Origin of the sequence: Bradyrhizobium elkanii USDA 76 (genome assembly GCF_023278185.1) — a bacterium.
GTDB lineage: Bacteria > Pseudomonadota > Alphaproteobacteria > Rhizobiales > Xanthobacteraceae > Bradyrhizobium > Bradyrhizobium elkanii.
The window spans coordinates 6,028,620-6,143,962 of the sequence record NZ_CP066356.1 but is presented as its reverse complement, the minus strand read 5'-3'; the positions used below and the strand labels follow the sequence as shown (position 1 = coordinate 6,143,962).

Annotated in this window: 95 protein-coding genes; 62 read left to right on the top strand and 33 right to left on the bottom strand. The window is 65.3% G+C overall.

The genetic code is table 11. The features are described from left to right. Positions 1–28: 28 nt before the first annotated feature. From JEY66_RS29710 to JEY66_RS29660, 11 genes are all read left to right on the top strand, one after another. Entirely contained in the window at positions 29–691 is a 663-nt protein-coding gene (locus tag JEY66_RS29710; protein ID WP_016841655.1) for a response regulator transcription factor, read from the top strand. 240 nt (positions 692–931) lie between these two features. Next, positions 932–2,308 carry a sensor histidine kinase gene (locus JEY66_RS29705; RefSeq protein ID WP_018270727.1) on the top strand — a complete coding sequence of 459 codons (1,377 nt, stop codon included), beginning with the start codon at positions 932–934 and terminating at the stop codon, positions 2,306–2,308. A gap of 359 nt (positions 2,309–2,667) precedes the next feature. Next, positions 2,668–4,062, top strand: a complete 1,395-nt coding sequence (locus JEY66_RS29700) for a serine/threonine-protein kinase (protein ID WP_018270728.1) — start codon at positions 2,668–2,670, stop codon at positions 4,060–4,062. A gap of 535 nt (positions 4,063–4,597) precedes the next feature. Beyond that, a complete protein-coding gene (ccmI, locus tag JEY66_RS29695; RefSeq protein WP_018270729.1) occupies positions 4,598–5,755 on the top strand; it encodes a c-type cytochrome biogenesis protein CcmI in 1,158 nt (385 codons plus the stop codon). A gap of 60 nt (positions 5,756–5,815) precedes the next feature. Beyond that, a complete protein-coding gene (ccmE, locus tag JEY66_RS29690) occupies positions 5,816–6,313 on the top strand; it encodes a cytochrome c maturation protein CcmE (RefSeq protein ID WP_026192536.1) in 498 nt (165 codons plus the stop codon). Continuing rightward, positions 6,310–8,292 (top strand): heme lyase CcmF/NrfE family subunit, encoded by a 1,983-nt coding sequence (locus JEY66_RS29685; RefSeq protein ID WP_026192537.1) that lies wholly within the window; start codon positions 6,310–6,312, stop codon positions 8,290–8,292. Before ccmE ends, JEY66_RS29685 begins: the two co-directional genes overlap by 4 nt. After that, positions 8,292–8,798: a cytochrome c-type biogenesis protein gene (locus tag JEY66_RS29680; RefSeq protein ID WP_018270732.1), complete on the top strand. Its 507-nt coding sequence runs from the start codon at positions 8,292–8,294 to the stop codon at positions 8,796–8,798. The genes JEY66_RS29685 and JEY66_RS29680 overlap by 1 nt, the downstream gene beginning before the upstream one ends. A gap of 171 nt (positions 8,799–8,969) precedes the next feature. Further along, positions 8,970–10,553: a Do family serine endopeptidase gene (locus tag JEY66_RS29675; protein ID WP_016842328.1), complete on the top strand. Its 1,584-nt coding sequence runs from the start codon at positions 8,970–8,972 to the stop codon at positions 10,551–10,553. A 346-nt stretch (positions 10,554–10,899) separates the two neighbouring features. Beyond that, positions 10,900–11,580, top strand: a complete 681-nt coding sequence (locus JEY66_RS29670) for a response regulator transcription factor (protein ID WP_016842329.1) — start codon at positions 10,900–10,902, stop codon at positions 11,578–11,580. Continuing rightward, positions 11,564–13,018, top strand: coding sequence for a sensor histidine kinase (locus JEY66_RS29665; protein ID WP_018270733.1), 1,455 nt, complete (start codon positions 11,564–11,566; stop codon positions 13,016–13,018). The genes JEY66_RS29670 and JEY66_RS29665 overlap by 17 nt, the downstream gene beginning before the upstream one ends. Continuing rightward, positions 13,015–15,978 (top strand): bifunctional [glutamine synthetase] adenylyltransferase/[glutamine synthetase]-adenylyl-L-tyrosine phosphorylase, encoded by a 2,964-nt coding sequence (locus tag JEY66_RS29660; RefSeq protein WP_018270734.1) that lies wholly within the window; start codon positions 13,015–13,017, stop codon positions 15,976–15,978. The genes JEY66_RS29665 and JEY66_RS29660 overlap by 4 nt, the downstream gene beginning before the upstream one ends. 144 nt (positions 15,979–16,122) lie before the next feature. Here the strand turns inward: JEY66_RS29660 and JEY66_RS29655 are convergent, their stop codons facing one another. Genes JEY66_RS29655 through JEY66_RS29635 form a run of 5 tightly spaced genes read right to left on the bottom strand, consistent with a single transcriptional unit; the run spans position 16,123 to position 22,101 of the window. Beyond that, a complete protein-coding gene (locus JEY66_RS29655; RefSeq protein ID WP_016842332.1) occupies positions 16,123–16,344 on the bottom strand; it encodes a formate dehydrogenase subunit delta in 222 nt (73 codons plus the stop codon). Continuing rightward, a complete protein-coding gene (gene fdhD, locus JEY66_RS29650) occupies positions 16,328–17,164 on the bottom strand; it encodes a formate dehydrogenase accessory sulfurtransferase FdhD (RefSeq protein ID WP_018270735.1) in 837 nt (278 codons plus the stop codon). The genes JEY66_RS29655 and fdhD overlap by 17 nt, the downstream gene beginning before the upstream one ends. A gap of 2 nt (positions 17,165–17,166) precedes the next feature. Then, complete coding sequence (gene fdhF, locus JEY66_RS29645; protein ID WP_018270736.1) at positions 17,167–20,046, bottom strand: formate dehydrogenase subunit alpha; 2,880 nt, start codon at positions 20,044–20,046, stop codon at positions 17,167–17,169. Between the two features lie 13 nt (positions 20,047–20,059). Further along, positions 20,060–21,628 (bottom strand): formate dehydrogenase beta subunit, encoded by a 1,569-nt coding sequence (locus JEY66_RS29640; RefSeq protein WP_018270737.1) that lies wholly within the window; start codon positions 21,626–21,628, stop codon positions 20,060–20,062. Then, positions 21,625–22,101, bottom strand: a complete 477-nt coding sequence (locus JEY66_RS29635; RefSeq protein WP_018270738.1) for a formate dehydrogenase subunit gamma — start codon at positions 22,099–22,101, stop codon at positions 21,625–21,627. The genes JEY66_RS29640 and JEY66_RS29635 overlap by 4 nt, the downstream gene beginning before the upstream one ends. 256 nt (positions 22,102–22,357) lie before the next feature. Here JEY66_RS29635 and JEY66_RS29630 point away from each other — a divergent pair, with 256 nt between their 5' ends. From JEY66_RS29630 to mdoH, 3 genes are all read left to right on the top strand, one after another. Beyond that, positions 22,358–23,254: a LysR family transcriptional regulator gene (locus JEY66_RS29630; protein ID WP_018270739.1), complete on the top strand. Its 897-nt coding sequence runs from the start codon at positions 22,358–22,360 to the stop codon at positions 23,252–23,254. Between the two features lie 242 nt (positions 23,255–23,496). Beyond that, on the top strand, positions 23,497–24,963 hold the full coding sequence (locus tag JEY66_RS29625) for a glucan biosynthesis protein G (protein WP_018270740.1): 1,467 nt from the start codon (positions 23,497–23,499) through the stop codon (positions 24,961–24,963). Further along, the gene (mdoH, locus tag JEY66_RS29620) at positions 24,951–27,071 is read left to right on the top strand and encodes a glucans biosynthesis glucosyltransferase MdoH (RefSeq protein WP_018270741.1); all 2,121 of its coding nucleotides are present in this window, start codon (positions 24,951–24,953) and stop codon (positions 27,069–27,071) included. Before JEY66_RS29625 ends, mdoH begins: the two co-directional genes overlap by 13 nt. A gap of 9 nt (positions 27,072–27,080) precedes the next feature. Here mdoH and JEY66_RS29615 read toward each other — a convergent pair whose 3' ends face one another. After that, a complete protein-coding gene (locus JEY66_RS29615; RefSeq protein ID WP_018270742.1) occupies positions 27,081–29,402 on the bottom strand; it encodes a sensor histidine kinase in 2,322 nt (773 codons plus the stop codon). Positions 29,403–29,594: 192 nt separating this feature from the next. After that, the gene (locus JEY66_RS29610; RefSeq protein ID WP_026192539.1) at positions 29,595–30,983 is read right to left on the bottom strand and encodes a cation-efflux pump; all 1,389 of its coding nucleotides are present in this window, start codon (positions 30,981–30,983) and stop codon (positions 29,595–29,597) included. A 368-nt stretch (positions 30,984–31,351) separates the two neighbouring features. Here JEY66_RS29610 and JEY66_RS29605 point away from each other — a divergent pair, with 368 nt between their 5' ends. From JEY66_RS29605 to JEY66_RS29585, 5 genes are all read left to right on the top strand, one after another. Beyond that, positions 31,352–31,966 (top strand): TetR/AcrR family transcriptional regulator, encoded by a 615-nt coding sequence (locus tag JEY66_RS29605; protein WP_172649186.1) that lies wholly within the window; start codon positions 31,352–31,354, stop codon positions 31,964–31,966. 70 nt (positions 31,967–32,036) lie between these two features. After that, positions 32,037–32,888 (top strand): DMT family transporter, encoded by an 852-nt coding sequence (locus JEY66_RS29600; protein ID WP_018270744.1) that lies wholly within the window; start codon positions 32,037–32,039, stop codon positions 32,886–32,888. Positions 32,889–33,389: 501 nt separating this feature from the next. After that, positions 33,390–34,556, top strand: coding sequence for an integrase core domain-containing protein (locus JEY66_RS29595; protein WP_244620959.1), 1,167 nt, complete (start codon positions 33,390–33,392; stop codon positions 34,554–34,556). Between the two features lie 126 nt (positions 34,557–34,682). Continuing rightward, on the top strand, positions 34,683–36,620 hold the full coding sequence (locus tag JEY66_RS29590; protein ID WP_016842347.1) for an alkyl/aryl-sulfatase: 1,938 nt from the start codon (positions 34,683–34,685) through the stop codon (positions 36,618–36,620). 364 nt (positions 36,621–36,984) lie between these two features. Further along, positions 36,985–37,479, top strand: a complete 495-nt coding sequence (locus JEY66_RS29585; RefSeq protein ID WP_016842348.1) for a septal ring lytic transglycosylase RlpA family protein — start codon at positions 36,985–36,987, stop codon at positions 37,477–37,479. A 21-nt stretch (positions 37,480–37,500) separates the two neighbouring features. Here JEY66_RS29585 and JEY66_RS29580 read toward each other — a convergent pair whose 3' ends face one another. From JEY66_RS29580 to JEY66_RS29550, 7 genes are all read right to left on the bottom strand, one after another. Continuing rightward, on the bottom strand, positions 37,501–38,469 hold the full coding sequence (locus JEY66_RS29580) for a zinc-binding dehydrogenase (RefSeq protein ID WP_018270746.1): 969 nt from the start codon (positions 38,467–38,469) through the stop codon (positions 37,501–37,503). Between the two features lie 151 nt (positions 38,470–38,620). Beyond that, entirely contained in the window at positions 38,621–39,616 is a 996-nt protein-coding gene (locus tag JEY66_RS29575; RefSeq protein WP_018270747.1) for an NAD(P)H-dependent flavin oxidoreductase, read from the bottom strand. A 247-nt stretch (positions 39,617–39,863) separates the two neighbouring features. After that, positions 39,864–40,298 carry a CBS domain-containing protein gene (locus tag JEY66_RS29570; protein ID WP_016846946.1) on the bottom strand — a complete coding sequence of 145 codons (435 nt, stop codon included), beginning with the start codon at positions 40,296–40,298 and terminating at the stop codon, positions 39,864–39,866. Between the two features lie 301 nt (positions 40,299–40,599). After that, a complete protein-coding gene (gene oxlT, locus JEY66_RS29565) occupies positions 40,600–41,916 on the bottom strand; it encodes an oxalate/formate MFS antiporter (RefSeq protein WP_026192540.1) in 1,317 nt (438 codons plus the stop codon). A gap of 230 nt (positions 41,917–42,146) precedes the next feature. Beyond that, entirely contained in the window at positions 42,147–43,439 is a 1,293-nt protein-coding gene (gene oxlT / locus JEY66_RS29560; protein ID WP_026192541.1) for an oxalate/formate MFS antiporter, read from the bottom strand. Between the two features lie 258 nt (positions 43,440–43,697). Continuing rightward, positions 43,698–43,835, bottom strand: coding sequence for a hypothetical protein (locus JEY66_RS29555; RefSeq protein ID WP_016848357.1), 138 nt, complete (start codon positions 43,833–43,835; stop codon positions 43,698–43,700). 189 nt (positions 43,836–44,024) lie between these two features. Further along, positions 44,025–47,333, bottom strand: a complete 3,309-nt coding sequence (locus JEY66_RS29550) for an autotransporter outer membrane beta-barrel domain-containing protein (protein ID WP_018270749.1) — start codon at positions 47,331–47,333, stop codon at positions 44,025–44,027. Positions 47,334–47,706: 373 nt separating this feature from the next. Here JEY66_RS29550 and JEY66_RS29545 point away from each other — a divergent pair, with 373 nt between their 5' ends. Beyond that, positions 47,707–48,504, top strand: a complete 798-nt coding sequence (locus JEY66_RS29545) for a helix-turn-helix transcriptional regulator (protein ID WP_016848355.1) — start codon at positions 47,707–47,709, stop codon at positions 48,502–48,504. A gap of 47 nt (positions 48,505–48,551) precedes the next feature. Here the strand turns inward: JEY66_RS29545 and JEY66_RS29540 are convergent, their stop codons facing one another. Beyond that, positions 48,552–49,772, bottom strand: a complete 1,221-nt coding sequence (locus JEY66_RS29540; protein WP_334369337.1) for an MFS transporter — start codon at positions 49,770–49,772, stop codon at positions 48,552–48,554. A 267-nt stretch (positions 49,773–50,039) separates the two neighbouring features. Further along, positions 50,040–50,546 carry a DUF2147 domain-containing protein gene (locus tag JEY66_RS29535; RefSeq protein WP_018270751.1) on the bottom strand — a complete coding sequence of 169 codons (507 nt, stop codon included), beginning with the start codon at positions 50,544–50,546 and terminating at the stop codon, positions 50,040–50,042. A gap of 133 nt (positions 50,547–50,679) precedes the next feature. Here JEY66_RS29535 and JEY66_RS29530 point away from each other — a divergent pair, with 133 nt between their 5' ends. Together JEY66_RS29530 and JEY66_RS29525 are read left to right on the top strand one after the other, a co-directional pair. Further along, positions 50,680–51,237 (top strand): DUF2975 domain-containing protein, encoded by a 558-nt coding sequence (locus tag JEY66_RS29530; protein ID WP_018270752.1) that lies wholly within the window; start codon positions 50,680–50,682, stop codon positions 51,235–51,237. Between the two features lie 11 nt (positions 51,238–51,248). After that, positions 51,249–51,491, top strand: a complete 243-nt coding sequence (locus JEY66_RS29525) for a helix-turn-helix domain-containing protein (RefSeq protein WP_026192543.1) — start codon at positions 51,249–51,251, stop codon at positions 51,489–51,491. 101 nt (positions 51,492–51,592) lie between these two features. Here the strand turns inward: JEY66_RS29525 and frc are convergent, their stop codons facing one another. The 3 genes from frc to JEY66_RS29510 form a co-directional block, all read right to left on the bottom strand. After that, positions 51,593–52,870, bottom strand: coding sequence for a formyl-CoA transferase (gene frc, locus JEY66_RS29520; protein WP_018270753.1), 1,278 nt, complete (start codon positions 52,868–52,870; stop codon positions 51,593–51,595). A gap of 58 nt (positions 52,871–52,928) precedes the next feature. Beyond that, positions 52,929–54,662 (bottom strand): oxalyl-CoA decarboxylase, encoded by a 1,734-nt coding sequence (gene oxc / locus JEY66_RS29515; protein ID WP_026192544.1) that lies wholly within the window; start codon positions 54,660–54,662, stop codon positions 52,929–52,931. Between the two features lie 90 nt (positions 54,663–54,752). After that, entirely contained in the window at positions 54,753–55,448 is a 696-nt protein-coding gene (locus JEY66_RS29510) for a GntR family transcriptional regulator (RefSeq protein WP_016848347.1), read from the bottom strand. A gap of 217 nt (positions 55,449–55,665) precedes the next feature. On the opposite strand from JEY66_RS29510, the gene JEY66_RS29505 reads away from it, so the two are divergent. The 6 genes from JEY66_RS29505 to JEY66_RS29480 all read left to right on the top strand — a co-directional run bounded on the left by JEY66_RS29505 (position 55,666) and on the right by JEY66_RS29480 (position 60,935). After that, a complete protein-coding gene (locus JEY66_RS29505) occupies positions 55,666–57,795 on the top strand; it encodes an acetate--CoA ligase family protein (protein WP_018270755.1) in 2,130 nt (709 codons plus the stop codon). Between the two features lie 274 nt (positions 57,796–58,069). After that, a complete protein-coding gene (locus tag JEY66_RS29500) occupies positions 58,070–58,867 on the top strand; it encodes a sterol desaturase family protein (protein WP_026192546.1) in 798 nt (265 codons plus the stop codon). After that, positions 58,854–59,231 (top strand): hypothetical protein, encoded by a 378-nt coding sequence (locus JEY66_RS29495; RefSeq protein ID WP_018270757.1) that lies wholly within the window; start codon positions 58,854–58,856, stop codon positions 59,229–59,231. Before JEY66_RS29500 ends, JEY66_RS29495 begins: the two co-directional genes overlap by 14 nt. A gap of 12 nt (positions 59,232–59,243) precedes the next feature. Continuing rightward, positions 59,244–59,441, top strand: coding sequence for a hypothetical protein (locus JEY66_RS29490; RefSeq protein WP_016842376.1), 198 nt, complete (start codon positions 59,244–59,246; stop codon positions 59,439–59,441). 40 nt (positions 59,442–59,481) lie between these two features. After that, a complete protein-coding gene (locus JEY66_RS29485; protein WP_026192547.1) occupies positions 59,482–59,790 on the top strand; it encodes a DUF6166 domain-containing protein in 309 nt (102 codons plus the stop codon). A gap of 35 nt (positions 59,791–59,825) precedes the next feature. Continuing rightward, a complete protein-coding gene (locus JEY66_RS29480) occupies positions 59,826–60,935 on the top strand; it encodes a Zn-dependent alcohol dehydrogenase (RefSeq protein WP_018270758.1) in 1,110 nt (369 codons plus the stop codon). A 6-nt stretch (positions 60,936–60,941) separates the two neighbouring features. Here JEY66_RS29480 and JEY66_RS29475 read toward each other — a convergent pair whose 3' ends face one another. Beyond that, entirely contained in the window at positions 60,942–61,700 is a 759-nt protein-coding gene (locus JEY66_RS29475; protein WP_018270759.1) for a GntR family transcriptional regulator, read from the bottom strand. Positions 61,701–61,805: 105 nt separating this feature from the next. Then, on the bottom strand, positions 61,806–63,215 hold the full coding sequence (locus JEY66_RS29470) for an MFS transporter (protein WP_018270760.1): 1,410 nt from the start codon (positions 63,213–63,215) through the stop codon (positions 61,806–61,808). Between the two features lie 361 nt (positions 63,216–63,576). On the opposite strand from JEY66_RS29470, the gene JEY66_RS29465 reads away from it, so the two are divergent. From JEY66_RS29465 to JEY66_RS29450, 4 genes are all read left to right on the top strand, one after another. After that, complete coding sequence (locus JEY66_RS29465; RefSeq protein ID WP_016842371.1) at positions 63,577–63,984, top strand: hypothetical protein; 408 nt, start codon at positions 63,577–63,579, stop codon at positions 63,982–63,984. 148 nt (positions 63,985–64,132) lie between these two features. Then, complete coding sequence (locus tag JEY66_RS29460) at positions 64,133–64,912, top strand: NYN domain-containing protein (protein ID WP_018270761.1); 780 nt, start codon at positions 64,133–64,135, stop codon at positions 64,910–64,912. Positions 64,913–65,126: 214 nt separating this feature from the next. Then, positions 65,127–65,516: a DUF1236 domain-containing protein gene (locus tag JEY66_RS29455; RefSeq protein WP_018270762.1), complete on the top strand. Its 390-nt coding sequence runs from the start codon at positions 65,127–65,129 to the stop codon at positions 65,514–65,516. 200 nt (positions 65,517–65,716) lie between these two features. Further along, positions 65,717–66,778 carry a ketopantoate reductase family protein gene (locus JEY66_RS29450; protein ID WP_018270763.1) on the top strand — a complete coding sequence of 354 codons (1,062 nt, stop codon included), beginning with the start codon at positions 65,717–65,719 and terminating at the stop codon, positions 66,776–66,778. A gap of 55 nt (positions 66,779–66,833) precedes the next feature. Here JEY66_RS29450 and JEY66_RS29445 read toward each other — a convergent pair whose 3' ends face one another. Beyond that, positions 66,834–67,436 (bottom strand): thiamine pyrophosphate-dependent enzyme, encoded by a 603-nt coding sequence (locus JEY66_RS29445; protein ID WP_018270764.1) that lies wholly within the window; start codon positions 67,434–67,436, stop codon positions 66,834–66,836. Between the two features lie 8 nt (positions 67,437–67,444). After that, a complete protein-coding gene (locus JEY66_RS29440; RefSeq protein WP_026192548.1) occupies positions 67,445–68,020 on the bottom strand; it encodes a thiamine pyrophosphate-binding protein in 576 nt (191 codons plus the stop codon). Positions 68,021–68,207: 187 nt separating this feature from the next. On the opposite strand from JEY66_RS29440, the gene JEY66_RS29435 reads away from it, so the two are divergent. The 4 genes from JEY66_RS29435 (at position 68,208) to JEY66_RS29420 (ending at position 72,008) form a co-directional block, all read left to right on the top strand. Beyond that, a complete protein-coding gene (locus tag JEY66_RS29435) occupies positions 68,208–69,173 on the top strand; it encodes a Bug family tripartite tricarboxylate transporter substrate binding protein (RefSeq protein ID WP_018270766.1) in 966 nt (321 codons plus the stop codon). A gap of 3 nt (positions 69,174–69,176) precedes the next feature. Then, a complete protein-coding gene (locus JEY66_RS29430; RefSeq protein ID WP_018270767.1) occupies positions 69,177–70,073 on the top strand; it encodes an amidohydrolase family protein in 897 nt (298 codons plus the stop codon). A gap of 15 nt (positions 70,074–70,088) precedes the next feature. Next, positions 70,089–71,138 carry a hydroxyacid dehydrogenase gene (locus tag JEY66_RS29425; RefSeq protein WP_018270768.1) on the top strand — a complete coding sequence of 350 codons (1,050 nt, stop codon included), beginning with the start codon at positions 70,089–70,091 and terminating at the stop codon, positions 71,136–71,138. 654 nt (positions 71,139–71,792) lie between these two features. Beyond that, a complete protein-coding gene (locus JEY66_RS29420) occupies positions 71,793–72,008 on the top strand; it encodes a hypothetical protein (RefSeq protein WP_016840216.1) in 216 nt (71 codons plus the stop codon). Between the two features lie 13 nt (positions 72,009–72,021). Here the strand turns inward: JEY66_RS29420 and ilvD are convergent, their stop codons facing one another. Next, positions 72,022–73,866 (bottom strand): dihydroxy-acid dehydratase, encoded by a 1,845-nt coding sequence (ilvD, locus tag JEY66_RS29415; RefSeq protein ID WP_018270771.1) that lies wholly within the window; start codon positions 73,864–73,866, stop codon positions 72,022–72,024. A 231-nt stretch (positions 73,867–74,097) separates the two neighbouring features. Here ilvD and JEY66_RS29410 point away from each other — a divergent pair, with 231 nt between their 5' ends. Both JEY66_RS29410 and JEY66_RS29405 read left to right on the top strand, forming a co-directional pair. Then, positions 74,098–74,655, top strand: a complete 558-nt coding sequence (locus tag JEY66_RS29410) for a carboxymuconolactone decarboxylase family protein (protein WP_018270772.1) — start codon at positions 74,098–74,100, stop codon at positions 74,653–74,655. A gap of 5 nt (positions 74,656–74,660) precedes the next feature. After that, a complete protein-coding gene (locus JEY66_RS29405) occupies positions 74,661–75,524 on the top strand; it encodes an SDR family NAD(P)-dependent oxidoreductase (protein ID WP_018270773.1) in 864 nt (287 codons plus the stop codon). A gap of 10 nt (positions 75,525–75,534) precedes the next feature. Here JEY66_RS29405 and JEY66_RS29400 read toward each other — a convergent pair whose 3' ends face one another. Then, positions 75,535–76,218 carry a TetR/AcrR family transcriptional regulator gene (locus JEY66_RS29400; protein ID WP_016840227.1) on the bottom strand — a complete coding sequence of 228 codons (684 nt, stop codon included), beginning with the start codon at positions 76,216–76,218 and terminating at the stop codon, positions 75,535–75,537. Between the two features lie 64 nt (positions 76,219–76,282). Here JEY66_RS29400 and JEY66_RS29395 point away from each other — a divergent pair, with 64 nt between their 5' ends. Both JEY66_RS29395 and JEY66_RS29390 read left to right on the top strand, forming a co-directional pair. Further along, on the top strand, positions 76,283–78,439 hold the full coding sequence (locus JEY66_RS29395; RefSeq protein WP_016840229.1) for an alpha/beta hydrolase fold domain-containing protein: 2,157 nt from the start codon (positions 76,283–76,285) through the stop codon (positions 78,437–78,439). Between the two features lie 56 nt (positions 78,440–78,495). Beyond that, complete coding sequence (locus JEY66_RS29390; RefSeq protein ID WP_026192550.1) at positions 78,496–79,719, top strand: ABC transporter substrate-binding protein; 1,224 nt, start codon at positions 78,496–78,498, stop codon at positions 79,717–79,719. Positions 79,720–79,730: 11 nt separating this feature from the next. On the opposite strand, the gene JEY66_RS29385 is transcribed toward JEY66_RS29390, so the two are convergent. Continuing rightward, a complete protein-coding gene (locus tag JEY66_RS29385) occupies positions 79,731–80,726 on the bottom strand; it encodes a LysR family transcriptional regulator (RefSeq protein WP_018270774.1) in 996 nt (331 codons plus the stop codon). A gap of 91 nt (positions 80,727–80,817) precedes the next feature. Between JEY66_RS29385 and JEY66_RS29380 the strand changes: the two genes are divergently transcribed. From JEY66_RS29380 to JEY66_RS29335, 10 genes are all read left to right on the top strand, one after another. Next, a complete protein-coding gene (locus tag JEY66_RS29380) occupies positions 80,818–81,843 on the top strand; it encodes an ABC transporter permease (RefSeq protein ID WP_244620855.1) in 1,026 nt (341 codons plus the stop codon). 96 nt (positions 81,844–81,939) lie between these two features. Next, positions 81,940–82,965: a sugar ABC transporter substrate-binding protein gene (locus JEY66_RS29375; RefSeq protein ID WP_026192551.1), complete on the top strand. Its 1,026-nt coding sequence runs from the start codon at positions 81,940–81,942 to the stop codon at positions 82,963–82,965. A 99-nt stretch (positions 82,966–83,064) separates the two neighbouring features. Further along, positions 83,065–85,203, top strand: a complete 2,139-nt coding sequence (locus tag JEY66_RS29370; protein WP_018270777.1) for an ABC transporter permease — start codon at positions 83,065–83,067, stop codon at positions 85,201–85,203. Beyond that, on the top strand, positions 85,203–86,324 hold the full coding sequence (locus tag JEY66_RS29365; protein WP_018270778.1) for an SMP-30/gluconolactonase/LRE family protein: 1,122 nt from the start codon (positions 85,203–85,205) through the stop codon (positions 86,322–86,324). The genes JEY66_RS29370 and JEY66_RS29365 overlap by 1 nt, the downstream gene beginning before the upstream one ends. Positions 86,325–86,335: 11 nt before the next feature. Next, positions 86,336–87,871, top strand: coding sequence for a sugar ABC transporter ATP-binding protein (locus JEY66_RS29360; RefSeq protein ID WP_018270779.1), 1,536 nt, complete (start codon positions 86,336–86,338; stop codon positions 87,869–87,871). A 393-nt stretch (positions 87,872–88,264) separates the two neighbouring features. Next, positions 88,265–90,580, top strand: coding sequence for a bifunctional salicylyl-CoA 5-hydroxylase/oxidoreductase (locus JEY66_RS29355; RefSeq protein WP_026192552.1), 2,316 nt, complete (start codon positions 88,265–88,267; stop codon positions 90,578–90,580). Further along, on the top strand, positions 90,577–91,356 hold the full coding sequence (locus JEY66_RS29350; RefSeq protein ID WP_016845840.1) for an SDR family NAD(P)-dependent oxidoreductase: 780 nt from the start codon (positions 90,577–90,579) through the stop codon (positions 91,354–91,356). The genes JEY66_RS29355 and JEY66_RS29350 overlap by 4 nt, the downstream gene beginning before the upstream one ends. Positions 91,357–91,367: 11 nt before the next feature. Then, positions 91,368–92,207 (top strand): enoyl-CoA hydratase family protein, encoded by an 840-nt coding sequence (locus JEY66_RS29345; protein ID WP_026192553.1) that lies wholly within the window; start codon positions 91,368–91,370, stop codon positions 92,205–92,207. A 1-nt stretch (position 92,208) separates the two neighbouring features. Beyond that, positions 92,209–92,604, top strand: a complete 396-nt coding sequence (locus JEY66_RS29340) for a RidA family protein (RefSeq protein ID WP_018270781.1) — start codon at positions 92,209–92,211, stop codon at positions 92,602–92,604. A gap of 311 nt (positions 92,605–92,915) precedes the next feature. Then, entirely contained in the window at positions 92,916–94,157 is a 1,242-nt protein-coding gene (locus JEY66_RS29335; RefSeq protein WP_018270782.1) for a flavin-dependent oxidoreductase, read from the top strand. 224 nt (positions 94,158–94,381) lie between these two features. On the opposite strand, the gene JEY66_RS29330 is transcribed toward JEY66_RS29335, so the two are convergent. Beyond that, positions 94,382–94,834 (bottom strand): cupin domain-containing protein, encoded by a 453-nt coding sequence (locus tag JEY66_RS29330; RefSeq protein WP_026192554.1) that lies wholly within the window; start codon positions 94,832–94,834, stop codon positions 94,382–94,384. Between the two features lie 21 nt (positions 94,835–94,855). After that, positions 94,856–96,022 carry an ABC transporter substrate-binding protein gene (locus JEY66_RS29325; RefSeq protein WP_018270784.1) on the bottom strand — a complete coding sequence of 389 codons (1,167 nt, stop codon included), beginning with the start codon at positions 96,020–96,022 and terminating at the stop codon, positions 94,856–94,858. Between the two features lie 275 nt (positions 96,023–96,297). Here JEY66_RS29325 and JEY66_RS29320 point away from each other — a divergent pair, with 275 nt between their 5' ends. From JEY66_RS29320 to JEY66_RS29310, 3 genes are all read left to right on the top strand, one after another. Next, positions 96,298–96,792, top strand: coding sequence for a MarR family winged helix-turn-helix transcriptional regulator (locus JEY66_RS29320; protein WP_016845834.1), 495 nt, complete (start codon positions 96,298–96,300; stop codon positions 96,790–96,792). A gap of 3 nt (positions 96,793–96,795) precedes the next feature. Beyond that, positions 96,796–97,611, top strand: a complete 816-nt coding sequence (locus JEY66_RS29315; RefSeq protein ID WP_018270785.1) for an alpha/beta hydrolase — start codon at positions 96,796–96,798, stop codon at positions 97,609–97,611. A 156-nt stretch (positions 97,612–97,767) separates the two neighbouring features. Next, positions 97,768–99,411 (top strand): benzoate-CoA ligase family protein, encoded by a 1,644-nt coding sequence (locus tag JEY66_RS29310; protein ID WP_018270786.1) that lies wholly within the window; start codon positions 97,768–97,770, stop codon positions 99,409–99,411. 45 nt (positions 99,412–99,456) lie between these two features. Here the strand turns inward: JEY66_RS29310 and JEY66_RS29305 are convergent, their stop codons facing one another. After that, positions 99,457–101,070, bottom strand: a complete 1,614-nt coding sequence (locus tag JEY66_RS29305) for a DHA2 family efflux MFS transporter permease subunit (protein WP_026192555.1) — start codon at positions 101,068–101,070, stop codon at positions 99,457–99,459. 8 nt (positions 101,071–101,078) lie between these two features. Next, entirely contained in the window at positions 101,079–102,263 is a 1,185-nt protein-coding gene (locus JEY66_RS29300) for an HlyD family secretion protein (RefSeq protein ID WP_018270788.1), read from the bottom strand. Between the two features lie 156 nt (positions 102,264–102,419). On the opposite strand from JEY66_RS29300, the gene JEY66_RS29295 reads away from it, so the two are divergent. Next, positions 102,420–103,124, top strand: coding sequence for a TetR/AcrR family transcriptional regulator (locus JEY66_RS29295; RefSeq protein ID WP_018270789.1), 705 nt, complete (start codon positions 102,420–102,422; stop codon positions 103,122–103,124). A gap of 13 nt (positions 103,125–103,137) precedes the next feature. On the opposite strand, the gene JEY66_RS29290 is transcribed toward JEY66_RS29295, so the two are convergent. Further along, a complete protein-coding gene (locus JEY66_RS29290) occupies positions 103,138–104,853 on the bottom strand; it encodes an ATP-binding protein (RefSeq protein ID WP_080650344.1) in 1,716 nt (571 codons plus the stop codon). A 139-nt stretch (positions 104,854–104,992) separates the two neighbouring features. Further along, a complete protein-coding gene (locus JEY66_RS29285) occupies positions 104,993–105,919 on the bottom strand; it encodes a LysR family transcriptional regulator (protein WP_026192556.1) in 927 nt (308 codons plus the stop codon). 166 nt (positions 105,920–106,085) lie between these two features. Between JEY66_RS29285 and JEY66_RS29280 the strand changes: the two genes are divergently transcribed. The 8 genes from JEY66_RS29280 to JEY66_RS29245 all read left to right on the top strand — a co-directional run bounded on the left by JEY66_RS29280 (position 106,086) and on the right by JEY66_RS29245 (position 114,793). Continuing rightward, positions 106,086–107,105 carry a class 1 fructose-bisphosphatase gene (locus JEY66_RS29280; RefSeq protein ID WP_018270791.1) on the top strand — a complete coding sequence of 340 codons (1,020 nt, stop codon included), beginning with the start codon at positions 106,086–106,088 and terminating at the stop codon, positions 107,103–107,105. 10 nt (positions 107,106–107,115) lie between these two features. Further along, positions 107,116–107,991 (top strand): phosphoribulokinase, encoded by an 876-nt coding sequence (locus JEY66_RS29275; protein ID WP_026192557.1) that lies wholly within the window; start codon positions 107,116–107,118, stop codon positions 107,989–107,991. After that, positions 107,988–110,009, top strand: coding sequence for a transketolase (gene tkt / locus JEY66_RS29270; protein WP_018270792.1), 2,022 nt, complete (start codon positions 107,988–107,990; stop codon positions 110,007–110,009). Before JEY66_RS29275 ends, tkt begins: the two co-directional genes overlap by 4 nt. A gap of 15 nt (positions 110,010–110,024) precedes the next feature. Further along, positions 110,025–111,107, top strand: a complete 1,083-nt coding sequence (gene fba, locus JEY66_RS29265; RefSeq protein ID WP_026192558.1) for a class II fructose-bisphosphate aldolase — start codon at positions 110,025–110,027, stop codon at positions 111,105–111,107. 36 nt (positions 111,108–111,143) lie between these two features. Beyond that, positions 111,144–112,601 (top strand): form I ribulose bisphosphate carboxylase large subunit, encoded by a 1,458-nt coding sequence (locus JEY66_RS29260; RefSeq protein ID WP_038382128.1) that lies wholly within the window; start codon positions 111,144–111,146, stop codon positions 112,599–112,601. A gap of 12 nt (positions 112,602–112,613) precedes the next feature. Then, the gene (locus JEY66_RS29255) at positions 112,614–113,039 is read left to right on the top strand and encodes a ribulose bisphosphate carboxylase small subunit (protein ID WP_018270795.1); all 426 of its coding nucleotides are present in this window, start codon (positions 112,614–112,616) and stop codon (positions 113,037–113,039) included. Between the two features lie 111 nt (positions 113,040–113,150). Next, entirely contained in the window at positions 113,151–114,080 is a 930-nt protein-coding gene (cbbX, locus tag JEY66_RS29250) for a CbbX protein (RefSeq protein ID WP_018270796.1), read from the top strand. Next, a complete protein-coding gene (locus tag JEY66_RS29245; RefSeq protein WP_018270797.1) occupies positions 114,077–114,793 on the top strand; it encodes an HAD-IA family hydrolase in 717 nt (238 codons plus the stop codon). The genes cbbX and JEY66_RS29245 overlap by 4 nt, the downstream gene beginning before the upstream one ends. Here JEY66_RS29245 and JEY66_RS29240 read toward each other — a convergent pair. Then, the gene (locus JEY66_RS29240; RefSeq protein WP_129964932.1) at positions 114,724–115,257 is read right to left on the bottom strand and encodes a hypothetical protein; all 534 of its coding nucleotides are present in this window, start codon (positions 115,255–115,257) and stop codon (positions 114,724–114,726) included. The two genes, JEY66_RS29245 and JEY66_RS29240, sit on opposite strands and share 70 nt — an antisense overlap. Between the last annotated feature and the right edge of the window lie 86 nt (positions 115,258–115,343).

Below are 115,343 nucleotides of genomic sequence, written 5' to 3'. Positions count from 1 at the left end.
GTCGTAATGCTCACTCTCGGAGGCCAAAGTGCGTCTGCTCGTCGTTGAGGATGACCCGGATCTGAACCGCCAGCTCACCACCGCGCTGACGGACGCCGGCTATGTGGTCGATCGCGCGTTCGACGGCGAGGAGGGGCATTTCCTTGGCGACAGCGAGCCCTATGACGCGGTCGTGCTGGATATCGGTCTGCCGAAGATGGACGGTATTTCGGTGCTCGAGGCCTGGCGGCGGAACAAGCGGGTGATGCCGGTGCTGATCCTCACCGCACGCGATCGCTGGAGCGACAAGGTTCAGGGCTTCGACGCCGGCGCCGACGACTATGTCGCCAAGCCCTTCCACCTTGAGGAGGTGCTGGCGCGGATCCGCGCGCTGCTGCGCCGCGCGACGGGGCATGCCCAGGTCGAACTGAACTGCGGGCCGGTGGCGCTGAATACCCGCACCAAGCGTGTCACCGTCAACGGCAATCCGATCAAGCTGACCTCGCACGAATACAATCTGCTCGACTATCTGATGCACCACACCGGGCGGGTGGTCTCGCGCACCGAACTGGTGGAGCATCTCTACGACCAGGACTTCGACCGCGACTCGAACACGATCGAGGTATTCGTCGGGCGCATTCGCAAGAAGCTGGAAGTCGATATCATCCAGACCGTTCGCGGCCTCGGCTACATGCTGTCGCCGCCGACCTAGGGCATGATCCGGAAAAGTGCGAAGCGGTCTTCCGAAAAGATCATGCTCTTGAAGCATTTTCGAGCGAAATGGATGCCGGTTCGTTCGCGCGAAGAAAGCACGACCAAACAATAGGATAAGGGCATATCCTATTCAATCGGATCATGCTCTTAAGGCGCTTGATCGACGTGCGGGCTACGGCATGATCCGCGCCAGGAGGACGGGATTCGCCATGTCTGTTGCCGCTGACACGATGTTCTGATGGGCGGCAGCTCGCTCGCGACACGCCTGTTCGTCTCGGCGACCGCCTGGGTGGTGGTGATCCTGGCGATCACGGGCGTCATCCTGTCGTCGGTCTATCGCGACGCCACCGAGCGCGCCTTCGACCGGCGGCTCAATCTCTATCTGCGCACCCTGATCGCCGAAGTGGCGACGCCGGACGAGCCGGCGGACCGCCAGTTCCAGTCGCTCGGCGAGCCGCTGTTCGACCTGCCATTGTCAGGCTGGTACTGGCAGATCACCCGGACCGATACCGAAAAGGGCGAGACCCGCGCCTCGCGCTCGCTGTGGGACAAGAAGCTGCCCAAGCTCGAGGAGCACGGCGCCGAGTTGACCGCTGCCGGCGTCCGCCTCGGCTATGTCGACGGGCCCGAGGGCCAGAGCCTGCGCGTGGTGGAGCGGCCGGTCGATCTCGGCGCCGACGGCAAGTTCCTGGTCAGCGTCGCTGGCGATGCCACCGAGATCTTCGATGAGACGCGCAGCTTCGACTACTATCTCGGCGGCACCTTCGCCGCGCTCGGCATCGTGCTGCTGCTGACCACGATCTTCCAGGTGCGCTACGGCCTCGCGCCGCTCAAGCGGATTTCGGATGCGATCGCCGATATCCGCTCCGGCCGCGCCGAGCGGCTGGAAGGCCGGTTTCCGGTCGAGATCGCGCCGCTGGCACGCGAGACCAATGCGCTGATCGATGCCAACCGGGAGATCGTCGAGCGCTCGCGCACCCATGTCGGCAATCTCGCCCATGCGATCAAGACGCCGTTGTCGGTGATCGTGAACGAGGCGGGCGCGCATGCCGGCGATCCGTTCGCCAGCAAGGTGCTGGAGCAGGCCGATCTGATGCGGGACCAGGTCGCGCACCATCTCGAGCGCGCGCGGATCGCCGCCCGTGCCACTATCGTCAGCACCATCACCGATGTCGCACCTGTGATCGAGGCGCTGCGCCGGACCATGGAGAAGATCCATCGCGATCGCGACCTTTCGATCGAGGCGAAGGCCGATCCGGCGGCACGGTTTCGCGGCGAGCGGCAGGACCTGGAGGAGATGGTCGGCAATCTCGTCGACAACGCCTGCAAATGGGCGGCTTCGCAGGTGTTCGTCGAGGTGACCGTGGTCCCGCCCGAGGCCTCGGGCGCCGGGCCGAGACTGCGCATTGTGGTCGACGACGACGGGCGCGGCCTGTCGGAAGCCGAGCGGGCCCAGGTGTCGCGGCGCGGCCAGCGGCTCGACGAGTCGAAACCCGGCTCGGGGCTCGGCCTGTCGATCGTGACCGATCTCGCCGGCCTCTATGGCGGCAATCTCACCCTGAACAACGCGCCGATCGGCGGCCTGCGGGCGGAGATCATGTTGCCGGCGGTGTAGACCGGGATGAGTTTTGGTTGAATTGGCTCGCCAAGGTTTCGGATCACCTCTCCCCGCCGGGGAGAGGTCGGATTGCGCCTGGCGATGCGAAGCATCGTCCAGTGCAATCCGGGTGAGGGCTCTTGCTCTCCCGATAGACCGTAGCCCCTCACCCGATTTGCTGCGCAAATCGACCTCTCCCAAGGGAGAGGTGATCCTTCGGCGCCGTTCCAGCTCAACCTTATCTCATCCCGCTTAGTCTGCCTTTGGCAGACTCGACGCCGCTATTCTTCCTAAACGGCTTCTTAACGCGCCGACCGCTATCATTGCGGGCGGACGGGCTGCGGCGCTTGCCGGGCACCAAGCTTTCACGACCGGGCATGAGCCAGAAATCGACCGAGCGGCTGAGGGATTATCTCGCGCAGCTTCCGCCGCAATCGCAGGCGCTGCTGATGCGGGAGCTGGAGCGCGCCGTCGAACGTGGCGAGGACATCACCGTCGCCAATCTGGTGCTGGAGCAGTTGCGCAAGATCGCGCGTGGCGCCGAGGAGGACGAGCAGATCCAGCCGCGCAGCGACGACCCGGCGCGGCTGCTGTTCCGGCCGCTCGAGCCGTTCCTCGCCGAGACCAATTTCCCGACGCGGCCGGGCCAGCTCCGGCGCGCCTCGCTGCTGCCGATCTGGCAGTGGCTGGCCCGCGAGGGGACGCCGGAGGCGGCCCGCGAATTCGAGGCAGCGCTGGCTGCAGCTACCGAAAGCGGTCCGATGGAGGTCGCCGCACGCAAGTTCCAGCTTGCGGCTGCGGACGCCATCCTCAAGATCGCGGCGCCGAGTCAGGACGACCGCCAGCGCGCGCTGTCGCGCGTCGGCCCGCCGAGCGTTGTCGAGGACCTGCTGCCGATCGGCCTCGTTCTGCAGGCCCGCGAAGCGCTGGAAACCCTGGGAAGCCGGCTGCCGAGCCAGATCCGGGTATTTGCCGATTCCCAGATCGCTTCAGCGACCGAAGCGCTCAAGCTGCCGTCGTTGCAGACGCCGCAGCTATTGCCGTTCGCGCTGTCACTGATTGCGCAGCGGCTCGCCGCGCCATGGCAGATCGTCCGCCTTGCCATCAAGATGGCGGCTTCCGACGACGAGCTCCGCGTCGCGGCAATGCCGTATGGCGTCGCGGTCACCATCGCGCTGCATGATCTGTCGTTCGTCGCGGCCTGCCTGCGGACCGACATCAGGCGCGGGCATTTCGATTATGTCGGCGAGCAGCTCAAGACCCTGCATGACGGCGTCCGCGGCCTGCGCACCGAGCTCGATCTGCGCAACGATTCCACCTGGGGCCGCCAGCTCACCTCGGTTCGCGCCGATACCTCCAACGCGCTGCAATCGGAGATCGACAGCGTGCCGGGCCGGGTCCGCCGCATCCTGCGCCAGCGCGCCGACAAGGACATTACGGCCGGCGCCAAGATCGATGCGACCGAGGTCGAGGACGCCGCCGCCCTGATCGATTTCGTCGCGGTGTGCCGCACCTATGCCAGCGAGCTCGCCATCAACGAGGTGACGCTGCGGACCTTCTCGGACCTGCAACATTATGTCGAGCAGTCGACCGAAGGGCTGGTGCAGTCGCTGCGCGGCGGCGACGCCCGGGTCCGGGCCTTCCGCCAGCAGCAGGTCAAGGCCGCGATCCGGTTCTGCGAGGTGCTGTTCGGCCACGACTACGCCTCCCTGATGAACAGGGCGGCGGAAAACGCCGTGACCGGCGAGCGCAAATCCTCGCGCGCGGGGTAGCGAGAGCGCGGATAGCAACGGGCGAAAAGAATTCGCGAGCATTTTCGGCGCTACGCGCGAAGGCGTAGGATAAGCATATGGCTCTAGCACTGGTGTTTCCGCGCCGTCATGGCCGGGCTTGTCCCGGCCATCCACGTCTTTCTGTTGCGGAGACCAAGACGTGGATGCCCGGCACAAGGCCGGGCATGACGAGTTTGTGGAGCTACCGAGCCCATATGCGATTGCCCTGCGCCACGGCAAGCATTTGCGAAATTTCGGAATAACGGAAGTGTGGGGCTGATTTGCCCGACGTGTCAACGGTCAATCGAGCGCCGGCGGCCGCCGGCTCCTTTGCATGGGGTTGTTTTCGATATTTTGGTCGGGCGCGCCTTGGCCAGGTAACGCTGTTGCGATACCGCCGGAACGGCACCGGAAACCGGCTGATTTCGACCTTCGGTCGATCCAGCAATTGTCAATTGCCGGGCTCGCCGCCGGTAGTGTAAAGCGATTCTAAGGCGGCTTGCCGGAAGCCGCCGTTCCATCCGGGAACCGCTTGATGACGCTGTGGTTTGTGTTCGCGCTGATGACGGTCGCGGCGATCTTTGCCGTGCTGTGGCCGCTCAGCCGCCGCGGGCGCGCGGATACCGGCGGCAGCGAGGTCGTGGTCTATCGCGACCAGCTCGCCGAAATCGACCGCGACATGGCGGCCGGGATCATCGGCGCCGCCGAGGCCGATGCCGCGCGGGTCGAGATCAGCCGCCGGCTGTTGGCCGCCGCCGATCAGAGCGGACGTGAGACCCCGATGCAAGGCAGCCTCAATCTGCGGCGCACTGCCGCGATCGTCGGCCTGGTCGGATTGCCGGTGATTGCCTCGGGCTTCTATCTCGCGCTCGGCTCGCCGCGCCTCGGTGACTTTCCGCTCGCCGAGCGCGGCCGGGTGGCCGACGCCAACCAGCCGCTCGCCAATCTGGTCGCGCAGGTCGAGGCGCATCTCGAAAAGAACCCGACCGACGGCCGCGGCTGGACGGTGCTGGCCCCGGTGCTGTCGCGCCTCGGCCGCTACGATGACGCCGTCCGCGCCTATCGCAACGCCATCACCTATGCCGGCGACAGCGCCGATCGCCGCGCCGATCTCGGCGAGGCGCTGATGGGGACTGCTGGCGGCGTCGTCACCGCGGACGCCAAGGCGGAATTCGAGCGCGCGGTCGCGCTGAATGGCGACGATGCCAAGGCGAACTATTTCCTCGGCCTTGCCGCCGAGCAGGACGGCCGCAAGGCCGACGCCGCGGCGCTCTGGCAGAAGATGCTGGCGAAGGCGCCGGCGGACGCGCCGTGGCGGCCGCTGGTGCAGGCCGCGCTGGTACGCGTCGGCGGCAGCGCGCCCGGCGGCGGCAGCGTGACCGGCGGCGTCAGCTCGCCCGGTGGCGTCAGCGCACCGGCGCTGCCGGACAGCGCGGTGGCCGCGGCCCGGGACATGAGCGCGGCCGATCGCGGCACCATGATCAAAGGCATGGTCGATCGGCTGGCGACGCGGCTGAAGACCAATGGCGACGACGTCGAGGGCTGGCTGCGGCTGGTCCGCGCCTATCTCGTGATGGGCGAGCGCGACAAGGCAATGAGCGCGCTCGCGGATGCCCGTCAGGCGGTCGCCAACGATGCGGACCGGTTGCGTCAGCTCAATGAGGGGCTGAAGAATCTCGGGCTGGATGGATAAGCGCATGACGCCGAAAAGTGCGCAGCGGTTTTCGGAGGATGTCATGCGCAAGGATGGACCATGACCAGGAAACAACGGCGTTTGACACTGATCGGCTGCGCGCTCGTCGTGCTGGCGATCGCCGCGGGCCTGGTGCTGAACGCGCTGCGCGATTCCATCGTATTCTTCTCGACGCCGTCGATGGTCGCCGAAAAGCATCTCGGTCCGGGCAAGCGCTTCCGGCTCGGCGGTCTGGTGCAGCCGGGGTCGCTGAATCGCGGCGACAATCTCGCCGTGACCTTCACCGTCGCCGACGGCGGCGCGACGCTGCCGGTCGCCTACAAGGGCATCCTGCCGGATCTGTTCCGCGAGGGGCAGGGCGTCGTCGCCGAAGGCGTGCTCGACGCGAACGGCGTGTTCCGCGCCGACACCGTGCTCGCCAAGCATGACGAGACCTATATGCCGAAGGACGTCGCCGACGCCCTGAAGAAGCAGGGCCACTGGAAGGACGACTACGGTGCCAAATCAGGCAATACGCCGAGCGCCTCCGCGGCGCCGACCCAGGGAGCCGTGCGGTGATTGCCGAAAGTGGACATTACGCCCTGGTGCTCGCGCTTGGGCTCGCGTTGATCCAGTCCATCGTCCCGATCGTCGGCGCGCGCTGGCGCGATGCGGCGCTGATGAACGTCGCGCGTTCGACCGCGCTCGCCCAGTTGCTGTTCGTCGCGGCGTCGTTCGCGGCGCTGGTGACGCTGCACGTCACCTCGGATTTCTCGGTCGCCAATGTCTACGAGAATTCGCATTCGCTGAAGCCGCTGCTCTACAAGATCACCGGCGTCTGGGGAAACCATGAAGGCTCGATGCTGCTGTGGGTGTCGATCCTGGCGCTGTTCGGCGGCCTCGTCGCGGCGTTCGGCAACAATCTGCCGCTGTCGCTGCGCGCGCATGTGCTGGCGGTGCAGGCCTGGGTCGCCAGCGCCTTCTATCTGTTCATCCTGATCACCTCGAACCCGTTCCTGCGCATCGCCAATCCGCCGCTGGAAGGACGCGACCTCAATCCGGTGCTGCAGGATATCGGCCTCGCGGTGCATCCGCCGATGCTCTATCTCGGCTATGTCGGCTTCTCGATCTCGTTCTCGTTCGCGGTGGCGGCGCTGCTCGAGGGACGGATCGACGCCGCCTGGGCGCGCTGGGTGCGGCCGTGGACGCTGATGGCGTGGATCTTCCTGACGCTCGGCATCGCGATGGGCTCCTACTGGGCCTATTACGAGCTCGGCTGGGGCGGCTGGTGGTTCTGGGATCCGGTCGAGAACGCCTCGCTGATGCCGTGGCTTGCCGGCACCGCGCTGTTGCATTCGGCGCTGGTGATGGAAAAGCGCAACGCGCTGAAGGTCTGGACCGTCCTGTTGTCGATCCTGACCTTCTCGCTGTCGCTGCTCGGCACCTTCCTGGTGCGCTCCGGCGTGCTGACGTCGGTTCACGCCTTCGCGACCGATCCGACGCGCGGCGTGTTCATCCTGCTGATCCTGTTCGTCTTCATCGGCGGCAGCCTGTCGCTGTATGCCTGGCGCGCGCCGGCGCTGAAGCAGGGCGGACTGTTCGCGCCGATCTCGCGCGAGGGCGCGCTGGTGCTCAACAACCTGCTGCTCACCACCGCCTGCGCGACCGTGTTCATCGGCACGCTGTATCCGCTGGCGCTCGAGGTTCTGACCGGCGAAAAGATTTCGGTCGGCGCGCCGTTCTTCAATTTCACCTTCGCGCCGCTGTTCGTGCCGCTGCTGCTCGCGGTGCCGTTCGGGCCGCTGCTGGCCTGGAAGCGCGGCGATCTGCTCGGCGCGGCGCAGCGGCTGATGCTGGCCGGCATCGTCGCGCTGGTTGCGATGGCGCTGGTGTTGGCATGGACCTATGGCGGCGCGACGTTGGCGCCGCTCGCGATCGGGCTTGCGGTGTTCGTGATCATGGGCGCGCTATGCGATCTCGCCGAGCGCATCGCGCTGTTCCGGATTCCGCTGTCGCTCTCGCTGCGCCGCGCGCGCGGGTTGCCGCGCGCGACCTGGGGGACGGCGTTTGCGCATGCCGGTCTCGGCGTCGCGCTGATCGGGATCGTCTGCGAGACCACCTGGAATAGCGAATATATCGGCGCGATGAAGCCGGACGACGTCGCCCGCGTCGCCGGCTACCAGTTGCGGCTCGACGGCCTGAATCCGCGGCAGGGTCCGAACTTCCGCGAGATGGTCGCGCAATTCACCGTGACGCGTGACGGCGAGAAGGTCAGCGTGATGACGCCCTCGAAGCGCAACTTCACGACCCGCGGCGCCTCGACGACCGAGGCCGCGCTGATGACGCGGGGAGCAAGCCAGCTCTATATCTCGCTCGGCGATACCTCGGCCGACGGCGCGATCGCGGTGCGCATCTATCACAAGCCGCTGGTACTGATGATCTGGTGGGGACCGGTGCTGATGGCGTTCGGCGGCATGCTGTCGCTGTCCGACCGCCGCTTGCGGGTCGGCGCGCCGAAGCCGGCGAAAGCGGCGCGCGCATTGCAGGCGGCCGAGTGATGCGGTGGCGCGCGCTTGCAGCCGCCATGCTTGCGGCGATCCTGATGCTCGGCGCGATGCCCGCCCGGGCGGTGCTGCCCGACGAGGTCATGGCGGATCCGGCCAAGGAGGCGAGGGCGCGCGAGCTCTCCAAAGAGCTGCGCTGCATGGTCTGCCAGAACCAGTCGATCGACGATTCGGAGGCGCCGCTGGCGCGCGACCTCCGTCTTTTGGTGCGTGAACGCATCTCGGCCGGCGACAGCGACCGCCAGGTGATCGATTTCCTGGTGGCCCGCTACGGCGAATTCGTGCTGCTGAAGCCGCGCCTCAACGAGCACACGCTGCTGCTGTGGCTGACCCCGCCGCTGGCGCTGCTGCTGGGCGGTTTTGCGCTCTGGCGGCTCGGCCGGCGCAAGGCAAATCCGGCCGCCGGCGGGGGCGATTCCGCCGCCGGACTGACGTCCGACGAGCAGGCGCGCCTGAAACGGCTGCTGGCGGCGGAATCCGCGCCGGACAAGCCGCTTTAGTTCCCTTTTAAGTCTTTTATTTGCCTGCGCTATTCTGCCGCAGCGACGGCCTGCTCAATTACCAAAGTTTAATTCCGCAGCCAGCGCGCTGTAAGGCTGATGACCCCATGTTCAGACCCATCAGGTGCTCGCCCCCGGCACCAATGATTCTGGCCCTGGAGATTTCAAGACATGACCGACCGTCCCGACCTCTCGACCCTTCCGTCCTACAAGGCGCCGAAGCGCTCGCTGTTTTCTGCCCGCAAACTCGCGCTGATGGCGTCGGTCGTGGCCGGCCTCGGTGCCGCCACCTACGGCTTCAGCCCCTCGCACAACCCCGCCGACCTGTTCACGACGCCCGCGCATGCGCAGGTCAATAACGAGGTCAAGAAGGTTCAGCAGCCGGTCGGGTTTGCCGACATCGTCGAGCGCGTGAAGCCGTCGGTGATCTCGGTCAAGGTCAACATTCGCGAGAAGGTCGCGAAGGACGACAGTAACAATGACGATTCGCCGTTCCAGCCGGGTTCGCCGATGGAGCGCTTCTTCCGCCGCTTCGGCGGTCCGGATGGCTTGCCCCCGGGCCTGCGCGGTGGACCGCGTGGCGGTGGCGTGGTGACGGGCCAGGGCTCCGGCTTCTTCATCTCGGCTGACGGCTTTGCCGTGACCAACAACCACGTCGTCGACGGCGCCGACAAGGTCGAAGTCACCACCGACGACGGCAAGACCTATTCCGCCAAGGTGATCGGCACCGATCCGCGCACCGACCTCGCGCTGATCAAGGTCGAGGGCGGCTCGAATTTCCAGTTCGCCAAGCTGTCCGACTCCAAGCCGCGCATCGGCGACTGGGTGCTGGCGGTCGGCAATCCGTTCGGCCTCGGCGGCACCGTGACCGCGGGCATCGTCTCGGCCTCCGGCCGCGACATCGGCAACGGCCCGTATGACGATTTCATCCAGATCGATGCGCCCGTGAACAAGGGCAATTCGGGTGGCCCGGCGTTCGACGTGTCCGGTGAGGTGATGGGCGTCAACACGGCGATCTACTCGCCGTCCGGCGGCAGCGTCGGCATCGCGTTCTCGATCCCGGCCCAGACCGTCAAGAGCGTCGTCGCCCAGCTGAAGGACAAGGGCGCGGTCAGCCGTGGCTGGATCGGCGTCCAGATCCAGCCGGTGACCTCCGACATCGCCGACAGCCTCGGCATGAAGAAGGCCGAAGGCGCGCTGGTTGCCGAACCGCAGGCCAACGGCCCCGCGGCCAAGGCCGGCATCGAGTCCGGTGACGTCATCACCTCCGTCAACGGCGAGCCGGTGAAGGATGCGCGTGAGCTCGCCCGCACCATCGGTGGCCTCGCGCCCGGCAACGCCGTGAAGCTGAACGTGCTGCACAAGGGTCAGGACAAGACCGTCAACCTCACGCTCGGCCAGCTGCCGAACAACCTGGAAGCCAAGGCTGACACCGACAAGAGCGACAAGGGCAATTCGTCCCGCGGCACCGACGTGCCGAAGCTCGGCCTCACCGTGGCGCCCGCCAACAGCGTGGCCGGCGCTGGCAAGGAAGGCGTGGTCGTGACCGAAGTCGATCCCAAGAGTGCTGCCGCCGAGCGGGGCTTCAAGGAAGGCGACGTGATCCTCGAGGTCGCCGGCAAGTCCGTCGGCACCGCCGGTGAAGTGCGTGATGCGATCACCGCGGCGCGCAATGACAGCAAGAACAGCGTTCTCATGCGCGTGAAGAGCGGCGGTTCGTCGCGCTTTGTGGCAGTGCCGCTGGCGAAGGGATAACTATCTATGAGTTGGAAAGCGTCGCCGGCATCAGTCGCCCCCGCCGACGGCGCTTTCCGGGGGGCGGGCCCCTTGCTCGCTCCCTACGTTGCCTTTCGATGGAATATGCCCCCCTCTGTCGGAAGGTCTCAGGGCGGTGAGGTCCCCCAGCTTCACCGCCCACTTTTTTCAGCGCATGATTCGGAAAAGTGGAGACCGGTTTTCCCCCGCGACAAACCCGGAACGGGTTTGCGCGGAGATCATGCGCCCACGAGATTCCCGGAATATGCGCGGTCGTCTTGCATGTGCAGGCCGGCCGCGTCATGCTGACAGAGGGCCAATTCCCGTGACCGCAATCGCTCCGCAAATGCGCATCCTGATCATCGAAGACGACCGTGAGTCAGCCGACTATCTGGTCAAGGCATTCCGCGAAGTCGGCTATATCGCCGATCTCGCCTCCGATGGCGAGGAAGGGCTGTCGATGGCCGAGACCGGCGACTACGACGTGCTGGTTGTGGATCGCATGCTGCCGAAGCGTGACGGCCTGTCGCTGATCGGCAGCCTGCGCGACAAGGGCAACCGGACGCCGGTCCTGATCCTCTCGGCGCTCGGCCAGGTCGATGACCGCATCAAGGGCCTGCGCGCCGGCGGCGACGACTACCTGCCGAAACCCTATTCCTTCGCCGAGCTGCTCGCGCGCGTCGAGGTGCTGTCGCGGCGCAATGTCGGCCCGGCCGAGGAGACGACCTACCGGGTCGGCGACCTCGAGCTCGACCGACTGTCGCATCGCGTCGCCCGCGGCAAGGACGAGCTGACCTTGCAGCCGCGCGAGTTCCGCCTGCTCGAATATCTCATGAAGCATGCCGGGCAGGTGGTGACGCGCACCATGCTGCTCGAGAATGTCTGGGACTATCATTTCGATCCGCAGACCAACGTCATCGACGTCCACATCTCGCGGCTGCGCTCCAAGATCGACAAGGGTTTTGAGCGGCCGCTGCTGCATACCATCCGCGGCGCGGGGTATATGATCCGTGACGGCATTCGGTAAACTGATCCGGACCACGGCGTTTCGGCTGACGCTGGTCTACCTATTCCTGTTCGCGCTGTTCGCGGCCTCGCTGCTGGCTTACTTCGCCTGGAACACGCGGCGGCTGATCACCGAGCAGATCACGACGACGGTCAACGTCGAGATCAGCGAGATCACCGACATCTACAACCGCCGCGGTCTGCGCGGCCTGCTGGGCACCATGGGCAATCGTGCGCTGCGGCCGGGCGCCAACCTCTATCTGGTGACGGCGCCGAACGGGCAGATGCTCGCCGGCAATGTCGGCGCGCTGGCGCCGGGCGTGATGAGCACGCAGGGCTGGACGGAGACCGCCTATCGCCGGCTCGACGACCAGGACAAGACCGATCACCGCGCGCTGGTGCGGGTCACCCAGATGGACAACGGCTTCCGCCTGCTGGTCGGGCGCGACCTCGAGGAACGGCGGCGGCTGTTCGGCATCGTCGCCAAGGCCGCGCAATGGTCGATCCTCGTCGTCGTCGTGCTCGGCATCGGCGGCGGCATCTTCGTCGCCCGTCGCGTGCTGCACCGGATCGACGCCATGACCGGAACCACCAAGCGCATCATGGCCGGCGATCTGTCCGGCCGTCTGCCGGTCGGCCGCAGCGGCGACGAGCTCGATCGCCTGGCGGAAAATCTCAATGCCATGCTCGAGCGCATTGAGGCGCTGATGACGGGGCTGAAGGAGGTCTCCGACAACATCGCCCATGACCTCAAGACACCGCTGACGCGGCTGCGCAACCGCGCCGAGGAGGCGCTGGCGCGGTCGGGCTGCGAGGCCGACTATCGCGCGGCGCTCGAGCGGACCATCGAGGAATCCGACGGGCTGATCCGTACCTTCAACGCCCTGTTGATGATCGCGCGTGCCGAGTCCGGCCAGGCGCGCGGCAATATGGACGATTTCGACGGCGCCGATGTCGCCAACGGCATCCACGAACTGTACGAGCCGCTGGCCGAGGACGACGGCATGACGCTGCAGGTGAAGACCGTGTCGGCGCCGATTCACGGCAACCGCGAATTGATCAGCCAGGCGGTCGCCAACCTGGTCGAGAATGCCATCAAATACGGCAAGCCCGACGCGAGCGTGCAGCCGCTCAATGCGGATGCGCGGGAGATCCTGATCGAGGCGCGGCGCGAGGGCGACCAGGTCCTGCTCAGCGTCACCGACCACGGCCCGGGCATTCCCGAGGCCGACCGCAAGCACGCGGTCGAGCGCTTCGTCCGGCTCGAGGCGAGCCGCACCTTACCCGGTTCCGGTCTCGGCCTCAGCCTGGCCTCGGCGGTCGCCACGCTTCACGGCGGCGAGCTGAGGCTCGGCGATGCCCATCCGGGGCTGGTCGCTACCCTGGTGCTGCCCGCGCGGGCGGGCGGCAGTGACAGGCTTGCGGCTCAAACGCAGGATGTGCCACAGAAGGCGGCATGAATGCCGCCGCGCCGGGAAACGCGGATCGACATCGTCTGGCCGCGCGGTTCGCGGACGGACCGCGTGTCGCCGCGCCCGTATCCGCCGATCAGCGCCTGACCGACTGGTTCGCCGAGCTCGAGCCGGCGCAATCGGCCGCGCTCAATGCGTTGCTCGAACATCCGTTCGCACGGGACATCCTGCGCGGCATCGCCGAGTTCTCGCCCTATTTGTTCGAGCTCGCGCGCGCCGACGCCGCGCGGCTGATCCGGATCCTGTCATGCGACCCGGAACAGCATCTGGCCGGCTTGATCGAGACGACGTCGCGCGAGGTGCTCGCCGCCGGCAGCGAGGCCGACGTGATGGTTCTGCTTCGCCGCATGAAGGCGGAGGCCGCGCTGATGATCGCGCTGTGCGACATCGGCGGCGTCTGGCCGGTGATGCGGGTGACGGCGGCGCTGACCGACATCGCGGTGAATTCGGTGCAATCGGCGCTGCGATATTTGTTCCGGCAGGAAGTGGCCCGCGGCCGGATGACCGCCGCCGACCCCGATCACCCCGAGGCAGGCTCGGGCCTGATCGTGCTCGCGATGGGCAAGATGGGGGCCGGCGAGCTGAACTATTCCAGCGACGTCGACCTGATCGTGTTCTTCGATCGCGCGGCCACTTCGCTCGCCGAGGACATCGAGCCGCAGCCGTTCTTCGTGCGCGTCACCCAGGCGATGGCGCGGATGCTGCAGCAGCGCTCGGGCGACGGCTACGTGTTCCGGGTCGATCTCAGGCTGCGGCCGGACCCGGCCTCGACCCAGGTCGCGATCTCGACCGATGCGGCTTTGCATTATTACGAGCGCGAGGGGCGCACCTGGGAGCGGGCCGCGATGATCAAGGCGCGGCCCTGTGCCGGCGATCCGAAGGCCGGCGAGGCGCTGATCGCCGAGCTCGCGCCGTTCGTCTGGCGCAAGCATCTGGATTTTGCCGCGCTTGCCGATGTCCACGACATGAAGCGGCAGATGCAGACCTATCGCGGCCAGAGCGAGATCTCGGTCGAGGGCCATAACGTCAAGGTCGGCCGCGGCGGCATCCGCGAGATCGAGTTCTTCGCCCAGACCCAGCAGTTGATCGCCGGCGGCCGCCATCCGGAGTTGCGGGCGCGGCCGACGCTGGAGGCGCTCAACGTGCTCGCCAACAGCAACTGGATCACCTTTGAAGCGCGCGACGAGCTGACGACGGCCTACGAATTCCTGCGCCGGGTCGAGCACCGGCTGCAGATGATCGCCGACGAGCAGACCCATTCGCTGCCCGAAGCGCCTGAGGACGTCGAGCGCTTTGCGCATTTCTTCGGCTACGAGAATCGCGAGACCTTCGCCAGGGACCTGCTCGGCCAGCTCAAGATCGTGCAGAACCACTATGGCAAGCTGTTCGAGGGCGACGATCCGACCGGCACCGCAAAGCTGCCGGATATCGACTATGGCGCCGGGCCCGAGGATGCCCGCCTGATCGAGCATCTCGCCCATCTCGGCTTCAAGAAGCCGATCGCGGTTGCCGGCACCGTGCAGCAATGGATCGAGGGCGATTATCGCGCGCTGCGCGTCGAGGCGACGCGCGCCGCGTTCCTGGAATTCATTCCCGGCCTGATCGACGGCCTCGCGCATGCCGAGGAGCCGGACGATGCGGTGGCGGCGTTCGACCGTTTCCTCGGCGCGCTGCAGCGGGGCGGGCGGCTGATCTCGCTGCTCAGCCAGAATCGTGATTTCGTCGCGCTGGTGGCGCTGATCCTCGGCGCGGCACCGCGGCTCGGCGACATGCTGGCGCGGCAGCCGCAGATCATGGACGGCCTGGTCGACCCGCGCTTCTTCGGCGCGATGCCGGACAAGAAGGAACTGTCGGCGCGGCTCGCCGCCACGCTGCAGGATGCGTCGTCCTACGAGGATTTCCTCGATCGGCTGAGGCTGTTCGGCCAGGAGAGCCTGTTCCTGATCGGCACGCGGATCCTGTCCGGCACGGTGTCGGCGCAGCACGCCAGCACCGCCTTTGCCGATGTGGCCGAGGGCATCGTGCACACCGTGCATGGCCTCGTCACCGACCAGTTCGCCGCGCAATATGGCCGGATCAAGGGGCAGGAGACCGCGATCGTCGCGATGGGCCGGCTCGGCAGCCGCGAGATGACGGCGTCCTCCGACCTCGATTTGATCCTGCTGTACGATTTCGACAGCGAGGCGCCGGACTCCGACGGCGAGCGCTCGCTGCATGGCGCGCAGTATTTTGCCCGCTTCACCCAGCGCCTGATCAGCGCCTTCACGACCCGGACCAATTACGGCGTGCTCTATGAGGTCGACATGCGGCTGCGCCCGTCGGGGCGCGCCGGCCCGGTCGCCTCGCGGATCGATTCATTCTCCGACTACCAGGAGCGCGAGGCCTGGACCTGGGAGCACATGGCGCTGACGCGCGCCCGCGTGATCTCGTCGTCGCCTGAGTTCCGCGAGAAGATCGAGGCGATCATCCGCAGCGTGCTGACCCGGCCGCGCGATGCGGCGTCGACCGCGGCCGACGTCGCCGACATGCGGCGCGCGATCGCGCTGGAGAAGGGCGAGGACGATGTCTGGGATATCAAGCTCGCCGCCGGCGGGCTCGTCGACATCGATTTCATCGCGCAATATCTCCAGCTCGCGCATGCCGCGGTGAAGCCGGAAATCCTCAGCGTCTCCACGCTGCAGGTGCTCGACAATGCCGCCAAGCTCGGCCTGCTCGGCCAGTCCGAGGCCGAGATCCTGCGCTCGGCGGCGCGGCTCTACCATGACCTGACGCAGATCCTGCGGCTGTGCGTCACCGGCAAGTTCAATCCGGAGACGGCGGGCGAAGACCTGCTGCGCGTAATGGCGCGGGCCGGGGACACGCCGGATTTCTCCGCACTGGAAGCCCGCCTGCGCGAGACCCAGAGCGAGGTGCGCCGCGTCTTCAACACGATCGTGGGCGGGGGCTGAGAAGAATGTTGGACCCGTCATCCTGAGGAGCGCGTAGCGCGTCTCGAAGGATGCACGGCCACCAGCCGGGCCGTCGACCCTTCGAGGCTCGCTCCGCTCGCACCTCAGGGTGACGGTGAGAAACAGTGTGGGGTTTGCAGTTCGCTACGCCTGCTGCTTCAGCTTCTGCAAGGCATCGCGGACGTCGGGATCGAGGCCGGTGCCGCCGGCGTCGAGATGGGCGAAGATCTGCTTGCGCATCCGCGGGTCCCAGAACTTCCAGATGTGCTCGGAAATGCCCTGCACGGCGCGGTCGTGGCCCTGGCTGTGGAAGAACTTTCCGATCTGGTTCGCCATATAGACCAGTTTGTCAGGCGACGACGACATAAGCGGACTCCTTGCCGGCCACCGCGCCTGTGACGCGTTCCGGATGCGTAAAGATTTCAAATCCATCGGCGCGAGCGATCGCGGCGAGCGTGATGCCGGCGGCATCAGCCATCCGCACCGCAAGCGCGGTCGGCGCCGACACCGCCGCAATCAGCGGCGCGCCGATCGCGGCGGTCTTCTGCACCATTTCGACCGAGACTCGGCTGGTCAGCAGTACCATGCCTTCGCCGGCTATCACCTTGTCGCGGGCCAGCGCGCCGGCGAGCTTGTCGAGTGCATTGTGGCGGCCGACATCCTCGCGCAGCGCCACGATGCCGCGCGCGCCCGTCCAGAACGCCGCGGCGTGCACGGCGCGGGTCTGGTGGTTGATCTCCTGCAGCGGCGCGACCGCCGCCACGGCCGCCATGATCTCGCGCGGCGAGAAGGCGCGGCCCCTGCGCACCACCGCGGCCGGCCGAACCGCCTCGCTGATGGAATCGAGCCCGCACAGGCCGCAGCCGGTTGGTCCGGCGATGTTGCGCCGCCGCTCGGCGATCCGCTCGGCCCTGTCAGGCCTGAGCCACATCCGAAGCTCGATGCCGTCATCGAGCTCGACGATGTCGAGGGTCTCGATCTCGTCGGCCGCTTGCACGATGCCTTCGCTCAGGCTGAATCCCACGGCGAAGTCGCCGAGGTCCTCGGGCGAGCCCATCATCACGGCGTAGGTGCCGCCATTATAGGTCAGCGCGAGCGGCGTCTCCTCCGGGATCAGGCGCGCGCCGTCGCTGAAGGCGCCGTTGCGCCAGACCTTCCGGTTCGCCTGATAGACGGGCTCGCGCATCGCTACTCCGCGGCTTCCACCACCGGCGCGGCGATGCGGCGGGAGTGGCGTGCCTGCTCGTCATAGGCCTTCTGCCAGTCGGACGGGCCGTTCGACGGCGAGATCTGCACCGCGGTGACCTTGTACTCGGGACAGTTGGTGGCCCAGTCCGAGAAGTCGGTCGTGATGACGTTGGCCTGGGTGTCAGGGTGGTGGAACGTGGTGTAGACCACGCCCGGCGCCACGCGGTCGGTGATCTCGGCGCGCAGCGTGGTCTCGCCGGCACGGCTCGCCAGCCGCACCCAGTCGCCGTCGCGCACGCCGCGCTGTTCGGCGTCATGCGGATGGATCTCCAGCCGGTCCTCGGCGTGCCACACCACGTTCTCGGTGCGGCGGGTCTGCGCGCCGACATTGTACTGGCTGAGGATGCGGCCGGTGGTGAGCAGCAGCGGATAGCGCGGGCCGGTGCGTTCGTCGGTCGCGATATATTCGGTGAGGATGAACTTGCCCTTGCCGCGCACGAAGCCGCCGATATGCATCACCGGGGTGCCTTCCGGCGCCTTTTCGTTGCAGGGCCACTGCACCGAGCCGAGCTCGTCGAGCCTGGCATAGGAGACGCCCGCGAAGGTCGGCGTCAGCGCCGCGATCTCGTCCATGATCTCGGATGGATGGGCGTAGTTCATCTCAAAGCCCATCGCCTTGCCGAGCATGATCGTCACTTCCCAGTCGGCATAGCCGTTGAGCGGCGTCATCACCTTGCGGACGCGCTGGATGCGGCGTTCGGCATTGGTGAAGGTGCCGTCCTTCTCGAGGAAGGTCGAGCCGGGCAGGAAGACGTGGGCGTAGTTGGCGGTCTCGTTCAGGAAGAGATCGTGGACGATCACGCATTCCATCGCCGACAGCGCCGCCACCACGTGCTTGGTGTTCGGATCGGACTGCAGGATGTCCTCGCCCTGCACGTAAAGCCCCATGAAGCTGCCTTCGATGGCGGCGTCGAACATGTTCGGGATGCGCAGACCCGGCTCGTTGTTGAGCTTGACGTTCCACATCGCCTCGAATTGCTCGCGCACCGCATCGCCGGCGATGTGGCGGTAGCCCGGCAGCTCGTGCGGGAACGAGCCCATGTCGCAGGAGCCCTGCACGTTGTTCTGGCCGCGCAGCGGGTTCACGCCGACGCCGGGCCGGCCGATATTGCCGGTCGCCATCGCAAGGTTGGCGATCGCGATCACCGTGGTCGAGCCCTGGCTGTGCTCGGTGACGCCGAGCCCGTAATAGATCGCGCCGTTGCCGCCGGTGGCATAGAGCCGCGCCGCCTCGCGCAGCGCCTTCGGATCGACGCCGGTCATGATCGCGGTGGCTTCCGGGCTGTGCTTGGGATCGGCGACGAAAGCCGCCCAGTCCTGAAACTCGCTCCAGTCGCAGCGCTCGCGCACGAAAGCCTCGTCGACGAGCCCTTCGGTGACGATGACATGGGCGAGCGCGGTCAGCACGGCGACGTTGGTGCCGGGCATCAGCGGCAGATGCAGCGCCTTCACGTGCGGCGATTCCACCATCTCGGTGCGACGCGGATCGATCACGATCAGCCTGGCGCCCTGACGCAGCCGCTTCTTCAGCCGTGAGGCGAACACCGGATGGGCGGAAGCCGGGTTGGCGCCGATGATCAGCACGACGTCGGTGTCCTCCACCGAATCGAAATCCTGCGTGCCGGCCGAAGTCCCGAAGGTTTGCGACAGGCCGTAGCCGGTCGGCGAATGGCAGACGCGGGCGCAGGTGTCGACATTGTTGTTGCCGAAGCCGGCGCGGATCAGCTTCTGCACCAGATAGGTCTCTTCATTGGTGCAGCGTGACGAGGTGATGCCGCCGACCGCGTCGCGGCCGTATTTCTGCTGGATGCCCTTGAACTTCGCCGCGGCGAAGTTCAGCGCCTCGTCCCACGACACTTCCTGCCAGGGATCCTCGATCCGCTCGCGGATCATCGGCTTCAGGATGCGCTCCTTGTGGGTGGTGTAGCCCCAGGCGAAGCGGCCCTTGACGCAGGAATGGCCGCGGTTGGCCTTGCCGTCCTTCCACGGCACCATGCGCACCACTTCCTCGCCGCGCATCTCCGCCTTGAAGGAGCAGCCGACGCCGCAATAGGCGCAGGTGGTGACGACCGAATGCTCGGGCTGGCCGATCTCGATCACGGATTTCTCGGTCAGCGTCGCGGTCGGGCAGGCCTGCACGCAGGCGCCGCAGGACACGCATTCGGAGCCGAGGAAGCTTTCGTTCATGCCGGGCGAGACGCGGCTGTCGAAGCCGCGGCCGGAGATCGTCAGCGCGAAGGTGCCTTGCACCTCCTCGCAGGCCCGGACGCAGCGCGAGCAGACGATGCACTTCGAGGGGTCGTAGGTGAAGTACGGATTCGACTCGTCCTTCGGCATCCAGTTGTCGTTTTCGCAGCCGTACGATTTGGCGAAGACGTGGTTCTCACCCTCATAGCCGTAGCGCACGTCGCGCAGACCGACGGCGCCCGCCATGTCCTGCAATTCGCAGTCGCCGTTCGCGGCGCAGGTTAGGCAGTCCAGCGGGTGGTCGGAGATGTAGAGCTCCATCACGCCCTTGCGCAGCTTTTTCAGCCGCTCGCTCTGGGTGTGCACGACGAGGCCGGGCATGACCGGCGTCGTGCAGGAGGCGGGCGTGCCGACGCGGCCCTCGATCTCGACGAGGCAGAGCCGGCAGGAGCCGAAGGCGTCGACCATGTCGGTCGCGCAGAGTTTTGGAATCTGGGTGCCGGCTTCCATCGCCGCGCGCATGATCGAAGTGCCCTCGGGCACCGTGATCTGATTGCCGTCGATGGTCAGCGTGACCATCGTTTCGGATTTGGATTTGGGCGTGCCGAAATCGGTTTCCTGGATCAGCGACATCGTGATTTCCTTGCTATTCCGCGGCCTGCAGGTGGGCCGGTGCGGGACCTAGATCTCCGCCGAAATCTTCCCGGAAGTGTTTCAATGCACTCATCACGGGGTAGGGCGTGAAGCCGCCGAGTGCGCACAGCGAGCCGAATTTCATGGTGTTGCAGAGGTCTTCGACAACCGCGAGGTTTTCCGCCACGCGCTCGCCATTGATGATCTTGTTGATGGTCTCGACGCCGCGGGTCGAGCCGATCCGGCACGGCGTGCACTTGCCGCAGGATTCGACCGCGCAGAATTCCATCGCAAAGCGGGCCTGCTTCGCCATGTCGACGCTGTCGTCGAACACCACGATCCCGCCATGGCCGATCAGGCCGTCGCGCGCGGCGAACGCCTCGTAGTCGAACGGCGTGTCGAACAGCGCGCGGGGGAAGTAGGCCCCGAGCGGGCCGCCGACCTGAACCGCGCGCACCTCGCGTCCGGTGAAGGTGCCGCCGCCGATCTCGTCGACGAGCTCGCCGAGGGTGACGCCGAACGCGGTCTCGAACAGCCCGCCATATTTGATGTTGCCGGCGAGCTGGATCGGCATGGTGCCGCGCGAGCGGCCCATGCCGAAATCGGCATAGGCCTTGGCGCCGTTGTCGAGGATGAAGGGGATCGCCGCGAACGACAGCACGTTGTTGATCACGCTCGGGCGGCCGAACAGGCCCTTGTGCGCCGGCAGCGGCGGCTTGGCCCGCACGATGCCGCGGCGGCCCTCAAGGCTTTCCAGCAGCGAGGTCTCTTCGCCGCAGACATAGGCGCCGGCGCCGACCCGCACCTCGAGATCGAACTCATGGGCGGAGCCGCCGATGCGCTTGCCGAGCACGCCGGCGCGGCGGGCCGCCACGATCGCCGCGTTCATCGCTTCGACCGCGTGCGGATATTCCGAGCGGATGTAGATGTAGCCCTTGGTGGCGCCTACCGTGATACCTGCGATCGTCATGCCTTCGATCACGACGAAGGGGTCGCCTTCCATGATCATGCGGTCGGCGAAGGTGCCGCTGTCGCCTTCGTCGGCGTTGCAGACGATGTATTTGCGGTCGGCGCTGGCCTGCGCCACGGTCTTCCACTTGATGCCGGTGGGGAAGCCGGCGCCGCCACGGCCGCGCAGGCCTGAGGTCGTGACGTCGGCAAGGATCTGGTCAGAGGTCAGCGTCAGCGCCCGCTCCAGGCCCTTGTAGCCGCCATGGGCGCGGTAGTCGTCGACCGAGCGCGGATCGATCACGCCGCAGCGGGCGAAAGTCAGCCGGGTCTGGCGCTTCAGCCAGGGAATCTCGTCCGTGACACCAAGCCGCAACGCGTGCTGGCCGCTGCCGACCATTGCATCGAGCAGGGACGGGACGTCCGCCGGGCTGACCGGGCCGAACGCGACGCGGCCTTGTGCGGTCGCCAGCTCGACCATCGGCTCCAGCCAATAGAGGCCGCGCGAGCCGGTCCTGACGATCTCGAGCGGCGTGCCGCGCGCTGCCGCGGCCTGCTCGAAGGCGAGGGCGACATCGTCGGCCCCGACGGCGACCGCGCCGGCATCGCGGGCGATGAAGATTCGCAACGTCATCGCTGTGCCTCCGCGACCAGCGCGTCGATCCGTGCTTCATCGAGCCGGCCGACCACGCGGCCATCCAGCATCGCCGAGGGCGCGGTGGCGCACAGCCCGAGGCAGTAGATCGGCTCCAGCGTCACGCGGTCATCCGCCGTGGTATTGCCGAGGGCAACGCCGAGCCTGGCTTCCGCGCGCGCCGCAAGCCGGTCGCCGCCGGCGGCCTGGCAGGCCTCGGCGCGGCACAGCTTGAGGACGTGGCGTCCGGCAGGTTGCTTCCGGAAATCATGGTAGAAGGTGAACACGCCATGCACCTCGGCGCGCGACAAATTGAGCGCCTCCGCCACCATCGGGATCGCCGGCTCGGGCACGTAGCCGAAGGCCTCCTGCAGCGCGTGCAGCATCACCAGCGTGGCGCCTTCAAGCCCGGCATGCTCGGCGATGATTTCGGCGCCGCGTGCCTTGTCCCAAGCTTCGTATCCCACACTCATCAGCGCTTCTCACGATCAGTTTTTTGCTTCGCACATGAGAGTTGGAATCCTTCGAAACATCAATAAAGCTGTCTCATGCGGCGATTGCGAAACGCGATTAATAGCGTTGCCGAATGGGACGATCCGGGATCGCAATAATGTTCTGGAATCACGCACTTCCGCGGCGCTTTGGATTTCGGGATCGCACCCCGATCGTGCTACCTATGGACGTGTTGGGCGGCCGCTTGGGGCGCCGTATTCCGAAGGGGTTTGAACCTTGATCGACAAGCTGGAACTTCTGCTGGCGCTGGCCAAGGAGCGGCATTTCGGCCGGGCTGCGGAGGCCTGCGGCGTCACCCAGCCGACGATGTCGACCAGTCTCAAGCAGCTCGAGGAGATCCTCGGCGTCATGCTGGTGCAGCGCGGATCCCGCTTCCAGGGCTTCACGCCGGAAGGGGAGCGGACGCTGGACTGGGCGCGGCGCATCGTCGGCGATGCGCGCGCGATGAAGCAGGAAATCAACAGCCTCAAGGACAAGCTGTCGGGCGAGATCCGGATCGCGGCGATCCCGACCGCGCTCGGCATGGTGGCCTCGCTGACCACGCCGTTCCGGGCGCGCCATCCCGATGTGCGGTTCCGGATTCAGTCCTGCACGTCGGCCGACGTGCTCGGCCTGCTCGAGAATCTCGAGGTCGATGCCGGGCTGACCTATATCGAGAACGAGCCGATCGGCAAGGTCCGCACCATCCCGCTCTACAATGAGAGCTATCGCTTGCTGACGGCGCCGGATGCGATGTTCGGCGACCGCAAGCAGGTGACGTGGAAGGAAGTCGGCACCGTGCCGCTCTGTCTGCTCACGCCCGACATGCAGAACCGCCGCATCATCGATCGCGCGCTGACCTCGGTCGGCGCGGAGGCGACGCCGACGCTGACGTCGAATTCGCTGCTCGTGCTCTACACCCATGTGAAGACCGGCCGCTGGGCCAGTGTGATGCCGGCCAAGCTCGCCGAGACACTCGGCCTTGCGGATGCCGTGCGCAGCATTCCGATCGTCGATCCGGTCGTGGACTACAGCATTGGCCTCGTGATCCCGCAGCGCGATCCGATGACGCCGCTGATCGCAGCCTTGGTGCAGGTCGCACGCGAGGTCGCGCCGACACTCGAGAGCGCGTAGCTCCCGGCATTCTCCCGCGGCCCTTCCGTCACGGTTCCGGCACAGCAGCAAGCGACCACGCGTTGTGTGCTTGCGTTGAAGCAAGTCCTGGTGTTCAGCCGGCGGACAATCTTCGCTTGCTCGCAGCAAAGATGGAACTCAGCGCCGGTTCGGCGGTTGCATTGCGGCGTCCCGGTCAGCGAGCAGGAGCTGTTTTGAATCGTCGCCAGTTACTCCACGGATCGGCCGTGTTGCCGACACTCATGTTCTTGCCACAGCGCCAGGCCGCCGCCGCAGCGAGCGCGACGGACGCACCCTTCAACCCAGGCATGGTCAGGGAGCTTGCGCGCAATCTCGCCAGCAAGTCGTTCGAGGCGCCGGACGAGAAGTTGCCGAACGGCCTGACGGACCTGAACTACGACCAGTACCGCTCGATCCGCTTTACGTCCGAGCGCGCGCTGTGGCGCGGTGCGAAGCTGCCGTTCGAGGCACAGTTCTTCCACCGCGGCTTCTTCTACAAGAACAAGGTCAGTATCTTCGAGGTCGCCGACGGCAAGGTCAGCGAAGTCAAATACAGCAAGGACATGTTTTCGTTCGGCGAGACCGTGCCTGACTTCACCGAGACCGACCTCGGCTTTGCCGGATTTCGGATCCACGCGCCGATCAACAAGCCGGACTATTACGACGAGGTCTGCGTCTTCCTCGGCGCGAGCTATTTCCGCGCCGTCGCCAAGGACGAGACCTACGGCCTGTCGGCGCGCGGCCTGTCGATCGATACCGGCGAGGCCAAGGGCGAGGAGTTTCCGTTCTTCAAGGCGTTCTGGCTCGAGCGCCCGGTGCCCAACGCGACCTCGCTGGTCATTCACGCCTTGCTCGACAGCAAGAGCTGCGCGGCAAGCTATCGGTTCACGATCAGGCCTGGAGCGACCACGGTGTTCGATGTCGAGGCATCGCTCTATCCGCGCGCCGATCTCGAGCATGTCGGCCTTGCGCCGATGACCAGCATGTTCTTCTTCGGGCCCAACGATCGCAACGAGGTCGACGACTTCAGACCGTCGGTGCACGATTCGGACGGGCTCGCGATCTACAACGGCAAGGGCGAGAGCCTGTGGCGCCCGCTGAGCAATCCGCGCGACCTCCAGATCAGCACGTTCCAGGACGTCAATCCGCATGGCTTCGGGCTGATGCAGCGCGAGAAGAATTTCTTCGCTTATCAGGACATCGAATCGCGCTTCGAGAAGCGTCCGAGCCTCTGGGTCGAGCCGATCGGCGACTGGGGCGAGGGCGCGGTCATCCTGTTCGAGATCCCGACCAAGGAAGAGATCCACGACAACATCGCCGCGTTCTGGCGGCCGAAGGCGCCGCCCAAGGCCAAGAGCGAGACCAATTTCACCTATCGCCTGCATTGGGGGCCGGACGCGCCGAAGCCGCATTCGCTCGCCCGCTTCACGCGCAGCGGCATCGGCGCGCATGGCGAGAACAGCAAGCTGTTCGTGCTCGACCTGTTCGGGGACAATCTGAAGGGGATCGATCCCAATAGCGTCAAGGGCGTCGTGACGGCCGAGAAGTCCGAGATCACGAATGTCGTCACGCAGCCGAATCCGAATACCGGCGGATGGCGGCTCAGCTTCCAGTGCGCCGTCAGGAAGGACCCGATCGAGCTGCGTGCGCATCTGGCGCAAGATGACAAGCCGCTCTCCGAGATCTGGGTCTATCGATGGGCGCCATAGTCACGTCGCCTCATCCCGAGGTCGCCACGGCGACCGACGGCTTCCTGCCGCAAGAGAGCCCGCTTGCGATGTCGGCGGCCGACCTCGGCCGGCCGCCGCACGCGGTGAGCAAGCCGGTGTCGGTCGGCGCGGGCATGTTGATGCGCCGCGCGCTCGTCCTGGTGCTGACGGCGGCGCTGACCGGCGCCGGTGCCTACGAGATGTACATGGTGGTCCAGGTCGGCGGCGTGACGATCATGGAGGGCATGGTGCTGGTGCTGTTCGTCGCGCTGCTCGCCTGGATCGCGTTTTCGTTCGCTTCGGCGCTCGCCGGCTTCTTCGCTCTGCTTCGGCGCAACGGCAACGCCCTGCCGATCCGCGACGATGGTCCGTTGCCGCAGCTCGCGAGCCGGACCGCGGTCCTGCTCCCGACCTACAACGAGAATCCGCATCAATTGATGGCGCGGCTGCGCGCCATCTACGAGTCCGTCGAGGCGACCGGCCAGGGCGACAACTTCGACTGGTTCGTGCTCAGCGATACCCGCGATCCCGATATCTGGATCGCCGAGGAACGGGCGTTCCTCGAGCTGTGCGAGGCCTGCGGCGCGCAGCGGCTGTTCTACCGGCATCGCGCCGACAATACGGCGCGCAAGTCCGGCAATGTCGGCGAGTGGATCACCCGGTTCGGCGGCGCCTATCGGTTCATGATCGTGCTCGACGCCGACAGCCTGATGTCGGGCGACACCATGGTGCGGATGGTGCACGCCATGGAGAGCAATCCGCAGGCGGCGCTGCTGCAGACGCTGCCGGTCATCGTCAACGCGCGCAGCCTGTTCAGCCGCCTGCAGCAGTTTGCCGGCCGGCTCTACGGACCGATGGTCGCCGCCGGCGTTGCGTGGTGGCACGGCTCCGAGGGCAATTATTGGGGGCACAATGCCATCATCAGGATCGAGGCATTTGCGCAGCAGGCCGGCCTGCCCGAGCTCTCCGGACGCAAGCCGTTCGGCGGACATATCCTGAGCCACGACTTCGTCGAGGCGGCGCTGATGCGGCGCGCCGGCTGGGGCATCTACATGGCGCCGATGCTCGGCGGCAGTTTTGAGGAGGTGCCGCCGTCGCTATTGGATTTTGCCGCGCGGGACCGCCGCTGGTGCCAGGGCAATTTGCAGCATCTCGCCGTGCTGAGGACGCGCCGGCTGCACTGGATCTCGCGGCTGCATTTCATGACCGGCATCGGCTCCTACATCACCGCGCCGCTCTGGCTGTCGTTCCTGCTGCTCGGAATCCTGATCTCGTTGCAGGCGCGCTTCATTCGCCCCGAGTATTTTCCGAAGGGTTTTTCGCTGTTCCCGAACTGGCCGGCGCAGGATCCCGTGCTCGCCGCCTGGGTGTTCGGCCTCACCATGGCGCTGCTGATCGTGCCGAAGCTGCTCGGCTTCCTCCTGTTGCTGACACGCTCGGACGTGCGCCGGCAATTCGGCGGCGGCTTCCGGGCTTTGACGGGCGTGATCGCCGAAGTGCTGATCTCGGCGATGATCGCGCCGGTCATGATGGTGTTCCAGTCGATCGCCGTCGTCGAGATCCTGCTCGGCCGGGACGCGGGCTGGCAGACGCAGCGGCGCGACGACGGCGCGGTCGAGCGGCGCGAGCTCTATCGGAAGTACGGCGTTCCGACCGCCTGCGGTGTCGCGATGGCGATCAGCGCGTGGGCGGTGTCGCTGCCGCTGCTGCTGTGGATGTCGCCGGTGATCGTCGGCCTGTTGTTTGCGATCCCGATCGGCGCCTGGACCGCCAGGCCGGCGATGCACGCGCTGTTCGTGACGCCGGAGGAAGCTAAGCCGCCGCGCGTGCTGGTCCGCGCCAATGAGCTGGCGGCGTCGCCGGCACACGCGTCGGCCCCTGCGCTCGCGACGCTGCGGCAGGATCCCGCGCTGTTGCATCGCCATCTCTCGTCGCTGCCGCCGGCGCGGCGCGGCGGTCCGGGCGAGATCGATCTTCACCTCGCGGTGGCGCGTGCGCGGATCGAGGCAAGCGACAGCTTCGACCAGGCGGTCCGCCATCTCACGCCGCGCGAGACGCTGGCCGTGCTCGGTGATTCCGCTCTGCTGGAAGGGGTGCTTGCGAAGTAGTGTGGGGCGTCAGGCCGCTTCCGGCAGCTTCGTCTGCAGGGACCGCGGATCGCGGGGCAGCGTGACGCGCACGACGGTGCCGACGCCGAGCCTGGAGCGCAGCCGCATCGAGCCGCCGTGCAGATTGGTGAGCGAGCGCGCGATCGCAAGTCCGAGACCGGAGCCCTGGTAGCTCTTGGTGAGCTGGCTCTCGACCTGTTCGAACGGCTTGCCGAGCCGGCGCAGCGATTCCGGCGCGATGCCGATGCCGCTGTCGGCGATCAGAAGCACGATCGAGTCATCCAGCATCTGGCCGCGCACCAGCACACGACCGTGGTCGGGCGTGAACTTCACCGCATTGGAGAGCAGGTTGACGATGATCTGCTTGACCGCGCGGCGGTCGGCGACGACCGAGATCGTGCTTTCGATATCCGATTCCAGCGACAATCCCTTGTGCTCGGCGCGGCCGGAGACCACCCGCAGCGACTCCGCGAGGATGCCGGAGAGGTCGAGCGGCTCCATGTCGAACTTCATGCGGCCGGCCTCGATCTTGGACATGTCGAGAATGTCGTTGATGACCTCGAGCAGGTATTTCCCCGACGTCAGGATGTCGTGGCAGTACTCCGCGTACTTGTCCGAGCCGAGCGTGCCGAACAGGCCGCTGCCCATGATCTCGGAGAAGCCGATGATGGCGTTGAGCGGCGTGCGCAGCTCATGGCTCATATTGGCGAGGAACTTCGACTTCGCGGCGTTGGCGTCCTCGGCGCGGGTCTTTTCCTGCGAGTATTTTTCGGCGAGGTCGGCGAGCTCGACGGCCTGCCGTTCCAGCTCGGCTTGCGAGCGCTGCAGGTCGATCACGGTGGCGCGCAGGCGCAGATCGTTGTCGACCAGCTTCTGCTCGTGCGCCTTGATGCGGGTGATGTCGGTGCCGACGGAGACGTAGCCGCCGTCCTTGGTGCGGCGCTCGCTGATGTGCAGCCAGCTGCCGTCGTCGAGCTGGGCCTCGAAGGTGCGGGCGCCGGGCGCCGGCACGCCGCTCTCGTGCAGGCGGGTACGCACCTCGGGCATGCTGCCGACCTCGATCACGGTCTCGTAGGAGGTGCCGGGGCTGACGGCGGAATCGGGCAGCCTGTGCAGCCGCTGGAAGTGCGAGTTGCAGAGCACGAGGCGGTCGTCGGCATCCCAGAGCACGAAGGCCTCCGGAATGGTCTCGATCGCGTCGCGCAGCCTGAGATCGGCTTCCACCGACTTCTCGGCGAGGCTCTTCTGCTCGGTGATGTCGACCGCGATGCCGATCAGATGCAGGCCGCCGTCGGCGGCGGCGTGGCTGAGCTCGCAGCGCACCCGCAGCCAGATCCAGTGGCCGCCGACATGGCGCATGCGGAAGCTCTGGTCGATGTGATCGATCTTGCCCGAGATCAGCTGGTCGGCGATGTCGAACAGGTTGATGTCGTCCGAATTCACCAGCGCGTTGACCTCGCCGAAGGTGAGGAGGTCGTTACGGGTGTCGAGGCCGAGCAAGGTGAACATTGACTGCGACCAGAAGATCCTGCCGCGCGACAGGTCCCAGTCCCACAATCCGCAGCGGCCGCGGTTGAGCGCGGTGTCGATCCGGCCGCGCACGGCGTCGTTGATCAGGTCGCCCTCGCGGGCGCGGGTCGATTGCCAGTGGAACGCGAAGCCGAGGATCAGCACCACGAAGCTCGTGGTCGCCGACAGCGTCACCGAGAGCGCGGCGTCCGATCCCCAGATCGGCTCGTTCATCTCCTGGATCACGACGACCTGGCCGGGCAGCGACTTGACGAGCTGCGAGATCGCCAGCGCGCCGGTGCCGCCGGGCAGCGTCATGTCGCTGACCGTGCCCTGCTGGCCGGGCGCGACGAGCAGCTGCGCGGTGGAGACGATGTCGAGGATGCGGTCGTTCTCGCCGGCGCCATCGACCGGCACGCGCGCCAGCACGCGGTGATCGGCGCTGGTGATGATGACGTGGCGGCCATAGGCGATGCCCCAGGACGGGATCAGGTCCGGCAGCAGCTCCTGCATCCGCTCGATGTTGGCGAGCCGGTCGCGCCGCACCGAGGTCAGGCGATCGAGACGTTCGGCGAGGATGTCGGAGAGCGCGGCGAGGTCGCGCTTCATCGCGCCGCGCTTCTGCCGGCTCTGGTCGATCACCTGAACGAAGGCGCCGAGGCAGATCGTGATGAGGAAGGCGATGATGAGGGTAGGGACAGCGCGGCGCAGTGCAGGCTCGGCCGTCAAGAGCCTGTGATAGGCCGGTTTCGCGATCGACTGCGCCAATCCCTTGATCGAATCGGATTGGACGCACGCGTTCGCTGCATGCGCGCGCGCCATGCCTTAGACCCCCGCTCTAAGCTGATTTTTACCCGGTTCGGATGCTCCCCACGATGCATCCGAATCATGATCATTTGAATCCAGATTTCCGGGACTGTCGAGAGTCAACGATTCGTTAATGCGAAAAAATTCTTGTCCCGGAGAGAATCATGCAGCGCAAAGTGAGTCCGAAACAGGAACGGCTCCGTAGAATTACGCGCGCGTCGGCTCTGCGTGACTGATCACACGCTTCACGGAGGGGAACGCACGGCGCAGTTTGCGTTCGATCTCGTCGACGCTTTCGTGCACCTTGATCACACTCATCGAAGGGCGAGCGCGGCAATGGAAGTTGACGATCTCGCCGGCATCGGTGTTGCGGACCCGCACATTGTGGATGTCATGGATCGCGCCGCCATCGGCAAAGCCGGTCAGCGCGGCCTTGATGGTTTCAACGCGATCGGGCGCGGCGTCGGTTCCCCACGGCAGTTCCGGCTCGAGCGGCTCGATGTGGGTGTCGACCTCGACGTCCTCGCCGAAATCCTCGCGGATCGCGCGCTCGAGGTTGTGGGCGATGTCGTGCGCCGCGTCGAGCGCCATGTCGCCGTCGACCTCGAGGTCGATACCGACGATCAGCTTGCCGCCGATATCGTGTACGGTGACGTGGTGGATGGCGAGGCCGGAATTGCGCGCGATCACCATGATGCGCTCGCGCACGCTCTCATTGTCGCGCGCCACCGGCACCGCGGTGAAGGTAAGGTCGGCGTCGCCGAACGTCTTGGCCACCGCCGCCTGCGCCCGGCGCTTGATGTCCTCGACGCGGTCGATCGGGTAGGTGCGCGGCACGGTGACGCTGGCATCGATGAAATGCGTCGCGCCGACCATGCGGACGCGCAACCGGTCGACATCGACCACCCCCGGCACGGCCTTGATGGCGGCGGTGGCCTTCTCCAGCGCGCCTTCGGGCGCGCGGTCGAGCAGGGTCTCGACCGTCTCCCGCGCCATGCGCAGGCCGAGCAGGGCGATCATCACCGCGACCGCGATCGCCGCCGCGGCATCGCCCCACCAGAAGCCGAAGCCGGCCAGCACCAGGCCGACAATGACGGCGCTCGAGCCCATCACGTCGGAGGCGAAATGCAGCGCGTCGGCGGCCAGCGCCTGGCTCTTGGTGTCGCGCGCGGCGCGGTGCAGCGCGCGGGCCCGCCAAAGATTGACGCCGATATCGATGACCAGAACGATGAAGGGGATGGCCGAGATCGACGGCGGCGGCGCGCCCTCGCGCAGATGACTGTAGGCCTGGACCAGGATGCCGCCGGCCAGCACATAGAGCAAAGCGATGATGCCGAGTGCCGAGACGCTCTCGAACTTGCCGTGGCCGTAATGATGCTCGGCATCGGCCGGCTGATCCGACACCCGCACCACCGCCCAGGTGATGATGGTGGCGACCAGGTCGATCGACGAGTGCAGCGCCTCGGAGATCAGCGCCAGCGATCCGATCGCGATGCCGACGACGAACTTCGCCACCGCCATGCTGCCGCTGGCGAGGATCGAGATCGCGGCGACCGATGTCTTGGCGGAGGGGGCGCTGGTCTTTGAAGAGCTCATGGGCGGCGGTGTAGCAGGGAGTTGGTGAACATCAAGTGTCATTCGCCACGCGCAGTCGCCACTCAGTTGCAATTGCATCCTTGCGCCAAAATCATGCCGTCGTCCTGGCGAAAGCCAGGACCCATAACCACAGGGTTGTGTTGTTGAAGTGAGCTGTTGCGATTGCATCGCCTCATGACTCGCATTCGGGGCAATGGGTCCTGGCTTTCGCCAGGACGACACTGGATGTGCTGCGCAGCGAAACCCATCAGTTGTTTCCGCGCGGTAACGTGAAGTTTCGCTTCGCTCGACCCATCCAACGGACTGCCCGCGCTGCAATCGATCGCAATCACTTGCTATTTAAAGACCAATCGGTCTATATATCGGCAATGAGCCGCCAAACCCCAGTGCAGTCGCCCCGTGGGCGCCCGCGAAGCTTCGACACGGAGGCCGCGGTCGAGCGCGCCATGAATGTGTTCTGGTCGCGCGGCTATCACGCCACGGCGCTGCCGGACCTGCTGCGTGCGACAAAACTCTCGCGCGGCAGCCTTTACGCTGCCTTCGGCGACAAGCACTCGCTGTTCCTGCGCGCGCTCGATCGCTACATTGCCGATGCCGTGACGCGGATGGATGACGAACTCGATCCCGGCAGAGATCCGGTCGATGGCCTGCGGGCCTACCTTGCCGGTTACGTTGAGCGCACGTGCGGTGCCAATGGCCGGCGCGGCTGCCTGTTGGTGGCGACGGCGATGGAACTGGCTGGCCAGGATGCCGAGGTTGGCCGTCGCTTCGCGAGCTTCTTCAAAACCATGGAGGCCAGGGTGGCGGACGCATTTTCCCGTGCGGAGACCGCGGGCAAGCTGGCCGCTGGCGTCGAGCCATCGAGTGCCGCCCGAATTCTCATTTGTTTCCTGTGGGGGCTGCGCGTGGTCGCCAAAACGGCTCCGGCGCGTACCACGTCGCAAGCCACCGCTGACGCGCTGCTCGATCGCTTCCTCAGGTAAGGAGCCCGTGGACGCCTCTCGCTTTTGGCGTGTCGATATATGGACCGATCGGTCTTGAAAGGAAGGTGCCATGTCTGCCATCCAGATCGTCTGCGCGGTGGCCGTTCCCTTGCTCTGGGGTTATCAGTTCGTGGTCATCAAGGTCGGCGTCACCGAGTTTCCGCCGCTCTTCTTCCTCGGACTGCGCTTCCTGGCCATCGCGCTGCTGCTTGTACCGTTCGTCAGAAGGCCGACGCGCCAACAGCTCGGCCCTGTCGCGGCCATTTCGGTTTTCCTCGGCGGACTGAACTTCGGGCTGTTTTATGTCGGCCTCGGGCTCGGCTCGGGAAGCATGTCGGCCGTCGCCTATCAACTTGCCCCGCCGTTCACCGTGCTGCTCGCCTGGCCGCTGCTCGCGGAGCGGCCGTCGCTCGTCACATCCGCCGGCGTGGTACTGGCGTTCGTCGGCGTGGTCGTGCTGGCGGCGGGGCCGGGACTGTCGGCAAACGTGCTGCCGCTGCTGCTTGTGGTCGGGGCAGCCTTCGCATTCGCGGTGTCCACCGTCCTGACGAAACGCTACGGCCCATTCGATCCCCTGATGCTGATGGGGTGGTCGTCGCTGCTCACGGTGCCACAGGTGATGTTGATGTCGCTGCTGCTTGAATATGGACAAGCGGCGAGCCTTGTCACGGCGGATCAACGTGGCTGGCTGGCGCTGGCCTACACCATCTTCATCGGCGGCATTGTCGGGTTCGGCCTCTGGTTCTGGCTGATCGCGCGTTGCTCGATGGGGCGTGTTGCCCCCTTCGGTCTGCTGCTTCCGGTGTTCGCCTTGCTCTTCAGCGTGATGTTCCTTGGCGACAGCGTGACGCCGAAGCTGATTGTCGGCGGACTGCTTGCGATCTCCGGCGTTGCCATCACGCAGGTCAGACCGGGTGCGTAGCGCGGACAGGGGACCGCCTTCGGGGGGGCCTTCCGTTTGCGTAAAATGCGAACGGTTCGCCATCGCCAGGACGCGAGCGCGTGCGGCAAAACAGCGCTCTCCCGGCGTGGCCGTTGCGCTGTGCCTCAACTTCAAAGCCGGCCATCGCGGCATGCGGCTGCTCGGAGCGTGATTTCTCGCACCAGGTCCCCTTTTTTGGCAGCTCGGCCCGCAGCGTTCGTATGCAGTTTGTGCCAGAGCGCGCAGCCACGCGGACAGAAGTCGCCGGGCATGCTTTGACGCCACAACTTCGGGTGGAACGATTCCCTTCTGGAGGTGTTTGGCGGCGATGCTCTCGGTGCTCAGGGAGCGGACCAAAGAAAAGGGAGAGGCCACATGAGGAGCGTTTTCGCGGGTACAGACCGGATAGATACCCGACAGTTTAGACCGGCATGATTGCCGACAGGTTTCTAGAAGCATCGGCGGGAGGGCCCGACGATGCCGTTCAGAGAGACCAGTCGGATGGAAGAGCGTATCCGGATGTTTATGGAGTACGAGAGCGGGAACTGGAACGTGTCGGAGTTGTGCCGCCGTCACGGTATCTGCCGCGACACGTTTTACGCATGGCGCCAGCGGAAGCAGAGCGGCGATCCGGAGTGGTTCAGGGACCGTTCGCACGCGCCGCAGCAATGCCGACAAACGACCGATGCAGCGATTGCAGAGAAGGTGATCGCGGCTCGGCAGCGCTTTCCCTATCTGGGACCGCGCAAGCTGCTCGCCTTGCTCGACCGCCAGGCGCCGGAGATCGATTGGCCGGCGGCGTCGACGATTGGGAGCATTCTCAAGCGCGCGGGGCTGATCTCGCCGGTGAAGCGCCGTCGCCGTCCGCTCGACCAGCGGCGTCCCTGCACGCCGGTGCAGGAGCCGAACGACGAGTGGAGCGTGGACTTCAAGGGCTGGTTTCGCACCCGCGACCAGTGCCGGGTCGATCCCCTGACGGTGGCCGACAGCCACAGCCGCTTCCTGATCGAACTGCAGATCGTCGCACCGACGACCGAGGGCGTCCGCCCCCGCTTCGAAAGAGCTTTCCGCGAGCATGGCCTGCCGCGGGCAATCCGCTGCGACAATGGTTCGCCGTTCGGCTCGCGCGGCGCCGGCGGTCTCACCACATTGTCGGTCTGGTGGCTGAAGCTCGGCATTACGCCGCGCTTCATCCGTCCGGCCTCGCCGCAGGAGAACGGTCGCCATGAGCGCATGCATCGCACCTTGAAGGCGCAAACATCGAGCCCACCGGCAGATAATGCGTCGGAGCAACAGGCCCGCTTTGACGCCTTCCGAGAGCATTACAATAGGGAACGTCCTCACGAAGCGCTGGGCCAACGGCCGCCGGAAGACGCCTATCGAGCATCTCAACGCACCATGCCGGATCGCGAGCAAGACCCCTGGTATGACGCCAATCACCAGGCCCGCCGTGTTCGCGGCAACGGAGAGATCAAATGGAAAGGCAAGTTCGTCTTTATCGGTCAGGCGCTGGTGAACGAACTTGTCGGCATCGCCGAACTCGATACCGGTGACCACGTCGTCCGCTTCTGCGACCTCGACGTCGGTCTCATCGACCGCCGCGGTCTGTTCACCCGGTTCGCTCCGCCGCGTGAGGGGCTGCGCGAACCGGGTGAACAGACCGCTTAACCCAAACTGTCGGGGATCATGCCGGTCCAAAATGTCGGGAATCATGCCGGTTGAACAGCGAAGGCGTCAATCCTCGGGGTTGTCAGCGCGGGCCTGATCGGTACGGCCGCGGCACAGACTCAAGATTTGCGCAAGGGCGCGGCCGATGCGACCAAGCAGGCAAATTCGGTCTTGCTGAAACAGCTGCCGTTTAGCGACACCTCTGATTTCGACGCGGCGAACAAAGGCTTCATGGCCGCGCTGCCATCCGAGACAATCAAGGGCAGCGCGGGCAACGCGATCTGGAACCCGCAGCAGTACGGCTTCATCAGCGACGCGACGGCCCCCGATACGGTCAACCCAAGCCTGTGGCGACAATCCCGGCTGATCAACATCTCCGGCTTGTTCGAGGTGACCGACGGCATCTATCAGGTCCGCAACCAGGACCTGTCGAACATGACGATCATCGAGGGCAGCGAGGGCGTTACAATCGTCGATCCGCTCGTCTCGGCGGAGACGGCAAAGGTGGCGCTCGACCTGTACCGCTCGAAGCGCGGCAACAAGCCAGTCAAGGCCGTGATCTACACCCACAGCCATGTCGACCACTATGGTGGTGTGCGGGGTGTCACCAGCGAGGACGACGTCCAGTCCGGCAAGGTCAAGATCTACGCGCCGGATGGATTCCTGGAGGCTGCGGTCGCCGAGAACGTCATGGCTGGCACCGCGATGAGCCGGCGCGCCAGCTACATGTACGGCAACCTGCTCAAGGCGGATCCGAAAGGTCAGGTCGGCGCAGGTCTCGGCACCACGACCTCGGCAGGCACGGTGACGCTCATCGCGCCGACCAACATCATCAAGGAAACCGGACAGAAAGAGAAGATCGACGGCTTGACCTACGAGTTTCTGATGGCACCCGGTTCGGAAGCGCCTTCGGAGATGATGTGGTTCATCGAGGAAAAGAAGGCGATGGAATCCGCCGAGGACGCGACTCACACGCTGCACAATACGTATTCGCTTCGCGGCGCCAAAATTCGCGAGCCGCTGCCCTGGTCGAAATACCTCAACCAGGCGCTGGTGATGTGGGGCGACAAGGTCGATGTGGTGTTTGCGCAGCACCACTGGCCGACATGGGGTAATGACAAGGTGGTTTCGCTTCTGGAGAGCCAGCGCGACCTTTACCGCTTCATCAACGACCAGACCCTGCGCATGGTCAACCACGGCATGACGATGCGCGAGATCGCCGACGGATTCAAAATGCCTGACAGCCTCGCCAATGTCTGGGCAAACCGCGGTTACTACGGCTCGATCTATCATGACGTGGCCGCCACCTATGTTCTTTATCTTGGCTGGTTCGACGGCAACCCGGCCACCCTGCACGAACTGCCGCCGGTCGAGGCGAGCAAGAAGTACGTCGAGTTCATGGGCGGCAGCGACGAGGTTCTGAAGAAGGCCAAGGCTTCCTACGACAAGGGCGAATATCGCTGGGTGGCTCAAGCCGTCCACCACGTCGTGTTCGCCGATCCCGACAATCAGGCCGCCAAGAATCTCGAAGCCGACGCGCTCGAGCAACTCGGCTATCAGGCCGAGTCCGGACCGTGGCGCAACTTCTACCTGACCGGCGCCCAGGAACTGCGCAACGGAGTCGCCAAGCTGCCGACGCCGAACACCGCGAGCCCCGATACGGTGCGCGCGATGTCCGCGGATTTATTCTTCGACTATCTCGGAGTTCGCCTCAACGCGGAGAAGGCCGGCAACGCGCATGCGAAGCTCAACTTCGAGTTCGGCAAGGACGGCAATTACTTCGTCGAGCTGAAGAACGGCGTGCTGAACCACACGGCGAACATGAAGTCCAACAATGCCGATGCGACGGTCGCGTTGTCGCGCGATACGCTGAACGGCATCATCCTGCAGCAGACCAGGTTTGACGATGCCATCTCGTCCGGCGCGGTGAAGGTCAGCGGAGACCAGACCAAGCTGCGCGATCTCGTGTCGTATCTCGACACGTTCGACTTCTGGTTCAATATCGTGACGCCGAACGCGACGGCTCAATCCGCCACGACGGGGCGAGGGGGAACGTCGCGATAATCATACGATAATCATACGGTCAAACGGCGCGGGGCACTTGCCTCGCGCCGCTGCGTTATGCGCACCTTGCCGAAGATCGCGCGGATCTCCTCGATCGATCGGGTAGGGAAGGTGGAGCCGATATACCCTTCACGCGCAGTCGAAAGACAGTGCCGATCAGTCATTTTGCTGACGCAATCTCTGTCTTAGTCGGGCGAGAAACTGAAGACACGGTGTGAGGACCGCCCCGGTTCTCATAACGGTTCCACCGCCGGAACTGGCACGAATCCGCAAAGAATTGGCACGCGTTAACGCCTCCGCGTTCGCTCGACCATGTCTTGCGGCATCGGGAACCGGAAGATCGAAGAAAATCAATCAAGGAGTTATGATGCTGTTCGGCTCGAGCGCCGCGATTTGCGGCGCCCTGGTTGCGCTCGCCATGTCTGGCACCGCTGCTCGAAGTGAAATTGCTGCGGTTCATTCAAGCGCCGTCGTCAATGCCGCGTGTGGGGATGCAATCGTTGGCGCGGCATCCATGTACAATCCGTTCAAGCCCGGCAAGGAGGAGGGCGGCCCGAGCACAGCCTCCGGCGAGCGCTATGATCACTCGGTCTGGGCAGCTGCCATCAAGACGAGTTTGCGTCGCAAGTTCGGTGGGGTCCAATTTGGCGCGAGGCCGAAATATGCCCTCGTCGAGGCCGTCGGCAAGAAGGTCATCGTGAAGATAAATGACGTGGGGCCATTACGGCCCGGCCGCATCATTGACCTCAATGAGCGGACGATGCGCTACTTCGATCCAAGCCTGGAGCTCGGAGTCATCAGTGGCGTCAAGGTCAGCCCGCTTGCGGGGGACTATTGGATTCCCGGACCCGTTGGCTGATCCGCCCTTCGCTCGCGGTTGCTACAGCGTCACCACGATCTTGCCGAGATGCTTGTTGGCTTCCATGTGCTCGAACGCCTTGCCGATGTCGGCGAATTTGTAGACCTGGTCGATCGGCAGCTGCAGCTTGCGTGCCTCGACCGCCGGCCAGATGTCCTTGCGCACCTCGTCGAAGATCGCGCGGATCTCCTCGATCGAGCGGGTGCGGAAGGTGACGCCGATATACTGGATGCGGCGCGCCGCATGCAGGTCGAAGTTGAAGTCGCCATGGGTGCCGCCGAGCCGGCCGACATTGACGATGCGGCCCTTGACCTTGGTCGCCTTGAGGTTCTGGTTGGCGACCGGTCCGGAAACCTGGTCGACGATCAGGTCGACGCCTTCGCCTGATGTCGCCTGCAGCACCTGATCGACCCAGCCGGGATCCTTCGAGTCCACCGCGAGATCGGCGCCGAACTCCTTCAGCCGGCCGCGCCGCATCGCGTCGGTCGATGAGCCCACCACGAGCCTGGCGCCCTTCAGCTTGGCGATCTGCATCGCCATCAGGCCGACGCCGGAGCTCGCGCCCTGGATCAGCACGGTCTGGCCCGGCTGCAGCGCGCCGTTGGTGACGACGGCGTTGTGCATGGTGGCGAGCGCGACGGGCAGGGTTGCGGCCTCGTCGAAATTCATGTTCGAGGGCGCGCGGAACAGCCGGCCGTGATCGGCCAGCGTGTATTCGGCGAATGCCGCGCCGCCGGAGCCCATGATCTTGTCGCCGACCTTGACGCTTTTGGCATCGGGGCCGAGCTCGGCGACCTCGCCGGCCCATTCCATGCCGAGCACGGTGCCGACGCCGCCGGCCGCGCCGTGGACATGGCCCTTGGTCATGCCGAGATCGGCGCGGTTCAACCCGCAGGCATGAACCTTGACCAGCACCTGGGTGCCCTTCGGCACGGGCTTGGCAACGTCGGTGATTTCAGGGCCGTTGGCTCCGTAGACATAGGCTTTCATGGGGCATTCCCGGCTAGTTGTCTCGCGTGAGTTGATACCGTCATCCTGAGGTGCGAGCGAAGCGAGCCTCGAAGGGTGAACGGCCCGGCTGGTGGCCGTCGACCCTTCGAGACGCGCTTCGCGCTCCTCAGGTGACGGATCACGACGGGCCCTATTCCGCGGCCTGGCGCTTGGCGCCGGACATCATGGCTTCCAGCCGCTCGCGGATGATCGCTTCCGCTTCGTGGACGATGCGCGACACCAGCTCGGCGCAGGACGGAATGTCGTGGATCAAGCCCTGCACCTGGCCGGCCGACCAGATGCCTTCGTCGGCATCGCCTGATGCGTAGACCATCTTGCCGCGGGCGCCGGCGACCAGCTCGCGCACGTCCTCGAACTTGGCGCCTTCCTTCTCCATCTGCACGACCTTGGTCGAGATCGCGTTCTTGGCGACGCGCGAGGTGTTGCGCATGGTGCGGAAGATCAGCTCGGTCTCGCGCTCGTCATTGGCGACGATGCGCTCCTTCACGAGCTGGTGGATCGGGCTCTCCTTGGTGCACATGAAGCGCGTGCCCATGTTGATGCCTTCGGCGCCAAGCGCGAGCGCAGCGACGAGGCCGCGCGCGTCGCCGAAACCGCCCGAGGCGATCATCGGGATCTTCACCTTGTCGGCGGCGGCGGGGATCAGGATCAGGCCGGGGGTGTCGTCCTCGCCGGGATGGCCGGCGCATTCAAAGCCGTCGATCGAGATCGCGTCGGCGCCCATCCGCTCGGCGGACAGCGCGTGGCGCACGCTGGTACATTTGTGCAGCACCTTGATGCCGTGCTTCTTGAACTCGTCGACATGTTCCTGCGGCTTGTTGCCGGCGGTCTCGACGATCTTGATGCCGCTCTCGATGATGGCCTGGCGATACTCGGCGTAGGGCGGCGGCTTGATCGCGGGCAGGATGGTCAGGTTGACGCCGAACGGCTTGTCGGTCAGCTCGCGGCAGCGCGCGATTTCCTTGCGCAGATCGTCCGGCGTCGGCTGCGTCAGCGCGGTGATCATGCCGAGCGCGCCGGCATTGGCGACGGCCGCAACCAGCTCGGCGCGCCCGACCCATTGCATGCCGCCCTGCACGATCGGGTGGTCGACGCCGAACATTTCGGTGAAACGTGTCTTGATCATTCTGCCCTCGTTTCCATCGGAATTTTCCGTGACGCGGACGGCGGCGCACGGTGTTGTTATGGGATGTCGAGGGAAGGATGCAGTCCTGTCCGGCAATTGTCTACCGGCGACCTGCGGCGCGCCCATGCGGAAATGACGGGCCGCGGCGGTCAGGCGAGGGCGGGACGGAAATCTTTCGTCATCTGTTCAGGCGCTCGTGATCGAACACGCAGCGCCTGGCTGAGAGCAAGGCAAAGCAGGCGCGTGTTTACGCCGGCACGGCGTCCTTCTTCGACGCGGCGGTCTCCTCGTCGAACGCCGCGGCGATGTCGCGCATGCTGACGACACCGATCAGGCTGTAATTGTCGATGACGGGCACATGGCGAATGTGGTGCTTGGTCATGAGATGGCGGATGTGCTCGAGCGTGTCGCTCGATGTGCACGAGACCAGCTGCTGCACCGAGACGAACTGCGACACCTTCATGCCGGCACCGGCCGCACCGTGCTCGGCGATCGCGCGCACCACGTCGCGCTCGGTGAACATGCCGACGGCGGTGTTGCCCTCGGTGCGAACGACATCCTTGACCACGAGCGCGCTGATATTGCTGGCGCGCATCAGTTGCGCGGCAATCGCGACGGTCTCGTTCATGCGCACCGTGGCGACGCGGGGGGTCTTCTTGCGCAGGATATCTCCGACTTGCATGGCAACCTCCTTGGTTATCGTTGACGGGAGTCTGGTATACAAAATGCCAATTGTCAACGTCGCTGTCATAGGAATCTACCATCAGGAAACGGCTTAAATAGGCAGGTTCGCTGACGTTTCCGACGATTGTGAGCGGCGAGGGCGATCTGCCGCGCTTGGCGTTCTGGTATCTGGCATCCCTGCCTTTGGCAAAAGAACTTGGCAAAAGAAAAGAGGCGCACCGAAATGCGCCTCCATCAGTCTCCGGGGAAATGTCGGGACCAAGCGGTCCTGATCGGGTGGTCTTGGCCAAGCCGTCTTGTTAAGCCGTTTTGGCGCTCGTTGCGGTCTCTTCCGCGGCGGCAGCCTCGTTGCCGTTGATGAAGGCGCGGCGCATCGGCTTGATCACGAACAGCGCCATCAGCGCCGCGGTGGCGTTGAGGGCGACCGCGATCACGAACACCGCCTGCCAGCCATAGCTGGCGGCAACGATGCTGGCGGCAGGCACCAAGAGCGCTGCGGTGCCCTTCGCGGTGTAGAGCATGCCGTTGTTGGTGGTTGCGAACTTCGAGCCGAAGGTGTCGCCGCAGGTCGCCGGGAACAGCGAGTAGATCTCGCCGAACACGCCGAAATAGACCGCGGTCGCCAGCACGAACACCACCGGGTTGTGACCCCAGGTGGATAGCGTGAGCAGCATCAGCGCGCCGGTGCCGAACGCGATGAACATGGTGTGCTCGCGGCCGATATTGTCGGAGACCCAGCCGAAGAACGGCCGTCCGAAACCGTCGAAGATGCGGTCGAGCGAGATCGCAAATGTCAGCGCGGCCATCTGGAAGCCGGCGAGCGTGACCGGCGTGTTCGCGATCTTGTAGTCGTGCGCGATCGGCGCGATCTGCGCCGCCGCCATCAGGCCGCCGGCGGCGACCATCACGAACACTAGATACATCACCCAGAAGATCGGGCTGCGCAGCACCTGCGGCGGCGTGAAGTCGACCTTGGTCTGCGGCAGATTGAGCTGCTTCTTCTTCGGCGGGATCGAGACCGCGGGCGGCTGGATGAAGAAGGCGAGCAGGAAGACGATCATTCCCTGTCCGATGCCGAAATCGAAGAACGCAGTCTGATAGCCGCTCGCGGCGATCATCTTTGCAATCGGCACCACCGTGAGCGCGGCGCCGGCGCCGAAGCCGGCCGCGGTCGCGCCGGCGGCGAGGCCGCGGCGATCGGGAAACCACTTCAGCGCGTTGCCGACGCAGGTGCCGTACACCGCGCCGGCGCCGATGCCGCCGAACACCGCGGCCGTGTAGAGCAAGGCGAGCGAGTCGGCATAGGAGTTCAACACCCAGGCGAGCGCGATCATGATGCCGCCGAACATGATGACGAGCCGCGGGCCGTATTTGTCGACGAACCAGGCCTCGACCGGCACCAGCCAGGTCTCGGTCACCACGAAGATCGTGAAGGCGAACTGGATCGCCGCGCGGCCCCAGTGGTGCGCGCCGTCGATCGGATCGACGAACAGCGTCCAGCCATATTGCAGGTTCGCGATCATCGCCATGCAGACGATGCCCATGACGAGCTGCAGCCAGCGGAAGCCGCTGGACGAAGGTTGAGCTTGTGTGACGGCAGTATTGCTGGAAACCATCAAGTCCTCCCGAGCGCGCTGGTCTTGTGACCGAGTGTCGCAATTATTGTGGCGTATCGTCGCAAGCGCTCGGCGGAAGTTGGTATACTATATTCCAGAAAGCAAGCCCTTCATTCTGCTGCAATGCAGCAAATCTGCCCGCCGCTCCGGACGGCCTCTTCCCAACGGCAAAACGAAAAGCGCCCGGCTTTTGACCGGGCGCTTCGCAAGCGATGGTGGAGGGCGGTTGCTTAAGCCGTAGCCGATTTCGCGACCACGATTTTTCGCCAGGGCTTGAGCAGGGCGATCGCGAGCAGCGAGGCGAGGATGTTGGCGCCCGCCGCGATGATGAACACCTTGTCCCAGTTACCCGACGATTGCTGCATGTAGTTGGCGATCGGCACCAAGAGCGCCGCGGTGCCCTTCGCGGTGTAGAGCAGGCCCGCATTCGTGGTGGCGAACTTGGCGCCGAACGTATCGGTGCAGGTCGAGGGGAACAGCGAGTAGATCTCGCCCCAGGCAAAGAACACGAAGCCCGAGAGCAGCACGAACCAAACCGGATCGTGTCCCCAGAGGTAGAGCATCCAGATGCCGATGCCTTCCATGCCGAAGGCGATGAACATCGTGTTCTCGCGGCCGATCATGTCGGAGATCCAGCCGAAGAACGGACGCGTCAGACCGTTGAGGACGCGGTCGATGGTCGCCGCGAAGGTCACGGCCGTCATCGTCACCGCCATCAGCGTGACCGGCACGCTGTCGACCTTCCAGTCGACCGCGATCGGCTTCAGGTTCGCGGTCACCATCAGGCCGCCGGCGCCGACGATCACGAACATGAAGTACATCAGCCAGAAAATCGGCTGCCGCAGCACTTCGGTCGGCTGATAGTTGCGCCGGGTCTGGATAATGTTGGCATTCGCCACGACGGCCGGCACCTGTCCGGCCTTCGGCGCCAGCAGGAAGAAGGAGAGCAGCACGATGATGATGCCCTGGCCGAGACCGAAATAGAGGAAGGTGGTCTGGAAGCCGGAGTCCTTGATCATCGCCTGGATCGGTGCGACCGTGAGCGCCGAGCCCGCGCCGAAGCCGGCAGCGGTGATGCCCGCGGCAAGTCCGCGTTTATCCGGAAACCATTTCAGCGCATTGCCGACGCAGGTGCCGTAGACGCCGCCGGCGCCGATGCCGGCGATGATCATGCCGAGATAGTAACCGTTCAGTGTCGTCGCCTGCGCGTTGATCGCCCAGCCGAGCGCACAGAGGATGCCGCCGACCAGCACGACGATGCGCGGACCGTATTTGTCGACGAACCAGCCTTCGACCGGTACCAGCCAGGTCTCGAACAGCACGAACAGCGTGAAGGCCCATTGGATCGATGCGCGATCCCATCCGAATTTCTTCTGGATGTCGGGGACGAAGAACGTCCACCCGTATTGATAATTTGCGATCATCACCATCGCGGCGACGCCGATCGCGAGTTGCGTCCAGCGATAGGTGTCGCTGACACGCGCGGCCGCAGGGGCCGCAGTTGCCTGAACCATGTCCGACATAGATCCTCCCAGTGCGCCCCTTGTCGTTGCTTATGAGCGCGCGACGGCCATCTTGGTATCCGATATGCCAAGGTTCAAGCTGTCGCAGGGGCGGCGCGCGCTTATGCCGCACAGGACTCAGCCCCGGCACCCCGGGAGACTAGTTCAGCGCGCAAGGAAATGGCCCCGAAAATCGGGGCCATTGGTCGAAGGTTCAATGTCAGGTCGCATCTCGCGACGAACGCTGCATCCGGCGGAGAGCGCCGGAAATCCCTTGGCTTAGAGGCCGAAGCGCGGCAGGTCGCCGTTGCGATTCGAGATCTCCGCGCTCTTCATCAGCAGGCGGTCGATCGAGGCCAGCAGGCGGCCGAACAGGGTGGAAGAGGGTGCGAGCGTCAGTGCAGTGGTCTTGGACATTGGTGTCCCCTTTCATTGGAGGCCAGCAATGGGCCGGCTCATCATCTGCAGCCAAACTATGTATACCAGATGCCAGATACAACGGACTTGTTTGCATAGCAGCATGCACGACTGTGCAATGCAGCAAAAATCGCTGATCGGCACTCCGGATTGGCGTGGGATGGGGAGCAGTCCGGCGGCGCCGCCGGGTCAGAATTTCCAGCTAAAACTGGCCTTTACCGAGTGGTCCTGGACCCGGTCGGCAAGCTGGCCAACATAGGCGATGCCGATGCTGGCCTGCGGCGTGACCCGCAGCTCGAGCCCGCCTTCGACCAGCGCCGCGTTCCGCGCCAGCGGCACGCCGGCCACGGTGAATCCGGTTCCCAGGCTCTGGAACGCGAGCGCCGCCGTCGGGGTCACGTCGCCGAAGGCGTACTGCCAGGCCACCGAGGCGCGCGGCGTCAGCTGCATGCCGTTGGTGAGGGTGAAGCTGGTGGCGATGCGGGCGCCGAGCGAGGAGTAGCCGACATCCTGATTGCTGCCCGCGCCGCGCAGCGCGGCGGCGCCGCTGCCGCCGGTCTCGGCAAAACTGTCGGTGTTGAGGTGGGCCCAGGCGAGGCCGGCGAACGGCTCGAGCGCGGCGCGGCCGAGCGATAGCCCGTAGCCGATCTCGCCGAACACCTGCGCCGTGGTCGCGTCATAGCGGGCGCGCGCCGTATCGAAGAAGCCCGGGAACACGATCGAACGGCTGCTGTCGAGCGTGCTGAAGCTTGCCGAGGCGCCGCCGCGCAGATTGACCGCGCCGTAGGTCGCGCCGACATAGCCGGCGAGATGCGCGGTGTCGATGTTGGCCGAGCTCGCGCGGTCGCCGATGCGCAACGCGGAATTGGTGTAGCCGCCGGCGATGCCGGCGATCCAGTTCGGCGCAAAGCGGTGATCGACGCCGCTGAAGAACCCAGCGAGGTCGCGCGTCATGCCGCTCGCATTGCCGTCACCGCCGAAGCGGCCCCAGGCGCCGACGCCCTGGGCCCAGAAAGTGGTGTCGGGCAGCCGCACGGGCGCCGCGAGCGGCGGCGCCTTGATCGGGAAGCCGGGACGGCTCGCGCCGGCATAGGCAAGGGCGGAGGCGGCCGCCATCGAATCCATCGCCGCGAGCTGCGGACCGCCGGCGCTGAGCGCGGCCATCGGCCCTGCATCGCCGGCAAACGCGGATTGCCGCAACCGGCCGAGCACCGCATCGCGCAGATAGCGTGAATCATCGAGCATCGCGGTCTGCGCGCCGGCATGCATCTCGCCCGACAGCGCGTCGAACGCCTGCCGTGCGCCGGCGACGTTCTGATTGAGGATGCTGACCACCAGCGGGCTGGTCTGCGCGCTCGCCTCGAGCGCGTTGGAGACCGCGAGTTGGTTCGGCGTCTGCGCGACATCAGGGAAGGTCGTGCTGTTGCGCGCCAAGGTCAGGTACACATTGCCCGGATCATAGGTCAGCGACGGGTTCAGGAAGGTGAGGCTGCTGGTGACGTCGGCAAAAGTGCCGGTGACGCCGCTATTCGCGGTGAGGATGGTGTAGGTGGTTTGCGGCGCATAGGTGCCGTTCTGCGCCAGCGCCAGCACGCTGCCGCCGCCGAGTGTCGCCTTGCCGGTGGCGACGATCCTGTCGGACTGGCCGGCGGCATTGGCTTCGACCTGATAGATCGAGCCGGCCGCGAAGCTGACATTGCCCGAGACGTTCAACGTGCCGATCGAATTGCCCGGCGCCACGGTGCCGCCGCTGGCAATGGTGAGGTTACCGACGGTGCCGTTGCCGCCAAGCGTGCCGCCCGCGTTGACGGACGTGAGGGACGAGGAGGCGATCGAGCCGTTGACGCTGAGAGTGCCGCCATCGACGGTGGTGTTGCCGGTATAGGTGCTGTTTGCGGTCAGGATGGTCTTGCCGGCCTCCACCAGCAGCGATCCTGCGCCTGTGATGACGGGGTCGAACGTGTAGTTCGCAGACGTGTGGTTGAAGACGATGCTGCCGGTGCCGGCGCCGAACGTGACGGTCGGCGTGCTCAGCGTGCCCGGCGCCGCGGCGGCCTGGCCGAGCCCGGCGCCGATATTGACGGTGCCGGTCGAGCCAGCCTGATTGGCGACACCGAAAAGCGGCGTCGTTACGATGCCGCCGTTCTGGATCGTCAGCGTGCCGGTGCCGGCATCGCCGACAAACAGGGCGAAGCTGTTGGTCCAGGACGAGCCGGAGCCGGTGACCGTGGCCGTGCCTTTCGAGCCGGCGAGGAAGCCGACGGCGCTGCCGATCATGCTGGCCACCGCGCCGTTCTGGATGGTCAGCGTGCCGGTGCCGCCACCTCCGACATTGAGAATGCCGCCATGGGTCCAGGACGACCCGGGGCCGTCGATCGTCACCGTGCCGTTCGAGCCCGCAATGACGCCGATACCGGCAATCCCGCGAGTCGCGCTGGGGGCGCTGGTGACCGTGGCGCCATTTTGAATGTCGAGCGTGCCGGTGCCGGAGTAGCCGACATACAGGAAGTCAGCGCTGCTCAGCGACGAACCGACGCCGGTGACGACGACGTTGCCGTTGGAGCCCACATTGGAGCCGATGAAGGTCGTGTCGTTGCTGACCGCGCCGCCGTTCTGGATGTTGAGGACGCCGGTGCCGACATAGCCGACATGAAGCTCCTTGCCGACGAGAAGCGATGAACCGGCGCCATCGACGGTTGCGTTGCCGTTGGATCCGAAGACATAGCCAATATAGGCATTGGAGCCGGCGCCGTTGCTCACGACGCCGCGGTTCTCGATGTTCAGCGTGCCGGTGCCGGCGGTGCCGACATAGAGTTCGGCCGAGTTGGTCCAGGACGAGCCGGGGCCGGTGACGGTGACGGTGCCGCTCGAACCGGGAACAAAGCCGACGCGGCCGTTGCGATCGCTCACGGTGCCGCCAGCCTTGATTGTCAGCACACCGGTTCCGTTTGCGCCGACAGCGAGATCGTCAGTCATGTTCCAGGACGAGTTGGGTCCGGTGACCGTTGCAGTCCCGCTCGAGCCGGGCAAAGACCCGATCAGGCCGTTGGTGCCGGCCACGGTGCCGCCGTTCTGGATCGTCAGCGTGCCGGTGCCGGCCACGCCGACAGTGACGCCGGGACTGAACCACACCGAGCCGAAGCCATCGACCGTCACGGTGCCGTTCGAACCGGCATTGTTTCCGATGAAGCCATTAAGGTCGTTCAGCGTTCCGCCGCCCGAGATCGTCAGCTGGCCGTTGGCGTTTTGGCCAATAGTGACATTGGTGGCTTGCCCCGCGGTCCCTGCGATCGCCGTGGGGTTGGGCGAGGTCGTATCGATCACCGCGTTATTGGGGTTGGCCGGAAGGGCGTTCGGGAGCCAGTTGGTCGGGTCGGTCCAGATCGACGAGTTGGCGCCGGTCCAGACGATGTCGGCCGCATGGGACGGCATCGCCGTTGCCGTGAGCAGCGCCAGCGCAACCAGCGATGTCGTGCCCAGCAGGGCGTCGCGAAGCAATGCGCGCCCGTGGCGCGCGAGCGATTTTGCTTCGAAACAATCAGCGCGTGTGTCGTCGAACTGTCCTACAGCGGGACGTTCCGCTGCGTCTTCCAATGGGGTCACCGCATTCAGTCCCGGTAGTAACTCGAATTGTTGCAACTTTCGCCGGGCCATGCGTGTTACTGCCCCTGACGACGTCGCGCGATGTGTCGGACTCGACACAGCGCAGAGATTCCGTAATCGAATGCGATCTGGCCATTACCCTAAGGGGTATACCAACGCGCGCACGAACGATAAGACGGCGAGCGAGGCTTTGCTGCAACATGTGGGCACGTCGTGACGTTGCAGCGATCGCCAAAAAATCAAATCAAACCTGGTCGATCAGAATCCCATGCAACGGGACAGCAAACTCAACGACGAGATCATTCGTCTCTACGAATCTGAGTCCAACCTGCACACGCTGCCTGGTGTCCTGTTCGGCGGCGTCGGCCGCCTGGTCGATGCGGAGGTGGTGAGCTTCACCGAGTTCCATCGTCCGACCTGGGATTTCCGGTCGTTGATTTCGGTCGGCGACGATCCGGAGGTTCGTGCCCGCGGCATGCAGGCGTTTGCGAAGCACATGCACTCGCATCCGTTCTGGCAGCACGATCCGGCGTTCTACGGCGAACGCGCGCTGCGCGAGTCGGATTTCTTCAGCGATGAGGAATTCGTCGAGCTGCCGATTGCCAAGGAGGTGTTCCTGCCGTCGGGGGCGCGGCGGATCATGGGGATCGCGTTCGAGCACGCCGGTTACGTGGTCACGGTTGTCGGGCATCGCGTGGTGGGACGGCCGGCGTTCAGCGACGAGGAGCGCGACCGGATGCAGGGTTTTCGTCCGCACATCCTACGCGGCTACCGCCAGGCGCAGGAGCGAACGCTGGCGGCGCTGACGCCGAGCGATCGCCTGCGGCTGGCATTTCCCGCGCTGACGCCGCGCCAGATCGAGGTGGCGTCGTGGATCGCGCAAGGCAAGTCGAACGAGGAGATCGCGGGTATCCTCGGTGTCGGGCTCGATGCCGTGAAGGCGCATGTCAAGGCGATCAACAGCAAGATCGATTCCGACAGCCGGCGCGCCGCGATCGTCATTGCCCACACCACGCCGCCCTTCGCCGACCTGCCGCCGCTGTGGAAGCTCGGCCTGGAGGGGTGAGGCGCGCGCGGCGAGGCGGCTTGTTGCGTAAATCCTCTGACATCTCCTCAAGGGTCTCGATCGTTCGCACCCTTGCCGCTCGTATCGATGGCAAGCAGCCCGGCGAGCGACAGCAGGGTAAAGGCAAGACCGCTCAGGAAGGTGGCGGCGGGCCCAAATGCGTCCCACAGCGCGCCTGCGATAACACTTGAGCCAAGCATCGCGACGCCGGTCGACAGGTTGAAATACCCGTAGGCGGTGCCACGCAGCGAAGCGGGCGAGGCATCGGCGATCAGCGTTGCGAACAGGCCTTGCGTCAGTCCCATGTGCAAGCCCCAAAGGATGACGCCGAGCGCCAGCCCGCCGAGATTCGCAAGGGTCGCCAGCGCGAGATCGGCGGCAGCAAGGCAGACGAGCCCGAGTGCGAGCAGGCCAGTGCGGTTGATCCGGTCGGACAGCACGCCGGCCGGATAGGCCGATAGCGCATAGACGATGTTCATCAGCACCAGCACCGCGGGGATCCACATCGCGCCAAGTCCGACATTTTGTGCGCGCAGGATCAGAAACGCTTCGCTGAAGCGGGCGAGCGTGAAGACGACGCCGATCCCGACCACGCGCCAGTAGGATTCCCCGAGTTGCTTCGCAGCGGCGAGGCTCAGGGGATTTTTTGTCCCGCCATCGTCGGCATGACGTCTCGGCTCTTCGACGGCAACGACGATCACGGCAAGCGAGAGAAACGCCGGAACCACGGCGAGCCAGAACACCGCGTGGAAATTATCGGCGCTGACCCACATCAGGGCGATGGCGAGCAGGGGACCTACGAAGGCACCGACGGTGTCGAGCGATTGCCGAAGCCCAAAGCTCGCGCCGCGCAATTCGGCGGGCGCGATATCGGCGACGAGCGCATCGCGTGGCGCGCCACGTATGCCTTTGCCGACCCGGTCAATGAAGCGGGCGGCGATCAGCCAGTCGACGGTCGGCGCCAGCGGAAACACCGGCTTGGTGAAGGCGGCAATTCCGTAGCCGATCGCGGCCAGCAGCTTGCGCTTGCCAAGCCAGTCGGACAGTGCGCCTGAGAATATCTTTGTGATCGAGGCGGTGGCTTCCGCGATGCCTTCGATGAAGCCGACCGTCACCATCGAGGTGCCGAGCACGGTGACGAGATAGACCGGCAGTAGCGCGTGGATCATCTCCGAGGAGATGTCCATTAGCATCGACACGAAACCCAGCGCCCAGACGCCCGTCGGAATCCGGGCCGGCGGGGAAGGTGAGTTGGGTTCGGCCGCCACCTGCAGCTCCTCGCTGGGCAAAGGAAAACCCGCCAGCGGCGGGCTCGCTGTAGTTCGGCGACGGCATGGGCTACCGGCTCACATCGGCGGGAGCCATCAGCTCTCGGCCCGATGAGCGTCGGTGGACTCCAGCGCCATCTTGTTTGCACATGTTAGCATCCCGGCAACGCGGGACGGAAGCGCAGCGACGTGGTCCGTAAGAAAGGCCGCCGAGAGCACCGGCGGCCGTGAGTTAGAGGGTTTGCTTTTCTTCGGGGCCAGTACCTTTCACCGCGTCCAGTCTTCGCCGGCGCACAGCGTTCCCATGCAGCCGCGAACGTTCAGCGTGCCCGGCGACACCAGCGTCACCGAGCTCTCATAGGTCTTGCCGTCGTCGGCGTTGTAGATCCGGCCGGCCCATTTGTTCGGGCCGGCGGGCTGCATGTTGATGAACAGCGACATGCCCATGACCGGCCGGGCGCGCTGGCCGGGATCGGCGTTCTTGTCGTCGAGCTGCGGCTTGCCGGTGGCCTTGTCCGTCGGCTCCTTCAGCCAGACGACGCGGCCGCACAGCGCGCTGCCGCAGCGGTGGACCTTGATCCTGGCGTCGCCGGACTGGGTCAGCCAGACGCCGGCCGGATCGCTGGCCTTGTCGCTCGCCTTGGCGGCTTCGGCGGGGCTTCCGAGCAGGGGGATGTGGAACGCGGCCACGATCAGGCGGCGCGTGAGGTGAGCGTGGATCAACTGCTTCAGGGCCTTGCGCAGGCCGTTTTGGTCTGGGATTACCGTCATCATCCACCTTCTTCATGAAAAATTTCATGATAAACATGAAATAAATCACGTTTAAGGTTGAGTCAATGACATTGCCTGGGCATGATGCAATCCGGCCGTAGTGGCTTTTTTTGCAAAGAGTTTTCGGATGGGTGCAATGGGGAAATCGGTTCGTGAGCAGCGCCAGCTCTGGTTTCGCAGGCTCGATCGGGCGTTCTGGTTGATCTGGGCGGCGCTGCCGGTGGTGCTGTGGCTGGCCTATGACCGCACCACCACGGCGTCGGCGACGATCGCCGAGAGCCTGATCGGCGAGCAGGCGAAGTGCGCGGCCATCGTCGCCAATCCGCTCACCATGTCGGCCAAGGGCCAGGTGCTGTTCTGGTCGCTGTTCGCGCTTGGGGTATCGTTTTACGCCGTGCTGATCGGCATCCTACATCGCATGGTGAATCGATTCGCCAACGGGCGGATCTTCGTGTCCGAAACGCTGCAGGGTGTCTGGTGGATGGGGATCTTCCTGGTGGTCTGGCCGTTTGTGGGTACGATCACGACCATCGCGGTGACCTATGCGCTGTATCAGGCCGGCGACATCAAGTTCTTCCTGCCGAGCTACGGCGTCGACGTCGGCACCGTCGCGGGCGGCGTGTTCCTGATGGCGCTGAAATTCGTGATCGAGCAGGCCATCCTGTTGCAGTCCGAAAACGATCTGACGATCTGAGGGTGATGCTTGTGCCCATCGTGGTGAACCTCGATGTCATGCTCGCAAAGCGCAAGCGCCGCCTCGGAGACCTCGCGGACGCGATCGGCATTTCGATCCAGAACCTGTCGATCCTGAAAACCGGCAAGGCGAAAGCGATGCGCTTCTCGACGCTGTCGGCAATCTGCCGCGAGCTGGACTGCCGGCCGGGCGATATCCTGGAATATGTGCCGGGTGATGAGGGGGGCGACGGCGAGAGCGGCGAGGGTGGTTGATCCGGCGTGCGGACAACAGCGGCGCGGGACCGCAAGTTCCTCCCAAAACAAAATGGCCGCGGTTTCCCGCGGCCATTCGTGTCTTGCTTGAGTGCGAGCCTTTACTCCGCCGCCTGCTTGCGCGGCGGGTCGAGGGCGCCGGAGTCGTGGATCTCGGCAACCTGGTGATCAGAGAAGCCGAGCACCTCGCGCAGGATCTCGTCGGTGTGCTCGCCGAGCAGCGGCGAGCGCTGAACGTCGCTCGGCGAATCCGACAGCTTGATCGGGTTGCCGACCGAGACGTACTTGCCGCGGGTCGGGTGATCGACCTCGACCACGGTGCCGGTCGCGCGCAGCGACTGGTCTTCGGCGATCTCCTTCATCGACAGGATCGGACCGCAGGGGATGTCGTCCTTGTTGAGGATCTCCATCGCCTCGAACTTGGTCTTGGTCATCGTCCACTGCTCGATGCGGCCGAAGATCTCGTTGAGGCGCGGCAGGCGGGCCGGCGGCTTGGCGTAGTTCGGATCGGTCTTCCAGGTCGGCTCGCCGATCACGTCGCAGATCTTCTCCCAGACCGGGGCCTGGGTGATGAAGTAGATGTAGGCGTTCGGGTCGGTCTCCCAGCCCTTGCACTTCAGGATGCGGCCGGGCTGGCCGCCGCCGGAATCGTTGCCGGCGCGCGGCACGGCATCGCCGAACGGAATGCCTTCGCCGAACTGGCTGTATTCCTTCAGCGGACCGTGGGCGAGGCGCTGCTGGTCGCGCAGCTTGACGCGGGCGAGGTTGAGCACGCCGTCCTGCATCGCGGCGGTGACGCGCTGGCCCTTGCCGGAGTGGGTGCGCTGGTACAGCGCGGTGACGATGCCGAGCGCGAGATGCAGGCCGGTGCCGCTGTCGCCGATCTGCGCGCCGGTGACCAGCGGCAGGCCGTCGCGGAAGCCGGTGGTCGAGGCGGCGCCGCCGGTGCACTGCGCGACGTTCTCGTAGACCTTGCAGTCTTCATACGGGCCCGGGCCGAAGCCCTTGATCGAGGCGACGATCATCTTCGGGTTGATGGCCTGGATCTTCTCCCAGGGGAAGCCCATGCGATCGAGCACGCCGGGGCCGAAATTCTCGACCAGCACGTCGCACTGCTTGATCAGCGCGGTCAACACTTCCTTGCCCTTCGGGTTCTTGGTGTCGAGCGTGATCGAGCGCTTGTTGTGGTTCAGCATGGTGAAATACAGGCTGTCCACGTTCGGGATGTCCTGCAGCTGGCCGCGCGTGATGTCGCCGACGCCGGGACGCTCGACCTTGATCACGTCGGCGCCGAACCAGGCCAGCAATTGCGTGCAGGTCGGACCCGACTGGACGTGGGTGAAATCGAGAATGCGAACGCCCTTCAGCGCCTTGGTCATAATGCTTGCTCCGTACTCTGTCTGCCCCTGCACCCGCAGGGAGTGATGGGGTTAGGGGTTACTTCTTCTTCTGCAGAACGCTCTGCGGATTGAGGTTGCCGATGCGGCCGCTCTCCGAGCCCGCTGCCGGATCGATCACCGCGTTGATCAGCGTCGGCTTGCCGGAATCCAGCGCCGCATTGACCGCGCGCTTCAACTCGTCCGGCGAGGTGGCGTTGACGCCGACGCCGCCGAAGGCTTCCATCATCTTGTCGTAGCGCGAGCCCTTGACGAACACGGTGGTCGCCGGATCGTCGCCGGCGCCGTTCACGTCGGTGCCGCGATAGATGCCGTCATTGTTGAAGATCACGACGCAGATCGGCAGCTTGTAGCGGCAGATGGTCTCGACCTCCATGCCCGAGAACCCGAACGCGCTGTCGCCTTCGACCGCGAGCACGGGCAGGCCGGTCTCGACCGCGGCGGCGATCGAATAGCCCATGCCGATGCCCATCACGCCCCAGGTGCCGACGTCGAGCCGCTTGCGCGGCTTGTGCATGTCGACGACGCCGCGGGCGAGGTCGAGCGTGTTGGCGCCCTCGTTGACGAAGATGGTGTCCGGACGTTCCGCGATGATCGCGCGCAGCGCGCCGAGCGCGCCGTGGTAATCCATCGGCGAAGCGTTGCTCATCAGCTTCGGCGCCATCTTGGCGACGTTGTCGTCGCGCTTCTTGCTGACGGTCGAGAGCCAGTCGGACGGCGCCGCGGTCCAGTTCGCGCCCATGGCGTCGAGGAACGCCGACACGCAGGAGCCGATATCGCCGACCACGGGGGCGACGATCTCGACGTTGGAATCCATTTCCTTCGGCTCGATGTCGACCTGGATGAACTTCTTCGGGGCTTCACCCCAGGTCTTGCCCTTGCCATGCGAGAGCAGCCAGTTGAGCCGGGCGCCGATCAGCATCACGACGTCGGCTTCCTTCAGCACGGTCGAGCGTGCCGCACCCGCGCATTGCGGATGCAGGTCGGGCAGCAGGCCCTTGGCCATGCTCATCGGCAGGAACGGCACGCCGCTCTTCTCGACGAATTTCTTGATCGCCTCGTCCGCCTGCGCATAGGCCGCGCCCTTGCCGAGGATGATGAGCGGACGTCTTGCGCTCTTCAGGACGTCCAGCGCGCGCTTGACCGAAGACGGGGAGGGGATCTGCTCGGGCGCGGCGTCGATCACCTTGACCAGCGACTTCTGACCGGCGTCGGCGTTCATCACCTGCGAGAACAGTTTTGCGGGCAGGTCGAGATAGACGCCGCCCGGACGGCCCGACACTGCGGCGCGGATCGCGCGCGCGAGGCCGATGCCGATGTCCTGGGCGTGCAGCACGCGGAACGCCGCCTTGCACAGCGGCTTGGCGATCGCGAGCTGATCCATCTCTTCATAGTCGCCCTGCTGCAGGTCGACGATTTCGCGCTCGGACGAGCCCGAGACCAGGATCATCGGGAAGCAGTTGGTGGTGGCGTGGGCGAGCGCGGTGAGGCCGTTGAGGAAGCCGGGCGCCGACACCGTGAGGCAGACGCCGGGCCGCTTGGTCAGGAAGCCGGCGATCGAAGCCGCATAGCCGGCATTCTGCTCGTGGCGGAACGAGAGCACGCGAATGCCCGCCGCCTGGGCCATGCGGCCCAGGTCCGTGATCGGGATACCCGGCACGCCATAGATGGTGTCGATGCCGTTGAGCTTGAGCGCATCGATGACGAGATGGAAGCCATCGGTCAGTTCTTGCTCGGTGCCCGGTGCCTCGGACTTCGTAGCGGTATTCAGCATCGGCATCGTCTCCCTGATCGTTCTTTGTTCGGACGATCTGATTGTCGTCTGAAGCGGGTGTGGACTTTTCAAACTTAAGTGAACGGTTCTCTACGTGAATAATTCCTGGCCGTGCGCCTCGACATAGGCGGCAAGCCCAAGCGTGTGGTCGCGCGCGCGTTTCTCGGCAAGCTCGGTGTCGCGCGCTTCCAGCGCCTCGATGATCCCGAGATGCTCGGGCAGCGAGGTCGCGGTGCGGTCCTTGCGGCCGATCGTGAGCTGGCGATAGCCGCGCACATGCAGCAGCAGGTCATTGGTGAGGTCGACCAGAACCGGCGATTCCGACAGCGAGATCAGCGCCTGGTGGAAGGCGATGTTGGCCTTGGAATATTCCTCGACGTGATCCTGCGGCAGGCGATCGGCGCTGAAGTCCTTGAAGAAGTCGCGCAGCGCCGAGATGTCCTTCTTGCGCGCGGTGGTCGTGATCAGGCGCGCCGCCATGCTCTCCAGGGCCGCCCAGGCGCGGATCATGTCGACGATCTCCGCCTTGGTGCGGCGGACCACGACGATGCCGCGGCGCGGCACGGTCTTCACGAATCCGTCCTGCTCGAGCATCGCGATCGCTTCGCGGATCGGCGTGCGGCTGACACCGAGGCGCTCGGACAGTGCGCGCTCGTCGAGCATCACCGGCTCCGGCGTCGCGTAGATGTCCATCTTCAGGATCGCTTCCTTCAAGGCTTCATAGGCCTTGTTCTTGAAGCTCGTCTCCGGCGCGATCCGGACGATGGCGATATCTGTGTCAGCCATGGTGGGCGACGCCTTGGTCTGTTTCGGTTCTGGCACGACTCGTCTCCTCCTCTTGGAGACGTCTTCTTAGCAGAAGAAATTACCTTAGATTTTTGGCATGCCAAATACCAGAATGTCAAGCTGCCTATATTTTTCGATCTTTTTGGACCTCGACCGACCTTGACAATTGCGTTTTTGGCATACCAAATGCCACGAAATCTGTCCCAGGAGGAAGCCAATGTCAAATTCGAAGGATGCGGTCCGCAAAATTCTCGATGCGGTCAAGGCCGACAAGCGCACGAGCCTCACCGCGCCTGAAGGCAAGGTGGTGTGCGATGCCTACGGCATTCCGGTGCCGAAAGAGGGCGTCGCCAAGTCGGCGGCCGAGGCCGCCCGCATCGCCTCCGACATGGGCTTCCCGGTCGTGATGAAGATCGTCTCGCCCGACATCCTCCACAAGACCGAGGCCGGCGGCGTGGTGGTCGGCGTCAAGAGCGCCGCCGAGGCCGAGAAGAGCTACGAGACCATTCTGGCCAACGCCAGGAAGTACAAGGCCGACGCCAAGATCGAGGGCATCCAGGTCCAGCAGATGCTGGGCGGCGGTACCGAGGTGATCGTTGGCTCGATCACCGACGGCTCGTTCGGCAAGCTGGTCGCCTTCGGTCTCGGCGGTGTGCTGGTCGAGATCCTCAAGGACATCACCTTCCGCCTCGCGCCGGCGACCAAGGAAGATGCATTGTCGATGCTCGACGGCATCCAGGCCCATGAGATGCTGAAGGGCGTGCGCGGCGGCGATCCGGTCAACCGCGAGGCGCTCGCCGACGTCATCGTCAAGGTGTCGCAGCTGGTCAGCGATTTCCCCGAGATCGTCGAGCTCGACCTCAACCCGGTGTTCGCCACCAGCAAGAACGCGATCGCCGCCGACGTCCGCATTGTTGTCGACTTCAACTACAAGCCGCGTCCGGCACCGCGTCCGACCGAAGAGATCGTCGCTGCGATGAACCGCATCATGCAGCCGAAGGGCGTTGCGGTGATCGGCGCCTCCGCCGAGGACGGCAAGATCGGCAACTCCGTGATGAAGAACCTCATCAACGGCGGCTACAAGGGCGAGATCTATCCGATCCATCCGAAGGCCGCCGAAATCCTCGGCTACAAGGCCTACAAGAGCGTCAAGGACGTGCCCGGCGTGATCGACACGGCGGTGTTTGCGATCCCGGCGAAGTTCGTCGCCGGCGCGCTCGCCGAATGCGGCGAGAAGAAAATCCCCGGTGCGGTGCTGATTCCCTCGGGCTTTGCCGAGGCCGGCGCGCCCGAGCTGCAGGCCGAGATCGTCGAGGTCGGCAAGAAGTACAATATCCGCCTGATGGGGCCGAACATCTACGGCTTCTATTATACCCCGGCCAATCTCTGCGCCACGTTCTGCACCGCCTATGACGTCAAGGGCCATGCCGCGCTGTCGTCGCAGTCGGGCGGCATCGGCATGGCGATCATCGGCTTCTCGCGCTCGGCCAAGATGGGCGTGTCGGCGATCGTCGGCCTCGGCAACAAGTCCGACATCGACGAGGACGATCTGCTCGCCTTCTTTGAGCAGGATCCCAACACCAACCTGATCGCGCAGCACTGCGAGGACCTCAAGGACGGCCGCGCCTTCGCGGAGGCCGCCAAGCGGGTCTCCAAGAAGAAGCCGGTGGTCGTGCTCAAGGCCGGCCGCACCTCGGCCGGTGCGAAGGCGGCGTCGTCGCACACCGGCGCGCTCGCCGGCAACGACAAGATCTACGAGGACGTGTTCAAGCAGTCGGGCGTGATCCGCGCGCGTTCGCTTCGGCAACTGCTGGAATTCGCCCGCGGCGTGCCGGTGCTGCCGACGCCGAAGGGCGAGAACGTGCTGATCATCACCGGCGCCGGCGGCTCCGGCGTGCTGCTCTCCGACTCCGTGGTCGACAACGGCCTGTCGCTGATGCAGATGCCGCCGGATCTCGATGCGGCGTTCCGCAAGTTCATCCCGCCGTTCGGCGCGGCCGGAAATCCTGTGGATATCACCGGCGGCGAGCCGCCGATCACCTATGTCAACACCGTGAAGCTCGGCCTGTCGGACGAGCGCATCCACGCTCTGATCCTCGGCTACTGGCACACCATCGTGACGCCGCCGATGGTGTTCGCGCGCAACATGGTCGAGGTGAAGAAGGAGATGGAGGCCAAGGGCTTCGTCAAGCCGATCGTCGCCTCGCTCGCCGGCGACGTCGAGGTCGAGGAAGCCGCCGAATATCTCTACCAGAACGGCATCCCGGCCTACGCCTATTCGACCGAACTCCCGGTAGAGGTGCTCGGCGCCAAGTACAAGTGGGCCCGCGGCGCCGGCCTGCTCTGATCTTCTGATCTGTCGAATACCACAGGCCGCCTCGGACACCGTCCGGGGCGGCCTTTTCGTTGGGCTGCCCCCATCTGCAACGTGCCGCCGAGATGGGCGGGAAGGGCGCGATCAGCCCGATCGCGCAAAACCAAGCCAGGCTTTCCTGATCCTCCTGCGCGGGTTCCGTGCACCATCTTCTTTTCCGGAAACACCCGCGACCGTCAAAGGCGGCTTGCCTTCCGCATCTGATGTGCTACTGATATGTTAGTTGACGTGCGATGGAGGACCCACGATGGAGTTGGCTGCAAGAGGGATGACCGACCGCCAGCGCAAATATCGCGCGACCTACCGCGAGCGCGTGGTGGGCTGGTACAATGGCTGGCTGCATGTCGTGCTGATCTACACGATCGGCTTCACGGCGCTGTACGTCTATCTGGCCAATGTGCACGACGTGCGGTGGTGGGAATACCTCACCATTCCCGTGGTCTTCCTGATCGCAAACTTCTTCGAATGGGCGGTGCACCGCTTCGTCATGCACCGGCCCTCGAATGTGCCCTTGCTGCGCGCGGTCTACAGCCGCCACACGCTGATGCACCATCAATTCTTCACCGAGGAGGAGATGCGCTTCGCCGATCATCACGACTGGCGCGTCACCTTCTTTCCGCCCTATGCGCTGGTGGTGTTTACCCTGATGTCGATCCCGCCGGCGATCGTCGCGGGCCTTGGGATCTCGGCCAACACCGGCTGGCTGCTGATCGCCACGACGACCTCGATGTACCTGATCTACGAATTCATGCACTTCTGCTGCCACGTCGAGGAAAACGCCTTCGTGCGCAACATGCCCTTCGTCAACACCATCCGCCGGCATCATACCGCCCATCACAACCAGTCGATCATGATGGAGCGGAACATGAACCTGACCTTCCCGGTGATGGACTATGTGTTCGGCACCTCCGATCTCAATCGCGGCCTGCTTGGCCATATCTTCAACGGCTACAGCACGCGCTACGTGAAGACCGACATGCGCCGGACGGCGCGGACGCCGCGGGTCGTGGCGAAGCAGCAATCGATGCCGCATGCCGCAGCTTGAACCCAATCTCGCCGGCCTCGCCTGGTTCGGCCTGCTGTGGGGCGTGTGCTGCATCGGCTTCCTGCAGCTGGCCGGCATGTACCCGCTGCGCGGGCGCGCCGTTCTGCCGGTGACGATGACGACCATCGTGTGGGTGATGCTGCTCGCCGGCACGCTGGCATTCGCGCTGGCCGAATTGCGCTGGACCACCGTCGTTGTCGTCGGCGGCGTGCTGTTCCTGTTTTTGCCCGGGCTGTTTCAGGCGCTGCCGGAATGGTGGCGCGACGGACGCGCGGGATTGCGGCTGTCCTGTTGCGCCATGATCGCCGCGCTCGCTCTGCTGGTCCGCGTGGCGGCGCCGTCCTTTCCCACGTGGTTGATCTGAAGGGAGGTCTCGATGCCAAGCCACATCAAGCTCATGCTGTCGCTGGCGTGCCTCGCCACGGCGGCCTGCGGGTATATTTTCATGGTCTATCTGGGACAGCAGGGACCGAGCTATGCGGTCGCCTTCCTCGGCGTGTTCGCGACCGTCGCGATGTGGATCTTCCCCGAGGTCGTCAAGAAGGACCTCAAGATGCGCCCGCCGGGATCCTGACCGAGCTCCTGACATGATGCTGCAGCACAGGGAGGATCCGATGGCGAGCTATACCGGGGACCGCACCATCGACGGCATTTCGGTGCTGGTCGACGGCAAGCCGCTGTCGCCGCATTACGACCAGCTTCGTCTCACCGAACACGGTTTTGAATGGAGCTACGAGGGGCCCGAGCCGGCGCAACTGGCCTTCGCGCTGCTCTATGATCATCTGCACGATGCCGCTGCCGCGAAAGCGTTGCACGAGAGCTTCATGCGGCGCGTCGTCGCCAATTTCGACAATGAATGGGAGCTCTCCTCGGCCGATCTCGACGAGGCGGTTGCGGTGCTGCGGTCCGGACAGACGGCCTGAGCCCGTGCTGATGTCCCTGGCAGAGAATTCTTGAGATGACCCTGACCTGTCGCGCGGCGGTGCTGCATCAAAGCGGAACGCCGCTCTCCGTCGAGCGCGTATCGCTTGCGCAGCCGATGCCGACCGACGTCGTGGTGAAGGTGCGCGCCGCGGGGCTCTGCCACACCGATCTGGAGGTCATCGACGGATCGTTGCGCTATCCCTTGCCGATGATCCTCGGGCACGAGGCCGCCGGCGTGGTCGAGGAAATCGGCAGTGCGGTGCGCGACATCAGCGTCGGCGATCGCGTCGTCCTGTCCTGGAATCCGCATTGCGGGCACTGCTTCCACTGCGACCGTGCGCAGCCGATCCTGTGCGAGACCTATCTCGCGCGGGGCGCGGAAGGCGTGCATTTCGACGGCGCGTCGAAGGCGCAGCTCGTGGACGGCCGCAACCTGGCGCACCTGATGTTCCTCGGCGCGTTCTCGGAATATGTCGTGCTGCCGGCGCAGCAGGCGATCGTCGTGCCGAACGACATTCCGTTCGACCGTGCGTGCCTGATCGGCTGCGGCGTCATGACCGGCGTCGGCGCCGCGTTGAACGTCGCCGCCATCGGCCACGGCGATACCGTGATGGTCACCGGCTGCGGCGCGGTCGGGCTGGCAGCGGTGCAGGGCGCCCGGCTTGCCGGCGCCGGTGCTGTCATCGCGGTCGACCTCGATGATGCAAAGCTTGCGCTGGCGCGGCAGCTCGGCGCCACGCACGTCGTCAACGCGGCCCGCGAGGACCCGGTCCAGTTCGCAAAGCAGGCGACGCGCGGCCGGGGCGCCGACGTCATCCTCGAAGCGGCGGGCCATCCCAACGCGTTTCGGCAGACCGCGGAGGCGGTGCGGCCGGGCGGTGAGGTGATCTGGCTCGGCAAGATCGACGTTACGCAGGACGTGAGTTTTCGCTGGGGCGCGTTGATGGGCGAGAAGCGATTTCGCCGCTCGAGCTATGGCGGCGCGCGGCCACGGCGCGACTTTCCCCTGCTGGCGCAGGCCTATCTCGACGGCCGGCTCAAGCTCGACGAACTGATCACCGGACGCTGCAGCCTCGACGGCATCAATGACGGTTTCGAGGCGCTGCGGCGCGGGCGGTCGATCCGCACGGTCGTTGAGTTCTGATCGCTCTCACAGCGTCGAACGCGCAAAACTCTCGATGTAGTCGATCAGGCTGTCGGACGCCGCGCCCGCGGCGTCGCCGCGGCGCTCGGCGATGGCTTCGGCGACGTCGGCATGCAGCCGCGCCGCGAGCGGCAGATCGGCCGCTTCCTTGTAATGCTGGTACCAGAACCGGCGCGACAGGCCGTGCATCAGGCCCATCGCGCGCGAGGCGAACTCATTGCGCGACGCCGCGGAGATCAGGGTGTTGAGCTGATGATCCAGCCGCATGAACAGCAGATCGTCGGACTTTTCCGCAGCGCGCCGCATGCCGGCGGCGATCTCGGAGAACTGCGTGCGCTGCTCGCTGGTGGCGCGCTCGGCGGCGCCGCGCGCCATCAGCCGTTCCAGCTCGCGCCGGACTTCGAGCAGGCGCAGCTGGGCCCTGAGGTCGATCTCGGACACCAGCACGCCGCGCCGGGCCAGGATGTTGACGAGGCCGTCGCGCGACAGGCGCTGCAAGGCCTCGCGGATCGGGGTTCGGCCGATGTCGAGCCGCTTGGCGAGCACGAGCTCGGAGAGCGCGGTGCCCGGTGGCAGTTGCAGCGTCACGATCAGCTCTTCCAGCTGGGCATAGGCGCGATCGGTGAGTGTGACGTCGCTTTGCGGGAGAGGAGCCGGCGCGGAACCGCGCGGCTTGTCGCCGGCGGCGGACGATTGCCGTGCCGGCCGGCGGCTTCCCTTTGCGCGCGCGCGCACCGTGCTGGATCGCTTGTTCAAATTTACCATCTGGATCGCGAGTGCTGCTCTACAGCAGATATCTCACACGCCCGATGGCAATGACAAGGCCGGTCGATCGGCCTAAGCCGAATCGGACGGCGCGCAGCGCGCCCATCAGTGCGAAATGCTTTCCAGCGTCCGGCCGCGGGTTTCTTCGCCGAGCAGCAGCACCGCAAGCGCCGCCACCACGAATGCGCCGGCGCCGAGCGCAAACACGCCGCCTTGTCCGGCCGCCGGCAGGATCACGCCGATCACGTAGGGGCCGATCAGCGAACCGATTCGGCCGACCGCGGAGGCAAAGCCCGTTCCGGTCGCGCGGACATGGGTCGGGTACAGTTCGGGCGTATAGGCGTAGAGCGCCGACCACATGCCGAACAGGAAGAACTGCATGCAGAGGCCCGCAATGATGAGCTGGGTCTGGTCCGCCGCCGAGCCGTAGAAATGGCAGGCGATCGCGCCGCAGAGCAGGTTCATCACCAGCGTCGCCTTGCGGCCCCAGGATTCGACGAGCCACGCCGAGACCAGGAAGCCGGGGATCCCCGCGAGCGAGATCAGGATGGTGTAGAACACCGATTTGGTGATCGGGAAGCCCTTGGCCTGCAGCAGCGCGCCGAGCCACGTGGTCAGGCCGTAGAAGCCGAGCAGCGCGAAGAACCACAGGGTCCACAACATCGTGGTTCGCTTGGCGTAGATGCCCGAAAACAGCGTTCTCAGGCCGGTCACTTCGGACGCGGGGGCGGCGGCCTGGCGCACCACCGGCGGCAGGTCCTTGCCGCCGAGACGGTCGCGGACCCTGCTTTCGATTTTGCGCACGGTCGCTTCGGCCCGCTCCGAATAGCCGTGCGAGGCGAGCCAGCGCGGCGATTCCGGAACGAAACGGCGCACGACAAGCACGAAGACGGCCGGGATCGCCTGCAAGATGAAGACCCAGCGCCAGTCGGCGACCTGCAGCACGAAGTAGGTCAGCAGGCCCGACGCGATGAAGCCGAGCGGCCAGAATCCTTCGAGGAACGCGATGTAGCGGCCGCGGTTGCGCGCCGGCATGATCTCCGAGACCATCGACTGCGCGACCGGGAACTCCATGCCCATTCCGAAGCCGAGCAGCAGGCGGGATGCGCCGAGCGCGGTCGCCGTGGTGGACAGACCGCAGCACAGGCTGCCCAATCCCCAGAAGATCATGCTGACCTGGAAGACGCGGGCGCGGCCGAAACGGTCGGCAAGCAGGCCGGCGGAGGCGGCGCCCGCGAACATGCCGAGGAAGCTCATGCTGGACAGCAGCCCGGCTTCCGCCGTCGACAGGCCGAAGGTCTGGCGGATCGAACCGAGCACGAAGGTGAGCGCGGCCAGGTCCATGCTGTCGAAGAACCACGCGGTCGCGATGATTCCGAAGATCCAGCGCTGGTAGGAGGTCAGCGGCAGGCGTTCGAGCCGTGCCGCGATGTCGGCGACCTGCTGCGCCTGCGCGGATCGCGCAACGGCCGGAGCCCGGCTTTCGGCTGCTGCGGCGACGTCGGAAATGGTCATTGCTGCCTCCCCAGGTGGGCATGGGCTCTTTGTCGGCCTTTTCATAAAATGTCACACGAATAGCAGTGATATGTCAATTGGCGATCACGCGCGAATTGGCGGCGCGAACCGGGCCGCGGCACCGGAGGGGGGCCCCGGACAAATCGGCGCGTGGCGCGCTCCTCCCGTGATCCGGTCGACCATCCCTGCCGCTTCCGGCATCCTGCGAAGCGGCATCAAGAGCCGGTTAACGGCATCCGAGAAATCGGGGGCTAACAGCTAATCCGGCTTTAATGGGAAGCCGACTAAACGTCACGTGGTTGCAAGGTGCCGGATGCCTGGAGGTATCCGATGTTGCGTCGGGCGGAGGCGTTTTCCCCATATGTCAGTTCAGGCCGATTTGGATTTTGCGAGCGACGATCGCGCGAGGGCGCAGATCGGTGCGGCGGTGAGCTATCTGCTCAGGGACGCGACCGGCGTCACGCGCGAGCATGCCGTCGAGACGATTGTCGAGATGGTGCGCGACATCGCAAGCCGGCCGCCCACTGTCGAAGCGGCATCGATTCAGCCGCTTATGAGCGGCGTCACCTATCGGGATTTTGTGATCGATGCCTACCGGCGCGATGTCGATCGCTGGCGCGCGACCATCCGCCGTTCGAACGGCAAGAAGATCCGGATCGCTTCGCCGCCGTCCGTGCGCGACGAGGCGACGACCACAGCGGACGCGATCACCGCCGAGAAGGCCATCGAGTTCGCCAGGCGGGCGATCGACCTGGGCGAGGTGATCTGACCTCGCCACCTCGAGGCTGGCATCGCTGCGACGTCTTGGCGATGCCGCCTATGCTTGGGACGCGCGATGTGCTCCGATGCGACAGCTGTGCCGGTTCCGCAGCTGTCTGCGGAATTGTCCATTCATCCTGTCCCAGCCGAGAAATGCGATGCCTTCCGAACTCCGTTCGCCTCGTCTGGCCGTCCTGATCGACGCCGACAATGCATCCGCAAAGATCGCCGATGGGCTGTTCGAGGAGATCGCCAAGATCGGCGAGGCCAGCGTGCGCCGCATCTACGGCGACTTCTCCAATCCGAGGTCCAAGGGCTGGGCCGACATCCTGTCGAAGCACGCCATTATCCCCCAGCAGCAATTCGCCTATACGACCGGGAAGAATGCATCCGACATCACCTTGGTGATCGACGCCATGGACCTGCTGCACAGCGGCCGGTTCGACGGCTTCTGCCTGGTATCGTCGGACAGCGATTTCACCCGGCTTGCCGCCCGCATCCGCGAGCACGGCATCGACGTGTTCGGGTTCGGCGAGCAGAAGACGCCGGAGAGTTTTCGGCAGGCCTGCCGCCGGTTCGTCTATACGGAAAATCTGCGCGGCGGCGCGCCGAGCAATCAGGATGCCGCCGTGCGGGCTCAGCCGTTGCAGCCACCCGAGGCCGCCACGCCCATCATCAAGAAGGTCATCAGCCAGATGGCAAGCGAGGACGGCTGGGTGACGCTTGGCGAGGTCGGACGGCAGCTGGCTAATTTCGCATCGGATTTCGATCAGAGGACCTACGGCTTCCGCACCCTCGGCGAGCTGGTGCGCAGGACCAACGCTTTCGAGATCGAGTCGAAGGGCGGGACGATGCGAATCCGCATCAAGCCTTCAGCTGCACCGCCGTCAAGACGACGAGCTCCAAGGCGTCGAGCCAATCAAAAACCGCCGGAATGAACGGTGCGCAGCGCGCTCCTGTTCTGAGCCATCCCTGAATCTGAACCCAGGATGAATGCTGCTTCGGACATTGTCCGGAGCAGCATTTTCATTTGTGCTGGAATCAAGCGAATTGCGCGCGGAACTGGAGTTGCGCGAGTTGCAGCATTGGAACTGGAACGTTCTCATTGGTTGCGATGTTGAGGGGCATCGATCAATTCGGAGGAGGAGAATCATGAACAAGCGTTTTGCTGTTTCCCTTGTCGCTGCAGCGTCGCTGCTCGCGTCCGGTTCGGCCTTCGCGCAGTCCACGACTGCGGCGGGCGCCGCGAACGGCGCGCGGGCCGGCGGCGAAATCGCGGGGCCGGTCGGCGAGATCGTCGGCGGCACGGTGGGTGCCGCGGTCGGCGCCGGCCTCGAGATTCCGAATGCGGTGATCACCTCGATCCCGCGTAACGAGCCGTCGGTGGTGGTGCGTGAACGCGTCGTGGTCGGCAAGCCGCTGCCCGACACCGTCGTGCTGCGCCCGGTGCCGCGCTACACCGAGTATCGCTACGCCGTCGTCAACGATCGCCGTGTGATCGTGGAGCCGCGCACCCGCCGGATCGTCAAGATCATCGACTGATCGCATCGGACTCTGACTACGAAGATCCTCGCGGGCGCATCGCTCGCGGGGATTTTCTTGGGTCCCATGAATACCGGCATGGCACCGCCCAGCTTTTTTCATGAAACGACCGGTTGGCCTGACGCCGCGATCCCCTAGACTGATCCGCAACGGATGGACGCAGCCAGCGTTCGTCTCAATCAAGAACAGGGGATGGAAGCATGGCTCGGAAGATCGCGATCGTCGGCGCGGGAGCTGTCGGCGGCTACGCCGGCGCGCATATGGTGCAGGCGGGAGAGGACGTCACGTTCATCGATCCCTGGCCCGTGCATGTCGAGCACATGCGCAAGCACGGCCTGCGCGTCACGCACGCGATGGAGGTCGCGGAATTCTCGGTCCCGGTGCGCGCGCTTGATGTCACCGACGCGCAGCAACTGGCGAAAGAGAAACCGGTCGACATCGCCTTCGTCTGCATGAAGTCCTACGACACCGCCTGGGCCACCATGCTGATCCGGCAATATCTGGCGGCGGACGGCTACGTCGTGTCGCTGCAGAACTGCATGAACGAGGAGACCATCGCCGGCATCGTCGGCTGGGGCAAGACGCTCGGCTGCATCGCGAGCAGCATCACCGTCAATCTGCCGGAGCCCGGCCATATCCACCGCGGCGCCGGCAAGGGCGGCGCAGCGCACACCGTGTTTCGCGCCGGCGAGGTGCACGGCCGGATCACGGCGCGGGCGGAGGAAGTCTGCCGCCTGGTCGGCTATTCCGACAGCGCCAAGGTCACCTCCAATCTCTGGGGCGAGCGCTGGTCGAAGCTGGTCGCCAACGTGATGGGCAATGGGCTCTCGGCCTGCACTGGTCTGGCGGGCGGCGAGGTGCTGCAAAGCGAGCCGCTGCGCCGCTTCTCGACGCGGCTCGGCAGCGAGGCGATCCGCGTCGGCCAGGCGCAGGGCTATCAGCTGGAAGAGATCCTGCATCTGCCGCCCGAGACCATCGCACGGGCCGGCGAGGGCGACGAGGCCGCAACGCGCGCCTGCGACGAGCAGCGCTTCAAGGATGCCAAGCGCACCTCATCGGCGCAGCGCCCCTCGATGGGCCAGGACATGCAGAAGGGCCGCCGCACCGAGATCGAATTCCTCAACGGCCTCGTGGTCCGCGAGGGCGAGAAGCTCGGCATCGCGTGCAATGCCAACGCCGCGCTGACCGACATCGTCAAGCGTGTCGAACGCGGCGAGCTGAAGCCGGATCCACGGCACATCACCGAGTTGCGGCTGAATTGAGTGGCCACAGCCGTCATTGCGAGCGAAGCAATCCATCTCTCCGCATGTGTCTTACCTACAGCAGCTGCCTTACCCCCATCCCGTGCATGAACCGCTCGCGGATCTGCACGGGGTCGCGCCGGGTGGTGCCGGTGCCGGGCTTGTCGTCGATGCGGACGCCGATCAGGGTCGGGCCGGAGGCCTGTTTCGACTGTTCGATCAGCCGCTCGAAATCGTCCTCGTCGGCGGCCCAGGAGCTGTTCGTGATGCCGCTGGCGATTGCGACCTGAACGATATCGGTATGGCCGGCGGCTGGCGTCGGCTGGCTGCCCGTGATCTGGTAGATGCCGTTGTCCATCACCACCATGGTGAGATTCTTCGGCGCCAGCGTCGCGATGGTCGAGAGGCAGCCGAGCTGCATCAGCAGCGAGCCGTCGCCTTCCAGCGCGAACACGCGCCGGTTCGGCTGCGCCAGCGCGACGCCGAGCGCGATCGGAAACGCAAGTCCCATGCTGCCCAGCATGTAGAAATTCTGCGGGCGATGGCCGGCGGCCCAGAGGTCGAAATTGGTGTTGCCGATGCCGCCGATCACGGCCTCGTCCTTCAGGCCGGCGACGAGGCGCTGGGTGAGATCGAAGCGGTTCATCACCTTGGTGTTGCGCGCGTGGGTGCTGGTCATGGCTGATCTCACTTGTCGAAGGTCTTGCCGCCGGTCAGCAGCGGCGAGAGGATCAGCGCCACCGGCGCCTGGGTGGTGACGGCCTGCTTGATCGAGCGGTCCGCGATGAATTCGAGCTCGTCGAGCCGCGTGATGGTGTGATGCTCCATCGCCAGCGAATCCAGCACCGGGCGCATGGTGCGGCAGACCAGTGCCTGGCCGTAATTGAACTCGCCGAGCGTGCCACGCTCGGAGACGAACATGATCAGCGGGATCTGGTAGGGCACCGCGAGCGAGGCCAGCACATTGGCGAGCGTGGCAAAGCCCGAGGTCTGCATCAGCACCGCGCCGCGCGTTCCCGCCATCCAGGCCCCGGAGACGATGCCCACCGCTTCTTCCTCGCGCGCGGTCGGAAACGTCGTGAAATAGGGATCGGCGTGCAGGTCCTTGATCAGCGTGGTCAGCACCCGGTCGGGCACATAAGGCACGAGCTTGATCTCGTTCCGCTTCAGCGTCTGCAGCACGATGCCGTGCCAGGTCGTCGCCGCATCCTGGGACTTGTCCTTGGCTTTATCTTTGGACGAGGCTTGTTCCGCGGCCGCCATCCTGTTCTCCCTGCTCGCGCGACACTGGTGGCCGCTTGCCGCACGAAACTTGACGCGGTGCCTGCGATTGTCAACATGTCGCGGCCGCAACGCGATCTGCGGAATTCGGCCATCGCAGCGCCGAACCAACGTGCGATACAGGCGTAACGAAAAAGAGACGGTAGCGATCAAGGGACGGGAGGCGTCGATGGCCGGATGGGTCTGGCGGACCGCCATTGCGGCAGCGGCCATGATTGTGGCCGGCCTTGCGTCCGCGCAGCCGTACCCGGCCAAGGCCGTTCACATTCTCGTTCCATATCCGCCCGGCGGCGGCGTCGACGTTCTGACGCGAACGCTCGCTGAAGCGGTGTCGAAGACCTGGACGCAGTCGATCGTAGTCGAGAACCGGCCCGGCGCCGGCGGGGTGATCGCCTCGCAGGCGATCGCGACCTCCGCGCCCGACGGTTACAATCTGATCATGGTGGCGAGCGGCCACGCCACCAATCCATTCCTTTATCCAAAGCTGCCCTACGACACGTTCAGGGATTTTTCGGCGATCTCGCTCTTGGCGTCGTCGCCGAACGTGCTGCTGGTGCGCGCGGGTTCGCCGTTCAAATCGGTCGCCGACGTCATCGCCGCGGCGAAGGCGAAGCCGGGCAGCCTGTCCTTCGCCCATGCCGGCAACGGCACCTCGACCCATCTGGCCGGGGAGCTGCTCAAGAGCCTCGCCAAGATTGATCTCGACGCGATCCCCTACAAGGGCGGTGCGCCCGCGATCAACGATCTGCTCGGCGGGCAAATTCCGATGTCGTTCAACAACGGGCCGGAATCGGTCGGGCAGCTGCAAGCCGGCACGGTTCGCGCGCTGGCGGTGACGACCGGCTCGCGTGCGCCGTTCCTGCCTGACGTGCCCAGCATGTCGGAAACCGTTCCGGGCTACGACACCGAGGTGTGGTGGGGCTTGCTTGGACCCGGCGGCATGCCCGCCGACCTCGTCGCCAAGATCTCGCATGATTTCGTCGCGGCGGTGAACACCGATGCCGTGAAGGAGCGGCTCGGCAAGCTCGGTGCGATCCCGATCGGCTCCACGCCGGACAAGTTCGCCGCCAAGATCAAGGCCGACTACGACAAATGGGGGCCGATCATCAAGGCCGCCGGCATGAAGGCGGAATAGAGCATGGCTGCGTCAGAGATTCCCGCCTGCCTGCCGCCGCGTCCGGTGACGCCGCCGAGGGAGAAGCTGCCGCCGAAGGCCTGCGACACCCATGCGCATGTGTTCGGCCCAAGCGATCGCTTTCCCTATGCCGGCGATCGCAGCTACACGCCGCCGGACGCGCCGCTCGCGACCTATCTCGGCATGCTCGATACGCTCGGTTTCTCCCGCGGCGTGCTGGTGCAGGGCAGCGCGCACGGCCACGACAATTCGGCGATGCTGGATGCGCTGCAGCGCGAGCCCGCGCGGCTGCGCGGCGTCGCGGTGGCCGATGCCGATGTGGCGGCAGGCACGCTCCGGCAATGGCATGTGCTCGGCGTCCGCGGCCTGCGCTTCAACCATTTCTTCCGCGGCGGGCAGCTGCACTATCGCGGTGGCATTCCCTTGAACGTTGCCGAGACGCACGCGGGCGTGATGGCCGAACTCGGCTGGCATCTGCAGCTCTGGATCGATGTGAAGGATTTGCCCCACACGATCCCGACGCTGAAGGCGCTGGGATTGCCGGTCGTGGTCGATCACATGGGCCGCACTGATGCCGGCGCCGGCATCAACACCGCGGGCTTTCAGAGCCTTTTGCGTGCGGTGGACGAAGGCTGGTGCTGGGCCAAACTGTCAGGCGCGCATCGGCTGAGCCAGCGGGCCCCTGATTATCCGGATGCGCGGCCGTTCCACGAGGCACTGGTGTCGGCCAATCCTGAAAGGCTGGTGTGGGGCGGCGACTGGCCGCATCCGCGGGTCGAGGGCGAAATGCCCGACGCCGGCCATCTGCTCGACCTGTTTCACGAATGGACGCCGGATGCGGCGACCCGGCACCGTATCCTCGTCGACAATCCCGCACGACTCTATGGCTTCCCAAACTGAAAGCTGCTCGAAGACATGACCGTCAACAACAAGCGCGTGTTCTACGTCAAATACCTCGCCCACGAGATCTACGTCGATATCCTGAAGAAGCGGCCGGACGTCCGGCTCGATCGTCTCGAGAACGAGACGCCGGAGGCGACGTTCGCGCCTGTCCTTGCCGACGCGCATGCCTATCAGATCGGTGCGGCGCGCGATGAGCTGGCGCCGCATTTCCATGCCCATGCCGAGCTGTTGAAGCGTGCGCCGAATCTTCTGATCGTGTCGTCGAATGGCGCCGGCTTCGATCCCGTCGATGTCGATGCCTGCACCGCGGCGGGCGTGCTTGTCGTCAACCAGTCCGGCGGCAACGCCAATTCGGTCGCCGAGCATGCGCTCGGCATGATGCTGACGCTGTCGAAGCGGATCATCCAGTCCGACCGCAGGCTGCGGCGTGAGGCCAATGTCAACCGCAACGATCTGATCGGCAATGAGCTGAAGGAGAAGACCGTCGGCATCGTCGGTCTCGGCAATGTCGGCCGCCGCATCGCCGAACTGTGCAGGGGCCTCCTGCACATGAAGGTGATCGCCTACGATCCCTATCTCACGGCGGACGAGATGGCGAAGCGGGGCGGGGAAAAGGTCGAGCTCGACGATCTCCTGCGTCGCGCGGACTTTGTTTCGATCTCGTGTCCGCTGGACAAGAACAGCCGCGGCATGATCGGCGCGCGCCAGTTCGCGCTGATGCAGCCGCACGCCTATTTCGTCACCACCGCGCGCGGCTTCATCCACGACGAGAAGGCGCTGGAGGAAGCGCTGCGTGGCAAGCGCATCGCCGGCGCCGGGCTCGACGTCTGGGACAAGGAGCCGCCGCCGCCGGATCATCCGCTGCTGCAGTTCGACAATGTGCTGGCGAGCCCGCACACCGCCGGTGTCACCCGCGAGGCGCGCATCAACATGGGCCGGATCGCCGCCGAGCAGATCCTCGACGCCCTCGACGGCAAGCGCCCGCCGCGCATCATCAATCCCGAGGTCTGGCCGGTCTACGCGCGACGGTTCGAGAAGGCGTTCGGGTTCATGCCGGGGTAGGGTCAGGCCTCCCCCTGCGGGGCCGCGGCTGCGCGCGGCCAAAATATCGAAAACAACCCCATGCAAAGGGGCTGGCGGCTGCCGGCGTTCGCGCAGCAACTTGACGCGCCGGGCAACTCAGGGATATATTTCCAATATTCCGAAATCGTGCAGGCGCCCGCCCTTGCGGAGGATATCTACCGCAAGGGCGGAGTGAATTCTTTCGCCGGTGCGCCCCTCACACAAACGGCCAGCCGTGCGAGCGTTCTTGCGCGCGCAAGAACACCGGAGAAAATCTCCTTCGTCGAGACCTCGATCGAGGCAATAAACGTACTGCCAAAGCACCGCCTCACAACGCGTCCGTTGTTATTTTCCCTGAGATATCGACGACTTAGCTTGAAATCGCCATTTTCCATTCGTGCCCGACCAGTCCGGGCACGGAAGGAAGATGTTCGATGCGACAGGTCCAGTCATTGCTCCGCAACGCGCCCGCCAGGATCGGCCGCCGTCTTGCGCAGATCGTCGCGATCGCTGCCGCCAGCCTGCCCCAGGCCGGCGCGTAGTTTTCCCCGCTGCGAACAGTCGCACGCGTATCAGCCGAATTAACTCACTACCCTTTCGTGTTAGTGCTAGCGTGGTACCCCCGGGCTCTGCCGGTGCAGCAGGGAGGGTTCCATGTCACGCTTCGTCGTTCATTTCATGAAGGACGTGCTCGGCGGCAATGGCCGCGAGCGCGAGGTCTGCCAGGGCGCGCTTGAGATCGACGCCTCGAGCGAGGGCCAGGCCACCGAGATGGCCAAGGTCAAGTTTTGCCAGGAACAATCGCTATGCGACTGGTCACTGCATGCCGACCGCATCCGGATCGAGGCGGCCGACTTGCACGTGACCTAGCACTTGTCGCCGATCACTCCGGCAGGATGCGAACCGCACCCTTGGCCGCGCTGCTGGCGAATGCCGCATAGGCCTTCAGCGCGGTCGAGACGGCGCGCTTGCGCGGCGCCGCCGGCTTCCAGGCCGCATTGCCCCTGGCTTCCATCGCCCCGCGGCGACGCTTCAATTCGGCATCGTCGACCGCGAGGTTGACCTTGCGGTTCGGGATGTCGAACTCGATGACGTCGCCTTCCTCGACGAGGCCGATCAGGCCGCCTTCGGCGGCTTCCGGCGAGACGTGGCCGATCGACAGGCCGGACGATCCGCCGGAGAAGCGGCCGTCGGTGATCAGCGCACAGGCCTTTCCGAGGCCTTTCGACTTCAGATAGCTGGTCGGGTACAGCATCTCCTGCATGCCCGGGCCGCCGCGCGGACCCTCATAGCGGATCAGCACGACGTCGCCGGCCTTCACCTTGTTGCCAAGGATGGCTTCGACCGATGCGTCCTGGCTTTCGAAGATGCGGGCAGGGCCGGAGAACTTCAAAATGCTCTCGTCGACGCCGGCGGTCTTCACGATGCAGCCGTCCTCGGCAAGGTTGCCGAACAGCACGGCGAGGCCGCCGTCCTTGGAATAGGCATGCGCGGCGTCGCGGATGCAGCCCTTGGCGCGGTCGAGATCGACCTCGTCGAAGCGGCGGTCCTGGCTGAAGGCTTCCTGGGTCGGCACGCCGCCCGGCGCGGCGCAATAGAAGTTGCGTACCTTGTCGCTTGATGTCCGCACCACGTCCCAGCGGTTCAGCGCATCCTCCAGTGTCGCGGCGTGCACGGTCGGCCCGTCGGTCGTGAGCAGCTTGGCGCGGTCGAGCTCGCCCAGGATCGCCATGATGCCGCCGGCGTGATGCACGTCCTCCATGTGGACGTCCTGCACCGAGGGCGCGACCTTGCAGAGCACCGGCACCTTGCGTGACAGGCGGTCGATATCGGTCATCGTGAACGGCACTTCGCCCTCGCGCGCGGCGGCGAGCAGATGCAGCACGGTGTTGGTCGAGCCGCCCATCGCAATGTCGAGCGTCATCGCGTTCTCGAACGACTTGAAGTTCGCGATGTTGCGCGGCAGCACCTTGGCGTCGTCCTGCTCATAGTAGCGGCGGGCGAGGTCGACGATCAGATGGCCGGCCTCGACGAACAGGCTCTTGCGGTCGGCGTGGGTCGCGAGCACCGAGCCGTTGCCGGGCAGCGCGAGGCCGAGTGCCTCGGTCAGGCAGTTCATCGAGTTCGCGGTGAACATGCCGGAGCAGGAGCCGCAGGTCGGGCAGGCCGAGCGCTCGATCACCGCGACGTCCTCGTCCGACACGTTGGAGTCGGCGGCCGCGACCATCGCGTCGATCAGGTCGACCGCGCGCTTCTTGCCCTTGAGCAGGATCTTGCCCGACTCCATCGGTCCGCCCGAGACGAACACGGTCGGGATGTTGAGCCGCAGCGTCGCCATCAGCATGCCGGGCGTGATCTTGTCGCAGTTGGAGATGCAGACCATCGCGTCCGCGCAATGCGCGTTGACCATGTATTCGACGCTGTCGGCGATCAGCTCGCGCGAGGGCAGGCTGTACAGCATGCCGTCATGACCCATCGCGATGCCGTCATCGACCGCAATGGTGTTGAACTCTTTTGCCACCCCGCCGGCCTTCTCGATCTCGCGCGCGACCAGCTGGCCGAGATTCTGCAGATGGACGTGGCCGGGCACGAACTGGGTGAAGGAATTGACCACCGCGATGATCGGCTTGCCGAAATCCTCGTTCTTCATGCCGGTGGCGCGCCAGAGGCCGCGTGCACCCGCCATGTTGCGGCCGTGGGTGGTGGTGCGGGAGCGATAGGCGGGCATCGTAAATCCTTCTCAAATCCTTGGGCCAAGGGCATTTTTTAGGGGAGTTGGCGCTCCTTATGCCTGCCCGTGGATGCGGATTCAAGCGCGGAACCGCATGGCTGAACCCCGCAATTCGGGCAATGTCGAGCGGTTGGCTTGATCTCGGTCGGCCCGGTGCATTAGCTGGTCGCACCGACGGCAAGAACGACGGGCAAGAACAACGAACAGGCGCAAAAAAGGGAGAGACGCGTGGCAAGGCTGCCTCTGATTGATCCGGACACGACGGGCGGCGACATCCGCGCCGCATTCGACCGCATGCCGGTCAAGCTCAACATCTTCCGCATGATGGCCCATGCCGAGGCCAATGCCATTCCGCTGATGCGGCTCGCCAATTCGATCCTGCACAAGCAGAAGCTGTCGGCGGTCAACCGCGAGCTCCTGATCCTGCAGGCCGCGCAGCTCGAGGGCGGCGCCTATGAATGGCGGCAACATGTGCCGATCGCGCTCGGTGTCGGCGTCACCCAGGCGCAGATCGATGCCGTCGAGCGCGGCAATTACGACGATGCGGCGCTGAACGCGTCCGAACGCGCGCTGCTCGGCTTCGGCCGCGAGGTGGTCGAGAAGGTGCGCGTCGGCGATGCCGCCTTCGCCGGCATGCGCGAGCATTTCAGCGATCAGGAGATCGTCGAGGCGATCGTCGCGCTCGGCTTCTACATGACGATGGCGCGGCTGACGGAGGCAACCGAGACCGATCTCGATCCGGCCGCCGGCATGGCGGTCTACGAGGGCGGCAGGAAGCGGGGTTGAATCGGATGCCGGAGACTTCGCAAGAGGCCAAGCAAGACACCAAGCCGGAACGCCATGTGCGTCCGCTGAGCGCGGAATCGTCCGGCACCGCGCCGGGCCGGGGACGCCTCAACGGCCGCCGCATCCTGGTGGTCGGCGGCGGCCAGCGCGTGTTCGATGCCGCGACCGATCCGATCGGCAACGGCCGCGCCATGAGCCTGCTGTTCGCGCGCGAGGGCGCGCATGTCGCGGTCGCCGACCTCAACCGTACCTCGGCCGAGGACACGGTTGCGCGTATTGCTGATGATGGCGGCCGCGCCTTCGCGATCGCCGCCGATGTCACTCAAGAGGCCGACGTCATCAGGATGATTGATGAAGCGCATCGCACGATGGGCGGGCTCGATGGCATGGTGCTGAACATCGGCACTTTCGGCAAGACCGGGCTCGACAATGTCAGCGCGGAGGAGTGGAACAGGATCTACGACGTCAATGTCCGCGGCCCGATGCTGTGCTGCCGCGCGGCCTTGCCGAAATTCGAAGACGGCGGCTCGATCGTCTTCATCTCCTCGATCGCGGCGCTGAAGGCGGGGTCGCAGATGGCGGTCTACGATTCCTCCAAGGCCGCGCTCGGCGGCCTGATGCGCAACATCGCTCACACGGGCGCGCGGCGCGGCATCCGCGCCAACCTGGTCTATCCCGGGCTGGTCGACACCCCGAACGGCCGCGAGGCTGGCGCGGGCCGGCCGTCGCGCGGCAAGGGGCATATCCCATTCGGCCGTCAGGCGACGGCGTGGGAGATCGCCTATGCCGTGCTGTTCTTCATGTCGGATGAAAGCGTCTATGTCACCGCGCAGACGCTCGCGGTGGATAGCGGGCTGAGCGGGATGTGACCGGCGCGCCTTAGCCTGCCGGTAGCTTCGACGAGGTGCCCTCCGAGAGCGGGCAGGTGAGCGTGGCCTCAAGCGTATCGAGGATGTTCTCGATCGTGAATGGTTGCCCCCAAAGACGGCTGCTCTTGGTGTTGCGCGACTCGACGGCGGCCTCGTGCGCCGACAGGATCGCGTTGGCGTAGATCGCGAAAATTGAAAGGCGCTGTTCCACGATCGGCGCCGGCAGGCGAAGCATCGTCTTCAGGTAGTTGAAGCACGCGACATAGCTCGCATTCCAACGGCCGTTGAGCGCGTCGCGCAACGCTTTCGGATCCGAGGCCTGCAGGTTCGTGGTGAAGCGGATATATCCGTGCCAGCGTTCGTCGTCGCCGAGTTCGATGACGGGCATGACCAGCACCAGCAGCACCTCCCGGATGCTTTTGGGGCCCCCGCGCGCCTCGATCTCGTCCAGCATCTCGCGTCGACGCCCGTCGAGCACGGTGGCGCCGTCGACCACCATCTGGCGGATCAATTCCTCCTTGGAGCCGAAATGGTAGTGCAGGGCCGCGTTGTTGCGTTGCCCCCCGGCATCGACGATCTGCTGCACCGTCACGGCATCGACGCCATGACGGGCAAACAGCATTTGCGCGGCCGCCTTGATCTGGTTCCGCGTTTCTTCCGAACTCGCGCGCGTGGTTCTTCGCCTGCTTGACATGCGAACTGATCCTGACCTAATTTAAGTGAAATCACTTAATTTGACTACAGGGCGGAGACAAACCATGCGGGTGCTCATTGCGGGCGGCGGTATCGGCGGATTGACTACTGCGATTGCGCTGCGTCATCAAGGCGTTGACGTGCTTGTGCTGGAGCAGGCCAAGGAGCTGAGCGAGATCGGGGCCGGCATCCAGATCGCCGCGAACGCAGCGATCGTACTGCGCGAGCTCGGGCTCGAGACCGCGATCCGCAGCGTCGGCGTCAAGCCGCAGTCTTATGACTATCGCGACCTGCGCTCCGGCAAGATGCTGTACCAGGCCCCGCTGGGTGACGAGGCCGCCAGGCGCTACGGGGCGCCGATGTACAATATCCACCGCGCGGATTTGGTGCAAATTCTGTCCGATGCGGTGCCGGCGGAATCCAAGCGGCTCGGCGCCCGCTGCGTGGCGGTGTCACAGGACGCCCGCGGCGTCGAGGCAAAGCTTGCGAATGGCGAGACCGTGCGCGGCGATCTGCTGGTCGGCTGCGACGGCATCCATTCGGTGGTACGCCAGCATTTGCGGGGTCAGGAGCAGAAGCACTTTGCCAACATCTTGATGTGGCGTTCGCTAATTCCAGCAGAGCGTCTCGAAGGGCTCAATCTGGAGGAGCGCGGCAATTACTGGTTCGGCCCCGGCCGAACCTTGATCACCTATTGGGTGCGGCCGAAAAATCTCTACAGCATCCTCGCCTCGGTACCCGCACAAGAGGTGACTCGCGAATCCTGGGACGAGAGCGGCGACATTTCCGAGATGCTGCGCTCCTTCGAGGACGCCGAGCCGCGCGCACGCAAGATGCTCGAGCAGTGCCAGAGCGCCTTCATCACCGGCATGTATTATCGCGATCCGATCGACAGCTGGAGCTCCGGCCGCATCACTCTGCTTGGCGATGCAGCCCATCCGATGGTGCCGTTTCTTGCCGCGGGCGCTGGCCAGAGCATCGAGGATGCCTGGACCCTCGCGCGGGTGCTGTCGCGTCGCCAGGACGACGTGCCGGGCGCCCTTAAGGAGTATGAGCAGCGGCGGCTGCCGCGCACCACGCGCATCCAGGCCGGCGCACGCGCCGTGGTCAAGCTGATGCATGAGACCGAGGCCAACCGCATACGCGATCGCAACGGCCGCTGGAAGGGCATGGCGCGCATCGATCCGTTCGCCGAGACCAGCTGGGGTCTCGCGTGGGATTATGATGTCGTGAAAGCCACGGAGGGGGCGCCCGGCGAGGTGCTCAATGTCACGGGCTTGCGTGAAGGCAAATGCTTGCGCCGTCCCGAGAGCCAGCGCGCCTTCGATCTCTGGAAATTCGCCTTTCGTCCTGAAGATGTAGCGCGCGGACATGACGGATTGCGCGAGGCCTATGACCGCTTCCTCACGACGAACTTTCCGTTGCCCGCGGGCACCATCGCGGTGGAGGACGAACTGGGTGACGTCAAGGCCTGGCGTGTTGCGGCACCGAATGCGCCACGCGGCAATGTCGTGCTGCATTTCCACGGCGGGGGCTATTTGATCGGTTCCGCCAAGGGCTCGCTGGAATATGCAAGCCGTCTTGCCGCGGCGGTAGATGGTGTCTGTTACACGGTGGACTACCGGCTCGCGCCGGAGCATCCCTATCCCGCCGCGATCGACGATGCGGTGGCGGCCTATCGCGCATTGCTGGCGCGCGGCGTCGCTGCAAGCTCGATATTGGTCTCCGGCGAGTCGGCAGGCGGCGGCATGGCCGTTGCGCTGGTCTTGGCGCTCCGAAACGCGGGCGATCCGTTGCCGGCGGCGATCCTCTCGGTGGCGCCATTCGCCGACCTGACCCTGTCAGGCCCGACGATTCGAGCTTTCAACGGCGACGATCCCGCGGCCAACCGCGACCTGCTCACCTTCATGGGCGCGTCGTATTTCCAGGCCCACGAGCCGACCGATCCGTTGGTGTCGCCGCTGTTCGGCGATCTGACCGGGCTGCCGCCGCTGTTCGTCACCGCAAGCCAAGGCGAGGTGCTGCTCAGCGATGCTACGCGGTTGGCCGAGCGCGCCGAGAGGGCCGGTCTCGATGTGACGTTGCGGATCGTCGAGGATTCCGTCCACGTCTATCCGATCTTCCCGTTCCTCCCGGAAACGCAGACGACGATGCAGGAGCTCGCCGTCTGGGCCCGGCGCAACCTGCGTCGCAACGACATGAAGTCGGCGGCCGCCGAATAATTCGCGCCGTCACACAAAAAAGCGCGCCGAAGCCGCGTCAGTACGGGGAGGTTGCCATGAGGATTCGGAATTCGATTGCGTGGCCGGTTGCCGCAATGCTGGCCGCAGCATGCGCTGGTGCATCGGCGGAGACGACGGGGGTTTCGGACGGCACCGTCAAGATCGGCGTTCTCACCGACATGGGCGGCGTGTTTTCCGACCTCGCGGGTGCGGGTGCAGTTGCGGCCGCGCAGATGGCGATCGACGATTTCGTCGATCAGGAGAAGCCGCCGTTCAAAGTGGAGCTGATCTCCGCGGATCACCAGAACAAGCCGGATGTCGCCACCGGCATCGCGCGGCAATGGTACGATACCGGCGGCGTCGACCTGATCACCGACGTCATCAATTCCGGCGTCGCGCTGGCGGTGTCGAGCGTCGCGGAAACCAAAAACCGCATGCTGATCGTCACCGGCTCCGGCTCAATGCGGCTCACCAATGAACAGTGTTCGCCCAACACGATCAGCTATACTTGGGACACCTATTCGTTCACCAACGGTCAGGCGCGGTTGGTGAAGTCGCTGGGCCTGGGGACCTGGTATTTCGTCGCCGTCGACTACGCGCTCGGGAAATCCCTGGTGGCGGAAGCTTCCGACGCCATCACGCGCTCCGGCGGCACGGTGGTCGGCACGGTCTATCACCCGATCAGCACCACTGACCTGTCGTCCTTCCTGCTGCAGGCGCAAGCCTCGAAAGCCAAGGTGATCGGATTCGCCAACGCCGGCGCCGATCTCCTGAACTCCATCACGGCTGCGAGGGATTTCAACATCACGCCGGGCCAGACCATCGTGCCGTTGGTCGGTACGATCACCGAGGTCAATGCGCTGGGCGCTGCGGCGACCCAGGGAATGCTGCTGGTCGAACCATTCTATTGGGACCTCGACGACCGCTCGCGGCAATGGAGCCGGCGCTTCTTTGCCAAGGTCGGGAAGATGCCAAACTTCGTGCAGGCCGGTGCCTATTCCGCCGTGACCAATTACCTGAAGGCCGTACAGGCGGTTAAAACCGACGACGCGGCAGCTGTGATGCAGCGACTCAAGTCGATGCCGATCGACGATATGTTCGCGCGCAACGGCAGGATCCGCGCGGACGGCCGCATGGTGCACGACATGTATCTCGTCCAGGTGAAGGCGCCGGCCGACGTCAAGCAGAAATGGGACTATTATACGGTGAAGGAGACCATCCCGGCGGCTGAAGCCTTTCAGCCATTGTCCACGTCCAAGTGTCGGCTGGTGAATCAATAAGAGTACCGCCACTATTCAGCGGCGAGACTGGTCGCTATCGGACCTCCCACCTTGGGACGCGTCCTCGCCGCGCGCCGGTTCTTCTTGCTGAAGCGACTGCCGGCCAGCAGCGCCGCGGCCGCGCGCAGCTGCTCGCGCAGCCATTGATTGGTGGTGTCGTCCTCGGCGGTGGCGTGCCAGTAGAGATAATTGACGTGCGGGCTGATCGGGAACGGGCAGGGGAAGCACTGCAGCAGCCCGGGGTCTTCCAGCACGGAGGCGGCGCTCTCCGAGGCGGTCAGCAGCATGTTGCTGCGGCTCACGACGTGGCAGGCGGTTGCGAAATTCTGGCAGGTCAGGCGAACAGTGCGGGTCAGGCCGAGGCGCTGGAGCTGAAAATCCTCGAACGACAGGCCGCTGCGCCGCGACGTCACGCAGACATGCTCCATGCGCAAATAAGCCTTCTTGTCGAGCCGGCTGCCGAGCTCGGGATGGCCGCGCCGCGCGAACACCGCGATATGCTCGGTCAGGATCTGCTCGCGCCGCACCTCCGCCGACAGCGGCAACAGCGTATCGATCGCGACGTCGAGGGTACCGGCGGCAAGCTCGCGCTCCAGATTGTTGCGCTCGCTGCGCACGGTGGCGATCTCCACCAGCGGCGCCACCGTGCTGATCCTATTGACCAGCGCGCTCAGCATCGGCGCCTCGAGATTGTTGCGCAGCCCGATCACGAACCGCTTCGGAGTCTGCGCCGGATCGAACCGATGGGTGTGGGTCAGCGTCGTCTCGAGGCCGTTGAGCGCCTGGCGCACCGTGGTGATGATCTGCCGGGCCAGCGGGGTCGGCGTCATCACGTGGTTGCGGCGCACGAACAGCGGATCGTTGAACATCGCGCGCAGCCGGCTCAGCGCATGGCTGACCGCGGGCTGGGTCAGGTTGAGGCGGAAGCAGGCGCGGCTGACGCCGCCCTCGGAATAGATCGCGTCGAACACGACGAACAGGTTCAGATCGACGTCGCGTACATGCATGGAAATGATCAATCCGTATCCGTCGAATGCATTTGACGAATACTAATCGGCACTCTTAAAGTCTCAAGCAAAATAATACCTGGAGGAAACGATGAGCGTGCAATCGCCATCGCGCGGCGTTGCTGTCCCTGCGGCATCATCTCGCCTGGGCGCAATGTTTGCAAAGCCGAGCCAGGAGCAGATCGTGCTCCTGATCACCATCGCGCTCCTGATCGTGTTCGGCCTGACGCTGAACGGCTTTGCCACCGTCTCCAATCTCCTGAATCTGTTGCGGAGTATTTCCATCCTCGGCGTGCTCGGCCTCGGCATGGGGCTGATCGTGATCAGCCGCGGCATCGACCTCTCCGAGGTCGCGATCATGGCGGGTTCCTGGGCGATCGCGCTGATCTACATGCAGAACGGCATGCCCGTTTTTACGGCAGTGCTGCTGGCGCTGGCGATCGCGGTGCTGATCGGCGTCGTCAACGGCGTGATGGTCGCTTTCGTCGAGGCGCCGGCGCTGTTCGTGACGCTGGCTGCCGGCTTCGTGATCTATGGCCTCGCCTTCTGGATCGCGCCGGCTTGGGTGGTCTATGCGCCGAAGGATGCGCCGGGCCTGATGTATCTCGGCGCCGGACGGCTGTTCGGCATCCCGGTTCCGATCCTGGTGTTCGCGGCCTGTGCAATCGCGATGCATTTGTTCCTGTCGCGCACCTCGATCGGCCGCTTCATCTATTCGCAGGGCGACAATCCGGAGGCCGCGCGGCTGACCGGCGTCGCGCTGCGGCCGCTGATCGTGCTCGAGCACGTGCTGGTTGCAGTGCTCGCCTGGATTGCGGGCCTGGTCTGGGTCGGCACCACGGGCAGCATGCAGATGGCGATCACCCAGGGCGCCATGATCTTCGATGTCGTGCTCGTCGTCGTGATCGGCGGCATCAGCCTGATCGGCGGCCGCGGCAGTGTGTTCAGCGTCGTGGTCGGCTGCATCCTGATCGGCACGCTGCTCAACGCCTTCACCATCATGGACGTCAACAGCGAGGTGCAGAACATCATCAAGGGCGTGGTGCTGCTGGCCGCCATCGTGCTCGACAACTGGCTGCACCCCCGCGACGAGGAGACCGCGCGACAAGGGGATTGAAACAGGGCGACTGAGCGAACGCGGGCACCTCGGTCATTGGCCCAATCAACAAAAAGAATCCCAAATCAATCAAAAGAATTTTGTGTGGAGGAGACGATGAAGACGACCAAGTTCTGGACGATCCTGCTTGCCGGGGTGACGCTTGCCGCGATGCCGTTTGCGGCATCGGCGCAGGAGGAAGGTACCAAGGCCGGGCGCGAGCTGCGCGCGGCGTACGACAAGTCGCTGCAGGGCAAGACCGTCGCCTATCTGCCGATCGCGCTCGGCGTGCCGCTCTCCGACGAGTGGGGCCGCGTGGTGCAGGAAGAGGCCGAGTGGCGCGGCATGAAATACATCGTGCGCGATCCCAACAACAATCCATCCGCCATGCAACAGGCGCTGACCGCACTGGTCGATCAGAAGCCTGACGTCCTGATCGTGCAGAATCCGAGCGTGACGCTGCTGATGAAGGATCTGAAACGCGCCGAGGCCCAGGGCACGCACGTGATTCAGGTCAACATGGCCTCGAACTACAAATCCGGCGCCTTCGTCGGCGTCGACTGGCGCGAGATCGGCAGGATGCTGGCGAACGAAGCCGTCAAGGCTTGCGGCACCGGCTCCGGAAAATCCGGCAAGGTGCAGATCGTGCAGGGCGAATTGACCGCGGCCGCCAGCGTCGACCAGGTCGGTGCCATCATGGAGGTCCTGAACAAGGATCCCAACATCAAGGTGGTGTCGAACCAGGCCGCGAACTGGGATGCCAACACTGCGCTCAACATTACCGCGACCGTGATCCAGCAGCATCCCGATCTCTGCGCGTCGATCGGCTTCTGGGGCATCATGGAGTCGGGCGCCGCGCAGGCGATCCGCAATGCCGGCAAGATCGACGATGTGAAGGTGTTCGCCTCGGGCGAGGGCTCGCAGCTCGATTGCGACCAGGTCAACTCCGGGAATTTCAGCAAATTCCTCAGCTACAAGGCGACCGAGCAGGGTCACGATCTGATGTTCGCAGCCGAGACGCTGCTGATGTCCGGCGACAAGCCCGGCACCAAAAACCTGTCCTATTACACGCGGCCAATCTGGATCGATAAGACCAACGCCTCGCTCGGCGGCACCTGCTTCGCGCTACCCAAGAAAAACTAACAAGGCGCGAGACAGCCGGCGCGGGGGGCATTCCCGCGCCGGCTGTATCACGGGTCAGAATCCGGAAACGTTGAAACCGGATCATGGAGTGCTTTGGCGATGTCGATGGCCGTTGATTCCTTTGCCGCATCGGTGCGGCGGTTTTCACCCCGGCTCCTGCTGTCGGAGCTGCTGCTGAAACAGTGGTTCGAGCCGGTGGTTCCCTTCACCGTGATGATCGGGCTGTGGGCCTATTTCGCGCTCACCATTCCCGACTACGCCTCGGTGCAGAACTCGGTGTCGCTGCTGCGGCTGTTCGCCGAATTCGGCTTCGTCGCGCTCGCGATGGGTTTCTGCCTGGTCACCGGCGGCATCGACCTGTCGGTCGGCGCGATCTTCGCGCTGTGCAATTTCGCGGCGCTGTATTTCCTCCTGGTGCGCGAATGGCCGGTCGGCCTCGCCGTGCCGGCGACGCTTCTGGTCGGCGCGCTGCTCGGCAGCATCAACGGCTTCTTGATCGGCTTCCTGAAGACGCGGCCGTTCCTGACCACGCTGGTGACGCTGATCATCCTGCGCGCCTCGGTCAACCTGCTCAACACCAGCTACGCCCAGGTGTTCGCGACCAACTCGGTCGAGAGCGACGCCTGGGATTTCATCGGCGGCGGCAGCGTGCTCGGCATTCCCGTCAATGCGGCGACGCTGTTCGTGGTGCTGTTGATCTGCCACATCTTCCTGTCGCGCTCGCGCTATGGCTGGCATCTCACCGCGATCGGCGCCAGCCGCAAGGCGGCGCGCCACGCCGGCATCCGCGTCCGGATGATGCTGTTCATGACCTATGTGCTGTCGGGCACGCTGTGCGCGGCGAGCGGCATCTTCTACGCCGCGCGGCAAGCCTCGACGGATTCCACCACCGGCGTGGGGTGGGAATTCCAGGCGCTCACCGCCGTCGTGCTCGGCGGCGTGTCGCTCGCCGGCGGCAAGGGCACGGTATGGCGGGCGATGATCGGCGCGCTGATCATCTTCCTCCTGATCAACGGCCTCGTGCGGATGGGCATCCCGGGCTACGTCACCTCGGCAGTGACGGGCATGATCCTGCTCGCCGCCGTCGGCATCGACGTCAAATGGTCGAAGAACCGCGGCAAGGCGATCCAGAAGATCTACGTCAATCCGGCCTTCGTGCCGCTCGCCTCGGCGCCCGCGGTGCAGCCGGGCGCGGCTTCGCCCTATGCGCAGAACGACCGGCTGATCAATGCGCAGGCGATCGGCGTCGATCAGGTCGAGGGGCCCGAGGACGTCATCCTCGACCGCCAGGGCCGGCTCTACGGCTCGACCCGCGACGGCAATGTGATCCGTTTCTCCGGGGCGAACTTCGAGACGCGCGAGGTGTTCGCCCATATCGGCGGCCGGCCGCTCGGCATGCAGTTCGATCGCGACGAGAATCTGATCGTCGCGGTCGCCGGCATGGGCGTCTACGGCGTCGCGCCCGATGGCCGCATCTTCAAGGTCACCGACGAGACCAACCGCACCTGGTACAAGCTGAACGACGATTCCCGCCTGCGCATGGCCGACGACCTCGACATCGCGCCCGACGGCAAGATCTATTTCAGCGACTGCACCACGCGCTACGAGATGACCACCAACACCCTCGACATCCTCGAGGGCCGGCCGAACGGCCGTGTGGTCTGCTACGACCCGGCGACCAGGACCACGCGCACGGTGATCAACCACTTCTATTTCCCGAACGGGATCTGCGTCTCGCATGACGGCAAATCGATCCTGATCGCGTCGACCTCGCTGTGCAAGGTGTTCCGCCACTGGATCGACGGGCCGAACAAGGGCAAGACCGAAGTGCTGATGGACGAACTGCCGGGCAATCCGGACAACATCAACCGCGCCTCCGACGGCACCTACTGGCTGGCGCTGGTTGGCATCCGCACGCCGACATTCGACCTTGCCGCGCGAAAACCCGGCTTCCGCCTGCGCATGGTGAAGCAGGTGCCGACCGACGAGTGGCTGGCGCCGGCGCTCAACCATGGCTGCGTGCTGAAGTTCAACGAGCAGGGCGAGGCGCTGGAATCCTGGTGGGACCCGACCGGCATCTCGCATTCGACCCTGACCTCGATGCGGGAGCACAAGGGCTATCTCTATCTCGGCGGACTCGAGAACAACCGGATCGGCCGCATCAGGCTCGAGGGCGTCGACGACAGCTGGACCGGCTACGATGCCTATTGGGGCGCAAAGAGCAGGGTGACGACGTAATGGGATTTTTCGATCATCTGCTGCGCGACATCCGCAGCGTCATCGACCGCGACGGCGGCCAGAACGCGATCCCGCCGCTCGACGGCGCGCTGAGCCCGAACGACCGGCTCGACACCGCCACCCCGATCGGCGAGCCGCTGCCCGGCATCGACGACGTGATCGCCGCCGGCGACGGTGCGGTCTATGTTTCCGCAGGGCGCCAGGTGCTGAAGCTCGGCGGCAATGACTTGTCGGCACGTACGGTCGTTGCCGAGTTCGAGGATGATGCCGGCGGGCTCGCGCTGCATCCGGACGGCCGCCTCCTGGTCTGCGTCGCGGGCAGGGGGCTTGCCGCGATCGATCCGGCCAAGCCCGATCCGCGCTGGCTGAATGCTGCCGGCGGCAGCGCGCTCACGGGGCTGTTGTCGGTGACGGCGGCGCCCGATGGCAGCATCTATGCCGTCGAAGGCAGCGCCGGCCGACGCCCGGACGAATGGCGGCACGACCTGATGGAGAAGCGCGCCAATGGTCGGCTCATCAACTGCGGCGCCGGCCTCGACAATCCGCAGGTGCTGCTGCGCGATCTGCCCTATCCCTATGGCGTCAGTGTTTCGGCCGACGGCAACAGCCTGTGGCTCACCGAAAGCTGGGCGCATCGCCTCAGCCGGTTCGCGCTCGGCGGCAACGGGCTTGGTCCGCGCGAGACCGTCGCCGCCAACATGCCGGGCTATCCGGCGCGGCTGCATCCGGACGGCCACGGCGGCATGCTGCTCGCCATCTTCGCCCGCCGCACCCATCTGATCGAGTTCGTGCTCAAGGAAGACGATTTCCGCGAGGAGATGATGGCGACGATGCCGCCGGATTACTGGGTCGCGCCGGCGCTCGCCGGCGGCAGCGATTGCCTGGAGCCGATGCAGATCGGCAGCGTCAAGGCGCTCGGCATCCAGAAGCCATGGGCGCCGCCGCGCTCCTATGGTCTGCTGGTGCATCTCGATGCCGAGGGCGATGCGACCGACAGCCTGCACAGCCGCGCCGGCGGCCGCTTCCACGGCATCACCGCTGCCTGCGCGACGCCGTCGGGCGTCGTGATCGCCGCGCGCGGCGCCGGACGCCTGCTGCGCACTACGGGAGAGCTGCGATGAATGACGGTGTGATGCAGGCGGCCCCCGGCGCCAAGACGGCAGAGACCTCCGCAGCCCGCGAGCCGGTGCTGCGGATCACCAACGGTTCGAAAATCTATGGCGGCGTCCACGCCATCGAAGGCGTCAATTTCGACCTCTATCCCGGCGAGGTGCATGCGCTGGTCGGCGAGAACGGCGCCGGCAAGTCGACGCTGTGCAAGGCGATCGCCGGCGCGATCAATCTCACCTCCGGCGACTATCTGCTCGACGGCAAGCCGACCGGTTTCGAGCAGCCGCGCGACGCGCTCAATGCCGGCATCTGCATGGTCTATCAGGAGACCAGCCTGGTGCCGACCATGACTGCCGCGCAGAACATCGAGCTCGGCAACGAAAAGCTGCTGACGCGATTCCGGACCCTGAACATCCAGGCCCAGCAGCTGTTGCAGTCGCTCAACTTCCACGTCGATCCGGCGACGCCGGTGGCGCTGCTCGGCACCGCCAAGAAGCAGATGGTGGAGATCGCGCGCGCGATCTACAACAAGGCGCGTATCATCATCTTCGACGAACCGACCGCATCGCTGACGCCGGAGGAGATCGTCCACTTCTTCCATCTGGTGCGCGATCTGCGCGCCCGCGGCGTCTCTATCATCTACATCTCGCATGCGCTGGAGGAATCGCTGCAGATCGCCGACCGCATCACCGTGCTGCGCGACGGCAAGCTGGTGATCACGGCGCCCGCCAGGCAGCTCACGCGCGACGCGCTGGTGCAGCACATGGTCGGGCGCGAGGTGGCGCAGGCGGTCTATGGCGGCAAGGCGAAAACCCATCAGCGCCGCGAGAAGGTGCTGACGGTCGAGAACGTCACCATGGGCATGGCGGTCAAGAACATGTCGTTCTCGGTCTATGCCGGCGAGGTGGTCGGCATCGCCGGCCTGATCGGCTCCGGCCGCACCGAGATCGCCAAGATCATCTATGGCGCACTGAAGCGCAATCTGGTCAATGGCGGCACCATCCGGCTGCGCGGCAGGCCGATCCGCTACCGCGTGCCGCGGCAGGCGATCAATGACGGCATCGCCTACATCACCGAGGACCGCAAGGCCAACGGCTTCTTCGAGACCATGGTGGTCGACGACAACGTCTATATCGGCAGCCTCGCCACCGGCAAGGGCTGGAGCTTCCTGCTGTCGCGCGCGCGGCGCAGCAAGCTCGCCAGCTACTGGGTCGATCGGCTCAAGATCAGCGCATTGCAGCGCAAGGCCAGGATCATCGAGCTGTCCGGCGGCAACCAGCAGAAGGTGGTGCTGGCCAAGACGCTGGTGCAGGACCCCTCGATCATCATCTTCGACGAGCCGACGCGCGGCGTCGACGTCGGCACCATCCCGCACATCCACGGCGAAATCCGCCGTCTCGCCGACGAGGGCAAGGCGGTGGTGGTGATCTCGTCCTACCTGCCGGAGATCCTCGCCGTCTCCGACCGCATCCTGGTCGCCCGCACCGGCCGCATCGTCGCCGAGTTCGACGCGGCGGACGCGACGCAGGACAAGATCCTGTACGCCGCGGTGCATTGAGGTCGCGCGCAGCCGCCTGTCTTCGGCGTCATTGCGAGAACGATAGCGACGAAGCGCGTCGCGAGAATGTCGATGCAGGCTTGCCGGCCGCGCCTCATATTCGATGTCGTCCCGGCGCAGGCCGGGACCCATAACCACAATTTGTCATTATTGCGCGTCGCCGGAACGACGAGTCCGGCCGACAACATCTGCTGCGGCGTATGGGTCCCGGCCTGCGCCGGGACGACGGCTGTGGGTGGGCGCCAACCACCCTTGACAATTATTTTAAGTATAAAATAATATGCCGTACCGGCTGGCGGGAAAACCGACCCCGGCCGAAGCCAGAGCATGATCCGGAAAGGTGGCACCGGGTTTTCCGAGACGATCATGCCCAAACGGAAAGGCGAGAACGCCATGCGAATCGTTTGCATTGGAGGCGGGCCGGCCGGGCTTTATTTCGGCATCCTGATGAAGATGCTGGATCCCGCGCACGTCATTTCGGTGGTCGAGCGCAACCGGCCTTACGACACCTTCGGCTTCGGTGTGGTGTTCTCGGATGCGACCATGGACAACATGCGCAGATGGGATCCGGTCACCGCTGACACGATCGAGCAGGCCTTCAACCACTGGGACGACATCGAGGTCCTGATCAAGGGCCGCCGCATGCGCACCACCGGCCACGGCTTCGTCGGCATCGGCCGCAAGCGGCTGCTCAACATCCTGCAGGCGCGCGCCGAGGAGCTCGGCGTCGAGCTGATCTTCGAGCGCGAGGTGAATTCCGATCTCGAGTTTCCCGATGCCGATCTGATCGTGGCATGCGACGGCGTCAACTCGAAGATCCGCACCAAATACACCGAGGCCTTCCAGCCCGACATGCTGATGCGGCCGAACCGCTATATCTGGCTCGGCACCAACCGTCCGTTCGACGCCTTCACCTTCGACTTCCGCAAAACCGAGCACGGCTGGTTCCAGGCGCACATCTACAAGTTCGAGGAGGGCGCGGCGACCTTCATCGTCGAGACCACCGAGGAGGCCTATCTCGCCCACGGCCTCGACAAGATGGAGCAGGGCGATTCCATCGCGTTCTGCGAGAACGTGTTCGCGGAAATCCTCGAGGGGCATCATCTGGTCTCGAACGCGCGGCATCTGCGCGGCTCGGCCTGGCTGTCGTTCCCCAGGCTGATCTGCGGCAAATGGACCACGTTCAACGGCAACAGCCATGTCGTGCTGATGGGCGATGCCGCCCACACCGCGCATTTCGCGATCGGCTCCGGCACCAAGCTCGCGCTGGAGGATGCGATCGAGCTGACCAACCAGTTCAAGATCCACGGCGCGACGCGGGACAGCATCCCGGCGGTGCTGAAGGCCTACGAGGAGCTGCGCCGGGTCGACGTGGCGCGGATCCAGAACGCCGCGCGCAATGCGATGGAATGGTTCGAGGTGGTCGGCTCGCGCTATGCCGACACGCTGGAGCCGGAGCAGTTCATGTATTCGCTGCTGACCCGCTCGCAGCGCATCAGCCACGAGAATCTGCGGCTGCGCGACAGGACATGGCTCGAGGGTTATGAGCGCTGGTTCGCGGAGCGCAGCGGCGTGGCCGCGACCAACGACCGCGTGACGCCGCCGATGCTGACGCCGTTCCAGATCCGCGGCCTGTCGCTTCATAACCGGATCATCGTCTCGCCGATGGCGATGTATTCGGCGGAGGAGGGCGTGCCGACCGACTTCCATTTGGTCCATTTCGGCTCCCGCGCGCTCGGCGGCGCCGGCCTTCTGTTTACCGAGATGACCTGCGTCTCGCCGGAAGCGCGGATCACGCCCGGCTGCTGCGGCCTGTGGAATGACGCGCAGGCGGCGGCCTACAAGCGCATCGTCGACTTCGTGCATCAGAATTCGCAAGCGAGGATCGGCATCCAGCTCGGCCATGCCGGCCGCAAGGGCTCGACGCGCGTCGCCTGGGAAGGCATGGATGAAGCGCTGCCGGACCATAACTGGCCGCTGGTGTCGGCTTCGTCAGTGCCTTATCTGGCCGACGGCCAGATTCCGGAGCCGATGAGCCGCGCCGAGATGGACGAGGTGCGCGAGCAGTTCGTCGCCGCAGCCAGGCGCGCTGCGGCCGCGGGCTTCGATATCCTGGAGCTGCATTGCGCGCACGGCTATCTGCTGTCGAGCTTCCTCTCGCCGCTGACCAACCGCCGCATCGACGACTATGGCGGATCGATCGAGAACCGCGCGCGTTATCCGCTGGAGGTGTTCCGCGCCGTCCGCGCGGTGTGGCCGGAGGACAAGCCGATGTCCGTCCGCCTGTCCTGTCACGACTGGGCCGAGGGCGGCAATACGCCCGACGATGCGCTGGCCTTCGCAAAGCTGTTCAAGGAGGCGGGAGCCGACCTGATCGACTGCTCCTCGGGGCAGGTCTGGGCCGACGACCATCCGGTCTATGGCCGGCTGTACCAGACACCGTTCGCCGACAAGATCCGCAACGAGGTCGGCATCGCCACCATCGCGGTCGGCGCGATCTCGGAGGCGGATCACGCCAATTCGATCATCGCCGCCGGCCGCGCCGATCTCTGCGCCATCGCGCGGCCGCATCTCGCCGACCCGGCCTGGACGCTGCATGAGGCCGCGAAGATCGGCGTCAAGCAGATCGCCTGGCCGAAGCAGTACCTGTCGGGCAAGTCGCAATACGAGGCCAATCTCGAACGCGCGGCTGCGGGGGTGAAGGCATGATGAGGTTCTGGCCCAACGCACATGCGCTGGTGACCGGTGCCGGTTCCGGCATCGGCGCCGCGACGGCGATCGCGCTGGCAAAAGCCGGCGTGCGCGTCAGCATCGCCGGGCGACGGATCGACGCGTTGAAAGCGACGGCGGCATCGCTCGACAAGCACGCCGGCATCGCTGTTTCGATCGACGTGACGGATGAAGCTGCGGTGACCAAGGGTATCGCGCAGATCGAGACCGAAGTTGGCCCGATCGATATTCTCGTCAACAATGCCGGCAAGGCCGCGAGCGCGCCGTTCGACAAGACCGGCGCGGCGCTCTGGGCGGACATGCTGGCGAGCAACCTCTCCAGCGTGTTCCTGGTGACGCATGCCGTGTTGCCCGGCATGGCGCAGCGCGGCCGCGGGCGTGTGATCAACGTGGCCTCGACCGCGGGTCTCACCGGCTATGCCTATGTCTCGGCCTATGTCGCGGCCAAGCACGGCGTCATCGGCCTCACGCGCTCGCTGGCGCTGGAATATGCACGGCGCGGCGTCACCGTGAATGCGGTCTGTCCCGGCTACACCGATACGCCGCTGGTGGCGGATGCCGCCGCCAACATCGTCGCCAAGACCGGCCGCAGCGAGCAGGAGGCGCGCGCTGCGCTTGCCAAGGTCAATCCGATGCAGCGGCTGGTGACGCCGGAGGAGGTCGCCGACGCCATCCTCTGGCTTGCCTCCGAGGGCGCATCGTCAATCAACGGACAAGCCGTCGCGGTCGCCGGCGGCGAAGTCTTTACCGGGTGAAGGAACACGTCATGTCCGAGATGAAAGCAAAGCTCCGGCCGTTCAAGGATTATCCCGCAAAGCACTTCCGCTGGCAGGTCGATGCGAGCGGCCGTGTCGCGACCATCACGCTGAATCGGCCGGACAAGAAGAACCCGCTGACTTTCGAGTCCTATGAGGAGCTGCGCGATCTCTTCACCAATCTCAAATACGCCTCCGATGTCCGCGCCATCGTGCTCACCGGCGCCGAGGGTAACTTCTGCTCCGGCGGCGACGTGTTCGAGATCATCGAGCCTCTGACGCGGATGGCGATGCCGGACCTGCTCGCCTTCACGCGGATGACGGGCGAGGTCGTGCGGGCGATGCGCAAATGCCCGCAGATCATCGTCGCTGCGATCGACGGCATCTGCGCCGGGGCCGGCGCGATGCTGGCGCTGGCGTCCGACCTGCGGCTGGCGACGCCGCAGGCCAAGACCGCGTTCCTGTTCACCCGCGTCGGCCTCGCCGGCGCCGATATGGGCGCGTGCGGGTTGTTGCCGCGCGTGATCGGGCAGGGCCACGCGGCCGATCTGCTCTACACCGGGCGCGCGATGAGCGCCGAGGAAGGCTTTGCGTGGGGCTTCCACAACCGTCTGGTGCCGCCGGCGGAGCTCGCCGGTGCCGCGCAAGACCTGGCGCGCTCGCTCGCCGATGGGCCGTGGTTCGCGCATGGCGTGACCAAGACGATGTTCAACCAGGAATGGGCGATGGGCGTCGACGAGATGATCGAGTCGGAAGCGCAGGCGCAGGCGATCTGCATGGTGACCGGCGACTTCCGCCGCGCCTTCGAGGCGTTCGCCGCCAAGCAGAAACCGGCCTTCGAGGGCAATTGAGATGATCGAGATCCTGCAACCGGAAGGATGGGCCAAGCCGATCGGCTACGCCAACGGCATGGCCGCGCGCGGCAAGCAGCTCTTCATCGCGGGCCAGATCGGCTGGAACGGACAATGCGTGTTCGAGACCGACGATCTCGTGGCGCAGATCGGCCAGACCCTGCGCAACATCGTCGCAGTCGCCGCCGCCGGCGGCGCCGGGCCCGAGCACATCGTGTCGATGACCTGGTACTTGCTCGACCGCAAGGAATATTCCGCGCGGCTGAAGGAGATCGGCACGGTCTATCGCGACGTGATCGGCCGGCGCTTTCCGGCGATGACCGCGATCCAGGTTGCCGGCCTGATCGAGGACCGCGCCAAGGTAGAAATCCAGGCGATAGCGGTGGTGCCGGATTGATCGGAATAAGCATGAGCGTAATCCGTCATCCCCGCGCAATGGCTCCGCCATTGTCGCTGGAGGAGCGCGGAACGCGCGTCTCGAAGGATCGACGGCCCGGACTGTGGCCGTCGACCCTTCGAGACGCCGCTTCGCGGCTCCTCAGGGTGACGGGAACGCATTGGAGAGCGCTGAGCCAATGTTAAGCCTAAGCGAAAACACCTTCTGCAGGCCCGAGTCCCGGGCCGCAAACCCGCTTGCGGCCGGACAACGGGGCATGCGACCCTAGGCCAAAGCGTAAAAGCGTCCTGTTGTGAGTGGAGGTGAGGACGATGAAGGCGATTATCGTCGGAGGCGGAATCGGGGGCCTCACCACTGCGCTGATGCTGCGCTCGCGCGGCATCAGCTGCGAGCTGTACGAGCAGTCCGAGACGATCCGCGAACTCGGCGTCGGCATCAACACATTGCCGCATGCGATCCGCGAGCTGGCGGGGCTTGGTTTGCTCGACAAGCTCGACGAGGTCGCGATCCGTACCTATGAGCTGTTCTATCTGACGCGACATGGCCAGCAGGTTTGGCACGAGAAGCGCGGGCTCGATGCCGGCCACGACGTGCCGCAATTCTCGATCCATCGCGGCCGTCTGCAAAGCGTGATCCATCAGGCAGTGATCGACCGGCTTGGCGCGGATGCGATCCACACCGGCTGCCGGCTCGGCTCCTTCACCCAGGATGAGGGCGGCGTCTCGGCCTATTTCTTCGATCGCAGTGGCGCCCATGTGCACACGGCGCGCGGCGACATCCTGATCGGCGCCGACGGCATCCACTCGAAAGTGCGGCAGACGCTGTTTCCGGATGAGGGCGGGCCGTGCTGGAACGGCCTGATGTTGTGGCGCGGCGCCACCGACTGGCCGGCCTTCCTGACCGGGCGCTCGATGATCATCGCCGGTGGGCTGAACGCCAAGGCCGTGATCTATCCGATTGCGCCGGGCTCGAGTCCGGCAAGCCGCCTCACCAACTGGGCGGTGCTGGTGCGGATCGGCGACGGCACCTCGCCGCCGCCGCGCCGCGAGGGCTGGTCCAATCTCGGCCGGCGCGACGAGATGATGCCCTATGTCACGAGCTTCACGATCCCGCAGGTCGATTTCGCCGGCCTGATCAGCGCGACGCCGGAGTTCTGGGAGTATCCGTGCTGCGACCGCGATCCCTTGCCCTATTGGTCGAGCGGCCGCGTCACGCTGCTCGGCGACGCCGCGCATCCGATGTATCCGGTCGGCTCGAACGGCGCATCGCAGGCCATTCTCGATGCGCGCTGCCTGGCCGACATGCTGGCGCGATCGGAGCATCCGCGCCAGGCGCTGGCGGCCTATGAGCGGCAGCGGCTGCCGATGACCGCCGACATCGTCGCCTCCAACCGCCGCGGCGGGCCGGAGGGCGTGATCGACGCCGTCGAGCAGCTCGCGCCGCAGGGCTTTACCGACGTCGACACCATCCTCAATTACGAGGCGCGCGAGGCGATCGTCCGCGGCTATGCCGCCAAGGCCGGCTTTGCCGCGCGCGTGGTGGCGCGGCAGTAGGGTAGTCGGACGGAGAGCGTACGAGTCCCGAGGCTGCTGCCCCTCATGGTAACGAGGCGCGCAACACTCGATCCGTCACCCCCGCGCAAAGGCTTCGCCTTTGTCGCTGGAGGAGGCCGCAACGCGGCCGTCTCGAAGGGTCGACGGCCACCAGCGGGGCCGTGCATCCTTCGAGACGCCGCTTCGCGGCTCCTCAGGATGACGGAGAGAAGCCGGCGCGTATGCTACGCCGGAGGCGGCGGGAGGAAGTGGATGTTGTGTTCGGCAGCGAGCCGCACCACGTCATCCGGGTTCTGCTCCTTCATGTTGTGGATCGCCCAGAACAGGTCGTAGAGCCTCCGCGTCGGCGACACCCAGAACAGCGTCTTGGCCGGCTGCTGTGACTTGTTGAAGATGCCGTGCGGCTTGCCCATCGGCAGCCGCACCAGATCGCCAGGAGTTGCGGATTCGTCGGCACCGTCGAGCATGAAGTCGAGCTTGCCCTCGAGGATGTAGAGGTATTCGTCCTGGTCGGGATGGATATGCGGCGGCACGAAGGTGCCCGGCGGGAAGGTGGCGTGCCAGGAGAACGAATGCTCGGTGCGGCTCTTCGGCACATAGGTCTGGCCGAGGATGCTCCAGGAAATGCCCTGGATGCCCTCATTGGCGCGTGTGATGCCGGCGATCTCGTCTTTCATCGTCATGTTTCCTCCTGATCTTTACTTGGCCGCGCAGTCTTTGGCGTAGCGGTCGCCATAGTTCGAGAACACTTTCTCGACGATCTCGGTCTGGAACTTGCCGTCCGGACGTTTCGCGACCTTGGTGAGGTAGAAATCCTGGATCGGATAGCCGTTGTTGCTGAACTTGAAGTTACCGCGCAGCGAGGTGAAGTCGGCCTTTTTCAGCGCCGCCGCGACCGCGTCCTTGTTGGAGAGGTCGCCCTTCACGGCCTTGACGGCGCTGTCGATCAACAGCGCCGCGTCATAGGCCTGCATGGCATAGGTGCCGGGCACGCCGTTATAGGCCGCCTCATAGGCGGCGACGAACTTCTTGCTTTGGGGATTGTCGAGGTTGGGTGCCCAGTTCGCCCCGCCGAACATGCCGACCGCTGCGTCCTGCTGCGCGGGCAAGGTGGATTCGTCGACGGTGAAGGCGGAGAGCACCGGCACGGTGGCGCCGGCCTGCTTGTATTGCTTCACGAGGTTCACGCCCATCCCGCCCGGCATGAAGGTGAACAGCGCGTCAGGCTTCAGTGCGGCGATCTTGGACAGCTCGGGCTGGAAATCCAGCGTGTTCAGCGGCGTGTAGGATTCCTCTGATATCTCGCCCTTGTAGTCGAGCTTGAATCCGGCGACGGAGTCGCGGCCGGCCTGATAGTTCGGCACCAGGAGGTAGACGCGCTTGTAGCCGCGGTCCTGCGCCACCTTGCCGAGGATCTCGTGCACCTGGTCGTTCTGGTACGACGTCACATAGAAGAACGGGTTGCACTCCTTGCCGGCATAGCTGGAAGGGCCTGCGTTCGGGCTGATCAGGAAGGTCTTGCTGTCGGTGACCGGGCGGTGGATCGCCTGCAGGATGTTGGAGAAGATCGGCCCGACCACGAAGTCGACCTTGTCGCGCTCGAGCAGGCCGCGCACCTTGACCACCGCGCCGTCGGGCTTCAGTTCGTCGTCGGCGTTGACGATCTCGACATCGCGGCCGGCCATCTTGCCGCCGAGGTCCTTGATCGCGAGCGCAAAGCCGTCGCGGACCTGCTGGCCGAGCGCCGCGGCCGGGCCGGAGGTCGTGACCAGCACGCCGATCTTGATCTTCTCCTGCGCGGTCGCCGGGGTGACCGCGACACCGAGCAGCGCCGCCAATCCCGCGAGCTTCGTCAATTGTTTCATCTCACTCCCCCAACCATTGGCTTGATGCTTCGGCTGCCGATTTGGCCACAGCTTAGTCTGACGCGCGCGACCGCTGCAAGCGATGCGGCATTGCGTCAGGATGATCGCCGCGGACCATGCAAGCGCCGCGCCAATTGCTTGAAGTTTAAAGAAATTGCAGGATCGCCCAGGCGTATCGGGCACGATTCGCAATTGTCCTTGCGGGACGCCGCGAATTGCTTGAAGCTCAAAACAACTGGTCCGACCGGAACCCGCCGCGGAGGCACGATCGCCGCATGATCCTCGATTCCGAAACCAAAGCCGTCGAACTGCCCGACGATCACGGCACCGAGCTGCGGCTGTGGCTGCGCCTCTTGACCTGCACCACGCTGATCGAAGGCGAGGTGCGCAGCCGGCTGCGCGAGAAGTTCGACGTCACGCTGCCGCGCTTCGATCTGATGGCCCAGCTCGACAAGGTGTCCGACGGCATGACGCTGTCGGACCTGTCGAAGCGGATGATGGTATCCAACGGCAACGTCACCGGGCTGGTCGAGCGCCTGGTTGAATCAGGCCATCTCGATCGCCGCACCTCGGAGACGGACCGCCGCGTGCAGTTCATCCGGCTCACAAAACTCGGCCGCGCCGAATTCCGCAAGATGGCGGCCGAGCACGAGAAGTGGATCGCCGATATCTTCGGCGATCTCTCGCCGAAGGATATCCGCGAACTGATGCGTCTGCTGGCCAAGGCCAAGGGATCGGCGCAGCGCTCCGCCAAGGCGAGGAGCGCTTAAGCCGTGACCGAGGTCGATTACGAGGTCGAATACAACAACCGGGCGCGGGTGCCGGAAAATCCGGCGCTGATGGCCGGCTGGGCGAGGGACGCCGCGGCCTATCGCGAGCAGCATCCGCCGCGGCGGCTGACCTATGGTCCGGGCAGCCGCAACGTCATCGATCTGTTCGAAGGCGATCGTGACGGCACGCTCGTGGTCTTCATTCATGGCGGCTACTGGCAGGCGCTCGACGGCTCGTCATCGAGCCACTGCGCGCGAGGGCTCAATGGCCACGGCATCAGCGTCGCGGTGCCAAGCTACGATCTCTGCCCCAATGTCACGGTCGGCGACATCATCGGCGAGATGCGTGCGGCGTGCCGCGAACTGGCCAGGCTCGGCCGGCCGCTGGTCGTGTCGGGGCATTCCGCAGGCGGACATCTTGCCGCATGCATGCTCGCGACCGATTGGCCGGCCTATGATGCGTCGCTGCCGATGGACCTAGTCAGGGCTGCTTACGCGATCTCCGGTCTGTTCGAGCTTGAGCCATTGGTCGGCACCTCCATCAACAAGGCACTTGGCCTCGACGGCGCCGCAGCCCGGGCGGCGAGCCCGCTGTTCTGGACGCCGCCTGCGGGCGCAACGCTCGATGCGGTCGTCGGCGGCGCCGAGAGCGCGGAATATCACCGGCAGAGCCGAACCATCGTCGATGTCTGGGGCAAAGCGGGCGTTGCAACGCGGTTCGGCGTTGTGCCCGACGCCAATCATTTCACCGCGATCGCGCCGCTCGCCGACCCGGGCTCGGCGATGGTCGCGCGGCTGAAGCAGCTTACGCAAATCTGAGGTTCTGAAGGATCGGCCAGCGATTGCCACGCGATTTCCGCCTTGCGCCGAATTATTTTAAGTATAAAATGATTGGCGATTGGAACGCTGCCGGGCGTCCTTGTTCTTCTCGACGTTGGTCTTGGCCTTTCTGGATGGAAAGCGAGGGGCAATCGAATGTCAGGTGAATTTCCCGGGCTCGGCCCATCCGGGCATGTCGACGATTTCGCGCGGCGCAACCTGCCGCCATCGGCGCAGTGGCCGCAGCTGCTGCTCGACCGGCCGGAGTTTCAATATCCGGATTATCTCAACGCCGCGGTCGAACTGACCGACCGCATCGTCGAGCAGGGGATGGGCGATCGCATCGCGCTGATCGGCAACGGCCGCCAGCGCACCTACAAGGAACTGACCGATTGGTCGAACCGCCTGGCGCACGCGCTGGTGGAGAACTATGGCGTCAAGCCCGGCAATCGCGTGCTGATCCGTTCAGGCAACAACCCGGCACTGGTCGCGGCCTGGCTCGCGGCGACCAAGGCCGGTGCCGTCGTCGTCAACACCATGCCGATGCTGCGCGCCGGCGAACTGGCCAAGATCGTCGACAAGGCCGAGATCTCGCTGGCGCTGACCGACAGCCGCATCGCGGATGAACTGGTGGCCTGCGCCAAGACCAGCAAATTCCTCAAGCAGGTCGTCAATTTCGACGGCACGCAGAACCACGATGCCGAGCTCGACCGCATCGCGCTGAACAAGCCGGTCAAGTTCGATGCGGTGAAGACCGGCCGCGACGACGTCGCGCTGCTCGGCTTCACGTCGGGCACGACGGGCGAGCCCAAGGCGACCATGCACTTCCACCGCGATCTGCTGATCATCGCGGACGGCTATGCCAGGGAAGTGCTCAAGGTAACGCCGGACGACGTGTTCGTCGGCTCGCCGCCGCTCGCGTTCACGTTCGGCCTCGGGGGACTGGCGATCTTCCCGCTGCGCTTCGGCGCCACCGCGACATTGCTGGAGAATGCCGCGCCGAGCGAGATGATCCGGATCATCGAGACCTACAAGGCGACGATCTGCTTCACCGCACCGACCGCCTATCGGGCGATGATGGCGGCGATGGACAAGGGCGCCGACCTGTCGTCGCTGCGGCTCGCCGTCTCGGCCGGCGAGACGCTGCCGGCGCCGGTATTCGAGAGCTGGACCAAAAAGACCGGCAAGCCGATCCTCGACGGCATCGGCAGCACGGAGCTGCTGCACATCTTCATCACCAACCGCACCGGCAGCGCCGTCGGCGGCACCACGGGCACGCCAGTCTCGGGATACGAGGCCAAAATCGTCGACGAGGACATGAACGAGCTGCCGGCTGGCCAGGTCGGCAAGCTGGCGGTGCGCGGCCCGACCGGCTGCCGCTATCTCGCGGATTCCCGGCAGACCAAATATGTCCGCGACGGCTGGAACATCACCGGCGATGCCTTCGTCCGCGACGAGAACGGCCGGCTGTCTTTCGTGGCGCGGGCCGACGACATGATCATCTCGGCGGGCTACAACATCGCCGGCCCCGAGGTCGAGGCGGCGCTGCTCGGCCATCCCGATGTCGCGGAGTGCGCCGTGATCGGTGCGCCGGACGAGGAGCGGGGACAGATCGTCTCGGCGTTCATCGTGCTGAAGCAGGGCGCGCGCACCGACGAGGTCGAGGTCAAGCTGTTGCAGGATCACGTCAAGGCGACGATCGCGCCGTACAAATATCCGCGCGCGATCGCCTTCGTCGAGGCGCTGCCGAAGACCCAGACCGGGAAGATCCAGCGCTTCAAGCTGCGCGAAGCAAGTTGACAAGCAAAGGGGGAGGGCGACGGCCCGCGGCCGCCGCCCGGCAAATCAATGCGCCGCGCCGCCGCCGGCCGCGTTCTTCGGCTTGCCGGTCAAGAGGATCGCGATCGCGGCGAACACCAGCACGATGCCGATCACGGCAAAGGTGTCGCTGAAACCAAGCACCAGGGCCTGGCGCTTCACGATATTGCCGAGCGCCACGATCGCCTGGTGATGCGCGGTCGCCGGATCGGAGATGCCGTGGCTGAGGAAGTAATTGGTCACCTCGGCGATCCGGGTGCGCACTTCCTCGCGGCCGAGGTCGACCGACTGGCCGATGATGTTGGAGTGGAACTGCTCGCGCTTGGTGACAATGGTGGCGAGCAGGGCCGTGCCGATCGCGCCGCCGAGATTGCGCATCATGTTGGAGATGCCGGAGGCCGCCGCGGCATCCTGCGGCGCGACGCTGCCGAGGCTGACCGCGGATAGCGGGGCCAGCATGATCGCCTGGCCGATCGCACGGACGATGTTCGGGACGAAGAACTGGTCGCCGGAGTAATCGAGCGACATCGCGATGTTCATGAAGGAGGAGGCCGCGAACAGGATCATGCCGGTGAAGGCGATGAAGCGCGGGTCGAAACGCTGCATCAGCTTCGGCACCAGCGGGATCAGGATCAGCTGCGGCAGGCCGGTCCAGGCCAGCACCTGGCCGATCTGCTCGGCGTTGTAGCGCTGCACCTGGCCGAGATAGGCCGGCAGCAGGTAGACCGAGCCGAACAGCGCGAAGCCGACGAACACCGCCGAGATGGTGCCGAAGCCGAAGCTGCGCTGGGTCAACAGGCGCAGCCGGATCAGCGGCTTCTCGACGACGAGCTCGATCCAGACGAACAGAGTGAGGCTGACCGCCGCGATCACCGCGAGCTTGACGATGAAGGGCGAGCCGAACCAGTCGTTCTTGTTGCCTTCCTCGAGCACGGCCTGCAGCGACGACAGGCCGATCGCCATCGTGGCGATGCCGAGCCAGTCGCCCTCGCGCAGCAGATGCAGCTGCATCGGCTGGCGTTCCAGCGTGAAGTAGAGCGTGATGACCATCACCGCGGTCGGGATCACGTTCACGAAGAAGATGGTCTGCCAGCCGTAATTCTCGGTGAGATAGCCGCCGATGGTCGGTCCGATCGCGGGGGCGAAGGTCACGGCGAGCGCGAACATGGCAAGGCCGACCGGCTGCTGGGCCTTCGGCAGCTTGGTGAAAACCAGCGTGAAAGCCATCGGGATCAGCACGCCGCCAAAGAAGCCCTGCAAGCCGCGCATCGCGATCATCGAGGGCAGGTCGTGGGTGAAGGCACAGGCGACCGAGAAGATCGCAAACAGGGTAGCGAAGCCGATGATGATCTTGCGGAAGGAAAACACCCGGCTGAGATAGTCGGTCAGCGGGATCACCACGATCTCGCCGATCAGATAGGAGGTCGAGATCCAGGAGCCGTTGTCGACGCCGGTTCCGATGCCGCCCTCGATGTTGAGCAGCGAGGCGTTGGTGATCTGGATGTTGAGGATCGCCATGAAGGCGCCGATCATGGCGGCGACAATGGAGATCCAGACCGCCATGCTGGCGCGGTTGGGATCGGCCGCTACAGTTGCCGCGCGGGGCGCAGCAGCCGGGGAGGAGAGCGCGAGATCGGACATGACATCACCTATTTGAAGGAGGCGACAGCGAGCTTGGGAGAGGCGCTGGAGCGCGGCGCCTCAGCGGGTTGCGACAAGGTTGCGATGGTCGGGATGACCGACATGCCGGGCCGCAATTCGACCGCCGTCGCGTCGAGCGCGATCTTCACCGGGATGCGCTGCACCACCTTGGTGAAGTTGCCGGTCGCATTGTCTGGCGGCAGCAGCGCGAATTCCTGGCCGCTGGCGGGCGCGAGACTGTCGACGTGGCCGCGCACCACCTGTCCGGGGAACATGTCGACGGCGATCTCGACCGGCTGACCCTTGCGGACATTGGTGAGCTGCGTCTCCTTGTAGTTCGCGATCACATAGGCGCCAGTGGCGGGCACCAGCGACATCAGCTGCGTGCCGGCCTGGACGAACTGGCCGGTGCGCAGGGTGCGGTTGCCGACCACGCCGTCGATCGGGGCCGTGATGGTGGTGTAGCCGAGGTTCAGCTCGGCCTGATGCTGGAGCGCGGTTGCGCGCGCCTGCGCCGCGACGGCCTGGGCAATGTCGGCCTTGAGCAACTCCACCTGGCGGAGCGCGGAGGCGAGGTTCGCAGTATCGCGGGCGACGGCGGCCTGTGCGCTGGCGTAGCGCGACTGCGCCTGCTGCGCGTTCTGCACGCTGCCGAAGCCGGTGCCGGCGAGGACGGTGTAGCGCTTGTTCTCCTGCTCGGCAAAGGTCTGCGTCGCGGTGTCGACCGCGAGCGTCGCGCGGGCTGCTTCGATCACGGACTGCTGCACATCGAGCTGCGCATGCTTGCTGGCGATCGCGGCTTCGGCGGCCGCGACGTCAGCCTTGGCCTGATCCAGCGCGACCCTGAAATCGCGATCGTCGATCCGCGCCAGCATCTGGCCGGCGCGCACATGCTCGTTGTCGCCGACCAGCACCGCGCTGAGATAGCCGGAGACTTTTGGCGCGATCGTCGTGTTGTCGGCCTTCACATAGGCGTCGTCGGTCGAGACCTGAAAGCGGCCGACCGTCCAGTAATCCCAGCCATACCAGGCGCCGCCCGCGAGCACGGCGAGCGCCGCGCCGGCCAGCAGCAGGCGGCGAAGCCTGCCCTTGGCGGCGGGCGGCCTGGCGGCCTCCGGATTTGCGATCAATTGCCTGGCGGTCTCGGCCGGAACCTGGCTCTCGGCCTTGAATGATGTCTCATGCTGGCTCATGGCAGTGCTCCTGATCCGTTCTATCCCGCTGGAAAATCTTACCAATTTCGGCCGGTGCCCGCTGGATTAATTAGGAAACTTGATGTTTTCCAAAATAGAGCCCATATTGGGAGTGTCAATAGAATGACAGGCATCATTTAAAAGCATGGCTCGCGGATGAACCGGAATGACAAGGATCAGACTGAGCAAGGCGCGCCGGCACGGCGCGGCCGCGGGCGGCCGCAGCTGCGTTCCGACGACGAGACGCGCGCGCTGATCTATGAGGCCGCGCGGCGCGAGTTCTCCGAGCGCGGCTTCGCTGCGGCCAACATCGCCGACGTGGCCTGCCGCGCCGGCGTCTCCACCAAGACACTCTACCGGCTGATCCCGACCAAGCTGGCGCTGTTCGAGGGCACGGTGACGGACCGGATGGACCGATTCATATCCGCCGTAAATCTCGGTGCCTGCGACGGCCGCGATATCGCGGCGGCATTGGAGGCGGCGCTCTCGAGCTGTGGCGAGCTGATCCTCGATGCCGAGGTCATCGCGCTCCAGCGCATCATCCTGGCCGACAGCGACAAATTCCCCGACATCGCCGAGATGTTCTACGAGAAGGCGATGCAGCGGACCCTTGGCGCGCTGGCTGCGTGGCTGGGTGTGCAGCAGCGGCGGGGACGGATCGCCGTGGACGACGCGCAGGCCGCCGCGGGCATGCTGCTCGGCATGCTGGTCTTCCAGCCGCAACGCGACGTGATGTACGGCCATAGGCCGCCGCCGTCGCGGGCGCAGATCGAGGCCCGAGCCAAGGCCTGCGCGACGCTGTTCCTGTCAGGATGCGCCGCGCCGGCCGACCAGACCAAGAAGCGGGGCGGGGAGGCGTGATGCCGCTGCAGCGTTACTTGCCCATTGCCGCCGCCGGCGGCTGGGCCAGCACGTGCCGGATCATCCGCGCGAGATCGGATTTGCGGTAGGGCTTCGGCAGCAGCGTCACATCCGGGTCGAGGCGGCCGTGGTGGATGATCGCGTCCTCGGTGTAGCCGGACGTGAACAGCACGCGCACCGAGGGCAGTTTGGCGATCACGGCATCGGCGACCTGCCTGCCGTTCATGCCGCCGGACATGATGACGTCGGTGAACAGTACGTCGCAGACGAACCCGTTGTCGACCGCAGCCAGTGCTTCCGGGCCGTTGGCGGTCACCATGGTGCGATAGCCAAGCTGCTCGAGCTGGGCGCTGACGTAGTTGCGCACCAGCGGATCGTCCTCGACGACCAGGATGGATTCATTGCCGCCGCGCGTGTCGACCGGAGGCGGCGGCTCGACGTCGATCATGTCGCCGCTGCTGCGCGGCAGATAGAGCTTGATCGAGGTGCCGTGGCCCTCTTCGGAGTAGATCTTGAGGTGTCCGTTGGACTGCTTGATGAAGCCGTACACCATGCTGAGCCCGAGGCCGGTGCCCTTGCCGGTGTCTTTGGTCGTGAAGAACGGCTCGAACACCTTGTCGCGGATCCCCGCCGGGATCCCCCCGCCGGTGTCGCTGACCGCGACCATCACATATTCACCCGCCCGCACGTCGGGGTTGGCGACGGCATAAACCTCGTCGAGGATGACGTTGCTGGTCTCCAGCATCAGCTTGCCGCCTTCGGGCATCGCATCGCGGGCATTGACGGCGAGATTGAGCAGCGCGGTCGCCATGTGGTTCGGATCGATGAAGGCCGACCAGGCATCGGGCTCGAGCGCGGTATCGATCTCGATCTGCTCGCCGAGCGAGGGGCGCAGCAGCCGCGCGGTGTCCTGCACCAGCGTGTTGAGATTGGCTTCACGCGGCTGCAGCGGTTGCTGCCGCGAGAAGGCCAGCAGGTGCTTGGTCACTTCGGCGCCGCGAAACGCCGCGTCGCTGATCATCTTGGTGACCGACGAGAGCGCGGCGTCGTGCTCGACGGCTTCGGCGAGGATGTCGATCAGGCCGGTGATGACGGTCAGGATATTGTTGAAGTCGTGGGCGATGCCGCCGGTGAGGTGCCCGACGGCCTCCATCTTCTGCACCTGGCGCAGCTTCTGTTCGGCTTCGAGCTGTTCGCGGGCGGCCTCGACTTCGCGGGCGCGCATGAAGATTTCCGCTTCCATCTGCTCGGTGCGCTCGCGCAGCCGGTCGGTCAGCTGGTCCTGCTCGGCACCGCGCTGCTTCAGCTGAATGAAGCCGGTGACGTCTTCGACCCGATGGATGATGTAGCTGAACTGCCCGTTCGGCCCCAACACCGGCGTATTGCGCGGGCTCCAGTAGCGTTCCTCGAAGCCGCCGCCCTCCGACTCGGGCTTGCGGATATCGTATTTCTGCACCGTCATGGTGTCGGGGCGGCGGAACTGGACCACGCGCTCGAGCGAGGCGCGCAGGTTCCGCACGCCGTCGGCGGCCGGATCGTCCGGATTGTCGGGAAACACCTCGAACAGCCCGCGCCCGAGGATCGCGGCGCGCTCGGTCTTGGTGGCGCGCAGATAGGCGTCGCTCACTGCCACGATGCGGAAGTCGGGCTGCGTCAGCACCAGATAAAGGCCGGGCGCCGCCTCGAATAACGCCTTGAAGTCGGGCGTCGGCGGGGACTGGTTCTGCAGTTCAACCTCCCTCGCAGGGTGCGGTCCGCCGGGTGACCGCAGTCAAGATGTGACATGCGTTTCGCGGAACTTCAATGCCTAACATACGGCACTGGCTCGATTTTCTCGACCGATCGGGCGTTGCGACATCGCCCGGGCGCTAGTTTGAATTCGGCAGATAGCGCCAGCCCTCCTTGCCGAGGAAATCCAGCATGGCCTGCGCGGGCGGCAGCAGGATCTTGTCGGTGCGCCTGATCGCGTGCCACTGCCGGACGATCGGCAGGCCCTTCACCTTCAGCACCACCAGCCGGCCGTCCTCCAGCTCATGGAACACCGTGTGCTGGGAGATGAAGGCGATGCCGAGCCCGGCCATGACAGCCTGCTTGATGGTCTCGTTGCTGTCCATCGCCATGCCGAGCTTCGGCTCCAGCCCGACCCGCTCGAAATATTGCTGCATCAGCATCCGCGTGCCCGATCCTTGCTCGCGGGTGATGAAGGTTTCGTTGGCGAGCTCCGAGGGGGCGACGTGCCGCCGCCGCGCCAGCCGATGATCGGGCGCGGCGATGATGAAGTGCGGATGCCGGCCGAGCGGCTTCATCTCCACCTCGACATCGGCCGGCGGCCGGCCCATCACCGCGATGTCGAGATCATAGCCGCGCAGCGCGTCGCGAATCTCCTCGCGGTTGCCGATCCTGAGCGTGACCTCGATCTTGGGAAAGCGGCGCGAGAACGCCGCGATCGCAAACGGCACGAAGTATTTCGCGGTGGAGACCGCGCCCATCGCGACGCGGCCGCCGCTGCGGCCGGCGATCATGTCGAGCGATTGCTCGCAGTCCTTCAGCGCCGCCTCGATCCGCTCGACCAGCGTCAGCACATGCGCGCCGGCATCCGTCAGCGCCATGCCGTCGCCGGTGCGCTGGATCAGCGGCAATCCCGCGAGCGCCTGCAAATTGCGGAGCTGCAGCGTCACCGCGGGCTGGGTCAGGTTCAACCGGTTGGCGGCCGACGTAATCGAGCCTGCCTCGTGCAAGGTCGACAGTGCGCGCAGCTGGCGGATGGTGAGATCCCGCGAGAAGTTGCCGGCCATGACAAGCTCCATAAGAAATACTTTGCCCGGACCAAAGATAATAAAATTTCCCTAATTGGGCAATTCGCGCGTTGATAGGGCGAAGGCGACTCCCTGAGGTCGCCTCTCGAAGCCTCGGGACAGAGGGCGCGATCATAGGGAGAGGCCGGTGGAGATTCGTCCTGCATTGCATGCCCATCTGGAGTGGCCGACGCAGCACAACCCGTTGCGCGCCGCGACCGTTGTGGTGATCGAGGCCCTTGCGGGCGCCGCGATCGAGCTCTCGCGCATCATTGCCGCCGGGCCGCTCGCCGGCATCGGCGGCGAGAGCGGCGGGGTCAATCCCGACGGCGATCGCCAGAAGACCATCGACATCGTAGCCGACGACCTGATGCGGAACGCGCTGCGCACCGCGCCGGTCGCCGCAGTGCTGTCGGAGGAAGTCGAACTGCCCGAGACGCTCGATCCCGACGCGCCGCTCTGCGTCGCGATCGATCCGCTCGATGGATCCGCCAATCTCGAAAACAACATCTCGATCGGCACGATCTTCTCGATCCGGCCGAAAGGAAACGACGTCATCTCGACCTTCTTCGAGCCCGGCACGGCGCAATGTGCCGCCGGCTGCTTCATCTACGGTCCGCAGACCGTGCTGGTGCTGGCGCTCGACCGGCGCGTCGACTGCTTTACGCTGGACCCGCGAACCGGCGAGTTCGTCCTGACCGCGCGTGACCTGCGCGTGCCGCAGGATGCGTTGGAATTCGCCATCAATGCCTCGAACCGGCGGCACTGGAGCGGCCCGGTGCGCAGCTACATCGACGAGTGCCTCGCCGGGGTGAACGGCGAGCGCGGGCAGGACTTCAACATGCGCTGGATCGGCTCGCTGGTCGCCGAAGCCTACCGCATCCTGATGCGCGGCGGCGTGTTCCTGTATCCGGCGGATGCGCGCCAGGGCTACCGCGAAGGCCGGTTGCGTCTGCTGTACGAAGCGCATCCCATCGCACTGATCATGGAATGGGCTGGTGGCGCCGCGTCGAACGGCCGGTCGCGCATTCTCGAACTGTCGGCCCGTACGCCGCATCAGCGCGTGCCGCTGATCATGGGATCGACGCGCGCCGTGCGCGACGTCGATGCGATCCACCTGACCGTCGAGCCGTTGTTCGAGAGCAGCGATGCCCCGCTGTTCGCGCGGCGCGGCCTGTTCCGCTGAGGAGGACCGCATGTCACGTCGACATCCCATCATCTCGATCACCGGCTCCTCCGGGGCCGGCACCACCTCGGTGAAGAAGACGTTCGAGAACATCTTCCGCCGCGAGAACGTGGTCGCCGCCTATATCGAGGGCGACGCGTTCCACCGCTACGACCGCGCCGAGATGCGCAGCCTGATGGCGGAGAGAGCCGAGCGCGGCAACAAGCACTTCAGCCATTTCAGCCCCGAGACCAATTTGTTCGAGGAGCTGGAGAAGTTGTTCAGCGACTATGCCGAGACCGGCACCGGAACCACGCGGCACTATGTGCACGACGAGGAAGAATCGCGGCTTTACGGCGCCAAGCCCGGCACCTTCACCGCTTGGGAGGCGCTGCCGGAGAATTCCGACCTCTTGTTCTACGAGGGCCTGCATGGTGCCGTGGTCACCGACAAGGTGAATGTCGCGCAGCATGCCGACCTCAAGATCGGCGTCGTGCCTGTCATCAACCTCGAATGGATCCAGAAGCTGCATCGCGACCGCAGCCATCGCGGCTACTCCACCGAGGCGGTGACCGACACCATCCTGCGCCGCATGCCGGACTACGTGAATTACATCTGCCCGCAGTTCACCGAGACCGACATCAACTTTCAGCGCGTGCCGACGGTCGATACGTCGAACCCGTTCATCGCGCGCTGGATCCCGACGCCGGATGAATCGATGGTCGTGATCCGCTTGAAGAACCCGCGCGGCATCGATTTCCCCTATCTGCTCTCGATGATCCCGAACAGCTTCATGTCGCGCGCCAATTCGATCGTGGTGCACGGCGCCAAGCTCGACCTCGCGATGCAGCTCATCCTGACCCCGCTGATCCTGCAATTGATCGAACGAAAGAGGCGAACGATATGACCGCACTTGCGTCCGTTGCCAGCCGCCCCGAAATCAGCCACGACGAGATGGCGAACGCCATCCGCTTCCTCGCCATCGACGCGGTGGAGCAGTCGAAATCCGGTCATCCCGGCATGCCGATGGGCATGGCCGATGTCGCGACCGTGCTGTTCACGGACTTTCTGAAGTTCGACCCGGCCGATCCGGCCTGGCCCGACCGCGATCGCTTCGTGCTGTCGGCCGGTCACGGCTCGATGCTGCTCTACGCACTGCTTTATCTCACAGGCTACGAGAGCATGACGCTCGACCAGCTCAAGGCGTTCCGGCAGTGGGGATCGAAAACCCCGGGCCATCCCGAGTATGGCCACACCCCGGGTGTCGAGACCACGACCGGGCCGCTCGGGCAGGGGATTGCGACCGCGGTCGGCATGGCGCTCGCCGAGCGGCTGATGAACGCGCGCTTCGGCAACGACCTCGTCGACCACTACACCTATGTGATCGCCGGCGATGGCTGCCTGATGGAAGGCATCAGCCATGAGGCGATCTCGCTGGCCGGCCATTTGCGGCTGAACCGCTTGATCGTGCTGTTCGACGACAATCATATCTCGATCGACGGCGCCACCTCGCTGTCCTGCTCGGACGACCAGACGGCGCGGTTCAAGGCCAGCGGCTGGAATGTCAACCGCATCGACGGCCACGATCCGCAGGCGATCACCGCGGCGATCAGGCAGGCACGATCGAGCGATCGTCCGTCGTTGATCGCCTGCCGGACGGTGATCGGGTTCGGTGCGCCGAACCGGCAGGGCAGCGAAAAGGTGCATGGCGCGCCGCTCGGTGCCGATGAGGTGGCGAAGACCCGTGCCGCGCTGCGCTGGCCGTATCCGGCATTCGAAATTCCCGACGCGGTGCTGGCGGAGTGGCGCGAGCTCGGCGGCCGCGGCCGCGACGCGCGGCGGGCCTGGATCGAGCGCTCGCGCAGCGCCTGCAAGGGCGACAAGGCCGAACGGTCCCCTTTTCATGACGCGCTGAACCGGAAATTGCCCTGCGCCTATGCCGAGGCGATGGCGAAGCTGGTGGAGCGGTTCGCGACCGAGCGGCCGAAGCTCGCCACGCGACAGGCCTCGCAGCAGGTCATCGACGTGATCGCGGAGGCGTTGCCCAACCTGCTGGGCGGCTCGGCCGACCTCACGCACTCCAATCTGACGCTGGCGAAGTCGCAGGTTTCGGTGCGGCCGGAAACGCTCGACGGCAGCTATATCCATTACGGCATCCGCGAGCATGGCATGGCCGCGGCGATGAACGGCATCGCCTTGCACGGCGGGTTCATTCCTTATGGCGGCACCTTCCTCAGCTTCGCCGATTACAGCCGGCCGGCGATCCGCCTCGCGGCGCTGATGGGGATCCGCGTCATCCATGTGATGACCCACGATTCCATCGGGCTCGGCGAGGACGGCCCGACGCATCAGCCGGTCGAGCATCTGGCGGCGCTGCGTGCGATCCCGAACGTCCTGGTGTTCCGCCCGGCCGATGCGGTCGAGACCGCGGAAGCGTGGGACTGCGCGCTGAAGGCGGAGACCTCGCCGTCGATCCTCTGCCTGTCGCGGCAGGCGCTGCCGACGGTTCGCGACGGCAGCAAGGACAACCAGGTCGCGCTCGGCGCCTACGTTCTCGTCGAGCCGGCCTTCGCGCGTGACGTCACCCTGATTGCAACGGGTTCGGAGGTGGTGATCGCGCTCGAAGCCGCAAAGCTGCTGGCGGAAGACGGGGTACAGGCCGCGGTCGTCTCGGCCCCGTGCTTCGACCTGTTCCGCCAGCAGCCGAGCGACTATCGGGCCAAGGTGCTGGGCAGCGCCCCGCGCGTCGGCGTGGAAGCCGCGGTCGAGGGCGACTGGGCGCGCTGGCTCGGTGACGACGGTGCGTTCGTCGGCATGACCGGCTTCGGCGCTTCCGCGCCGGCCGACGTGCTCTACCGCGAATTCGGCATCACGCCCGCGGCAATCGCTGCTGCAGCAAAACAGCTCATTCAACGAGCGAACTGAAAGGAGGACGCCACCATGGCGCGGATAACCCTGAGACAGTTGCTGGATCATGCCGCCGAACGCGGCTACGGCGTGCCGGCCTTCAACATCAACAATATGGAGCAGGGCCTCGCCATCATGGAGGCGGCCGCGGCCTGCGATGCGCCTGTCATCATCCAGGCCTCGCGCGGCGCGCGGTCCTATGCCAACGACATCATGCTGGCGAAGATGATCGACGCGCTGGAGGAGATGCATCCGCAGATTCCGCTCTGCCTGCACCTCGACCACGGCAACGAAGAGGCGACCTGCGCCACCGCGATCCGCTACGGCTTCACCTCCGTCATGATGGACGGCTCGCTCAAGGCCGACGCCAAGACCGCGGCCGACTATGACTACAATGTCGACATCACCCGCCGGGTCGTCGACATAGCCCACTGGGTCGGCGCGTCGGTCGAGGGCGAACTCGGCGTGCTCGGCTCGCTCGAGCATGGCGGCGGCGAGCAGGAGGATGGTCATGGCGTCGAAGGCAAGCTGAGCCATGATCAGCTGCTCACCGATCCGGACCAGGCGGTCGATTTCGTCCGGGCCACCAAGGTCGATGCGCTTGCGATCGCGATGGGTACCTCGCATGGCGCCTACAAGTTCACGCGGCGGCCCGACGGCGAGATCCTGGCGATGCGCGTGGTCGAGGAGATCCACAGCCGCCTGCCGAACACCCATCTGGTGATGCACGGCTCGTCCTCGGTGCCGCAGCCGCTGCAGGACATGTTCAACGCGTTTGGCGGCGAGATGCCGCAGACCTGGGGCGTGCCGGTCGAGGAGATCGTCCGCGGCATCAAGCACGGCGTGCGCAAGGTCAACATCGACACCGATTGCCGTCTGGCGATGGCCGCCGCCTTCCGCAAGGTCGCCGTCCAGTCGAGGAGTGAGTTCGATCCGCGCAAATTCCTGAAGCCTGCGATGGATGCGTTGCGCGATCTCTGCCGTGACCGCTTCGAGCAATTCGGCACGGCCGGCAATGCCGCCAGGATCAAGGTGGTGGCACTGCCGGAGATGGCCCGTCGCTATCGCGCCGGCGCGCTCGATCCGCAAATTGGAAAGATGACCCAGGCCGCCTGAGCAAATGGCGACGAACCACAGGAGATTTCGATGAACATGCAGCAGTCGATCACGGTGCGCGGCAAGGATCGCTACAAGTCCGGCGTGATGGAATACAAGCGGATGGGCTATTGGGAGCCGAACTACGAGCCCAAGGACACCGACGTCATCGCTCTGTTCCGCGTCACGCCGCAGGACGGCGTCGATCCGACCGAAGCCTGCGCGGCGGTGGCGGGCGAATCCTCGACCGCGACCTGGACCGTGGTGTGGACCGACCGGCTGACGGCCGCGGAGAAATACCGGGCGAAGTGTTACCGCGTCGATCCGGTGCCGAACTCGCCGGGCAGCTACTTCGCCTATATCGCCTACGACCTCGACCTGTTCGAGCCGGGCTCGATCTCGAACCTGACCGCCTCGATCATCGGCAATGTGTTCGGCTTCAAGCCGCTGAAGGCGCTGCGGCTCGAGGACATGCGGCTGCCGACCGCCTATGTGAAGACATTCCAGGGCCCGGCGACCGGCATCGTGGTGGAGCGCGAGCGGCTCGACAAGTTCGGCCGTCCCTTGCTCGGTGCCACTGTGAAGCCGAAGCTCGGCCTATCCGGCCGCAACTATGGCCGCGTCGTTTATGAAGCCTTGAAAGGCGGGCTCGACTTCACCAAGGACGACGAGAACATCAACTCGCAGCCCTTCATGCACTGGCGCGAGCGCTTCCTCTACTGCATGGAGGCGGTCAACCGCGCGCAGGCCGCGACCGGCGAGATCAAGGGGACCTATCTCAACGTCACCGCGGCGACCATGGAGGACATGTACGAGCGCGCCGAGTTCGCCCATGAGCTCGGCTCCAACATCGTCATGATCGACCTTGTGATCGGCTACACGGCGATCCAGTCGATGGCGAAGTGGGCGCGCAAGAACAACATGATCCTGCATCTGCATCGCGCCGGCCACTCGACCTACACGCGGCAGCGCAGCCACGGCGTCTCGTTCCGCGTGATCGCGAAATGGATGCGGCTCGCCGGCGTCGATCACATCCATGCCGGCACGGTGGTCGGCAAGCTCGAGGGCGATCCGAACACCACCCGCGGCTACTACGACATCTGCCGCGAGGACTTCAATCCGCTGCACCTGGAGCACGGCGTGTTCTTCGACCAGAACTGGGCGAGCCTCAACAAGCTGATGCCGGTGGCCTCCGGCGGCATTCATGCCGGCCAGATGCATCAGCTGCTCGATCTGCTCGGCGAGGACGTCGTGCTGCAGTTCGGCGGCGGCACCATCGGCCATCCCCGCGGCATCCAGGCCGGCGCCACCGCCAACCGCGTCGCGCTGGAGGCCATGATCCTCGCCCGCAACGAGGGGCGCGACTACGTCCACGAAGGGCCGGAGATCCTGGCCAAGGCGGCGCAGACCTGCACGCCGCTGCGCGAGGCGCTCGACGTCTGGAAGGACGTCACCTTCAACTACGAGTCGACCGACGCCCCCGATTTCGTTCCCACGCCGAGCATGGCGGTCTGAGAGGAGGTTCTCATGCGCGTGACCCAAGGCTGCTTCTCGTTCCTGCCCGATCTGACCGACGAGCAGATCGCCACACAGGTGCAATATTGTCTCGACAAGGGCTGGGCGGTGAACATCGAGTTCACCGACGATCCGCATCCCCGCAACACCTATTGGGACATGTGGGGCCTGCCGATGTTCGACCTGCGCGATGCGGCCGGCATCATGAAGGAGCTCGCCGACTGCCGGCGGGTCTATGGCGACCGCTATATCCGGATCTCCGGCTTTGATTCCAGCCCGGGCTGGGAGTCGGTTCGCATCTCCTTCATCGTCAACCGGCCGCGGGAGGAGCCGGGCTTCCGGCTCGACCGTCAGGAGGCCGCCGGACGCAATCTGCGTTACGCGACCCATTCCTATGCAGCGGGCCGCCCCGAAGGCGAACGCTACACCGATCATTGACCGCGTCCGGCTTGCAAACCAGGCGGGTTGCTCCCTCGACCGCCCTGGTCCGGATGCACTTCTCCGTCGTCGCCCCCGCGGCGACGGAGCTTTTCCAGGCGAGAAGGGATCATGACCCAGGCGCAAGAACAAATCCGCGAGACCCCGCTCGAGACCATCGACCTTCGCCACGAATTCGCCGACCTCGGCATCGGCGACGTGCTCGACCAGCTCGATTCCGAATTGATCGGCCTGAAACCGGTGAAGACCCGCATCCGCGAGATTGCATCGCTGCTGCTGGTCGAACGCATCAGGCAGAAGATGGCGCTGGCGACGACGTTTCCGACTCTGCATATGTCGTTCACCGGCAACCCCGGCACCGGCAAGACCACGGTCGCGCTGCGGATGGCCGGAATCCTGCATCGGCTCGGCTTCGTGCGCCGCGGCCACGTCATCAGCGTCACGCGCGACGACCTCGTCGGCCAATATATCGGCCACACCGCGCCGAAGACGAAAGAGATATTGAAGAAGGCGATGGGCGGCGTGCTGTTCATCGACGAGGCCTATTACCTCTATCGCCCCGAAAACGAGCGCGACTACGGGCAGGAGGCGATCGAGATCCTGCTGCAGGTGATGGAACAGCAGCGCGAGGATCTGGTGGTGATCCTGGCCGGCTATGGCGACCGCATGGAGAAGTTCTTCCAGAGCAATCCGGGCTTCCGCTCCCGCATCGCGCATCACATCGACTTCCCGGACTATTCGGACGGCGAACTGCTCTGGATCGCCGAGCTGATGTTGCAGCAGCAGAATTATCGTTTCTCTCCCGAAGCACGCGAGGCCTTCATCCGTTACATTGCCGTGCGGAAGGAACAGCCGCTGTTCTCCAATGCGCGCTCGATCCGCAACGCGCTCGACCGCATCCGGTTGCGCCAGGCCAACCGGATCGTGGCGAAGCTCGACCGCACGCTCACCGCCGACGATGTGATGTCGATCGAGGCCGGCGACGTGCTTGCCAGCCGGGTGTTCGTCAAAGGCGCCGGTGCGCCGGGCGAGGGACGATGAACGAGGCGCTCGCCGTGATCCGGTCCGCCGGGATGCGCGACATCATTGCGAGCGCTCGCGCCTTGATCTTCGATGTCGACGGCACGCTCGCCGAAACCGAGGAGGTGCACCGCCGCGCTTTCAATGAGGCCTTTGCCGAAGCCGGCCTCGATTGGTTTTGGGACCAGGTCACTTATGCGCGGCTGCTTCGGGTGGCCGGCGGCAAGGAGCGCATCCGCGCCTTCGACCAGCGCAACGCGGTCCCAATGCTGACATTCGCCGAGATCGCCGACCTGCACAGGATCAAGACCGCGCGCTACGCCGCGCTGATCGCCGCCGGCGGTTGTCCGTTGCGGCCGGGCGTCAGGGCCTGGCTCGCCGGCGCGCGCAGCCGCGGCCAGCGCCTGGCGATCGCAACGACCACCTCGCATGGCAATATCGATGCGCTACTCTCGGTTTCGCTCGGGCTGGACTGGGCCGATCAGTTCGAGGCGATCGTTGCCGGCGACGACGTGCCGCGGAAGAAGCCGGCGCCCGATGTCTACACCGAGGTCCTGACCCGGCTCGGGCTCGGGCCGGGAGATTGCGTCGCCGTTGAGGATTCCGGCAACGGCCTTGCTGCCGCGGCAGGCGCCGGTATCCCCGTCGTCATCACCCGCAGCACCTATTTCAGCGACGACGATTTTGCCGAGGCACTGCTGGTCGTCGACGATCTCTCTGACATCGATGCCTGAAGGCCGCTGCCAGTTTCGGCAAATTTATTCGTGTTGTTAAATAAATGGAGCTTGCGTCCATAGCAGGGTAGGGGCACAATCCCACCGAAGGTTGCCAAAACTGGTTTCGTGCGACCTGGAGAGCTATGAGACTTGTCGACAATTCCAAACGGCGCCTCGCGATCCTCCACATCCCCGATCAATTTCTTCGGATAATTAAATAAATGGCCAGTCGGTGCTTGCATCCGTGCGGTGGGAGCAACATCAATCAAAGGGCGCAAAAAGCAGGGCCACACCGCCGGAGGTTCTGGCGGATGCTGGCGCTCGCCAACAATTCCGGGAGATGGGCGCCTCAAGATCATCCACGTCGTTCCTGCGTCTTGTTCGTTCCACGGCATGACTCGCGGATGAACCGGGCATTGCGGGATCGACATGGCCGATCGTGCGGAGTGAGCATTGGCGCTGTTGACGGGTTCGATCGACATTCCGCAATTTCGGTTCGTGACGGTCCCGGCGCCGGTCTGACACCGCCGTAGATCTGCGGTCCGCCCACGAATGATAGCTGCCGATT

What these genes read in the sequence shown, in the direction of transcription:
- JEY66_RS29480 (WP_018270758.1), top strand. Translation starts at nt 59,826, where the DNA reads ATGACCCTGACCTGTCGCGCGGCGGTGCTGCATCAAAGCGGAACGCCG.
- JEY66_RS29585 (WP_016842348.1), top strand. Translation starts at nt 36,985, where the DNA reads ATGATGCTGTTCGGCTCGAGCGCCGCGATTTGCGGCGCCCTGGTTGCG.
- JEY66_RS29370 (WP_018270777.1), top strand. Translation starts at nt 83,065, where the DNA reads ATGTCGATGGCCGTTGATTCCTTTGCCGCATCGGTGCGGCGGTTTTCA.
- JEY66_RS29405 (WP_018270773.1), top strand. Translation starts at nt 74,661, where the DNA reads ATGCCGGAGACTTCGCAAGAGGCCAAGCAAGACACCAAGCCGGAACGC.
- ilvD (WP_018270771.1), bottom strand. Translation starts at nt 73,866, where the DNA reads ATGCCCGCCTATCGCTCCCGCACCACCACCCACGGCCGCAACATGGCG.
- JEY66_RS29335 (WP_018270782.1), top strand. Translation starts at nt 92,916, where the DNA reads ATGAAGGCGATTATCGTCGGAGGCGGAATCGGGGGCCTCACCACTGCG.
- JEY66_RS29350 (WP_016845840.1), top strand. Translation starts at nt 90,577, where the DNA reads ATGATGAGGTTCTGGCCCAACGCACATGCGCTGGTGACCGGTGCCGGT.
- JEY66_RS29440 (WP_026192548.1), bottom strand. Translation starts at nt 68,020, where the DNA reads ATGGCGGCCGCGGAACAAGCCTCGTCCAAAGATAAAGCCAAGGACAAG.
- JEY66_RS29470 (WP_018270760.1), bottom strand. Translation starts at nt 63,215, where the DNA reads ATGACCATTTCCGACGTCGCCGCAGCAGCCGAAAGCCGGGCTCCGGCC.
- oxc (WP_026192544.1), bottom strand. Translation starts at nt 54,662, where the DNA reads ATGCTGAATACCGCTACGAAGTCCGAGGCACCGGGCACCGAGCAAGAA.
- JEY66_RS29310 (WP_018270786.1), top strand. Translation starts at nt 97,768, where the DNA reads ATGTCAGGTGAATTTCCCGGGCTCGGCCCATCCGGGCATGTCGACGAT.
- JEY66_RS29355 (WP_026192552.1), top strand. Translation starts at nt 88,265, where the DNA reads ATGCGAATCGTTTGCATTGGAGGCGGGCCGGCCGGGCTTTATTTCGGC.
- JEY66_RS29320 (WP_016845834.1), top strand. Translation starts at nt 96,298, where the DNA reads ATGATCCTCGATTCCGAAACCAAAGCCGTCGAACTGCCCGACGATCAC.
- JEY66_RS29445 (WP_018270764.1), bottom strand. Translation starts at nt 67,436, where the DNA reads ATGACCAGCACCCACGCGCGCAACACCAAGGTGATGAACCGCTTCGAT.
- JEY66_RS29485 (WP_026192547.1), top strand. Translation starts at nt 59,482, where the DNA reads ATGGCGAGCTATACCGGGGACCGCACCATCGACGGCATTTCGGTGCTG.
- ccmI (WP_018270729.1), top strand. Translation starts at nt 4,598, where the DNA reads ATGACGCTGTGGTTTGTGTTCGCGCTGATGACGGTCGCGGCGATCTTT.
- JEY66_RS29450 (WP_018270763.1), top strand. Translation starts at nt 65,717, where the DNA reads ATGGCTCGGAAGATCGCGATCGTCGGCGCGGGAGCTGTCGGCGGCTAC.
- JEY66_RS29670 (WP_016842329.1), top strand. Translation starts at nt 10,900, where the DNA reads ATGCGCATCCTGATCATCGAAGACGACCGTGAGTCAGCCGACTATCTG.
- oxlT (WP_026192540.1), bottom strand. Translation starts at nt 41,916, where the DNA reads ATGGTTTCCAGCAATACTGCCGTCACACAAGCTCAACCTTCGTCCAGC.
- JEY66_RS29660 (WP_018270734.1), top strand. Translation starts at nt 13,015, where the DNA reads ATGAATGCCGCCGCGCCGGGAAACGCGGATCGACATCGTCTGGCCGCG.
- JEY66_RS29675 (WP_016842328.1), top strand. Translation starts at nt 8,970, where the DNA reads ATGACCGACCGTCCCGACCTCTCGACCCTTCCGTCCTACAAGGCGCCG.
- JEY66_RS29705 (WP_018270727.1), top strand. Translation starts at nt 932, where the DNA reads ATGGGCGGCAGCTCGCTCGCGACACGCCTGTTCGTCTCGGCGACCGCC.
- JEY66_RS29430 (WP_018270767.1), top strand. Translation starts at nt 69,177, where the DNA reads ATGGCTGCGTCAGAGATTCCCGCCTGCCTGCCGCCGCGTCCGGTGACG.
- JEY66_RS29330 (WP_026192554.1), bottom strand. Translation starts at nt 94,834, where the DNA reads ATGAAAGACGAGATCGCCGGCATCACACGCGCCAATGAGGGCATCCAG.
- JEY66_RS29510 (WP_016848347.1), bottom strand. Translation starts at nt 55,448, where the DNA reads ATGGCTGACACAGATATCGCCATCGTCCGGATCGCGCCGGAGACGAGC.
- ccmE (WP_026192536.1), top strand. Translation starts at nt 5,816, where the DNA reads ATGACCAGGAAACAACGGCGTTTGACACTGATCGGCTGCGCGCTCGTC.
- JEY66_RS29605 (WP_172649186.1), top strand. Translation starts at nt 31,352, where the DNA reads ATGAGCCGCCAAACCCCAGTGCAGTCGCCCCGTGGGCGCCCGCGAAGC.
- JEY66_RS29500 (WP_026192546.1), top strand. Translation starts at nt 58,070, where the DNA reads ATGGAGTTGGCTGCAAGAGGGATGACCGACCGCCAGCGCAAATATCGC.
- JEY66_RS29545 (WP_016848355.1), top strand. Translation starts at nt 47,707, where the DNA reads ATGCAACGGGACAGCAAACTCAACGACGAGATCATTCGTCTCTACGAA.
- fba (WP_026192558.1), top strand. Translation starts at nt 110,025, where the DNA reads ATGGCGCGGATAACCCTGAGACAGTTGCTGGATCATGCCGCCGAACGC.
- oxlT (WP_026192541.1), bottom strand. Translation starts at nt 43,439, where the DNA reads ATGTCGGACATGGTTCAGGCAACTGCGGCCCCTGCGGCCGCGCGTGTC.
- JEY66_RS29570 (WP_016846946.1), bottom strand. Translation starts at nt 40,298, where the DNA reads ATGCAAGTCGGAGATATCCTGCGCAAGAAGACCCCCCGCGTCGCCACG.
- tkt (WP_018270792.1), top strand. Translation starts at nt 107,988, where the DNA reads ATGACCGCACTTGCGTCCGTTGCCAGCCGCCCCGAAATCAGCCACGAC.
- JEY66_RS29425 (WP_018270768.1), top strand. Translation starts at nt 70,089, where the DNA reads ATGACCGTCAACAACAAGCGCGTGTTCTACGTCAAATACCTCGCCCAC.
- JEY66_RS29655 (WP_016842332.1), bottom strand. Translation starts at nt 16,344, where the DNA reads ATGTCGTCGTCGCCTGACAAACTGGTCTATATGGCGAACCAGATCGGA.
- JEY66_RS29305 (WP_026192555.1), bottom strand. Translation starts at nt 101,070, where the DNA reads ATGTCCGATCTCGCGCTCTCCTCCCCGGCTGCTGCGCCCCGCGCGGCA.
- JEY66_RS29390 (WP_026192550.1), top strand. Translation starts at nt 78,496, where the DNA reads ATGAGGATTCGGAATTCGATTGCGTGGCCGGTTGCCGCAATGCTGGCC.
- cbbX (WP_018270796.1), top strand. Translation starts at nt 113,151, where the DNA reads ATGACCCAGGCGCAAGAACAAATCCGCGAGACCCCGCTCGAGACCATC.
- JEY66_RS29245 (WP_018270797.1), top strand. Translation starts at nt 114,077, where the DNA reads ATGAACGAGGCGCTCGCCGTGATCCGGTCCGCCGGGATGCGCGACATC.
- JEY66_RS29495 (WP_018270757.1), top strand. Translation starts at nt 58,854, where the DNA reads ATGCCGCAGCTTGAACCCAATCTCGCCGGCCTCGCCTGGTTCGGCCTG.
- JEY66_RS29375 (WP_026192551.1), top strand. Translation starts at nt 81,940, where the DNA reads ATGAAGACGACCAAGTTCTGGACGATCCTGCTTGCCGGGGTGACGCTT.
- fdhF (WP_018270736.1), bottom strand. Translation starts at nt 20,046, where the DNA reads ATGTCGCTGATCCAGGAAACCGATTTCGGCACGCCCAAATCCAAATCC.
- JEY66_RS29295 (WP_018270789.1), top strand. Translation starts at nt 102,420, where the DNA reads ATGAACCGGAATGACAAGGATCAGACTGAGCAAGGCGCGCCGGCACGG.
- JEY66_RS29465 (WP_016842371.1), top strand. Translation starts at nt 63,577, where the DNA reads ATGTCAGTTCAGGCCGATTTGGATTTTGCGAGCGACGATCGCGCGAGG.
- JEY66_RS29240 (WP_129964932.1), bottom strand. Translation starts at nt 115,257, where the DNA reads ATGTCGATCGAACCCGTCAACAGCGCCAATGCTCACTCCGCACGATCG.
- JEY66_RS29635 (WP_018270738.1), bottom strand. Translation starts at nt 22,101, where the DNA reads ATGAGTGTGGGATACGAAGCTTGGGACAAGGCACGCGGCGCCGAAATC.
- fdhD (WP_018270735.1), bottom strand. Translation starts at nt 17,164, where the DNA reads ATGCGCGAGCCCGTCTATCAGGCGAACCGGAAGGTCTGGCGCAACGGC.
- JEY66_RS29475 (WP_018270759.1), bottom strand. Translation starts at nt 61,700, where the DNA reads ATGGTAAATTTGAACAAGCGATCCAGCACGGTGCGCGCGCGCGCAAAG.
- JEY66_RS29340 (WP_018270781.1), top strand. Translation starts at nt 92,209, where the DNA reads ATGATCGAGATCCTGCAACCGGAAGGATGGGCCAAGCCGATCGGCTAC.
- JEY66_RS29255 (WP_018270795.1), top strand. Translation starts at nt 112,614, where the DNA reads ATGCGCGTGACCCAAGGCTGCTTCTCGTTCCTGCCCGATCTGACCGAC.
- frc (WP_018270753.1), bottom strand. Translation starts at nt 52,870, where the DNA reads ATGACCAAGGCGCTGAAGGGCGTTCGCATTCTCGATTTCACCCACGTC.
- JEY66_RS29345 (WP_026192553.1), top strand. Translation starts at nt 91,368, where the DNA reads ATGTCCGAGATGAAAGCAAAGCTCCGGCCGTTCAAGGATTATCCCGCA.
- JEY66_RS29260 (WP_038382128.1), top strand. Translation starts at nt 111,144, where the DNA reads ATGCAGCAGTCGATCACGGTGCGCGGCAAGGATCGCTACAAGTCCGGC.
- JEY66_RS29380 (WP_244620855.1), top strand. Translation starts at nt 80,818, where the DNA reads ATGAGCGTGCAATCGCCATCGCGCGGCGTTGCTGTCCCTGCGGCATCA.
- JEY66_RS29555 (WP_016848357.1), bottom strand. Translation starts at nt 43,835, where the DNA reads ATGTCCAAGACCACTGCACTGACGCTCGCACCCTCTTCCACCCTGTTC.
- JEY66_RS29385 (WP_018270774.1), bottom strand. Translation starts at nt 80,726, where the DNA reads ATGCATGTACGCGACGTCGATCTGAACCTGTTCGTCGTGTTCGACGCG.
- JEY66_RS29625 (WP_018270740.1), top strand. Translation starts at nt 23,497, where the DNA reads ATGTTCTTGCCACAGCGCCAGGCCGCCGCCGCAGCGAGCGCGACGGAC.
- JEY66_RS29395 (WP_016840229.1), top strand. Translation starts at nt 76,283, where the DNA reads ATGCGGGTGCTCATTGCGGGCGGCGGTATCGGCGGATTGACTACTGCG.
- JEY66_RS29275 (WP_026192557.1), top strand. Translation starts at nt 107,116, where the DNA reads ATGTCACGTCGACATCCCATCATCTCGATCACCGGCTCCTCCGGGGCC.
- JEY66_RS29360 (WP_018270779.1), top strand. Translation starts at nt 86,336, where the DNA reads ATGCAGGCGGCCCCCGGCGCCAAGACGGCAGAGACCTCCGCAGCCCGC.
- JEY66_RS29300 (WP_018270788.1), bottom strand. Translation starts at nt 102,263, where the DNA reads ATGAGCCAGCATGAGACATCATTCAAGGCCGAGAGCCAGGTTCCGGCC.
- JEY66_RS29615 (WP_018270742.1), bottom strand. Translation starts at nt 29,402, where the DNA reads ATGGCGCGCGCGCATGCAGCGAACGCGTGCGTCCAATCCGATTCGATC.
- JEY66_RS29535 (WP_018270751.1), bottom strand. Translation starts at nt 50,546, where the DNA reads ATGATGACGGTAATCCCAGACCAAAACGGCCTGCGCAAGGCCCTGAAG.
- JEY66_RS29580 (WP_018270746.1), bottom strand. Translation starts at nt 38,469, where the DNA reads ATGAAAGCCTATGTCTACGGAGCCAACGGCCCTGAAATCACCGACGTT.
- mdoH (WP_018270741.1), top strand. Translation starts at nt 24,951, where the DNA reads ATGGGCGCCATAGTCACGTCGCCTCATCCCGAGGTCGCCACGGCGACC.
- JEY66_RS29365 (WP_018270778.1), top strand. Translation starts at nt 85,203, where the DNA reads ATGGGATTTTTCGATCATCTGCTGCGCGACATCCGCAGCGTCATCGAC.
- JEY66_RS29640 (WP_018270737.1), bottom strand. Translation starts at nt 21,628, where the DNA reads ATGACGTTGCGAATCTTCATCGCCCGCGATGCCGGCGCGGTCGCCGTC.
- JEY66_RS29505 (WP_018270755.1), top strand. Translation starts at nt 55,666, where the DNA reads ATGTCAAATTCGAAGGATGCGGTCCGCAAAATTCTCGATGCGGTCAAG.
- JEY66_RS29490 (WP_016842376.1), top strand. Translation starts at nt 59,244, where the DNA reads ATGCCAAGCCACATCAAGCTCATGCTGTCGCTGGCGTGCCTCGCCACG.
- JEY66_RS29325 (WP_018270784.1), bottom strand. Translation starts at nt 96,022, where the DNA reads ATGAAACAATTGACGAAGCTCGCGGGATTGGCGGCGCTGCTCGGTGTC.
- JEY66_RS29285 (WP_026192556.1), bottom strand. Translation starts at nt 105,919, where the DNA reads ATGGCCGGCAACTTCTCGCGGGATCTCACCATCCGCCAGCTGCGCGCA.
- JEY66_RS29610 (WP_026192539.1), bottom strand. Translation starts at nt 30,983, where the DNA reads ATGAGCTCTTCAAAGACCAGCGCCCCCTCCGCCAAGACATCGGTCGCC.
- JEY66_RS29600 (WP_018270744.1), top strand. Translation starts at nt 32,037, where the DNA reads ATGTCTGCCATCCAGATCGTCTGCGCGGTGGCCGTTCCCTTGCTCTGG.
- JEY66_RS29400 (WP_016840227.1), bottom strand. Translation starts at nt 76,218, where the DNA reads ATGTCAAGCAGGCGAAGAACCACGCGCGCGAGTTCGGAAGAAACGCGG.
- JEY66_RS29680 (WP_018270732.1), top strand. Translation starts at nt 8,292, where the DNA reads ATGCGGTGGCGCGCGCTTGCAGCCGCCATGCTTGCGGCGATCCTGATG.
- JEY66_RS29460 (WP_018270761.1), top strand. Translation starts at nt 64,133, where the DNA reads ATGCCTTCCGAACTCCGTTCGCCTCGTCTGGCCGTCCTGATCGACGCC.
- JEY66_RS29700 (WP_018270728.1), top strand. Translation starts at nt 2,668, where the DNA reads ATGAGCCAGAAATCGACCGAGCGGCTGAGGGATTATCTCGCGCAGCTT.
- JEY66_RS29575 (WP_018270747.1), bottom strand. Translation starts at nt 39,616, where the DNA reads ATGATCAAGACACGTTTCACCGAAATGTTCGGCGTCGACCACCCGATC.
- JEY66_RS29455 (WP_018270762.1), top strand. Translation starts at nt 65,127, where the DNA reads ATGAACAAGCGTTTTGCTGTTTCCCTTGTCGCTGCAGCGTCGCTGCTC.
- JEY66_RS29595 (WP_244620959.1), top strand. Translation starts at nt 33,390, where the DNA reads ATGGAAGAGCGTATCCGGATGTTTATGGAGTACGAGAGCGGGAACTGG.
- JEY66_RS29530 (WP_018270752.1), top strand. Translation starts at nt 50,680, where the DNA reads ATGGGGAAATCGGTTCGTGAGCAGCGCCAGCTCTGGTTTCGCAGGCTC.
- JEY66_RS29420 (WP_016840216.1), top strand. Translation starts at nt 71,793, where the DNA reads ATGTCACGCTTCGTCGTTCATTTCATGAAGGACGTGCTCGGCGGCAAT.
- JEY66_RS29435 (WP_018270766.1), top strand. Translation starts at nt 68,208, where the DNA reads ATGGCCGGATGGGTCTGGCGGACCGCCATTGCGGCAGCGGCCATGATT.